Source organism: Pseudomonas sp. ANT_H12B, assembly GCF_008369325.1.
GTDB lineage: Bacteria > Pseudomonadota > Gammaproteobacteria > Pseudomonadales > Pseudomonadaceae > Aquipseudomonas.
The window spans coordinates 1-115343 of sequence record NZ_VOBI01000016.1 but is presented as its reverse complement, the minus strand read 5'-3'; the positions used below and the strand labels follow the sequence as shown (position 1 = coordinate 115343).

Here is a 115343-nt window from a genome sequence, read left to right as displayed (position 1 = left end):
CCGCTGCAACCTGACGCGCCTGCCCGAGGTGTTGGTGGAACAGCTACAAGGCCTGGCCCAGCGTTTCCACATGCCCTGCATTGCGGTGGCGCTACTCGATGAACAGGAAGAAGGCTGGCAGATTCATCAGCATTACACGGCTTGCGATGCGCCCCAGCTGTGGCAAAACGCTCAGCGCCTGGGCTCGGGGCTCGACAGCCTGAACGGCTCGGCACCGCAACGCCTGACACCCGCTGAACATCCCCGTTTGCAAGGCATCTTCGGTAATGCCGAAGGGTTCGCGGTGCCCTATCACGATGCTCAGGGTGTGGTCGCCTGGTTGCTGTGTGGCTTTTATCCGGTGCAGCATCAGGCACCCGACCTGAATGATCGCGACTGGTTGCAACTGACCTGCGCGCTGGCAGGCCCGTTGCTTGAGCGCTTGCGCGAGCACCGGCACCATCTGCAACTGGAACGGCTGGAGTCGCTGCAAGCCTTGCTCGGCACCGGATGGTGGGAGGTGTTCAGCGACAGTCGCGAGGTGCAATTGGCGCCGTCGCTGGCCAGCAACCTGAACCTTACGATCGATCGTTTGCCGCTGCACGATTGGCTTGATCGGGTGCACCCCGCCGACCGTGAAGAGTTGAGCAGTCGTCTGCAAGACTTGCAAGACGACGGCACCCCGCTGCTGCTGTGCGTGCGTTTGGCTCAAACGCCGAACTGGTATCGCCTGCAAGGCCAGGTCCTGGGCATCGGTAAAAACCGGCGGTTGGTGGGCTTCATGCTGGACATCAGCGACATCAAAAACCAGGAGCAAAACGCCGCGGCGGCCCATGCCCGGCTGGACAATCTGATCGCCAGCTCACCGGCGGTGATCTATGTGCAGCGCTATGACGAAGGTGCGCTGCAACCGACGTTTTTCAGTGACAGCCTACTGCCGCTGCTCGGCTGGACACTGGCTGATTGCGCGGCGGGAGCCTTGGTTGAAAGGGTGCACCCAGAGGACCGCGACCGGTATTTCGAACGTACCCGACATTTGCTGCGTGAAGGTTCGGTGCGCGCCCGCTATCGGCTGCGCGACAGTCGCGGCGAATACCACTGGCTACTCGATGAAGCCAAGCTCTTGCGCGACGACCTTGGCTTGCCAGTAGAAGCCGTCGGCCTGTGGCTGGACGTCACCGAAGCAACCCTGGCCGCCGAACAGGTGAAACAGAGTGAAGAACGCTACCGGATCCTGGTGGAAGATTCTCCGGCGATGATCTGCCGCTACCGCCCGGACCTGACCCTGAGCTTCGGCAACCGCCCACTGGCGACTTATCTGGAGTGCCAACCCGAGCAACTGCCCGGGGTGAACCTGGGCAGCTGGATGTCACAGGAACAGCGCGAAGCGTTTCTCCAGCGGCTCAGCCGACTCAGCCCGGAATTCCCGGTCAGCACCGCGCAAATCAACCTGCAACTGCCGGGGCGGGAACATGCCTGGTGGGTGTGGTCGGATCGCGGGGTGTTCGATGAGCACGGCCAATTGCTGGAGATTCAGGCCGTGGGTCGCGACAACACCGAGGTCCGTCGCGCCCAGCAGCAGCTCACCCAAAGTGCAAAAATGGCTACCCTCGGCGAAATGGCCACAGGGCTGGCCCACGAAATCAATCAGCCGTTGAATGTGATGCGCATGGCCATCGTCAACGTGCTCAAGCGTCTGAGCAATGGCGATGTGCAAATCGATTACCTGACCGACAAGCTCAACCGCATCGATGCTCAGGTCCAGCGCGCCGCGCGGGTGGTGGATCACATGCGGGTGTTTGGCCGCCGCTCGGAAATCGAGCAGCATCCGTTCAATCCGGCACAAGCCATCGAAGGCACGCTGTCGCTGCTGGCCGAAGGGATGCGCGGCAAAGGGGTCGATCTGCGGGTCAGCGAGACCGGGTTTGACGTGCAAGTGCGCGGTCACGTCGATCAGCTCGAACAGGTGTTGATCAATTTGATGGTCAACGCTCGGGATGCATTGCTCGGCAAACGCGAGGCCGATCACGAGTTCAAACCGTGGATCTCGGTGTACGCCGAGCGTGATGCGTATTCGGTGCGGCTGTGGGTCGAGGACAACGGCGGCGGCATCGATCCGCGGTTGCTGGAGCGGATCTTCGAGCCATTCTTCACCACCAAACCCGTCGGTGTCGGCACCGGGCTCGGGTTGTCTGTGAGTTACGGCATCGTCGAGAACATGGGCGGAAAACTGAGCGTCAGAAACTCGGTCGAGGGCGCACGGTTTTGTATCGAACTGCCGATTGTTGCCGACGATCAGATCACCAGCGTCGCTCGTCCTGAGTGACAGCTGAGGTTGGCGCCGACTTCGACCTTGTTCAGATCGATTCCCAGACTGAGCAGCAGGGTGTTGATCAAGGTGTCGAGTAACGGGCTGAGCACGCTGTTGATCACGTTCACCAGCAATGTGGTGACAGTGTTTAAGACGGCCCCCAGACCAGGGACCAGACTGCCCGTCGGGCCGTACATGTTGACCTTAATATTGGTCAGCGTGTCGGTAAGGCTGCTGACGATATTGCTGGTGGAATAGGAATAGTAGAACGGTGGCTGATTGATCTCCGGCAGGCTGGTGGCCGGCGGTGCGGAATAGACGTGCGGCATGTTGGCGCTTTGTGCCACGGTGGTGTCGGCCATGATATCGATGCCGCCGCCGACGCCTGGAATCCGTGGGTCGCAACTGACAGGAAGGATCAGGAACCGGCGACAGGTTTTCACCCCGATATCGATCACCTTCAACGGTTGCACCACCACGGCGGGCGGCGAGGTGTTGTTGCCGAACGCCGTGTTCGGATCGATCTTGCCGATTTTCAGGGTCACCAGTGAAGTGCTGGTATTGGTGGTCAGGGATTTGTTGGTGGCACTGCTGCAGCTGTAGGCGGTGACGTAACTGTTGGCACTCGCGACGTCCAGGGCGACATCGAGCCTTACGGTATCGGAAAGCGGCACGATCGAGGGTATTTCACAAGCCGCGCCAAGCGCGCAGGTCAGGAGATCGACCAGGTCAAGATCAAACAAGTCATTCAAGATACTCATCAATGGTCCAGCAAGATCAGCCGCCGCCTCGAGCAAAGGTTGAATCGCACTCAGAATGGGTAAATCGACCGACAGCAATGTACGCACCTGAGCGGTTTTCACATAGATCCGGTTGGGCCCCAACGGCGCAAGCGCGGCGTGTTTCGGATTGCCGATGGCCGAGAGCTGTGGCGGCTCCAGAATCTGTATCCGAGCGGTGATTTGCGCGAGCCCCGCGAGGTTGATCGGCACGGTCGCCACCAGGCCGTTTTTCTTGTTGGCCAGTTGCACGAGCGCCTCGATCAAGTCGAACACTTTCAGGTTGGTCCCCAGCGCCGTCACGGTGCTGCCAGCCTCGACGTGCAGCACGTTGCCGAGTACGACGGTGGTTGCGCCTGCCGCGACCTTCAGCGCTTGAAGACTCGCAATGGTTGCGGTCGCGCCGAGTGTGCCGCCGGGGTCCAATACATTGACGGCGGTCTGAATCAGCTGGCTGACGGCAATCGTATTGCCCAATACCTGGTTATACCCGGCAGCGCTGAGGTTAAGGTCGACCTTCAATCGATCGAGGTAACCGAGCAAGCTGATGTTGGTGTTCACCAGTCCGTTCCAGCCCGCCGCGTTGATGTTCAGGTTACCCCCGAGCAAACCACCGAACAGCGCGTTGAGCGTGGCCGATTTGCTGGTGTCGACGCTCAACATCGTGCTGCGCAGGGTCAGCGAAGCCTGCGGTGGCGGTAATGCGGCGACAGCGCTGGCCGTCAGATTGATGGTCGCTGCGCGTGGAGCGCCACCGAACAGGGCGCCGACACCGCCGGCGACACTCTGCTGGACCGAATGGCTGGCGATCACCCGAATGGCTTCGCTCTTGCTCGGGTCGGCGCCAAATACTCGAAGGTTATTGGCATCCAGGGTCAAGGCGCCGCAAGCGACCAGCAGATTGTGATTGGGGTCAGGAAGGGTGAAGCCGTTACGGTTTGCACTGGCGGTGGCATAGACGGTAGCGGTGTTGCCAGCGGTGCAATCACCCCCTCGGGTGGAAGCTTCAAGTGCGGCCATGTCCGCTACGCGCTGCAGGTCACGTTTTTTCAGGTACAAACGACCGCTATCGACCACGACCAGCAAGAACACCAGGGCCATGCCCAATGTCAGCGCCGCCATCAAACCGATCGCCCCCCGTTGCCGGGACGGGCTGCGAAACTGCATACGGGGAGACATCGCACACTCCTTTGCCGGTGCACAGCTGAGGGCTACCTCCGTGGGTGAACAGCAGTGTAGACAAGGGTTTTCGAGATTGCTGGCAACTCGCCACCCCAGACAACAAAAAAACAAGGTGGGAGCGGGCTTGTCTCCGGGCGGCGTTCCGACGAATGCGGTGTATCAGTCAGCTTCAATGTTGACTGACACACCGCATTCGCGAGCAAGCCCGCTCCCATAGGGATTCGATTGTCTATTTGGGTGGGTAGTTGGCGAGAATTCGCCCCACCGTTTCGTGTATCGCCGTGCTGCGATCCGACGGGTTCGTTGTACGGCTGAGTATCTGCTCATCACTGCCGCGCCACACCAGTTTGCCGTCCTTGCCATCAAGCAGGTCGACCTGGATGGTCGCGACCTTGTAGGACACCAGGCGGGTTTCGTTGTACATCGGCCCGCCCCAGTAGCCATTCCACGGATTCCCCCAACCGCCGCCGTAATTAGTGGTCACCTGTTGTTGACGCTCCTCGACGATCAGGTACGTCTGCACATTCAAATCACCCTTGCCACCGGCGGCAGGACGCAAGCCTCGCTGATCCAGCTGATCGGACACCGCCTGGCGAATGCGTTGTTCAGTCAGGTCGCTCTTGATCCGGGGGTCATCGGGGCGATATTGCAGGGCGGGTTCTTTCCAGCTCCAGCTGCGATAAGCGGCGAAGTCGCGGCTGGCGTCGAAGTCATGATTGACCTGGGTGGCGCAGGCGCTGATTAATAGTGCGGCCACTGCCAGTAAAGCGAGACGGCGGAACATGATATTTCTCCGGTTGAAGACATGAACCTGCGCAATGCTTCTCAACAAAAGAAGCTAACTAGGAGGATACGCCGACATCGCCTTTTCTACAGCTTCCCGTATCGCATCGGCACGCTCGCTCTGGTTGCCGCGATTGCTGGTTTCAGCGCTGGCGCTCCAGACCGGTTGACCGCTTTGCGCGTCGAACAGGTCCACCCGCACCACGACGACCTGCTCTTGATAAGTGCGCACGATCGGCACCGTGTTGTACATGCCGTAACCGCTGCCGTAGCGGTTGTAACCGCCATACCCGCCGCCGTAATAACCATAGTCGTCCCGAACCTGACGCAAACGGGTCTCCAGGTGCAGTTCGGCGCTGACAAACAGGTCGGCCGGGCGGTTGTCGTGCAGCGGGCGCAAACCGCGTTGATCGAGGGCATTGCTGACGGCTTCGGCGACCTGCGCCGAATCCGCCCACGCGGTGCCCGGTGGCAGGCGCCCGTTGAGCCAGGCCCAACTGCGATAGCGCCCATAGTCGCGCGGCGCTGCCGGGTAGGCGCTGCGATCAAAGGTGTTGGCCGCTTGTGGCGGTGCCGGCGGCAGGGGTTTGGAACTCGCCACGTAAGGGTTAGTGCCCTGGCAGGCCGCCAACCCCAGACAGATCATCAATAACCCAGAACGGCTGTTCATTTCGCGCTCCGATCAGATCGGCCGACAGATCCAGTGCAAGTAACGCCCAAGCCCGGCAAAGCTTGGGTGGCGACGGTGGGCCAGTTCCATTTCCAGCAAGTCCACCAATTCGGCGCGGGCCTGGAATTCCACCGGCATGTAATCGTGGAAAACACGCACCCCGCTCTGGGTTTCGACCTGCCACAAGCCTTCAAGTTGCGCCGCCAGTTCGCGTGGATCCAGCGGCTGCTGCGGAGTCAGGCTCTGTTTCTCGCCGGCCATGTCGTTCTTGCGCATTTTGCGGAAGTGGCCCTTGAGCAGGTTGCGGTAGATCAGCGCGTCGCGGTTGTAAAAGGCCAGTGATAACCAGCCTTCCTTTGTCGTGAGCTGATGCAAAACCGGCAGAATCGCGTGCGGTTCGGCCAGCCATTCCAGCACCGCGTGACACAGCACCAGATCGTAGGGTTCGGTGAGCTGACCGAGCAGGTCCTGCCACGGCGCCTGAATGAATGTCGCTGTCTGCCCGGCGTCGGCGAAGCGCTGGCGAGCGCCTTCAAGCATCGGCTCGGCGGGTTCGGCCAGCGTTACTTCATGACCGCGCTGTGCCAGCCACAACGACATGTGGCCAAGGCCGGCGCCGATGTCCAGGACTCGCAGCGGCCGGTCCGGCAAGGTTTCGGCCAGATCGGCCTGAAGCACCGCCAGACGGATCGCGCCTTTGGCACCGCCGTAGATTTTTTCGGCGAAGCGGGTCGCCAGTTGATCGAAATGACGGTCGCTCATCAGCTGAATCTCCGTTCACTGTCCGCGAGTTTGTTGCGCACCACTTCATTCATGTCCAACCCCAACTCGCTGCACAGCAGCAGTAGATAGAGCACGATGTCGCCGACTTCCTGCCCGGCGTGGGCGAGTTGGTCCGCCGGCAACTGGCGCGACTGGTCTTCACTCAGCCACTGGAAAATCTCCACCAGCTCGGACATTTCCACGCTCGCGGCCATGGCCAGGTTTTTCGGGCTGTGAAATTGCCGCCAGTCATTGCGGTCACGGATGGCGTGCAGGCGTTCGGTCAGTTCAACAAGGTTCATCGGGCTCTCCTGAAGGCGTATAGCTTCGGGGGGATGAAGAGTGAAGGCAAGTGACGCTTTATGTGGGAGCGAGCAAGCTCACTCCCACAGGGGTTCATCACCCGATCAGATCTCTTTGCGCCATACTCAAACGGTTCCGGCATCGGGGAACTCGCCACCACGATCCATGGCCCAAGGCTCAGACCCGGCAACCACGCCACCACTTTCATCAAGGACGCCCACATGCAGGTAGAAAGTTTTTTCGAATGGCTTGGCCAGGCAATCGGTTCGGTCATTCGTTTCATCGTTGACGGCCTCAGTGGCTTGTTCAATCTGTTGAGTCATGCCGGCAGCAATTTCGTCGAGGGTTTGTCCCGTGCGCTGGGCATGGACACGTCGATCATCAGCATCATCGCGTTGATCCTCGGGCTGATGCTGCTGTGGTCGGCGATTCGAGCCTTTATGAATGCGTCGATCATCATGGGGATTATCTGGTTGCTGCTGGGGTTATGGTTGTTGAGCTGGATAATTCACTAGTGATCCGATCAGGGACGCGGAGCGTCCCGGGCTGCATTCCCACGCAGAGCGTGGGGACGATCATGTCGCTACAATGCCCGCTCCCCAAGGAGCCTGCATGTCCAACCTGATCGCCGACTGGCGCGACCGCCCCACCCATCGCCGGGTCTGGGCGCTCGCCGCGCCCATGATTCTCTCGAACATTTCCGTACCGCTGGTGGCGCTGGTCGACAGTACCGTCATCGGCCACTTGCCCCACGCCCATCAATTGGGCGCCGTCGCGGTCGGGGCCAGCCTGTATACCTTTCTGGCCTGGGGCATGGGTTTCTTGCGCATGGGCACTACCGGTTTCGCCGCTCAGGCTGCCGGGCGCGGGGATGGCGCGGCGTTGCGGCAGATTTTGCTGCAGGGTCTGTTATTGGCGATGGGCCTGGCGATTGTATTGGGAGCGCTGGGTGTCCCGTTGAGCGGCGTTGCGCTGCACTTCATGCAGCCCTCGGCAGAGCTCGATCACCTGACCCGCGAATTTTTCCACACGCGACTATTTGGTCTACCAGCCGCGCTGGCCAGTTATGCGCTGGTCGGCTGGTTTCTCGGTACACAGAACGCCCGCGCGCCACTGGCGATTCTGCTGAGCACCAACCTGGTCAACATCGCCCTTAACTTGTGGTTCGTCCTGGGGCTGGAATGGGGCGTGGTCGGTGCCGCCCGGGCCTCGGTGATCGCCGAATGGACCGGCGCGCTGATCGGCCTGCTGATGACCCGCAACGCCCTGCGCGCTTATCCCGGTCACATCGCCTGGGCTGCGTTGGCGCTGTGGCAGAGCTGGCGACCGCTATTGGCGGTCAACCGCGACATCTTCATCCGCAGCCTGGCGCTGCAATCGGTTTTTTTCCTGATCACTGTGCAGGGTGCGCGACTGGGTGATGCCACCGTCGCCGCCAACGCGCTGTTGCTCAACGGCTTGCTGCTGACCGCTCACGCGCTCGATGGATTAGCCCACGCCGTGGAAGCCCTGTGCGGGCATGCCATCGGCGCGCGCGACCGGGATGCCCTGCGCCGCTCGTTGGTGGTGGCCTGCGGCTGGTCGTTGCTGGCAAGCCTGGGCTTTGCCGTGCTGTTCCTGTTCGCCGGGCATTTGTTTATCGAGATGCAGACCGATATTCAGAGCGTGCGCGACACGGCGTTCCTCTACCTGCCCTACCTCGCCGCGCTGCCACTGATCGCGGTCTGGAGCTACCTGCTCGACGGGCTGTTCATCGGCGCCACCCGTGCCCGTGAAATGCGCAATGGCATGCTGCTGACGATGGTTCTACTGCTGCCATTTGCCTGGGCGATGCAAGGCTGGGGCAACCATGGGTTGTGGATAACTTTCCTGTTGTTCATGTTGCTACGCAGCCTGACCCTCGCCGCGTTTGCCTGGTATCTGCGCAAGAATGACGGTTGGTTTGCAGGATGACAGGATCAGGCCATGGCGCACGTCAGGATTGGCCGTTCTGCCACCAGTTGCGCAAGCTATCGAGACGCTCCTGCTGGGTGATGCCCGACAACGGTTGAACAGGCAAGGCGCCGGGGTGCTGCAAGCGCAGCCATAACCAGCCATCAAGAACGCGGCGTTCACTGAAACCCAGCGCCAGCCCTTCCTGCACATGGCCCCACAGGCTGTGGTAATCGGTGCCGGTGGATTTGCTCCAGTGCCAGGTGTGATGTTCCAGCACGCAGGTTTGCAGTTTTTCCTGCTGACGAGGGCTGAGGTTTTCTTCAACCGCTAACGGGCTGACGGCAAGCCCTGGATTGAGCAACTGCTGCCAGCCCTGGCTGCCAATCGCACGGTCGGCCCAGGTCCCGCCGAACCAGCGCAACTGGCTGATCGGCCCCATCCAGCGACTCAGTTCCCGGGCATCGCAGGCATCGAAAAAATAGCTGGCGGTGTGTGGGTTGTAGTAATTCAACAGGGCCCGATGATGCAGGCCGAAAGTGACCGTGAGCATGCGCCGAAAATGCGCCAGCAACTGCGACGACGACGCCTGACTGACCACCAGCAAACCACGCCAGACATGCGCTTCGCTGTGGCATGACTCGGCCAGCGCAGGGCATGCCCGAAGGTCGATCAGGGCCGGCCCGTGTTCGCGTAATGCTTGCAACTCCGTGCCTTCGAACAACCAGAACCATCGGGCCTGCGCAAACTTCTGTTGCAGCGCAGCACCCGCCTGCGGCGCACCCGGCACATCCAGCAATAGCCATTGCGAGGTCGAGTCGGGTGTCTGGACGGCGATCATGCCGCACCGCTCCGGCCAAAACGCATCATCGTGCGGCAGGTGCAGAGTGCTTGTGTGCAATGGCTGAAACTGCCACCACCGGGCAGCAGGCACAGCAACAGCAATGGCTCGCCCGATCGCAGCCATTGCGGCAAGCCTTCAATGGACGGGCAATCATCGATCGTGCGGACTGTTTCAACTTCTTCCAGAGGCTCTGGCATGTGCACAAAACCGGTAATCAGCGGCTGATCCGGATCGCCCTCAATGAAACTCACCACCACCTCAGTGCCCTCACTCAACGGCGAATCGCTTGCACCTCGCAGTTCTGCGGCCAACGGCAGCCAGCAGTGGCTGGGTGTTGCGCCCTCCCCTTGGTAGAGCCAGTCAAATTGCACGGCAACCGGTCGCGTCGGATCGGGCCGTGGCTCATCGACTTCGACTACCCAGGCCCGTTGCAGGCTGTGCATCCTTGGCTTCGCTGCAGAGTGAGGCGAGACGAAAGGCGCTTCCCAATGAATCGCACGGATCTGGTTGGTGTAGGGCGTTGTTGGGTCCTGGTGCCCCTGGTGCTCGACATGGGTCAGCAGCCAGAGATGATTCCACTCGGCAATCGGATGGCCGGACAGCGGCATCAACTGAGCACTGCGCAACGTCGGCACGTCTGTACAACCTTCGACACTCTGCACAGCGGTGTCCGCGCCCCGCTGAAGCGCGAATTGACGCACCGCCGCTTGCTCGCTCTTAACTTGGAACACCGCACTTTCACCGAGGCAAAAATGCCCTTGGCCATCGCCGAAAACCACGCAGTGCCCGCGCGCATCGTGCTCGAAGTGATAGTGAAGCCGTTCATGGGCGCACAAGCGCTGGAAAAACTGCAGATCCGATTCGCGGTATTGCGTACAAAAATCACGGGGAGGGTAATCGCCGCTCAGTTCGAAGCGCCGATCCTTGCCGGCAATGCCGTGTTCCTTGAGCACCTGACTGAGAATTTGCGGCACCGAGCGAGCGCTGAAGATTCGCTGGCTGTAGCGCTGGGAAAGGCAAGCCAGCTTCGGCCCCAGACGCACGTGGCAGAGCCTGATACCCGTGCCATGGTCACGCTGGACGAGTTCCTGCAATTGTCCGTGGACACCGTTCCCAGCAGGCCCGAAGTGCAGAAAAGCCGGTCGGTACAGCAAGCTTGCAAGGTCGAGTGTCGGGTCATCAATCAGCAGATCCACGTCGAACACGAAAGGTTCGCTGATGGCTTCTCTACCGGTAAATGCCAAGACCTCAAAGGCGTCGGACAGACCTGCTACATCCAGACGAAATGAAGGCTCGTTGACTGGATCGAACATCGGCGATTCTCTACAAGAGGGGCGGCCGGGGATTCTCGCCGAGAGACATGGCCGAGTAGAGTGCCGAAGTACAACTTAGGAAATGGCCTACGCGAAAAGAAGACCATATGGCTTTAATAGCCGGGAGCGTGGGGTGTTTCGCTTGAAAAAAGGGAATCGCCGCACCAGGTCATCGGAAATTTCCGCAGCGCGCGGAGCATTTTCAGACAACCTGATGAGAGCGACGACTTATCTCAAGAGGACAGGTAAGACGAGCGAGTCAGACCCAGACGCAGAGCATCGAGGAACTGAGTGCGCTCGGCGGCGGTGATGCGGGCACTGGCACACTTGTCGCGGTAGTGGGTCATCAGCTCTTCCGGCGACAAGTGCACGTAACGCAGCATGTCTTCAATGGTGTCGTGGGTTTCGATACCCGCGTGATACACGCTGCCGTCGGCATTCTGATAGATGTTCACCGAGTCGGTGTCACCAAACAGGTTGTGCATGTCGCCGAGAATTTCCTGGTAGGCGCCGACCAGGAAGATCCCCAGCAGGTAGTCTTCACCGTCGTTCAAACCGTGAACCGGCAGGCTGGTTTCGATGCTCTGCTCGTCGACGTATTGCTTGATCTTGCCGTCGGAGTCGCAGGTCAGGTCTTGCAGCACGGCACGGCGCAGCGGCTCTTCGTCGAGACGGTGCAGCGGCAGGATCGGCAGCACCTGGCCGATGGCCCAGGTGTCCGGCAGGCTCTGGAATACCGAGAAGTTGCAGATGTACTTGTCGGCCAGCTTGTCGTTGAGTTCGTCGAGCACCTGACGGTGCGAACGCTGACGGGCCTTCAACGAGTTGTGCAGGCGACGGCACACCGCGAAATAACACTGCTCGGCCAGGGCTTTCTCAGCCAAGGTCAGCTTGCCATCGGCGTACTGTGTCGCGATGTCGCTCATGTAGTGAGTGGCGCGCCAGTAGGTCTCGGTGACCATCTCGATGTCGGTCGGGCCCAGCAGGTCAACCAGCCACTGCACGGTTTCCGGCAGCTCTTCCTTGTTCTCGATCTTCGGCACGTCGTCGTTATGCTTCTCGACGTCGGTCACTTGCACCACCAGCATGGCGTGGTGGGCGGTCAGGGAACGGCCGCTCTCGGAGAAGATGTTCGGGTGCGGCAGGCTCTGCGCATCGCAGAATTCCTTGAGCATCCCGACCACGACACCGGCGTAATCGTCCATGTCGTAGTTGATCGAACTGGCGTTGCGCGAGTGCGTACCGTCGTAGTCCACGCCCAGACCGCCGCCGACGTCGATGTGGTCCACCGGCAGGCCGAGGTTGCGCAGTTCGCCGTAGTAACGAATCGCTTCTTTGAAGCCGTGCTGGTAGTCCGCCAGGTTGGCGATCTGCGAGCCCATGTGGAAGTGCAGCAGGCGAATGCCCTGATCCAGGCCAGCGGCGCGAAAACGCTCGACCACCGACAGCAATTGCGCTGCCGACAGGCCGAACTTGGATTTCTCGCCGCCGGTGTCCGCCCACTTGGACGAGGCCAGGGACGACAGGCGCACGCGCAGGCCAACCTGAGGCTTGACCTTCAGCGAGGCCGCTTCTTCGATCACCAACTCAACTTCGGACTCTTTCTCGATCACGATGAACACGTTGTGGCCGAGTTTCTGGCCCATCAGCGCCAGGCGGATGAACTCGCGGTCCTTGTAACCGTTGCAAACGATGGTGCCGCCCTTCGGCGCCAGGGCCAGTACGGCCAGCAGCTCAGGCTTGGAGCCGGCTTCCAGGCCGATGGACACGTCCTGGGTGGCGATGATGTTCTCGATCACCGCTTCTTGCTGGTTCACCTTGATCGGGTACAGCGCGGTGTACTTGCTCTGGTATTCCAGACGCTCGATGTTGGCATCGAACGCACCGGTCAGCTGACGCACGCGGTCTTGCAAAATATCCGGGAAACGCACCAGCAATGGCAAGGACAGGCCGCTTTGACGCAGCTGGTCGACTTGCTCGAACAGGTCGATAGGCGAACTGGTCGGACCGTTCGGACGAACTTCGACGCGACCGGCGTCGTTGATCGCGAAATACCCGGCCCCCCAATGGCGAATCCCGTAAACACTGCGGCTGTCCGCAACTGTCCATTGGCTGCCATCGTCTTTGCGTGTGCGTCGTACGGACATTGAAGTCCCCTATAAAGAAGTCATAGAGCGTCGCCTGGGTTCAGGCCGGCGCAGTCTAAAGAATGTAAATGACGGTTCGTCAACGAGGGGATAGACCTCGCTGACCGCGGTGAGTTTAGAAACCGGTCAGAACAGGCTCTGTGAAAACCATGTTGACGACGCCAGACCTGAAGCGAATCGGGACTGGATCAAGCCGAGGGTGGTTTTCACAGAGACTGCTAGCCGCCGGACTTCTTCGCTTTGAAACCGTGTTTGATCAGCTCGGCCAAGAGTAGCTCGACATGATCGCCCTGGATTTCGATGATTCCGTCCTTCAACGCCCCGCCGGTTCCGCAACGTTTCTTCAACGTCGTCGCCAGGTCCTTGAGTGCGTCTTCGGCCAACGGCACGCCGATGATGGTGGTCACCGTCTTGCCGCCACGGCCCTTGCTTTCGCGACGCACGCGAGCGATGCCGTCGCCGGCCGGGATAACGGTCTGTTTGCAGATGCAGGCATCCACCGGTTTACTGCAATCCGGGCAATGACGACCTGCGTCGGTGGAAAATACCAGGCCACCAAGGGCGGCGAAGGATGCGGCTTTTTTGGCCACCGGCAATCCTCTTGGGAGGACAAAGACTGGTCGCGGCAACCTGGGGGGGAGCCATCGACCGCGAAGCCCCACTCAGGCAGGGGCAGCGCTACTGGACCGATGCCCTACAAATAGAGAGCGTCGGTCCAGCTTGAAAAGGTCGCGCAGTGTAACGGCAAAAAGCCGACTTGCTAAGAGCCAATCGGCGCCAATTTATGCCTCTTTTGCGACGTCTTCCCCACGCGCGCGAAGATAGCGCTTCAGCGCCGCCAGAGAGTCCGGGCAATAAGGCTTTTGCTGAATTTCCAGCAGCACCTGATCAACGGGGATAAAGCGCGCTTCAAGGACTTCTTCGGGTTGCAGGATCAACGGACCATCCCACACCGCCGAAAACGCCGAACACCAGAGCCGATTGCCAGTGTCTTCAAAGAAGAAATGATCATGGGCGGTCAGTTCCACGCCGCTCACGCCCAATTCTTCTTCCAGCTCACGGGCAGCCGACTCGGCGTAAGTTTCGCTGGCGAGCACCATGCCTCCTGCCGCCACGTCCCAGAAACCTGGATAAATGGCTTTGCTCAGGGTGCGCCGATGCACGCAAAGCTCGCCGGCCGAATTGAACAGCATGATGTAAGTGCCGCGCCCGATCAGTCCGCGTTCACGCAGGTCGCAGCGGACCAGGGCGCCGAGCAGGTTGTCCTGCTCGTCGACCCAGGCGATCTGTTCGGCATCCGAGGCCGCGCGGTGGGCGACCTCTCTGGCGTTATCAACCATGACTCAGCCCTGATTGAGCAATTGACGCAGATCGATCACTGCGGCGTTGGCCCGAGAGATGTAGTTGGCCATGACCAGCGAGTGGTTGGCCAGCACCCCGAAGCCGCTGCCGTTGAGGATCATCGGGCTCCACACCGGTTCTTGCGACGCCTCCAGTTCACGAATGATCTGACGCACGCTGACCGTAGCGTTCTTCTTGGCCAGCACATCGGCGAAGTCGACTTCGATGGCGCGCAGCAGATGGGACAAGGCCCAGGCCTGGCCGCGAGCCTCGTAGAACACGTTGTCGATCTGCATCCATGGGGTTTCGACGATTTCTTCGTCAACCTGCGGCACCTGACCCGGGGCCACGACTTCGGTTTTCAATGCAGTGTTGAGCTTGACCCGGCCAACACTGGCCGACAGTCGTTGCGACAACGAACCCAGACGAGTCCCGACGTCACCCAGCCAGTTGTTGAGGTTGTCGGCGCGGGCATAGAACAGCGCGCTCTTCTGGTTAGGATCGGACAGGCGTGTCTGATAGCGACTCAGGGAATTGATGCCTTCCTGATATTCGGACTCGCTGGACGGCAGCACCCAGCTTTTATTGTCGAAGTTGAAACGCGGCTCGGCCTTCGCCAGGTCGGCGTCTTCAGTGGACTGCGACTGGGAACGGGCGAAGTCTTTACGTAAGGCGCGGCTCAAATCGCGAACCTGAACCAGCACGCCATATTCCCAGCTCGGCGTGTTGTCCATCCACAGGCCCGGCGGGAACCGGTCGTTGGAAATATAACCACCCGGTTTGGCCAGCAAAGTACCGGCGACGGTCTTGAGGGTTTCCACCGTGGTGTAGCCGATGACCATTTGCTTGCCTTCTTTCTCGGCCGCCACCTGAGCGTTTTGCTGAACCGCAAACAAAGCAGGCTCCTGGCTCCAATACCAGCCCAGTGCAATCGCAACCAGCAGGTAAAGACCAATCAGAGTGGCCAGCGCCCGGCTGAACAACAGGCCGCCAAAGTAACTGCGGGTGGCCGATTTCGGTTCGGCGGCACGTTCAGGCGCGCTGCCCGCGCGGTTCTTCCAGTCCAGCATGGCGATATCCTTTCAATCACTTGAGTTCATCGGTTCGACCACAACCATACAACAACGTGCCTTAGGCAGGCACCCGCCGTTGGGCTTATGCCGAAAATTACCGCCCGAACATGCGGGCCGTGCTGTTGTGATTGAGGCGCTGCTTATCGCAGGGTTGCTCTTTGAAACACTGGGTCATTATTTGCGCAGGGCGACTAAGGGAATCCCTGACCCTATCAGCCGTAAATCCCGCTGGAATCGTGTCGTCGAAAAATCAGAAACCCCTGACAGTCGGCGCCCGTCGTAGGTAAGGAAATTTCGTAAACATCGACAGGAAAAGCCCTGTAACACCCGATCTACAGGCATCTTCAGATTACAGACGACCCAATTCAGACCGACCGGTCAGAAACTGAATGAAGTCGCTTTGTAGATTATTGACATGCGACACTCATCCAAATGGAAAGAGGTGCTAGCATAGAGCCACCAGTCGACCTCAGCATGCACCCTACCTAGTAGTCAGGATATGACCGAGCCAGAAGACCCCAGCCGTGAGCGCCTCAAGCACCACTTTGCCCAGCGGGTAATTCATCAGGCACGTCAAATTCTTGAGATATGGCAACGCCTTCAATGCAGCGAGTGGTCCACCAGCGACTTATCGGAATTGAGCGAGGCCAACCTGCGTTTGCTGCGTTTCGCCGAGCGTTTCGAACAACCGGAACATACCCAACTGGCGCGCCACATCGGCCAGTCGCTGGAGGCGGTCGACGCCAATCGCGGACGCCTGAGCAGCGGACTGATCACTGACCTCAATCGTTTGATGCAGCGCTTGTCGCGCACTGGCCTGCGTCATGGCGATCAGCTCGAACAAACCTTCCTGCCGCCGTTGCGCAAGCCAATTTACGTGATGCTGCAAGATTACGACCGTGCCGAGCGCCTGGCCAAGCAGCTGGAATTCTTCGGGCTCAGCGCGCAAGCCCTCGACAGCGTTGCGGCGTTTCGCTCTTCGATGGTCGAGCGCCTGCCCGCGGCGATCGTCATGGACGTGGACTTCAGTGGCGCCGGCATCGGCCTGAAACTGGCCGCCGAAGCCCAGGAAGGCCTTGATCACCAATTGCCACTGTTATTTTTCAGCCTGCACGAAACCGACACACCGACTCGTCTCGCCGCGGTGCGTGCTGGCGGCCAGGAATTCCTCACTGGCACCCTCGAAGCGTCGAGCCTGCTGGAGAAGATCGAAGTCCTGACCTGCGTCGCCCAGTACGAACCCTATAAAGTGCTGATCATCGACGACTCCCGAGCCCAGGCCTTGCACACCGAGCGCCTGCTTAACAGTGCGGGGATCGTCACGCGGACCTTGATCGAGCCGATCCAGGCGATGGCCGAGCTGGCGGATTTCCAACCGGACCTGATCATCCTCGACATGTACATGCCGGCTTGCACCGGTACTGAGCTGGCCAAAGTGATCCGCCATAACGATCGTTATGTGAGCGTGCCGATCATTTACCTGTCGGCCGAAGACGATCTGGACAAGCAGCTCGACGCCATGAGCGAGGGCGGCGACGACTTCCTGACCAAACCGATCAAGCCGCGACATTTGATCACCACCGTGCGCAACCGCGCGGCACGGGCACGCAATCTCAAAGCGCGGATGGTCCGCGACAGCCTCACCGGGCTGTACAACCACACGCACATACTGCAATTGCTCGAAGACTGCAGCTTCCGCGCTCGCCGGGAAAACAAGCCGCTGAGTTTCGCGATGCTCGACATTGACCACTTCAAACGGGTCAACGACAGCCACGGCCACCCCATGGGCGACCGAGTGATCAAGAGCCTGGCGCTGTTTCTCAAGCAACGGTTGCGCAAGACCGACTTTATCGGTCGGTATGGCGGCGAAGAGTTCGCCATCGTCATGCCGGACACCAATCTCGAATCCGCCCATAAAGTGCTTGATGAGATCCGTCAGCGCTTTGCCGAAATTCATTATCCGGCTCAGCCGCAGGATCTTTGGTGCACCTTCAGCGCCGGCGTGGTCGAGCTGTGTGAACACTCTGACAGCCTGATGATGGCCAGCCAGGCGGACGAGGCGCTGTACCGCGCCAAGCATGCCGGACGCAATCGCGTGCAGGCCGCGCAGACATCAAAGCAAAGTGCCACCTTTTCATCTGAATGGACCCATTCAGTCATAACCCTGTAACAGAAACGCAATAACTTCAGGCGCTTACCATTCTGCCGTTGGTAGGCCCCCGATGCGTCTGAAGCTGCTGACCAATCTCAACACCCTCCTTTTAGTCGCCGTGTGCGTGGCCCTTGGCGCCACACTTTGGTGGTCACAAAAGGCCCTGGAGCGCCCTTATCTGTTGATGGAGCGTTACCTGGGTCTGTCCCAGCAATTTCAAAATGAAGTCGCACGCAACATCGAGGACTACCTCGTCAGCGGCGATGCCCTGCGCCTGAGTAGCGCCCGCCAGGCCATCGACAGCCTGCAAAAGGAACTCGGCGAGCTGCCACCGGCGTTAGCGCAAACCTTGCAGCCGAGCCTGACAAACCTGGAAGAGTTCAGCAGATCCGACCTGTTGGCGGCCGGAAAACTCGCTGGCGACCCGCAGGCATTGCTGCTTCAAGCCGAACGGGAACTCGGTGCGAGTCTCGATCAGCTCAGCCAATACGCCAGTGGCAACGCGGCGTATCTGGCGCCATTGCTCGCGGCCTCTCAACACCTGGGCAAACTCTCTCTGGCCCGGGACAAATTGGTCAGCAGCGGTCGCAGTGAACTGGCTGCCGATGTCGAGCGTGAAGTCACCAACATCCGCACTCAAGCTGAACAACTGAACGCCTTGCCGCTGCTGGGCGTGACCACCAGCAATGAATCGAGCACGGATGATTTCGCGGCAATGATGGGGCTGGAGAACACCGAAAAAGCCGTCGCCGAAGATGCTGGCGTCGGCCTCAAGCGTGAACTCAACAGCCTCCTCACTCGCTACCCGGCGGAACTGGTGCGCACTCGGGAGCAGATTCAAAAACGCGCCGACCTCAGCGCCGCCACTCACCTGAAAATCACCGCCGTGCAGCAAGCCATTGCCACGCTGGAACCGGAGGTTCGCGCGCAGCACGGGCAGATCCAGAGTGAAGTGCGGCTGATTCAAGGGGTGATGATCGGCCTGATCCTGCTGATCGCATTGCTCATCGACACCCTGCAACGACGCCTGGCCCGTACGCTGACCAACCTGGCGCCGGCGCTCTCGACCTGGGCCGAAGGCGACTTCAGCCATGACATTGAATTGGGTGCGACTAATCGCGAGTTGCATGACATTCAAGCCTCGCTCAATCGCTTGCGTGCCTATCTGGTGGACCTGGTGGGGACCATTCGCCTCAACGCCGAGCAGGTCGCCGGCAGCAGCCGGACGCTGGCTGAATTGAGCAATGACTTGCACAGCGGCGCCGAACATCAGGCCGGCGACACGGCACTGATCCGCGATTCCCTCGGCGAACTCGAAGCGACCATCCAGCAAGTCGCTGGGGATGCCAGTCAGGCCGCCGATGCCAGCCGCCATGCCGGGCTGGCGGTGGAGCATGGGCAGAAAGTCATCGGCCTGAGCCTCACCGGTCTGCATGCGCTGGTGGGTGAAGTGCAAGGCAATGCGCAAATGATCGAACACCTGGCTGAAGAGTCAGCGACCATCGGCGGCGTGCTGACGGTGATCCGCTCGATTGCTGACCAGACCAACCTCCTGGCCCTGAACGCCGCCATCGAAGCGGCTCGTGCCGGGGAAATGGGTCGAGGGTTTGCGGTGGTGGCTGAAGAGGTTCGCTCTCTGGCGCAACGTACCGCCGGCGCTACAGCCGAGATCCAGACCCTGATCGCCGGCCTGCAAACCGCCGCGCGGCAATCGGTGGAAGGTATGCGCGCTCAGGTCGAACACGCCGAAGCGACCGCCAATCAGGCCCAGGCTGCCGACGGTGCGCTGGATAAAATCGTCGGGGCGATCCAGACGATTTCCGACACCGCCGTGCGCATCGCCGATGTCACTGCACAGCAGAGCGGCGCGGTCAGTGAGATCCGCGATCACAGCGAGCGGATTCACCAATTGGGTGGGGATAACTTGCTGCGTATTGGCCAGGGGCGTGAGCAAGGGGAGCATTTGTTGGTACTGGGTGGACGGTTGCATACCGCCGTCCAGGCCTTCCGCGTCTGACAGATCGCCATCGCGGGCAAGCCCGCTCCCACAAGGACCGCGCATAACCCTGTGGGAGCGGGCTTACCCGCGATGACGTCAGCCCGTCCACCACCTATTCCTGTTCTGCACACCCGCCCATCGTCCGCTATCATGCCCTCACTTTCGATACGCGAGATTGTCATGCGCCGTTTGCTTTGCCTGCTGCTGTTAGTGCTCGCCCTGCCGGCCACCGCCGGCGCGTTGCTGGACAGTCGACCCAGTTCGACGCTGGGCTCGATCAACAACAGCGCCGACTTCCTGCCGGTCCGCGAAGCCTTTCAGTTGAGCCTGGTAGAAAGCACACCGCAATCGATCAAGCTGCGCTTCGTCGCGACCGAGGGTTACTACCTCTATCGTCATCGCTTTCAGTTTCGGACCGATCCGGCCGACGTCAGCCTGGGCGCCGCACAACTGCCCAAGGGCGAACAGAAACACGATGAATACTTCGGCGATGTCGAGGTTTACCACGGGGTTCTGGACGTAGAACTGCCACGCACCGATCAACGCGCATTCACCCTCGCCGTGACTTATCAGGGTTGCGCCGACAAAGGCCTGTGCTATCCGCCCGAGACCGAGCGCCTGAACATCGATGGCAGCGGCGACGCATCCACTGCCATAACCTGGAGCTGGCGCGAACTGGCACTGTTTTTCCTCGCCGGCATCGGCCTGACTTTCACGCCTTGCGTGCTGCCCATGCTGCCGATCCTGTCCGGCGTGGTGTTGCGTGGCCAGGTCGGGGGTATGCGCGGTTTTAATCTGTCCCTGGCCTATGTGCTGCCAATGGCCATCTGTTTCGCTCTGCTCGGAGCGTTGATGGGGATGTTTGGCGCACAGCTCAATCTTCAGGCGCGGTTGCAATCGGCCTGGGTGCTGGTGCCGTTCGCAATGTTTTTTGCGCTGTTTGCCTTGGCAATGTTCGGGGTATTCGAGCTCAAGTTGCCACATGCCCTCAGCAGTCGGCTGGATCGGATCGCCGGCCGCACCGAAGGCGGGTCGTTGTGGGGTGCCGCCGTGTTGGGCGTGGTTTCCAGCCTCTTGGTTTCGCCGTGCGTATCGGCGCCGCTGGCCGGCGCGCTGCTGTACATCAGCGCCAGTGGCGATGCATTGGGCGGCGGTCTGAAACTGTTCATGCTCGGCCTCGGCATGGGCGCACCGTTAGTGCTGGTGGGCACCGGTGGCGCGGCCTGGCTGCCGAAAAGCGGGCCGTGGCTGGTCTATGTGAAAAACGCGATCGGGGTTTTGTTGCTGGGCTTGGCAATCGGCTTGCTCAGTCGAGTTCTGCCGGGCCAGGTCACCTTACTGTTGATCGGCTTGCTGGCTGGCGGTGTCGGGCTGTTCATGGGCGCGCTGGAGTTCGTCTACAAACCGCCGAGAAAACGCCTGGGTCAACTGCTGGGTATGTTCCTGCTGTTTTACGCACTGGCCTGTTGGTATGGAGCGTTCAGCGGCCAGACCGATCCGCTCAACCCGATTGGCCAGCCGCGCATCGTCGCGGGCAACGAGCAGCCGCGCGACGTCAGCAACTGGCAAACCATCAGCACGGCGACGGAACTGGACCGTGCACTCGCCGACGCCAAATCTTTCGGCACCCCGCTGCTGCTCGACTGGTACGCCGACTGGTGCATCAGCTGCAAAGTCATCGAACACAAAGTGCTCAACGATGCAAAGGTCGTCGAACGCCTGAAGGGCTATCGGCTGATCCGTTTCGACATGACGGCCAGTAACACCGAGCAACGCGCCCTGCTCGACCGCTACAAATTGTTCGGCCCTCCGGCGCTGATGTTATTCGGCAAGGACGGCATCGAACACGCCGATGTGCGGGTTATCGGCGAGATCAACGCCGCGGACTTCGCCGAACGTGTCGGCAAAGCGAATGACCGATTTTAATACCCCAGTCATATATTTCGCGCAAACATCGGCCATCGTGCTGGCTATTGCATAGAACTGGACAGTCACAAAGGCTTTGCGGCATAGTCGCCGGGTTCTGACAATTGCACACAGATAACAAGGAACAGCAGATGGCGACCCTATTGGTTCTGCACGGACCCAACCTGAACATGCTCGGCACCCGTGAACCGGGCACCTATGGCGCTACGACACTGGCGCAGATCAACCAGGACCTGGAACGCCGTGCCCGTGAAGCCGGCCACCATTTGCTGCACCTGCAAAGCAACGCCGAGTACGAATTGATCGACCGCATCCACGCTGCCCGCAGCGAAGGTGTGGACTTCATTCTGATCAACCCAGCAGCTTTTACGCACACAAGTGTCGCATTACGTGACGCGCTGCTGGCGGTGAGCATCCCATTCATCGAAGTGCATTTGTCTAACGTGCACAAACGCGAACCTTTCCGCCATCACTCTTACTTTTCCGACGTAGCGGTGGGAGTGATCTGCGGCCTTGGCGCCAGCGGTTATCGACTGGCCCTGGAGGCCGCCCTGGAACAGCTTGAAAGACCGGCAACGGCTTGAACAACAAGCGTAACGCCCCTGACCGACCCTTGGGAGTTGATGATTCATGGATATCCGTAAAGTTAAGAAACTGATCGAATTGCTGGAAGAGTCCGGCATCGACGAGCTCGAGATCAAGGAAGGCGAAGAGTCCGTACGCATCAGTCGTCATAGCAAGACCCCGGCTCAGCAGTACTACGCACCGGCTCCAATGCACGCTCCGGCCCCGGCACCTGTTGCTGCTGCCCCGGTTGCTGCTGCCGCTCCTGCTGCTCCGGCCGCGCCTGTTCTGAACGGCACCGTTGCCCGTTCGCCTATGGTCGGCACCTTCTATCGCAAATCTTCGCCAAGCTCGCCGTCCTTCGTTGAAGTCGGCCAGACCGTGAAGAAAGGCGACACCCTGTGCATCGTTGAAGCGATGAAGATGATGAACCACATCGAAGCTGAAACCAGCGGTGTGATCGAATCCATCCTCGTCGAAGACGGCCAGCCGGTTGAGTACGACCAACCGCTGTTCACCATCGTTTGAACCGCGGAGAAACTTTGATGACTGCGAAGTTGGAAAAAGTTCTGATCGCCAACCGCGGTGAGATCGCCCTGCGGATTCTGCGTGCATGCAAAGAGATGGGCATCAAGACTGTCGCTGTTTACTCCAAGGCTGACAAAGAACTGATGCACCTGGGCCTGGCAGACGAATCCGTCTGCATCGGCCCGGCCTCGGCCGCGCACTCTTACCTGCACATTCCGGCAATCATCGCCGCGGCTGAAGTGACCGGCGCTACCGCCATTCACCCAGGCTACGGTTTCCTTGCGGAAAACGCTGATTTCGCTGAACAGGTCGAAAACTCCGGTTTCGCGTTCATTGGCCCGAAAGCCGACACCATTCGCCTGATGGGCGACAAGGTATCGGCCAAGCACGCCATGATCGCTGCCGGCGTTCCAACCGTTCCGGGTTCCGACGGCCCGCTGCCTGAAGACGAAGAAACCGCTCTGCGCATCGGTCGCGAAGTCGGTTACCCGGTGATCATCAAAGCCGCTGGCGGCGGTGGTGGTCGCGGCATGCGCGTTGTGCATAAAGAAGAAGACCTGATCTCCTTCGCCAAACTGACCCGCACCGAAGCTGGCGCGGCGTTCGGCAACCCGATGGTCTATCTGGAAAAATTCCTGACCAACCCACGTCACGTGGAAGTCCAGGTGCTTTCCGATGGCCAGGGCCAAGCCATCCATCTGGGCGACCGCGATTGCTCGCTGCAACGTCGTCACCAGAAGGTTCTCGAAGAAGCGCCGGCACCGGGCATCGACGAGAAAGCACGCGCTGAAGTCCTCGCACGCTGCGTCAAGGCTTGCATCGACATCAACTACCGTGGCGCGGGCACTTTCGAGTTCCTGTACGAGAACGGCGCGTTCTATTTCATCGAAATGAACACCCGCGTTCAGGTTGAGCACCCGGTTTCGGAGATGGTCACCGGTATCGACATCGTCAAGGAGATGCTCAGCATCGCCGCTGGCAACAAGCTGTCGTACACCCAGGATGACGTAGTCATCCGCGGTCACTCGCTGGAATGCCGGATCAACGCCGAAGACCCGAAAACCTTCATGCCGAGCCCTGGCACGGTCAAGCATTTTCACGCTCCGGGCGGCAACGGCGTTCGCGTCGATTCGCACCTGTACAGTGGTTATGCCGTTCCGCCGAACTACGATTCGTTGATCGGCAAGCTGATCACCTACGGCGCAACCCGTGACGAAGCCCTGGCACGCATGCGCAATGCGCTGGACGAAATCGTTGTCGACGGGATCAAGACCAACATCCCGCTGCACCGCGATCTGGTCCGCGACGAAGGCTTCTGCAAAGGTGGAATCAACATCCACTACCTGGAACACAAGCTGGCTGGCGAGAAGCACTAAGTTTCAACCCAATCAACAAAGCCGCCTTAGTGCGGCTTTGTTGTTTCTGAAGATTGCTGATTTCTTTTGAAGCACACAAAACCTGTGGGAGCGGGCTTGCCCGCGAAGAGGCCATCACAGCCACCAAAAGCTTTGCCAGCAAGCCCACTCCCACAAAACCTTCGCGCTCGCGTAAACTTGCGCGCTTCTCGCAGCCCGCTAGGCTGCAATCAATATTTTTCAAAGGTGCCCGCCATGCCTTGGCTGCAAGTCCGTCTCGCCATCAGCCCAGAACAAGCCGAAACCTACGAAGACGCGTTCCTTGAAGTGGGCGCCGTGTCGGTGACCTTCATGGACGCCGAAGATCAGCCGATCTTCGAACCCGAACTCAATACCACTCCGCTGTGGTCCCACACGCACCTGCTGGCCCTGTTCGAAGGCGACACTGAAGCCGCCAGCGTGCTGGCCCACCTTGAGTTGCTGACCGGCAGCCCGCTGCCCGAGCATCACAGCGAAGTCATCGAAGACCAGGATTGGGAACGCAGCTGGATGGACGGTTTCCAGCCGATGCGTTTCGGCCAGCGCCTGTGGATCGTCCCGAGCTGGCACGCCGCTCCCGAGCCTGATGCGGTGAATCTGCTGCTGGATCCGGGCCTGGCGTTCGGCACCGGCACGCACCCGACTACCGCACTGTGCCTGGAATGGCTCGACGGCCAGGACCTCAAAGACTGCAACGTACTGGACTTTGGCTGCGGCTCGGGGATTCTGGCGATTGCCGCCCTGTTGCTGGGTGCCAAGGAAGCCGTGGGCACCGACATCGACGTGCAAGCGCTGGAAGCCTCCCGCGACAACGCCGGGCGCAACAACATTGCCGAGGAGCTGTTCCCGCTCTATCTGCCGGAAGATCTGCCGCAGGTTCAGGCCGACGTGCTGGTGGCCAACATTCTCGCCGGCCCGCTGGTTTCCCTGGCACCGCAATTGTCCAGCCTGGTCAAGCCGGGCGGCCGCCTGGCGCTGTCGGGCATCCTCGCCGAGCAAGGTGAAGACGTCGCCAAAGCCTACGCCCAGGACTTCGATCTGGACCCGATCGCCAATCGCGATGGCTGGGTGCGCATCACTGGCCGTCGGCGCTAGAATGAACGCCCGCATAAACCGGATCGCCGCATGACCGACAGCTTCGTCACTCAGTGCCCGCATTGCCAAACCAGCTTCCGTGTCAGCCATTCGCAATTGAGCGTGGCCCGCGGAGTGGTTCGTTGCGGCTCGTGCTTGCAGGTGTTCAACGCCGCCAAGCAACTGCTTGAGCAACGGGCCGGCAAGGACACGGTCACGCCGGTTGCCCCGGCCATCGTCGAACCGCCGGAACAGCGCGCCATCAGCCAAAAGCAATGGACTGCCGCCGAGCTGGATCTGGACAGCCTGGACCTGGACGAAGAACTCGCCCGGCTCGAGCAACGGGAAATCCAGCCGACCACCGAGTTCGGCCGACAGCGCGAAGACAGCCTGAGCGCCAGCCGCGATAGCGCCGAGCACGACGAAGATCCGTGGGCCGACAGCTTGTTCAGCGAGTCGGCGGCCGATCGGGCACAGACCGCTGAAGCCGACTTGCCGGAACTGGAGCTCGAACCGAGCATACACTCGCGCACCGAACCTTCGCTGTCTCTGGAACCGGTGGATCTGGACGGCGAGCCTCAGCCTCCCCAGCTTCGTCTGCACGACCCACTCGATGCGCCGCTGCATCATGAACGTCTGTCGGCGACCGATAATATCGACGACGACCTGCCTTCGATCGAGCCGCTGCGCAAGCGACGCGAACGCAGCGAGCCGGGAGTACGCGCAGAATCGCTGCAAGACCTGACTGACGACCCGCTGCAACTGGACTGGCAAAAACGCCGCTCACCCTGGGGTCGACGGTTCTTCTGGTTGCTGCTGATTTTGCTTGGCGCCGCTGCGCTCGCCGGTCAGTACGTTGCCTATCATTTCGACGAACTGGCGCGCCAGGATCAGTACCGTCCGTGGTTCCAGCAACTGTGCCCGCAAATCGGCTGCACCGTACCTTCCAAAGTCGACATCGCGAAAATCAAAAGCAGCAACCTGGTGGTGCGCAGCCACCCGGACTTCAACGGTGCGCTAGTGGTCGACGCGATCATCTACAATCGCGCGCCCTTCTCCCAGCCCTTTCCGCTGCTGGAGCTGCGCTTTGCCGACCTCAACGGCCACCTGATCGCCAGCCGTCGCTTCAAACCCGGGGAGTACCTCAACGGCGACCTCGAAGGCATGGCAGAAATGCCTCCGCAAACGCCGATCCACATCGCACTGGATATTCTCGATCCGGGCGCCAAAGCGGTGAATTACAGCCTGAGCTTTCATTCGCCCGAGTGAAACGGTTCAGTGTTACGGCTTTGACGGCATATTTCTGACTTTGACCGCTCGAACCAAACCGCTGGCGATAACAGAATAACTGTTCAGATTTTGTTCAATTCAGCCTTTATCCAGTCATCGAGAGCGGGTATCATGCCAACCCTTTTTCGAACTCTCATGATCCGGCCCCACAACAGGGAAGTCCTATGTCGGCGGTACGCATCGGTCCATACATATTGCACAACGGCTTGATTCTCGCCCCCATGGCGGGCGTCACCGACCAGCCCTTTCGTCAGCTGTGCAAGCGACTGGGCGCAGGGCTAGTAGTCTCGGAAATGGTCACCAGCGACATGAGTTTGTGGAACACCCGCAAATCGCGAATGCGCATGATCCACGAAGGTGATCCCGAGCCTCGCTCGGTACAGATCGCCGGTGGTGACGCACAAATGCTGGCGGATGCGGCCCGGGCCAACGTCGAACTGGGCGCACAGATTATTGATATCAACATGGGCTGTCCGGCGAAGAAGGTCTGCAACAAGGCCGCCGGTTCCGCACTGTTGAAGGACGAAGCACTGGTGACCGAGATCCTGCAAGCCGTGGTGGCTGCGGTTGATGTGCCGGTCACCCTGAAGATCCGTACCGGCTGGGACCGGGACAACAAGAACGGCCTGACGGTGGCAAAGATTGCCGAGCAGGCAGGCATTACGGCGTTGGCGGTCCATGGCCGCACCCGTGCCGATCTGTACACCGGTGAAGCCGAGTACGACACCATTGCCGCGATCAAGCAGGCCGTGTCGATTCCGGTCTTTGCCAATGGCGATATCGATTCGCCGCAGAAGGCCCGGTACGTGCTCGATGCGACCGGTGCCGATGGCCTGCTGGTAGGCCGGGCCGCCCAGGGGCGGCCATGGATTTTTCGTGAGATCGATCATTTTCTGCGCACCGGCGAGACACTGCCGGCACTGGAGCTGATCGAGGTGGAACGCATTCTGCTAGAGCATCTGGCCGCGCTGCACGCCTTCTATGGAGACGTAATGGGCGTACGCATTGCTCGAAAGCATGTGGGCTGGTATCTCGCAACCTTGCCGGGCGCCAGGGAGTTTCGCGCCCACTTCAATCGTTTGGAAGATACGGAAGCACAATGCGCCAACGTTCAGGGCTTCTTCGCCGAACGTTACAAGAGCCTGACAGGGGACGGAGACGAGGTGGCCGCATGACGATGATGACCGAGACTTTAGTGAGTGGAACAACACCCGTGAGCGACAACGTGAATTTGAAACAGCACCTCAATACGCCGAGCGAAGAAGGTCAGACCCTTCGCGGGAGTGTCGAGAAGGCGCTGCACAATTATTTCGCCCACCTTGAGGGCGCTGCCGTCACGGATGTGTACAACCTGGTGCTCTCCGAAGTCGAGGCTCCCCTGCTCGAGTGCGTGATGAACTACGTCAAGGGCAACCAGACCAAGGCCAGCGAGCTGCTCGGATTGAACCGAGGCACGCTGCGCAAGAAACTCAAGCAGTACGATTTGCTGTAAGCATTCAATCAAACCAGAAAGGCGCCCGCGTAAAAACGGTCGCCTTTTTTGCTGACTCCTTTGCTTTTGATGGAAATTGAAATGACCGACCAGACTACCCGCCTGCCGATCCGCCGCGCCTTGATCAGCGTTTCCGACAAGACCGGGATCCTCGAATTCGCCAAAGAGCTTGAAGCCCTGGGCGTCGAGATCCTCTCCACCGGCGGAACGTTCAAGCTGCTGCGCGACAACGGTGTTGCCGCAGTGGAAGTCGCGGATTACACCGGTTTCGCTGAAATGATGGACGGCCGGGTAAAAACCCTGCACCCGAAAATCCACGGCGGGATCCTCGGTCGTCGCGGTATCGACGACGCCATCATGAACGAACACGGCATCAAGCCGATCGACCTGGTAGCGGTCAACCTGTACCCGTTCGAAGCCACCATCAACAAACCAGGCTGCGACCTGCCGACCGCGATCGAGAACATCGATATCGGCGGCCCGACCATGGTCCGTTCGGCTGCAAAAAACCACAAAGATGTGGCCATCGTGGTGAATGCCAGCGACTACGCCTGCGTCCTCGAAAGCCTCAAGGCTGGCGGCCTGACCTACGCTCAGCGTTTCGACCTGATGCTCAAGGCCTTCGAACACACCGCAGCCTATGACGGCATGATCGCCAACTACTTAGGCACCGTGAACCAGACGGCTGACACCCTCAGCACTGAAGGCCGCAGCGAATTCCCGCGCACCTTCAACAGCCAGTTCGTCAAGGCGCAGGAAATGCGCTACGGCGAGAACCCGCACCAGAGCGCGGCGTTCTACGTTGAAACCAAACCGGCCGAAGTCGGTATCGCCACCGCGACCCAACTGCAAGGCAAAGAGCTGTCGTACAACAACGTGGCCGACACCGACGCCGCGCTGGAATGCGTGAAGAGCTTCGTCAAACCAGCCTGCGTGATCGTCAAGCACGCCAACCCGTGCGGCGTGGCCGTAAGCCCGGACGCCGAAGGCGGTATCCGTCAGGCCTACGAACTGGCCTACGCCACCGACACCGAATCGGCGTTCGGCGGCATCATCGCCTTCAACCGCGAACTGGATGCCGAGACCGCCAAGGCCATCGTCGAGCGTCAGTTCGTCGAAGTGATCATTGCCCCGTCCGTCAGTGAAGAAGCTCGCGCCATCGTGGCTGCCAAAGCCAACGTGCGCCTGCTGGCCTGCGGCGAGTGGTCGGCTGATCGCGCCGCTGCGTGGGACTACAAACGCGTCAACGGTGGTCTGCTGGTGCAGAGCCGCGACATCGGCATGATCGGCGCCGATGACCTGAAAGTCGTGACCAAACGCGCTCCGACCGAGCAAGAGATCCACGACCTGATCTTCGCCTGGAAAGTCGCCAAGTACGTTAAATCCAACGCCATCGTCTACGCCAAGAACCGTCAGACCATCGGTGTCGGCGCTGGCCAGATGAGCCGTGTGAACTCCGCCCGTATCGCTGCGATCAAGGCTGAACACGCGGGCTTGCAAGTGCAAGGTGCGGTCATGGCATCCGATGCATTCTTCCCGTTCCGCGACGGCATCGACAACGCGGCCAAGGTCGGTATCACTGCGGTGATCCAGCCAGGCGGCTCGATGCGTGATAACGAAGTGATTGCCGCAGCTGATGAAGCCGGCATCGCCATGGTCTTCACCGGCATGCGCCACTTCCGTCACTAAGTACGATGATCACTGTGGGAGCGGGCTTGCCCGCGATGCAGGCACCTCGGTTTGCCAGGTAGACCGAGGGGATCCTATCGCAGGCAAGCCAGCTCCCACAGAAAAGCATCTCAGCGGTGCTCCACAGAATTCGCGTCATCCGAGGTTTTTTGAAATGAATGTTTTGATCATTGGCAGCGGTGGCCGTGAACACGCCCTGGCCTGGAAAGTGGCTCAGGATCCGCGCGTGCAGAAAGTTTTCGTGGCTCCGGGCAACGCCGGCACCGCCATTGAAGCCAAGTGCGAGAACGTCGCTATCGACGTGCTGGCCCTTGAGCAGCTGGCCGATTTTGCCGAGAAGAACGTGTCCCTGACCATCGTCGGCCCGGAAGTGCCGCTGGTCGCCGGCGTTGTCGATCTGTTCCGCTCCCGCGGCCTGGATTGCTTCGGTCCGACCGCTGGCGCTGCTCAGCTGGAAGGTTCGAAAGCCTTCACCAAGGATTTCCTGGCGCGCCACAAGATCCCAACCGCCGACTACCAGAACTTCACCGAGATCGAGCCTGCCCTGGCTTATCTGCGTGAAAAAGGCGCACCGATCGTGATCAAGGCCGATGGCCTGGCCGCCGGTAAAGGCGTGATCGTCGCCATGACGTTGACCGAAGCTGAAGACGCCGTGCGCGACATGCTGGCTGGCAACGCTTTCGGCGACGCGGGTTCGCGCGTTGTGATTGAAGAGTTTCTGGACGGCGAAGAAGCCAGCTTCATCGTGATGGTCGACGGCAAGAACGTACTGCCGATGGCCACCAGCCAGGACCACAAACGCGTTGGCGACGGCGATACCGGTCCGAACACCGGCGGAATGGGTGCTTACTCCCCTGCCCCGGTCGTGACCGCTGAAGTACACAAGCGCGTCATGGACCTGGTGATCTGGCCGACCGTGCGCGGCATGGCCGAGGAAGGCAATGTCTACACCGGTTTTCTGTACGCCGGCCTGATGATCGACAAAGCTGGTAACCCAAAAGTCATCGAATTCAACTGCCGTTTCGGCGACCCTGAGACCCAACCGGTGATGCTGCGTTTGCAGTCGAGTCTGGTGCTGTTGGTCGAAGCAGCCCTGGCACAAGCCCTGGACAAGGTCGAAGCGCAATGGGATCCACGTCCGAGCGTCGGCATCGTGCTGGCGGCTGGCGGTTATCCTGGCGACTACGCTAAAGGCGTGGCCATCAACGGTCTGGATGCAGCCGCGGCACTGGAAGGCAAAGTCTTCCACGCCGGCACTGCACTCAAGGACGGTCAAGTGGTGACTGCCGGTGGTCGAGTACTCTGCGCCACGGCAATGGGTGCCAGCGTCGATGCGGCTCAACAGCAGGCTTACAAGCTGGCGGCCAAGATTGACTGGGAAGGCTGTTTCTATCGCAAGGACATTGGCTATCGTGCCATTGCCCGCGAGCGTGGCGAAAATCAGGAATAAGAGAACCATTCGGCCAGGCAAGGGCTTCGGGCCCTTGCCGGGCTATTCCGGCGCCGCGCATAGTTATATTCTGGCATCAACCTACGAAGGGATTTCGCCGTGCGCTGGCTCAGGATTGCCATAGGTTTCACCGTCACGTTGCTGACCTTGCTCTGCATGCTCCCGGCCCAGGCCGCGCAAGGCAGTGGATGGGCGGTATTGCTTGATGAACAGGGTGACCTGCAGCTGAGCGACATCCGTTCCACTCGCTACACCAATCAATTCAGCCCTATCGAACTCGACCGTATCACCGCGGCCGAGCCCGATGGCGCGTTATGGCTGCGCTTCAGGCTTGCACCCGGCAAACACGAACAGTTACTGCGAGTGTTCGCGCCGGATCTTTCACACCTCCATCTGTTTGTGCTGGACGGCGAGACGCTGATCGAGCAATTGGACACCGGTACCGGGCAGCGTCAGGCTGAGCGCCCCTTGCCCAGCAGTGACTTCATGCTGCCGCTGCCGCAAAGCGACAAACCACTCGACGTTTACCTGCGACTGGTCTCCGGCCACCAGTTGAGGCCCTATATCACCCTGCAATCGGCGGTCATGACCGCGGCCAATCAGACCCAGACACTGATCTACGGCCTGCTGTTCGGTTGCATCGCGATGCTGATCCTGCACAACCTCATTCGCTACGCCTACACCCGCTCGCGCAGCAGTCTCTGGCTGGCAGGCTGCGAAGTTTTGTTGATGCTCAGCCTGGCGCTGCTGCTGAACCTGGCCGGCCCATGGTTACCGAGCTGGCTTGCGGTACAAGCGCCAGGCGCTTACCTCGCCTTGCTGCTGACGGCACCATGCGGGCTGATGTTCGCCTATCACTTCTTTGCTCCACTCGGCTCACACCCGCTGAACAAGCTTCTGTTGGGCGACATCGTGTTCATCACTGTCTGCGGCCTGCTGCTGTTGTTCGTCAATACACTGCCGCTGAACATCATTACCTATACGCTGGTCGCCCTTGCGGGCCTGACCATGTTGTTCGTCAGCGCCTATCACTGGCAAAAAGGCTATCGCCCGGCGCGTCTTTTCGTGGCGGCCATGGTGGTGTTCAACGCCGGCGCACTGATTATCCTGCCTGCCCTGCTGGGGCTGACCCTGGTGGAACCTCAAGGCCTGATCACCACCTTGCTGGTGTTCATCTGCATCAGCGGCCTGCTGATGAGCATTGCCCTTAGCGAACGCCAGCGCAGCATTACCGAAGATCGTTTCAGCGTCAGCCGCGACCTGGCCGCCAGCAATGCCGAGATCAATGCCAAGGCCGAATTCCTGGCGAAGATCAGCCACGAAATCCGCACCCCGATGAATGGTGTTCTGGGCATGACCGAACTGCTGCTCGGCACACCGCTCTCGGTCAAACAGCGCGATTATGTACAAACAATTCACAGCGCCGGCAACGAACTGCTGACCCTGATCAACGAGATACTCGATATCTCCAAGCTCGAATCCGGGCAGATCGAACTGGACGATGTGCAGTTCGATCTCAACGCGCTGATCGAAGACTGCCTGAGCATCTTCCGCGCCAAGGCCGAACAGCAGAACGTCGAGCTGATCAGCTTTATCCAGCCGCAAGTGCCGCGGGTCATCAGCGGTGACCCGACGCGCCTGCGCCAGACTCTGCTGAGCCTGCTGGAAAACGCCCTGAAGAAAACCGATGAAGGCGAAATTCTCATCGTTGTCGCCCTCGACGAACGCAGCGCCAGACCGCGCCTGCGCATCGCCGTGCAGGACAGTGGCGAGCCCATGGACGCCGAAGAGCGCGATGCGCTGATGCACGCCGAACTGCACAGCAAACACTTCCTGTCGGCCACTCGCCTGGGGGGCAATCTGGGGTTGGTGATCGCCCGTCAGCTGATTCGCTTGATGCAAGGGGAATTCGGCATCAAGAGCGGCGCCAACCAGGGCAGTACGTTGTGGCTGACCCTGCCGCTGGACCCTGACCGCCTCGAACACCCGACGTCCGATCTCGATGGTCCATTGCAAGGTGCACGGGTGCTGGTGGTTGACGACAATGACACCTGCCGCAAAGTACTGGTGCAACAGTGCAGCGCCTGGGGCTTGAACGTCAGCGCTGTCCCTTCTGGCAAGGAAGCACTGGCGCTGCTGCGCACCAAGGCTCACCTGCGTGACTACTTCGACGTGGTCCTGCTGGACCAGAACATGCCCGGCATGACCGGCATGCAACTGGCGGCCAAGATCAAGGAAGACCCAAGCCTGAACCACGATATTTTGCTGATCATGCTCACCGGTATCAGCAATGCGCCAAGCAAGATCATTGCGCGCAACTCCGGGATCAAACGCATCCTCGCCAAACCGGTGGCTGGCTACACACTGAAGACCACCCTGGCCGATGAACTGAACCAGCGCAACAAGGGCCTCGTCTCGCAGCTCCCGCCCACCGGCTCTACCCTGCCGGTGAAGGTACCCAGCGACTTCCGCATTCTGGTGGCCGAAGACAACAGCATCTCCACCAAGGTCATTCGCGGGATGCTGGGCAAACTCAACCTGCAACCAGACACCGCCAGCAATGGCGAAGAAGCCCTGCAGGCGATGAAGGCCCAGCGTTACGACCTGGTGCTGATGGACTGCGAAATGCCAATCCTCGACGGCTTCTCGGCGACCCAGCAATTGCGCGCCTGGGAAGTCGGCAACCAGCGGGTTCGTACCCCCGTGGTGGCATTGACCGCGCATATCCTCGCCGAACATAAAGAGCGCGCGCGTCAGGCTGGCATGGACGGGCACATGGCCAAACCAGTCGAACTGTCGCAGTTGCGCGACCTGATCGAACACTGGGTTGCCCAACGCGATCAGCAGAACCGGGCGGCGACTCAAACCTCCTGAGCCGACAGACTCCGCCGCGCCTGATAGACTCCCCCCCACGACTTCCCTCGCCAGTGAGCTTGCACCATGCTCCACGTGTTATTCAGCGTTTACCTGAAGATGCTGGTGCTCTACAGCCCGTTCTTCGTGTTGTCCTGTTTCATCAGTCTGACCCGCGGTTATTCGCGCAAGGAGCAACGCCGCCTGGCCTGGAAAGTGGCGACCGCCACGCTGGTCTCCAGCGTCTTGCTGTACCTCTTCGGCCGAGTGATTTTCAGTGTCTTCGGCATCACCGTGGACGCCTTTCGTATCGGTGCCGGCAGCGTGTTGTTCATCTCGGCGCTGGGCATGGCTCAAGGCAAGTCGGCGGTTCAGACAGACAACGTGCAACAGGACGTGACCATTGTCCCGCTGACCATCCCACTGACGGTCGGCCCCGGCACCATCGGCGCCTTGCTGGTGATGGGCGTAAGCCAGCCGCACTGGGACGACAAACTTACGGCCATTCTCAGTATTGCCCTGGCCAGTTTCACGGTCGGCGTGGTGCTTTATCTGTCCAACCGCATCGAGCGCATTCTCGGCGACCAGGGTTTGCAAATTGTCAGCCGGCTGATGGGTCTGTTTGTGTGTGCATTGGCGGCGCAGATTATTTTTACGGGAGTAAAAGGTTATCTGGTGCCTTGACGCCCTGCCGGACGACCTTACTTACGCCGACTGAAGCGCTTGACCAGCACTTCTTTTCGATGCGCGCCAAGGTATTCCTCGATATCTGTCTTGATGGCCGCATAACGTGCGGGATTGAAGGTTGCGAACGCCTTTCCGTGAAAAATATCCAGGCTGGAAGTTTTCCAGTCTACAAAAAGAACGCCATCATCATGACTGCCGCCCTGATGATCGACAGCTGCCAACGCGACCAAAATGATACCGTTCGACATTTGCTCGCAAGGAATCGTGGACAAGCGCACGCCTTCAGTATTTTTCGATTCAAGGTTTAACAACTTGATTGCCTCAGGTTCTTTCTTCAATGCAGTCAACGTGGAACTTGAAACAGCACTGAGTACGGACGCACCCGGGATAGCGGCTTTAGCAGCTTCCACAGCCGTCTGGATAATATCGACCACAATATTATCCATTGTGACCTTTAGAGAACGTGCAGCGTATTTGGAAAAACCTTTATCGGGCACAAAACATCCAAGATCTTCCATGCACCGGGTAAATGCATGGTACCAAGCCTTGGGGTCTTTATTACCGGGCACTTCATAGTTCGCCTCCATCTTGGACATGGTGATTATATTTTCAATAATCGCCATATTCTCGAGACTGATGTTGTCGCCATAGCCCACCAGACTATTACCCAGCACCAACGCATCCAGGCCTCTGGTGGGGCTGGACACATCCGACGACACCAGCATTCTTGCGCGCGGTTTGATTGTCGGATGCCGACGCTTTTGAATACAGCGCCTAACGAAATCGACACTTTCTGCCGGGCTAACAGAACTCTCAAAAATACCCACAAACAACACTCCTTTGTTAGTTAATTAAACCCTCATCCTGGGGCCAAATAAAATCTAGCGCAGCTTAAGCACCCCCACAACTTCAATCAGATACAACATATGTAGACTAGCCAACCACTCATTAACTTATTAAAAGCAACAGCCCAACAACACCCAATCATTAACAAGTCAAAGACTCAAACGACCGGGTGTTATCCAACAAGCAAAATAAGTTGGTTACTGTTGAATGGGGATCAGCTTGTCGCCGTAACTACGCGGTGTGTATACCCAGGAGCGACCGTCCGGACGAAGAATTACACGGGTCGTGGAAGACCCGACAAGCACCATGGTCCGCATGTCTACCTGTTCGGGCGTCAATTGACCAAGTGTTGTGACCCGCAAGGTCTGGCCTGGACGACCGATATCGCGCCCCAGCACTACCGGCGTTTCAGGCGTGCGGTGACGGGCGACGATGTCCAATGCCTGGCCCAACTGCCATGGACGCGAACGCGAGATCGGGTTGTAGAAAGCCAGTGCCAGGTCCGCTTGTGCGGCCAGGTCCAGACGCTTCTCGATAATCTCCCAAGGCTTGAGGTTGTCCGACAGCGACAACACACAGAAATCATGCCCCAACGGCGCCCCCGCCTGAGCAGCCGTCGCCAGCGATGCAGAGACACCGGGCAAAATTTCGAGATCGACGTTGTGCCACGAGGCATCGGTGGACTCGTGAAGCGCTTCCAGCACCGCGGCAGCCATGGCAAAAACACCCGGATCGCCCGATGAAACCACCACCACTGAACGCCCTTGCGCCGCCAGTTCGAAAGCGTGACGCGCTCGCTGCATCTCTTCACGATTGTCGGTGCAGTGCATCACTTGATCAGCGCGAAAGGGGCCGGCCATGCGCACATAGGTTTCGTAACCGAGCACATCATTGGCGCGAGCCAACTCAGCCTTGACCGCCGGCACCATCAGTTCGGCAGCGCCAGGGCCCAAGCCGATCACTGCCAGACGGCCTCGAGGACGGCCGATCTGCGATGGGTCCAGCGGCTGCTCTGCGACCGCGATGGCAATGGCGTCATCGCCGAAGATCGAAACAGACTGCCCGATAGCATTGCGCGCCAGTTCACCGACCGAGCCGACATCCCTGGCAAAACGCAGCGGCACAGCCAATTCAAGGGCCGCTTCACGCAGTGCCGGGCTGGCCATTTCGGTGTCGCAGGCAAGCACGCAAGCTATCGATTGAACGGCGATTTTTGCCTCATGCAAAGCATCGCGAATGGCGCCCGGCAAGTTGGCTACGTGGGCACTCACCGCCACGAGCACGTTGCGCGGATAGATCAACAATTCATTCGCCGCGGGCTCACGCTCGGCATGACCGACATGAACAGCCAGTCGCGCCAGAGGATCTTCAGGCAACTGCGCTTGCACCAACCACGGCGCCGCGCCTTCGATGCGCAGCGTCTCACCGGCCAGCAAATCGGAGACAAAGCGTTTGCCCAGTTCCAGATCGCCGAGGGCATAACCCTCAGGCGGGTTGAGCAGGCAGGTACCGAAACGCAATTCACCACTGGTGGTGATGGCCGCTGCCACATCAAGACTGGCCGCGATCTCACGGGCCATGACATTCACTCCGCCAAGACCTCCCAGCAGCGGTACCACCGCGCTGCCGTCTTCGGCAACGGCCAGGACGGGCGGCTCGACGCCTTTTTCCAGGAGCATCGGCGCCAACGTACGGATGACGATCCCGGCGGCGCACAGGGCAATGATTGGCGTGTCCTGTTGATAGAGGTCACGCAGGGTCGCACCGAACTCGCGATAGACGCGGTCCGCGCCGATGACCCGGTCGGCCAGGCCGTGGATCAGGGCGCCGGGGTACACCTGTTGAATTGTGCGCGCGGTCGCGAGGCTGCCATTGCCGAGAATGACAATCGCCGGAACTGGACGGGCCATCAGCCTTGCCACCTTTCACCCGGGACGATAATCAGCGAAAAGTACGGCGAAGACATCGGTTCGACCTGACCCAGCGGGACGATCTTCTGGTTGGCCATGGTTGCGCGTTCAACGTACAGCGCACGCTCCGCGAGACCGAGTTCTTCGAGCACCTGACGGACTTTTGGGAAGTTACGACCCAGCTTCATGATCACGGCGGCATCGGCATCAGCCAGACGACGCTTGAGGTCATCGTGAGGCAGCACGCCGGACAGCACCGACAAGCTCTGATTGCGATAGACCAACGGCGCACCCAACACCGAAGCGCCGCCCAGCATTGAGCACACACCCGGTACGACTTCGGCTTCATAGCGTTCAGCGAGGCGATCGTGCAGGTACATGTAGGAACCGTAGAAGAACGGATCGCCTTCGCAGATCACTGCCACGTCACGACCGGCATCGAGATGCGCAGCGAGTTCTTTGCCGGCCGCATCATAGAAATCACTGATCACTTGTTCGTAGGACAACGGAGCGGGCAACGCCTCGGTCGTCACCGGGTACACCAGCGGCAGCAGGGTTTGTGCATCCTGCAGGTGCGCTTCGATAATGCCGAAGGCATTGCCCTTTTTGCCCTTGGCGACGAAGTACGCCACCACGGGCGATTCGCGTAGCAGGCGCAAGGCTTTGACGGTAATCAGCTCCGGATCACCGGGGCCGACGCCCAGGCCGATCAAACGTCCAGGTTGCTGCATCATTCGATCTCCGTGGCGAGGGCATTGACGGCGGCGGCGGCCATGGCGCTACCGCCCAGGCGGCCTTGCATGATGACGAAGGGCACACCGCGACTGTCTGCGGCAAGCATAGCCTTGGATTCGGCAGCGCCGACGAAGCCCACCGGGAAGCCGAGGATCAGCGCCGGTTTCGGTGCGCCGGCGTCGAGCATTTCCAGCAGATAAAACAGCGCCGTCGGCGCGTTGCCGATCACCACCACGCTGCCTTCCAGATGCGGGCGCCACAGTTCCAGCGCGGCGGCGGAACGGGTGTTGCCCAATTCACGAGCAAGCTCGGGAACGCTTTCATCACGCAGGGTGCAAATGACTTCGTTGTTCGCAGGTAAACGCGTGCGAGTCACACCTTCGGAAACCATCCGCGCATCACACAGAATCGGCGCACCGGCGGCCAGCGCCTCGCGCCCGGCCTTGCCGGCGCCTTCGGAGAATTGCAGACCGTCAATTGCATCGACCATCCCACAGGCGTGAATCACCCGTACCGCGAGTTTTTCAAGATCGGCCGGGATCCGGTCGAGGTTGGCCTCGGCGCGAATGATCGCGAAGGAGTTGCGATAGATCTCCTGACCGTCGCGGATGTAATCAAGCATCAAGGGGGCTCCGTGAGCGGGCGTCGAGCATGGCCGCGACCGCTTCAATAGTAAGATTGCGTGCGTGCAGGGCGCCGAAACCCGGCTGCCCCGCATCGCGAAAATAGAGGTCGTAGTGACCGGGGCCGACGGCCAGCAAAGTGACGGGGGTGACGTGCGCGGCGGCACAGGAGCGCGAGCAACCGCTCAGGTGCACGCTCAGAACATGGCCGTGGTGCTGCAGCAGCGCGGCGAGTTGCAGAGCGTCGTTCTTGGTGTCGGCCAGGCCTTTTGCACACCCCGTCGAACCGGTGCAGGCGATCAAATGGACCAGCGATTGATCGGCCGAACATAGAAAGCCGAGCTGACTCAATGCTTCAGTTACCACTGACGTATCTTCGAGCCGGACGCCAGGAAGCAACAGGCTTTGCCACGGTGTGAAGCGCACGTTCCCGTCACCGTAGACCTTGGCCAGTTGTGACGCACCTCTAAGCATGTGTGGGTCCAGTCGCCCCAATGGCACGCCCGCGCCGATATAGGCGAAGCCATGTTGACGCTGTGGATAAGTGCCAATGTGCAGCGGCATTGAAGCGGTTGCACGATCCCAACCTGCAACGTTGGTCGGGCGCTCACTCAAGCGCCCGGTCAGTTGCGCCATGAAATCCCTGACCGGCAATTCGGCCAACAGGTGACGCATCCGCGTCTGGTCGGGGCGGGCCAGTTCGAGAAACACCTCCAGCACGTTGATCACCAGCTCGTGCCCCAAAGCCTGTGGCACCGCGCCCAGCGGCTCATCGACAGGACATCCCGCAAGACCGAAAGCCAGCATCGGTTCACCGTCCAGTTCGATGGCCGACAACCATAAATCATGAGGATGCATAAGCATCGCCAGTGCTTCACCGCCATCGAGTTGCACTGCGAACTTGGCCGACAGGTCATGCAGATGTGGAAGCGTTTCCAGGCTATGGAGAATCTGCGCGCCCAGCGGCCGGATGTCGAAGCGCATCTGCCGATCAATTCCCGCGCTGGGGCTGAGCATCACGTTGCGCACATCGTCGCCTGCGTCGGTGCTCGGACCCAAACCTGCGTCAAGTAACAAACTGATCAGTGCAGCGTGTTCGTTGCCGATACCACGAATCTGCAGGTTGGCTCGATTAGTCGCCTCGATCACCCCGCCTGCATATTGTTGGGCAGCATCGGCCACTGCGCCTGCCTGTTCCGAGCTAATGGAACCGCCCGCCAGTTTGATCCGACAGATTCCACCGTCCAATGCCTGGACAATACGCAGCAACCCCGGGCATGCCGAAGGGCGTAAGGAAGGAGGCTTCTGACGTGGGCTCACAAGATGACCGGCTGCAGGACGAAGGGTCGCTATTATGCCTGCTTTGCTTGAAAGCATGAAAAGCCCGCGCGTCGCCCGGCTATAATTCCTGCCACCGGCACTTCAGAAGCACAAAGGTGTGGCTCAGCCCTGGGAAGAGGTCAACCTGAGCTTGAATCTGGCCATTCTGTTTTCTTTTAGTTTTTGTTGTATCCGCTGCCTTTTCTCATTCAACCTGGCCTCATTCAACACGAACTCAGCGTAGTGCTGTAAAAGGCTGGCTGAGTCGTCATCCATTTCGAAAAATAGAAACTGCCCGGACTTCACACTGGCCACCAACTTCAATCGACTGACTTGCATTCGTAATTTTCCCGCGCCGTCACGCCAGAAGGGTGTGACCTGAAAGAGTTCGCCTCTGGCCGTTTCCTGATCCAGAGAGTAAATCGCCGGGCCGTTCCCTTTAACCGCATCGAATGAATCGATCAGCAAGTTAATCACGCTGCTGCCAAGCTTGGTATTTTGCCTGGATGACAACGACGTTAAATAGGTCTGCACTACATTGCCGGAAATGGTATCGCGGCGTTGTGTATACGAATCACCCACAGGTTCCCATCCGATCCAGTCAAGACAGCTGCCATAGCTATTGAACCATTGTTGCGAATGGGTGAAACGACTGGCTTCCAGGTCTGCGTTCAATGATGCAATCAACGTGCAATCCGTTACATCATCAAAATCCTGAAGTGACCCGCCCTCCATCGACACTATCGTTGGACCCGTTACAACTGCACTGCGATTTTTATCTTCCATGATTTGATCCTTTAATTTAAATACCACGAAAACTAAGCCAACCCTCTCCCTCTTACAACACCGCATTACAATTCCAAACAAAACCAAACTCGCAAACTTACTTGTATTTTTAACTTGCTCAATCCTGGACTTGAAGGTTATTCAAAACCAAAACAGGCCAACCTTACTGCTAGTCTCCGCGCTATCATATGGACGCCTGTAACGACGCAGGACTTCGCGATTCGACAGAGGATGGACATGACTGCGTGGCTGACCGTAACGGGTATTGGTGAAGACGGTTTCAAGGGCTTGGGCAAAAATGCCCGCCGGGCCCTGATCGGCGCTTCAAAGATCGTGGGCGCCCAACGCCAACTGGATCTGCTGCCACCCTGCATCCGCGGCGAACGCCAGCTCTGGCCTGTTCCGTTCTCACTCGATGCATTGATAGCCATGCGCGGTGAGCCCGTTTGTGTGCTGGCCAGCGGCGACCCAATGTTCTTCGGTGTGGGTGCCAGCCTTGCCCGGCAACTCTCCAGTGATGAAATGCTGATCCTGCCGGCGCCCTCTTCCTGCTCTCTCGCCGCTGCGCGAATGGGCTGGCCGCTGCAGGATGTGGTGACACTGTCGGTGGTCGCCCGCCCGATCGCCGCGCTTAACGCGCAATTGTTCAGCGGAGTTCGCCTACTGGTGCTCAGCAACGACGGCCAGAGCCCCGCCGCGATCGCCGCGCTGTTGCGTGAGCGTGGATTCGGACCGAGTCGCCTCACAGTGTTGGAACATCTGGGCGGCGAAGCCGAACGGCGCGTCGAAGGCATCGCCAACGACTGGGCCGATCCGGCTATCGCCGACTTGAACCTGATCGCCATTGAGTGCATTGCCGAACCGGGTACACCGCGCCTGTCGCGACTGGCCGGCCTGCCAGACTCGGCGTTCAGGCACGACGGCCAACTGACCAAACGCGACGTGCGCGCCATCACCCTCGCCCGCCTCGCCCCGACCCCAGGCGAACTCTTGTGGGACGTCGGCGCCGGCAGCGGCTCGATCGGCATCGAATGGATGCGCGCGCATCCGGGTTGCCGGGCGCTGGCGGTCGAGGCTGATGAAGGGCGACAGTTGCTGATCGAGCACAACCGCGATGCGCTCGGCGTGCCCGGTCTGCATCTGATTCGCGGCAGTGCGCCGCAGGCCCTCGCCGGGCTGGAACGTCCGGATGCGATTTTCATTGGTGGCGGCGTCACCCGCGAAGGCGTGCTGGACACGTGCTGGGCCGAACTCAAACCCGGCGGCCGACTGGTCGCCAACGCGGTGACCCTGCAAAGTGAAATGACCCTGATGGCCTGGCGCGAGCAGCACGGCGGGGAGCTGACGCGCATTCATATCGCTCAGGCCCAGCCATTGGGCGACTTCGATACCTGGCGTCAGGCGCTGCCGATTACCTTGCTGGACGTGGTCAAACCCTTCGATGCGTGACGAAACCGCCGAGCAACCCGCACCGCTGCGCAGCGGCCTGACCACCGGCAGCTGCGCCACGGCCACCAGTCTTGCAGCCGCGCGCCTGTTACTCAGTGGCGCGATGGCGGACGCAGTGGAGATCGTCCTGCCCAAAGGCAAGCAGGTGCAGATGCGCCTGGAGTTCTGTCGGCTGATGGATGGCGGCGCCGAGGCCGGAACCATCAAGGACGCCGGGGACGATCCGGACGTGACCCACGGAGCCCTGCTCTATTCCCGAGTGCGATTGAGCGCCGAGCCGGGCATTCGCTTCAGTGCCGGCAGGGGCGTCGGCACCGTCACCCGGCCGGGGCTGGTGCTGGCGGTCGGCGAACCGGCGATCAACCCGGTGCCACGCAAAATGATCAGCGACCACCTGACGCGGCTGGCGGACGACCTCGGCTACAACGGCGGTTTCGAGGTGACGGTGAACGTCGAAGGCGGCGAGGCGCTGGCATTGAAAACCATGAACCCGCGGCTGGGGATTCTCGGTGGGTTGTCGATTCTCGGCACCAGCGGCATCGTCCGGCCGTTTTCCTGTGCGGCCTACATCGCTTCGATCCATCAGGGCATCGATGTGGCAAAAACCAACGGTTACCTGCACATCGCCGCGTGCACCGGCAACGCCAGCGAAGACACCATGCGCCGAGTCTACGACTTGCCGGAAATCGCCCTGATCGAAATGGGCGACTTCGTCGGCGCAGTGCTCAAACACCTGCGCAAAGTACCGGTGGATAAACTCAGCCTGTGCGGCGGCTTCGGCAAGATCAGCAAACTGGCGGCCGGGCATATGGATTTGCACAGTCGGCATTCGAGCATCGACCTGCCGCAACTGGCCAAATGGGCAGCTGCGGTCGGGGCCAATGAGGCGCTGCAATCAGGAATTCGCGAGGCCAACACCAGCCAGCAAGCGTTGGCGATGGCCAGCGCTGCGGGTATCGCCCTCGGTGATGCGGTGTGTCAGCACGCTCTGGATTTTGCTCGCAGCGTGGTGCCGGCACAGGTTCAGATTGAAGTATTTGCCATTGATCGCCAGGGCGGGATTGTTGGCCATGCGGGAGCTTTTGAATGAAGCGCATTTTGTTGCTCGGCGGTGTGACGGAAGCCTTGGCCATCGCCCGCACGCTTGGGCCGCAACATATCTATAGCCTGGCGGGCGTCGGTCGCGTGCCGACGGATTTGACCTGCCAGATCCGCGTCGGCGGCTACGGCGGTGCCGAAGGTCTGGCGCAGTTCATCCGGGATGAAGGGATCGATCTGCTGCTGGACGCAACCCATCCCTACGCTGCAAAAATCAGCGAGAACGCCGTCACCGCAGCGAAGTTGAGCGGCGTTGCATGCTGGGCCTTGCGGCGCCCGGCCTGGCAACCACAGGCCGGGGATGACTGGCGAGAAATCAGCGACTGGGCCGAACTGATCGCAGCGCTGAAACCTTTCCGACGACCGCTGTTCACCCTCGGTCGCGAACCGTTGCAGCACCTGCATGAAATCCCGCCAGATCAATTCTGGACGCTGCGTGCATTGGACGTTTATCCGGGCAACGAACGTTGCGAAGTCATCGGCGCACGTGGGCCGTTTCTGCTTGAGGATGAACGCAAGTTGTTCCAGCGCCGGCAGATCGACGTGCTGATCAGCAAAAACAGCGGCAGCACCGCCACCGAGCCGAAGCTGCAAGTGGCTCGGGAACGTGGGGTACCGGTACTGGTGCTGAAGCGGCCGGTGTTGCCGGGGGTTGATCAGGAATTCGGGTCGGTTGCCGAGGTGTTGCGAACAATGACAGAACAATTATTAACCTGAGAATACGAGCACCTTAAGACGCCTTCGCGGGCAAGCCCGCTCCCACAGGGTTCTTTGTCTGGCTCTGGGTTTGTGTCCGATGCGGTCAAATGTGGGAGCGGGCTTGCCCGCGAAAGCGTCCTGGCTGGCGATGCAAAGGTTGGAGTACTCATCAACCAGACTTTGCATTGAGCAGCAATGGCAATCCGCAATTCACGACTATCATGAAGGCTATGAAGCCTTGCACTGCGACACCACACCGCACGCGGTCTTTTTACTTATCGGCCCTGATCAGGCTAAATAGCCGCGCCTGATCGCCCACCCAACCGGATTCGTCCCATGTCCCGACAACGGCTCGCAATTGCCTGGATCGCCTGCTTCGCAGTGCTGTTCAACATGCTCGCCATGCCGATGTCCGGAGCGATGGCGCAAACGGCGAAATCACCTGCCGAGCAATTGTTGTGGGGCAGTTTCTGCTCGTCCAGCGGCACGAAGATGGTGGCGATTTCCCTGGGCGACATCGATCCAAAAGCCCCACAGAACGACGATCATTCCAACATGCAGCATTGCTGGTGCTGCTCCGGTTCTGCGCCGCTGGTGGCGTTGCCCGGGCATGTGCCGCAGCTGTATTTCGCGCGTTTCGATGCCAATCGGAGCCTGCCCGCCGTCCTTCTCGATACACCGACGCCGCGCCAGCAATGGCCGAGTCTCAACCCCCGCGCGTCCCCTCTGGTGTGATTTCTTCTCGCAATTGATCTGCGTTTTGAATCGCTCTGGAGAACTGCCATGTTGAATAAACTTATCGTTCTGGCCGCGTTGCTGTTGCCTGCCTGCTTTGCCAATGCGCACGAATACAAGGCCGGCGAGCTGGAGATTGCACACCCCTGGTCGCAAGAGTTGCCGCCCAACGCGCCGACCGTCGCCGCCTATTTCGTGATTCATAACAGCGGTAAAACTGCCGACCGGCTGCTCAGCGTCGACTCGCCGATTGCAGGCATCGCCCAGTTGCACGAGCATGTGAAGCAGAACGATTTGATGAAAATGCAGCAGGTGCCGCGTGTCGAAATCCCGGCCGGAGGTGAAGTCACTTTCGCACCGATGGCGTATCACGTGATGCTGCTGGAACTGAAAGATCGCAGCCTGCTGAGCGACGGCAAACACTTCCCGCTGACGATGCATTTCGAGAAGTCCGGTGATGTGACCGTTGAAGTGTCCGTGCAGAAGAAGCCGCCGGAAGGCTCGCAGATGCACGCACACGCCCAGTAATCGGCAGAGCTGAACACGCCCATGCGCCCGCTTAGCGCCAGGTCATCCGCACCGCGTCGTCAGCCATTGAGCCTGACGCGCGGCACCTGGATCAGCCTGTTCGCCATGTTGATGATCTTTATCGGCCCGCTGATTTCCCAGTCAATGCCGATGGATCAACGCGCCTCCTCGATGTCCATGAACATGTCGATGGACATGAGCATGGAAATGCCGGCAATGGAGCATGCCGACCACGGCGCGCAATCCGCCGCCGAGCACTGCCCGCCAAAAGCCTCACATCACGCGCTCTGGGAAAAATGCGGCTATTGCAGCCTGCTGTTCAACTGCCCCGCGCTTACCGGCGGCCAGTCCTTCGCCGCATTCGACACGCCAAAAGCCACCACCTTCACCACGCCCTCCCCTCGTCTGGGCTACGCCCGGCAAACCTTCTTCCCCGGAGCCCGCACCCGCGCCCCACCCATCGTCGCGTAAACATTCACCCCGATCTCACACGGTCCGCAAAACAGCCAAAGCAACCTGTGGGAGCGAGCTTGCTCGCGAAGAGGGAGTGTCAGTCAACCTTAATGTCGTCTGGCACACCGCTTTCGCGAGCAAGCTCGCTCCCACAGGGATTGCGTCGGATACCGGCCGTGTCGTTTACGACTGTTCGATGGAAATTGTCATGTCCAGGTTTGCTGCTGACACACGCTTGAGCGCTGCCCAAGCCGCTTTTGCCCTGAACGAATCCAGTATTCGTTTCAGGCACGCCACCGCGTTTCTTTGCGGGGCTTTGCTGACACCGATGGTGCTGGCCGATGAACACGCAAGTCACACCGAAGAACTGAGCCCGACGGTGATCACCGCCATTGCGCCGAGCTCGCCACTGACCGTCGTCACCAACCCCAAGGACCCGCGCCAACCGGTGCCGGCCAGCGACGGTGGGGACTATCTGAAAACCATCCCCGGTTTCGCCCTGGTCCGTAACGGTGGCACCAATGGCGATCCGGTGCTGCGTGGGATGTTCGGCTCGCGGCTGAACATCCTGACCAACGGCGGCCAGTTGCTGGGTGCCTGCCCTGGCCGGATGGACGCCCCGACTTCGTACATCTCGCCCGAAACCTACGACAAACTCACCGTCATCAAAGGTCCGCAAACCGTCCTCTGGGGACCGGGTGCGTCAGCCGGCACCATCCTGTTCGAACGTGAGCCAGAGAGTTTCGGCGAACTCGGCACCCGGGTGAACGCCAGCGTATTGGCCGGCTCCAATGGCCGTTTCGACAAAGTCGTTGATGCCGCTGCGGGCGGGTCGCTGGGTTACGTGCGAGTGATCGGCAACACTGCGCACGCCGATGACTATCGGGACGGCAACAACGACACCGTGCCGTCGCGTTATGACAAATGGAACGGCGACGTGGCACTCGGCTGGACGCCAGACGTCGACACCTTGCTGGAACTGACCGCCGGCAAAGGTGACGGCGAAGCCCGTTACGCCGGACGTGGCATGGACGGTTCGCAGTTCAAGCGCGAAAGCCTCGGCCTGCGCTTCGAGAAATCAAACATCGGCGACGTGCTGGATAAGGTCGAGGCGCAGGTTTACTACAACTACGCCGACCACGTGATGGATAACTACACCCTGCGCACGCCGTCCGGCACCGGGATGATGTCTGGTCCAATGGCCTCCAACGTCGACCGCCGAACCCTCGGCGCGCGGATCAAAGCTACCTGGCGCTGGGCCGATGTGCAGTTGATCAGCGGCATCGACGCGCAGACCAACGAACACCGCCAGCGCAGCGCCATGGGCATCGACGTCTACAAGGACTTGCCATACACCAAGGACGCCGACTTCCATAACTACGGCGTGTTCAGCGAACTGACCTGGTACGCCGCCGACCGTGATCGACTGATTACCGGCGCGCGCCTGGACCGCGCCTCGGCCAAGGACTTCCGGCAGACCACCGGTTCGGGAATGATGACCCGCGCCAACCCGACCGCAAACGACACCCGCGCCGACACCCTGCCGAGCGGCTTTGTCCGCTTTGAGCATGACTTGGCCGACAGCCCGACCACGCTCTACGCCGGGCTCGGTCACACCCAGCGCTTCCCGGATTACTGGGAACTGGTTTCGCCCAACTCCGGCCCCGCCGGCTCGGTGAATGCCTTCGATTCAATCAAGCCCGAGAAAACCACCCAGCTCGACTTCGGCCTGCAATACAAGACCGAAGACCTCGAAGCCTGGGCCTCAGGTTACGTCGGACAAGTGCGCGACTACATCCTGTTCAACTACACGCCCGGGATGATGGGCATGACCTCGCAAGCACAGAACATCGACGCACGAATCATGGGCGGCGAATTGGGTGCGGCCTACAAGCTGACCAGCAACTGGAAGGCCGACGCGACCCTGGCCTACGCCTGGGGCAAGAACAGCAGTGACGGCAATGCGCTGCCGCAGATGCCGCCGCTGGATGCGCGTTTCGGTCTGACCTACAGCGAAGACAACTGGAGCGCCGGCGCCTTGTGGAGGGTGGTCGCGGCGCAGAACCGCATCGATCAGAACAAGGGCAACGTGGTCGGCAAGGACTTCGACAAGACTTCGGGGTTCGGCGTGTTCTCGCTCAACGGTGCGTACCGGATCAACAAAAACTGGAAGGTCAGCAGCGGCGTCGACAACCTGTTCGGCAAGGCTTACGCCGAGCATTTGAACCTGGCCGGCAACGCCGGTTTTGGCTACCCGGCCAATGATCCGCAAGCCATCAACGAACCGGGGCGCACGCTCTGGACCAAGGTGGATATGAGTTTCTAAAAGCATCGCGAGCAGGCTCGCTCCCACATGGACGGTGTTGAACCTGTGGGAGCGAGCCTGCTCGCGATCGGTTGCGCAGCAACCGCACTAAACAACAAAACCTACGCCTGGCGGAGCACACAAATGAAACAGCCCAAACCGAATTTCTACAACCTGGCCTGGCGCTGGCATTTCTATGCCGGCCTGTTCGTCGCGCCCTTCATGGTGATGCTGGCCCTGACCGGCATCATCTACCTGTTCAAACCGCAACTCGATCCGTTGATGTACGGCAGCCTGCTGAACGTCCCCGCCGCTCATCACACAGTCGCCGCTGACGACCTGCTCAAGCGGGTGAAAGAGGCGTACCCACAAGGTCAGATCAAACAGTACCTGCCGCCGGTCAATGCCGAACGCAGTGCGCAATTTGTGGTGATCAACGAAGGTCATGAACTGAACGTGTTCATCGATCCATACCACGGCGACATCCTTGGCGAGCAAGACGCGAAGAAGAATTTGCAAGCGATTGCGCGCTCGATTCACGGTGAATTGATGATCGGCACCGTCGGTGATCGGCTGGTAGAACTGGCCGCCGGTTGGGGCGTGGTGTTGGTGGTCTCCGGCGTCTTTTTGTGGTGGCCGCGAGGCCAGGCGGCCGGCATCCTGTGGCCGCGGTTGAACAGCCGCGGTCGCGTACTTTGGCGCGACTTGCACGCGGTGACCGGGTTCTGGGGCGCGTCATTGCTGCTGGTGATGTTGCTCAGCGGCATGACCTGGACCGGGTTCTGGGGCAAGCAATACGCCGAAGTCTGGAATGTCTTTCCGGCAGCGATGTGGGGTGACGTGCCCAAGTCCGATGTCGAGGCGCGCAGCCTCAACACTGCCACCCGCCAGACCGTGCCGTGGGCGATGGAAAACACGCCGATGCCGATGTCCGGCGACCACGCCGAACACATGGCTCACGAAGGTGCGCCAGCCGGCCCCGCGGCGCCAACCATCAGCCTGCAAGACGTGCAAAATATCGCCGTGCAACGCAAGGTCGAACCGGGTTACAGCATCACATTCCCGACCACCGCGACCGGCGTGTTCACCCTCGCGGTGTTCGCCGACGACCCGCGCAACGACGCCACCCTGCATGTCGATCAGTACACCGGTGACGTCCTCGCCGACGTGCGCTGGGAGCATTACGGCAACGTCGCCCGCGCCACGGAAATGGGCGTGATGCTGCACGAAGGCAAGATGTTCGGCACGTTCAATCAGATCGTCGTGCTGCTGATCTGCCTGATGATTTTGCTCAGTGCCGTGAGCGGCGTGGTGATCTGGTGGAAGCGTCGCCCACAAGGCAAGTTCGGCGTTCCGGCGCTGCGCCACGACCTGCCGAAATGGAAAACCGCGATGGTCATCATGTTCGCACTGGCAGTGGCGTTTCCGTTGGTGGGCGCCTCGTTGGTCGTGGTGTGGCTGCTGGATCGCTTGGTCCTGTCACGTTTCAACCGGCAAACTGAATCGGCCTCATCTTCATCATGAAACAGGCGAGATGCTTGGTTTAGAGGGATCTGTAGACTTTCCGTGCTTATCTCCCGGCCACCTTTAGTGTTACTGTATAACGCTAAATGCGCCGCCTGACCCGCAGCCCTGGCGGCGGGTTTTCTTTTGAAGACGTGATTCACCGTCCCGATGACCAAGTACCTCTTGTCCGGTCTCTGCCTGCTCGCCATCAATCATAGCGCTCAGGCGCAGCCGTTGACGGGGGCTTCACTGGCCCGCAACCGCCTGTACACCGACATGGGTCATGGAAGGCGTTGCGTAATACGACGCCTGGATTGCAGATGAATAACCTGTTTGACCGGCAGTATGCGCAAAGCCAATACAATGAGCGCCAGCATGGATCCTCGGCGAACCGCGATCGCTTTTCGTCACCGCTGATTACACCTTTTGATTCAAGGTCCCTATCGCGGGCAAGCCCGCGATGAGGGCGTCAGCAGCACCGAATATTTGATCGTTCCCACGCTCTGCGTGGGAATGCAGCCCGGGACGGAGTTTGCATGACCTCGCTTAACCTCACAAACCTCGCCTGGACACCCCTGGGCCACGGCCACTGTCATCACCAGTTCCAGCTACGTGATGCTTCGCTGCACGTGGCCGCCGGCGAGTTCGTCGGGTTGATCGGACCCAACGGCAGCGGCAAAACCAGCCTGCTGCGTTGCGCCTGGCGCTTCAGCAAACCCGAAAGCGGTGAGGTCAGACTCGACCATCACAACGTCTGGAAGCAGTCCTCACGCTGGTGCGCACAACGCATCGCCGTGGTCTTGCAGGAATTCCCCGACGCCTTCGGCCTGACCGTGGATGAGGTGGTCGCCATGGGCCGCACGCCGCACAAAGGCCTGTTCGATGGCGACACGATCGAGGACCGAAACCTCGCGACCCAGGCCCTGGAATCGGTGGGCCTCACAGGCTTTGAAGACCACGCCTTCGCCACCCTCTCCGGCGGTGAAAAGCAGCGGGTGATCCTCGCCCGCGCCCTGGCTCAGCAACCGCAATTGCTGATCCTCGACGAGCCGACCAATCACCTCGACCCGCGCTATCAGCTTGAACTGCTGCAACGGGTCAAACGCCTGAAGATCGGCACCCTGGCAAGCATCCACGATCTCAACCTGGCGGCTGCTTTTTGCGATCGCCTGTACGTGATCAATCACGGTCGCATTGTGGCCAGCGGCACGCCCAAAGAAGTCCTGAGCGCCCCACTGCTGCACAACGTATTCGGCGTCGAAGCGCTGATCGATGAACACCCGTTGCACGGCTACCCACGAATCACCTGGATAACCCAACCATGACTTTGCGTTCCCTGCTGCGCTCCAGCCTCTCTATCGCCGTGTTGCTGGGCAGCACCCAGGCATTTGCCGAGGCCACTCATTACCCGCTGACGATTCAAAGTTGCAACCGTGAAGTCACCTTCAAGCAAGCACCGAAACACGCGGTCAGCCACGACATCAACATGACCCAGATGATGCTCGCCCTCGGCCTCAAACCACGCATGGCCGGTTACAGCGGCGTGACGGGCTGGAAGTCCGTCACACCCGAGATGCAGACCATCCTCGATGGCTTGCCGGAACTGGCGGCCAAGTACCCGTCGGTGGAAACCCTGCTCAACGCCAACGTCGATTTCTTCTTCGCCGGTTGGGATTACGGCATGCGCGTCGGTGGTGATCTCACACCACAAACCCTCCAGCCATTGGGCATCAATGTCTACGAGCTGACCGAGTCGTGCGCGTTCGTCATGAAGCGTCCGCCGGCCAGCCTGGAAGACACTTACAACGACCTGCGCAACCTCGGCAAAATCTTCGACGTGCAAGATCGCGCCAACGCCCTGATCGCCGAAATGCAGGCGCAAGTCGCCGAGGTGCGCAAGGACTTGCCGGCGGCAAAACCGCGTGTATTCCTCTATGACAGCGGTGAAGACCGGGCCATGACGTCCGGCCGTCTCGGCATGCCACAAGCGCTGATCGACGCCGCTGGCGGGCGCAACATTCTCGATGACGTCGAAGCAAGCTGGACCCGCGTTAACTGGGAGAACGTGGTCGAGCGCAATCCGCAGGTGATCGTGATCGTTGACTACGGCGAAGTCACCGCCGAACAGAAAGAGCAATTCTTGCTGAACAACAAGGCGCTGCAATCGGTGGATGCAATCAAGAAGCAGCGCTTCATCGTCATCCCTTACGTGCAGGCTACGCCGGGTATCGACAACGTGCTGGCGGTTGAAACCCTGGCCAAGGGTTTCCACGGCGAATGATCATTCGTCGCTACGCCTTGTTGCTGATCGCCCTCGGCGCACTGTTGCTGGTGTCGTGCGTGGTGTCGCTGGGCTTTGGCCCGGCGCGAGTGCCGGTGGATGTGGTCTGGCGGATTCTGTTGCACAAACTCTTTGGTTTCGGCGTGCCGGACTGGAGTGCCGGACAGGAACATATCGTCTGGCTGATCCGCGTGCCGCGCATGCTCCTTGGCGCGCTGGTCGGTGCCGGACTGGCGTTGATCGGCGCGGTGCTGCAAGCGGTGACGCGCAATCCGTTGGCTGATCCGCATTTGCTCGGGGTCACCTCCGGCGCCACCCTCGGCGCGGTGATTGTGATGCTGCATGTCGGTGAGATCGTCGGGCTGCTGACGTTGCCGATTGCGGCATTTATCGGCGCGTTGCTGAGCATGTTGATCGTACTGGTGATCGCCAACCGTAACGGTCGGCTCGACAGTGATCGTCTGCTGCTGTGCGGCGTGGCGGTGTCATTCGTGATGATGGCGATCGCCAACTTGCTGCTGTTTCTCGGTGATCACCGCGCGAGTTCCGCGGTGATGTTCTGGATGCTGGGCGGGCTCGGGTTGGCGCGCTGGGAATTGCTGGCGGTACCGGCGGCGAGCGTGTTGCTCGGGTTAGTGTTGCTGCTGGGAATGGCCCGGCCGTTGAATGCGTTGATGGCAGGTGAACAGACAGCCGTGACGCTCGGCTTGAATGCCCGCACTGTGCGGTTGCGGGTGTTTTTGATTGCTTCACTGATGACCGGAGTATTGGTGTCCATTAGCGGCTCAATCGGCTTTGTGGGACTGATGGTGCCGCACATTGCGCGTCGATTGGTCGGAGCTGAACATCGACGATTGCTGCCGGTGTGCGTGTTGCTCGGCAGCCTCTTCCTCGTCTGGGTCGACGTCGCCGCCCGCACTTTGATCGCCCCCGAAGATTTGCCCATCGGCGTCGCCACCGCCGCCATCGGCGGTCTCTTCTTCATCGGCCTCATGCGCCGCCGCTGACGCCCACAACCTGTGGGAGCGAGGTTTGCCCGCGAAGACGGCAGCACATTCAACATCACTGTGACTGACACACCGCTTTCGCGAGCAAGCTCGCTCCCACAAAGGCTCATCGTCGCTCACAGATCCGATTTACGACGCAAATCAGACCTTCATCCACACAGTTGTCGCGAATCAAAGCTCATCACGATCCGGTTTTTCCGATGGGCCGGGGCCTTCAGGTACAACTTTCTGTGCGGGCGGCAGCCATCCAGCACTGATCGGCCCACGACGGTTCCAGAAATCATCGACCTCAAGCACCTGCAGCCGGCTTGTAGCCAGCAGCCTGGTGAAAAACGCAGTAACACCCTCACTCATCCCCCCGTCGAGTACCGCTGATTCGCTCGTCGTGTGGCTGGGTGTGAATTTCAGCAAGGCGCCACCACGGCAAGTCAGGTAACAGCTGGAGCCCGGTGCAGCATTTCTTTTCAGCACCCGCGTACTGAACAGCAAATCGGCCAGCGCTATATTGTCGACGAGTCGCCGATCCAGATCCGTGACGTTGTTAACGATCACATTGACCACTTTATAAAACTGATGAACACCTGCAACCCGCAACCCTTCCGGAAATTCCGGCAGCGGCAGCGGCGGCACGCCCGGTATTTTAACTTCGGCAATCGGGCCACCTGCGCCGGAGTAAAACAGTCGAGTGGCAGCGCGGTATTCACCGCTCGTACCGTCTTCAAGCGGCTCGACAGCCACGAATGATCCAGACTCGGCCTGTACCAGGATCCCGCCCAAAAATTGCCGGCCGGCATATTTCCCGACATGACGCTGGGCCCAACGTGCGGCATCGTCGGCATGGGCGAACACCGGGCTCAATGCAAACCGGTTGTCCTGCGACCACCTCACCAGGCCAATGCCGGTTTTCACACCCTTTGCATCGACCCGGAACGGAGACCAGAACGCACTGCGCACCACCACGCTCAACTCGCCGCTGTGCGTCACCTTGCGCAGGTATTCCAGCAATGGTTCCTGACCGGCTTGCAGTATTTTCCAGTACGCATTGGTCGCGCTGAAACCATTCCACTGCGCGGCTTTGGTTGTCGGCTCGTATCTCAATAGCGCCCCATCCGCACAAGACACATACAGCTTGAGGTAGGTATCGCCGCGAGACGCGGACAGCTTCACAGCATCCAGTCCGCGAGCCAGGTCCATGGGCGTGATAAAGCTGTGATGCAGATCACCCGAGCGCTCAGCCGTCACTGTGGGCATGCATAGAAAAAGGCCATGAACGCTGTAACCCTGCGGCAACAGCTCTTGCGGGAATAGCCGCGCGACGGTGAAGTTACCTTGCGGGCCAGGCACGGGCAGCGTCGTCACATATCGCTCGGAGGTCAACGATTTCAGGATGAACCCAAACAGCAAATCATCGCGAGGTCTGGTGTTTGCGTGGATGTACCGCACAGCGTCGTCAGGCTGAGTACACACCGGACTCAACGCAGGCTCACCGACGGCGAAGCGGCGCAACGCCGGTGCGACAGGGCTGGAGGAGCCCGTCCAGTGCGACAAGCGCCGGGCCAGTCCCCATACTCGGCTTTCCTGGACCACGTACAACTCACCGGCCTTTGCGAGTCGGTTCACGAACTCGCTGGGTGCCAGCTGTCCGGCACGCATCTGCAGCTCAATGGGCGTTTGCCTGATCTGCCGCTGACTGGGGGATGCAAGCGCCTGCCCCAGCAACTTTTCCTCAGCGCTGCCGCTTTGGGTATACCTGATCAGGCTATCGTCCAGACCCATCAGGTATTCCGTGCCGGGTGACAGGGTCGAGACGCCGCTCGCCTCATGCAGGATGGCTGACAAAAAATCCGTGGAAAACATGTTGAGCCAGGTATCCCGTTCCCGGTCAGACAAGGCAAAGACCGGCTCTACCTTTCGACGGGAATGATAGCGAGCGACCACCGTACTGCCCGCCAGAAACTCGCCCTTGCTCACCAGTTCGTCGAGGCGAATCCAGTTCGCCGGAAAATTTTCCACCGCCACCGGCACGGGTAGTGTGGCGACAAACAAGCCATCGGTTCGTCGCAGCACCAGCCCACCGAAGATCCGGTCGCGTCGCGTGCCCAACTGCGCCGAGGCGTAACGCACAGCGTCGTCGCGCCAGAGAAACGCGGGAGTCAGGGAGCGGCGCTGCAACGATGCGTAAGGTTTCCAATTTGCAGAAACAGAACCAGGTTCATCCCAGCACTCGCTACTCGCCAGTACGTTGAGGCTGCCGGCTGCAATCACTTTATTCATGACACCCGGGTAAGGCGGTACCTCGCTGGCCATCAGGGACACCAAAACCCTGGGCCCGACGGTATCCGTCCCCGTAACAAACAATGTCGACGGCGGTGAATACTGATAGTGCAGCAAGGCGCCATCCAGCGTGGCGATGTAGATACTCAGGTTCTGATGGTGAGTCAGTCGCTGGGTGCTCTTGTCGTCGTAGACCGCGACGAACAAATCACTCATGGGAATAAAGTGACGGGCGAACCAGGCATCTGCTGTCGATAGCCCTCCGGGCAGCCAGTGCGCGGAGTAATAAACGCTGTGGATCCGGTACTCGTCGATCAACACTTGTGCGCCGTAATCACTGGCCACGTTCAAGGCATCCAGACGATTGGCGAGTACCGTTTCGGTCGCCACATACTCGTCTCGTTCGTTGTGTTTAAGGACAAAGCCAAGCCCTGCTGCGACGCCCCGATAGTCAGTACAGGCCCAGGCATGCGCGTGCCGGACTGCCCGATCTGGCGTCGGAAGAACCGGCCCGAGCCTTGGCTGAAAGGTTTGAATGGCCGGTTTATCGCCCGGTGGTTCATCACCGAAGACAGTGTCCCGCTGCCCCCACGTATCGCTACCGACCAGTACGCGCAGTTCACCGGTATTGGCCAACTCCGTGAGCACATCGCTGGGTTCCAGGGTATTGGCAGTCAGTTCCTGCGCAATAAGACTGATGCCGTTGCTCTGTACGGCCACCCTGTCTTGCAACTTTCGGCGCGCATCGGCCTTACCTGCATCAGGGCGGTAAGCCAGCAAGCTGTCGGCGGAACCTGAAAGATACGCCACCGATAAATGCGCGTGATTGGCCAGAATCAGCCGAATGTCTTCATCGGTGAACATTTGCGCTGATTTTCGCTGCTCGATTTCATCGTGACCCACGCTGCGGGTATCGCTGACCCCGCGCGATGCATATATCCCCTGCAGTGAATAGCCATCGGCCAGAATGATCGGCGTCCCGTCCGCGGTACGCGGACATAACCTGTCCAGGCTGAACCTGGAGGTGCTCACCGGAACATGCTCAGTGGCAACATAGCGCTTTTGCCGATCTTGCAGAATCAACCCGACGTAACCCTGATCGCGCTGGCTGCCAATGTGCGCATGGGCGAAACACGCCGCATCGTCCGCCGTCACAAACAGCGGACTCAGGCGCCGTGATCCGGCATAAGGCTGCCAGTTCGCTGCGACGCGCCCATTGACATCCCACAACTCACTGCCCTTGAGCACCGACAGTTCCCCCGCCTCCGCTACACGTCGGACGTAGTCACTGGGCTTGAGCGTTCCGGCTTTCAGTTGTTCGTCGAAAACGCTACTGGTCTCCAACGGCAATTCCCTGACATGCACCGAAGGTCGGTATTCCAGCACCGCACCGTCGCGCATCAAGCCATAGACTTTCAGGTAGTCGGCGTACTCCTGCCGATACACATCTTTTTTGCAGAAGCTGATCCCGCTGGCCAGGTCGGCCGGGGTGAAAAAGCGTTCATGCAACCAGGGTTCAAGAGCACTTTCGGCAGCGTCTTCGCCAGGGATGAAATAAAGCCCTTCGAGTTTGAAGTCGAGAACCTCGATCAGCTTGCCCTTCACGTCCATCGGGAAGGTTTCACTCAGCCCGATCTGCGGGGAATTTGGGCTGATGGGGTAGGTGGTGATCCAGTCATCACTGGAAGCAGACTTGAGCACAAATCCCAGCTGACTGGCGCCGAGCTGCGTCGTGACACCCCTGCGTGCCGCTACAATCGCCTCCTCCACCCGACCGGTCACCGGACCGTAAAACGGCTGATCCTCAAGCACCTGCGGTTTACGCAGCGGCACAGCGAGCGTCCAGTTCGCCGGCACTGTTCCCCTGACACCGCCCCACTGCGCGTTGGCCACCAGCACGCTGAGCGTACCCGTCTGTGCCAGTTTCTGAATCAGCACTTCAACGTCACTAAACGGCCCGGCTGGTTTCACTCCGAGTTCGAAGAGCTTCTTCTCCTCGGAGGTTTGAGTCGATTCGTATTTGATCAACGAACCGTCCGGCCCCGACAGATAGTGCCGCTGTCCGTACGAGCCGGGATCCTGCATGTAGCTCAATAGGTGCGCCTGGGAGAAGAAACCGAGGTACAGCTTGATTTGCTCAGTCGTCCAGTGCGGATATTGCTTCTGGATCAGTCCGTGATCGGCGGCACAGGAAAGGTAATAGGCAACCCCGGTGAAACCTTGGGGTTCGAACTGCTGCCGGGAGGTCGTCCCGGTCGAAAGAAACGCATGAAAATCGAAAAACACCCGTCGACCCGCCACCGGCAAAGTTGGCACAAACTTGCCGTCATAGCGCTCAAGAATGACCCCGCCATAGGGATCAGCACGATGCGCACCGATCTGCCGATGCACCCAGTAAGCGGCATCGTCCACGCTGATGAAACTCGGCCCCAGGGCGGGAAACGTTCTCCTCGGTACAGAGGCTGGAGAGTAATCGGTTGGAGTCTTGTTCATGAGCTTCTCGCTTGATCGGGAAACCCGGATGATCAGGATTTTTCAAGCAGCACATGCGGTACATAGTTATCGTCGGCGACCAGGCACCAATGCCGCGCATGGATATGCACCATCGCCCTCCCTCGGCCCTAACCTGGTGCATCCCCCGCAACCATAATCGCTCTGACACGGCATTTCCCTGCCTTTGCCCGACCGGGCACAGCCTTTGCTAAAGACCCTTCAGTAGTCCGCATCTGCCAACCATAAAAAACTTCAACGTTCATGGGGATCGCACAATGAAGCGTCGCAGCTTGATCAAGGCTTTCACACTCACGGCATCCATTGCCGCGATGGGCATGACCTGGACTGTCCAGGGCGCCGAGACCATCAAGGTCGGTATTCTGCATTCGCTGTCCGGCACCATGGCGATCTCTGAAACGTCACTCAAAGACATGGCGTTGATGACCATCGACGAGATCAACGCCAAGGGCGGCGTGAACGGCAAGATGCTCGAACCGGTGGTGGTGGACCCGGCGTCGAACTGGCCGCTGTTCGCGGAAAAGAGTCGCCAGTTGCTGACCCAGGACAAGGTCGCTGTGGTGTTCGGCTGCTGGACTTCGGTATCGCGCAAATCGGTATTGCCGGTGTTCGAAGAGCTCAACGGTCTGCTGTTCTACCCGGTGCAATACGAAGGCGAAGAGATGTCGCCGAACGTGTTCTACACCGGCGCCGCACCGAACCAACAGGCGATTCCGGCGGTGGAATACCTGATGAGCGAAGAAGGCGGCAGCGCCAAGCGCTACTTCCTGCTCGGCACCGACTACGTTTACCCGCGCACCACCAACAAGATCCTGCGCTCGTTCCTGCACTCCAAAGGTGTGGCGGACAAGGACATCGAAGAGGTCTACACCCCGTTCGGTCACAGCGACTATCAGACCATCGTGGCCAACATCAAAAAATTCTCGGCCGGAGGCAAGACTGCGGTCATCTCCACCGTCAACGGCGACTCCAACGTGCCGTTCTATAAAGAGCTGGCCAACCAGGGTCTGAAAGCCACCGACGTTCCGGTCGTAGCCTTCTCCGTGGGTGAAGAGGAACTGCGCGGCATCGACACCAAACCGTTGGTGGGCAACCTGGCGGCGTGGAACTACTTCGAATCGGTCGAGAACCCGGCGAACAAAAAGTTCGTTGCCGACTGGAAAGCCTACGCCAAGAAACACAACCTGCCGGGCGCCGACAAAGCGGTGACCAACGACCCGATGGAAGCCACTTACGTGGGCATTCACATGTGGGCGCAAGCGGCGGAAAAAGCCAAGTCCACCGACGTTGACAAAGTCCGCGAAGCCCTGGCTGGCCAGACCTTTGCCGCGCCGTCCGGCTACACGCTGACCATGGACAAAACCAACCACCACCTGCACAAACCGGTGATGATCGGCGAGATTCAGGCCGATGGTCAGTTCAACGTGGTATGGCAGACCGAGGGGCCGATCCGCGCCGAGCCGTGGAGCCCGTTCATTCAGGGCAACGACAAGAAGCCGGATTATGCGGTGAAGAGCAACTGAGGCGAATCTGGAGTTTGGGGCGGGTCTGAGATCCACCCCTCACCCCAGCCCTCTCCCCACGGGGGAGAGGGGGAAAGGGAGCCGATCTTCATGCTTTTCAAAGCCTGAGTTCGGCTCGAATTTGCAAGTCGCAGCAAGTCGACCAAACACCTCGGTCAGTCCCCTCTACCCTCTGGGGAGAGGGTTAGGGTGAGGGGTCGATCCAAAGCCGAACACAGCTCCATCGGCCGTAGCTAGACAGGGAACACCACCAATGCCCACTGCCCTTTACCGCTTCATCGTCGCCATCGCGCTGTTATTACCGATGGCCGCCCACGCCGGTGACGCCGAAGACTTCGTCGCCGCCAATCCCGTGCAGCAAGCCAAACTTCTGGAACGCTGGGCCGCGCAGCCCGACCCGGCTCGCATCGAACTGATCAACGCCCTGCAGCAAGGCGAGTTGACCGTCGACGGCCAACCGAAAACCCTGCGCCTGAATAACCGCCTGCGGGGTCTGATCGACACCGCGCTGGCCAGCCATCAATTGCTCGCCGCCGACGCCAACACCCGTCTGGCCGCCGCGCAGCAATTGCAGAAAAGCGCCAAACCGGCGCAGCTTGCATTCCTCGACCAGCAACTGGCGGGCGAAAAAGACGAAAGCGTCCATGCCGCGTTGAGCCTGGCATTGGCCAACCTGCAACTGGTGGACACCAACCCGGGCGTGCGCCTCGCCGCTGTTCGCCTGCTCGGTGAAACCGGCGACCCACTGGCTCGCACCCGCCTCGAAAGCTTGCTGCAACCCGGTGTCGAAGCCGACGCCGGCGTGCGCACCGCAGCCGAAACCAGCCTCGCTCAAGTCAAACGCAAACTGCTGATTGGCGAGATGCTCGGCCAGGCCTTCAGCGGTATGTCCCTGGGTTCGATCCTGCTGCTCGCGGCACTCGGCCTGGCGATCACCTTCGGCCTGCTCGGCGTGATCAACATGGCCCACGGCGAGATGCTGATGCTCGGCGCGTACTCGACGTATGTCGTGCAGCTGATGTTCCAACGCTTCGCTCCGCAAGCCATCGAGTTCTATCCGCTGATCGCCTTGCCGGTGGCGTTTTTCGTCACCGCCGCCATTGGTATGGCGCTGGAACGCACGGTGATTCGTCACCTCTATGGCCGTCCGCTGGAAACCCTGCTCGCCACGTGGGGCATCAGCCTGATGCTGATTCAGCTTGTTCGATTGGTGTTCGGCGCGCAGAACGTTGAGGTGGCCAATCCGGCGTGGTTGTCGGGCGGGATTCAGGTGCTGCCGAATCTGGTGCTGCCGTACAACCGCATCGTGATCATCGCCTTCGCGCTGTTTGTGGTGGTGCTGACCTGGCTGCTGCTGAACAAGACGCGCCTGGGCCTGAACGTGCGTGCCGTCACCCAGAATCGCAACATGGCCGCCTGCTGCGGCGTACCCACCGGGCGTGTCGACATGCTCGCTTTCGGCCTCGGCTCGGGCATTGCCGGGCTCGGTGGCGTAGCCCTCAGCCAGATCGGCAACGTCGGTCCTGACCTCGGCCAAAGCTACATCATCGACTCGTTTCTGGTGGTGGTACTCGGCGGTGTCGGGCAGCTGGCCGGTAGCGTCCTGGCGGCTTTCGGGCTCGGCATCGCCAACAAGATTCTTGAACCGCAGATGGGTGCCGTACTCGGCAAGATCCTGATCCTCGCGCTGATCATTCTGTTTATCCAGAAACGTCCGCAAGGCCTCTTCGCACTGAAAGGACGGGTGATCGACTGATGAACCAGCCTCTGATGCTCACGGCCACACAAAAGGCCGGCCCCAAAGTCACGATTGCCGTTGGCGCGGTGATTCTCGTTCTGTTGCTGGCGTTGCCACTGCTGTCGTTGTTGTCGCCGGACAGCACGTTTCACGTCTCGGCCTACACGCTGACGCTGGTGGGCAAGATTCTTTGCTACGCCATCGTCGCCCTCGCGCTGGATCTGGTCTGGGGATACGCCGGTCTGTTATCTCTCGGCCACGGATTGTTCTTTGCTCTTGGCGGTTATGCGATGGGCATGTACCTGATGCGCCAGGCTTCCGGCGATGGCTTGCCAGCGTTCATGACCTTTCTGTCGTGGACCGAATTGCCGTGGTACTGGACCGGCACCAGCAGTTTCCTCTGGTCGATGTGTCTGGTGGTGTTGGCGCCGGGGTTGTTGGCGCTGGTGTTCGGCTTCTTCGCCTTCCGTTCGCGGATCAAAGGCGTGTATTTCTCGATCATGACCCAGGCCCTGACCTTCGCCGGAATGCTGCTGTTCTTCCGCAACGAAACCGGGTTTGGCGGCAACAACGGCTTCACCAATTTCCGCACCATTCTCGGTTTCGGCATCACTGAGCCGGGCACTCGTGCGGTGCTGTTTTTTGCCACCGTGGTGTTGTTGGTGGCGAGCCTGTTCATCGGTTGGCGACTGGCGCAGAGCAAGTTCGGTCGGGTGCTGACCGCCCTGCGCGATGCGGAAAACCGCCTGATGTTCTGCGGCTACGACCCGCGCGGCTTCAAGCTATTTGTCTGGGTGTTGAGTGCGGTGTTGTGCGGTTTGGCTGGCGCGCTGTACGTGCCGCAGGTCGGGATTATCAACCCGAGCGAAATGTCGCCGACCAACTCCATCGAAGCCGCCGTGTGGGTGGCGTTGGGTGGTCGCGGCACGCTGATCGGCCCGTTGCTCGGCGCCGGTGTAGTGAACGGCATGAAGAGCTGGTTCACCGTGGCGTTTCCCGAATACTGGCTGTTCTTCCTCGGCGCGCTGTTCATCGTCGTGACCTTGTATCTGCCCAAAGGCGTGATCGGTCTGTTGAAGAAAAGGGGTGAGCAATGAGAATCACACCAACGGCGGAATTCATGCTCGAACCGGCCTTTTTTCCAGTGGAACCCAACAAAGACTCCGGTAGCAGCCGCGAGGCCATCGGCCTCGGTCAACGCGTCGGCCCCGGCCTCGATACCCGACACGGCACCATCCTGACCCTGGAAGACATCAGCGTCAGCTTCGATGGCTTCAAGGCGTTGAACGACTTGAACCTGTACATCGGCGTCGGCGAATTGCGCTGCATCATCGGTCCCAACGGCGCGGGCAAGACCACGCTGATGGACGTGATCACCGGCAAGACTCGCCCCAGTCACGGCAAGGCCTGGTTCGGCGAAACCCTCGACCTGACGTCGATGAGCGAAGTGCAAATCGCCCAGGCCGGCATCGGTCGCAAGTTCCAGAAACCGACGGTGTTCGAAGCGCTGAGCGTTTTTGAAAACCTGGAGCTGGCGCAGAAAACCGACAAGTCGGTGTGGGCCAGCCTGCGGGCTCGGCTGAGTGGCGAACAGAAAGATCGCATCACTGAAGTGCTGGAAACCATTCGCCTGACCTCATCGGTCAATCGCCCGGCGGGTTTGCTGTCCCATGGTCAGAAGCAGTTTCTGGAGATCGGCATGTTGCTGATGCAGGACCCGCCACTGCTGCTGCTCGACGAACCGGTGGCGGGCATGACCGACGCCGAAACCGAGTTCACCGCCGAACTGTTCAAGAGCCTGGCGGGCAAGCATTCGCTGATGGTGGTGGAACACGACATGGGTTTTGTCGGCTCCATCGCCGACCACGTCACCGTGTTGCACCAGGGCAGCGTTTTGGCGGAGGGGTCGCTGGAACAGGTGCAGGACAACGAGCGGGTGATCGAGGTGTACCTCGGTCGTTAGATTGCAAACACATTCCAATGTGGGAGCGAGCCTGCTCGCGATGACGGCTTCATATTCAACATCAATGTCGACAGACCCACCGCTATCGCGAGCAGGCTCGCTCCCACAGGGTTCTGTGTGGAACAGAAGGAATTTTAAGATGCTGCAAGTCGACAAGCTGCACCAGTATTACGGCGGTAGTCACATCCTGCGGGGCCTGACGTTTGACGTGAAGGTCGGCGAAGTCACCTGCCTGCTCGGGCGCAACGGTGTCGGCAAGACCACCCTGCTCAAGTGCCTGATGGGTTTGTTGCCGGCCAAAGAAGGCGCGGTGAACTGGGAAGGCAAACCGATCACCGCGTTCAAGCCACACCAGCGGGTGCATGCAGGTATTGCTTACGTGCCTCAGGGGCGGGAAATTTTCGGTCGGCTGACGGTGGAAGAAAACCTGCTGATGGGCCTGTCGCGATTTCCCGGTGCTGAAGCCAAGGAAGTCCCGGCGTTCATCTACGAACTGTTCCCGGTGCTGCTGCAAATGAAGCAACGCCGTGGTGGTGACCTGTCCGGTGGCCAACAGCAGCAATTGGCAATCGGCCGAGCGTTGGCCAGCCGTCCACGCCTGCTGATCCTCGACGAGCCCACCGAAGGCATCCAGCCATCGGTAATCAAGGAAATCGGCGCGGTGATCAAGAAGCTTGCGGCCCGTGGCGACATGGCGATTTTGCTGGTGGAGCAGTTCTACGATTTCGCCGCCGAACTGGCCGATCAATACCTGGTGATGTCCCGGGGCGAAATCGTGCAGCAGGGTCGCGGTGAAAATATGGAAGCCGAGGGTGTACGCGGCTTGGTTACTATCTAAGGCTACGATCTGATCCGTAGCGTCCCGACGATAATTAGAAACCATGAATTTACCTGCTCCCACCGCCGTGTTTACCCCGAGCTGGCATGCCGAGCTCGAGCTGGGCTACGCCCGATTCGGCGACAGCACGCGCCCGGTTCAGCGCCGCCATAAAGGCCCGTTGCGGGTGCAAAAGCATCTGTATGCCGAGGGCCCTGAGGTTTGCCAGCACATCATTGTTCACCCGCCCGGCGGGATTGCCGGCGGTGATCGGCTGGACATCTCGGCCAGTGTCGGCACGGACGCCTGGGCGCAAATCACCAGCCCTGGCGCAGCCAAGTGGTATCGCGCCGCAGGGCCCGCCTATCAGCAACTGGACTTGAAAGTGGCGGCCGGTGCGACACTGGAGTGGCTGCCACAAGAGACGATCATTTTCAGCGCCGCCCAGGCTGAACTCAGCACGAGCATCGACCTGGATGGCGATGCCCGGCTGTTTTACTGGGACGTGGTGGCACTGGGTCGCCCGGCGAGCGGCGAGCGTTTCGACCTCGGGCATTTTCAGGCGCAACTGGATATTCGCCGTGACGGCCAGTTGCTCTGGCACGAACGCCAGCGCATTGTCGGCGGCGATGGATTGCTCGACTCGCCGATTGGCCTGGATGGGCAACCGGTGTTTGCCACCCTGTTGGTGACCGGCGAGATCGACAGTGATTTGCTGGAGCGTTGCCGGTCGCTGGGCAATGACGTGCGCGGAGATTTGACTCAGTTGCCGGGCCTGTTGGTTGCTCGGTGCCTGGCCAGTGAAGCGTTGCTGGCACGTGGTTGGCTGATCGATGTGTGGCGATTGCTTCGGCCGGCGTTGCTTGGTCGCGAAGCCGTCCCACCCAGAATATGGAGCACCTGAAACACGATCAATGTGGGAGCGAGCCTGCTCGCGAAAGCGGTGTCTCAGGCAACTCATGTGTTGAATGTGCCGGCGCATTCGCGAGCAGGCTCGCTCCCACAGGTAACGTGTTCACAGTCCGAGTATCTTTTTTATCTGCCCAGATGGATTCCCAACGATGGACCTGACCCCACGCGAAAAAGACAAGCTGCTGATCTTCACCGCTGGCCTCGTCGCCGAGCGGCGTTTGGCGCGCGGCGTGAAACTCAATTACCCGGAAGCGATGGCCTACATCTCCGCTGCACTGCTCGAAGGTGCGCGTGACGGTCGGACCGTGGCCGAGTTGATGCACTTCGGCACCACCCTGCTCAGCCGCGAACAAGTGATGGAAGGCATCCCGGAAATGATCCCGGAGATCCAGGTCGAAGCGACCTTTCCCGACGGCACCAAACTGGTCACCGTTCACCAACCGATCGCCTGAGGCCACGCCATGACTTACCACATCCGCGATGCAGTGCATGCCGACTTGCCGGCGATACGCGACATCTACAACGACGCCGTGCTCAATACCACGGCGATCTGGAACGAGCAGGCCGTGGACCTGGGCAACCGCCAGGCCTGGTTCAGCGCCCGCCAAGCCCAGGCTTATCCGATACTGGTAATCGTCGACGGCGACAACACTGTGCTGGGCTACGCTTCATTCGGTGACTGGCGGCCATTCGATGGTTTCCGTCACACCGTCGAGCACTCGGTGTACGTGCGCGGCGATCAGCGCGGTAATGGCCTGGGCCCGCAATTGATGGCGGTGTTGATTGAACGTGCCAAAGATTGCGGCAAGCATGTGCTGGTCGCCGCCATCGAAAGCGGTAATGCCGCCTCAATTCGACTGCATGAACGGGCCGGTTTCGTGACCACCGGGCAGATGCCTCAGGTGGGCACCAAGTTTGGCCGCTGGCTGGACCTGACCTTCATGCAACTGACCCTCAGTCCTGGCGCGGAACCGCCGACCGCCAACAAGGAGTAATGACCCATGAACGCCGCCCAACTGCGCCGCGTCAATGTTGAAAGCTTTGCGCACTATCGTCAGGGTTTGATTGATCTGCTGCTCGACGCCGTCGGCTATGGCGCCAGTGTCGGGTTCATGGCCGATCTGGACGCCCCTGCGGCCCGCGCCTATTTCGATGAGGTGCAAGAGAACCTGAACAAGGGCAACGTGCTGCTGTGGGTGGTGGTCAAGGACGAGCAAGTACAGGCCAGTGTGCAACTGACCCTGTGCCAGAAAACCAATGGCCTGAACCGCGCCGAAGTGCAGAAACTGCTGGTGCGTGAACACGCACGCCGCCGAGGTTTGGGCCAACAGTTGATGAGCGCCCTGGAAGTCGCCGCTCTCCAGCACAAGCGCGGCATGCTTTACCTCGACACCGAAGCAGGTTCGCCCGCCGAAGACTTCTACAAGGCGTTGGGCTACACCCGCGCCGGTGAAATTCCCGACTACGCCTGCGACCCGAACGGTTGCTACAAACCAACTGCCCTCTACTACAAGATTCTCCAAGGAGCCCATTGATGATTCCCGGTGAATACCAGATCCAGCCCGGTGACATCGAACTCAACGTTGGCCGCCGCACCCTCAGCCTGAAGGTGGCCAACAGCGGCGACCGGCCAATCCAGGTCGGCTCGCATTACCACTTTTTCGAAACCAACGATGCGTTGACGTTCGACCGCGCCGCCAGCCGCGGCATGCGCCTGAACATCCCCGCCGGCACCGCCGTGCGCTTCGAGCCGGGGCAGAGCCGCGAGGTCGAGTTGGTCGACCTGGCCGGGCATCGCCGGGTGTTCGGGTTTGCCGGCAGGATCATGGGCGACCTCGACTGACTGATCGTTCCCACGGTCCCCGTGGGAATGCATCCCGTGACGCTCCGCGTCACATAACGGCGGACGCAGAGCGTCCATGGCGGCATGCCCACGCAGACGGTTCGACGCCTCGACGTGGGAACGATCAATGAAGGAACTGCAATGAAGATTTCCCGTCAGGCCTACGCCGACATGTTCGGCCCTACCGTCGGTGACAAGGTCCGCCTGGCCGACACCGAACTGTGGATCGAAGTGGAAAAAGACTTCACCACCTACGGCGAAGAAGTGAAATTCGGCGGCGGCAAAGTCATCCGCGACGGCCAGGGCCAAAGCCAGTTACTGGCCGCAGAGGTCGTCGACACCCTGATCACCAATGCCCTGATTATCGACCACTGGGGCATCGTCAAAGCTGACGTCGGCCTCAAGGACGGGCGCATCGCCGGCATTGGCAAGGCCGGCAACCCGGATATCCAGCCGAACGTCACCATCGCGGTCGGCGCCAGCACCGAAGTGATCGCCGGTGAAGGCATGATCCTCACTGCCGGCGGTATCGACACGCACATCCACTTCATCTGCCCGCAGCAGATCGAAGAAGCGCTGATGAGCGGCGTCACCACCATGATCGGCGGCGGCACCGGCCCGGCTACCGGGACCAACGCCACCACCTGTACCTCCGGGCCGTGGCACCTGGCGCGCATGCTCCAGGCTGCCGACGCGTTCCCGATGAACATCGGCTTCACCGGCAAGGGCAACGCCAGCCTGCCGGAGCCGTTGATCGAACAGGTCAAGGCGGGGGCTATTGGCCTCAAGTTGCACGAAGACTGGGGTACCACGCCGGCCAGCATCGACAATTGCCTGACCGTGGCCGACCAGTACGACGTGCAGGTGGCGATCCACACCGACACCCTCAACGAATCGGGTTTTGTCGAAACCACTCTCGCCGCCTTCAAGGGCCGCACCATCCACACCTATCACACCGAAGGCGCAGGCGGCGGTCACGCCCCGGACATTATCAAGGCCTGCGGTTTTGCCAACGTGCTGCCGAGCTCCACCAACCCGACCCGGCCGTTCACCCGCAACACTATCGACGAACACCTGGACATGCTGATGGTCTGCCACCACCTGGACCCGAGTATTGCCGAAGACGTGGCCTTCGCCGAAAGCCGAATTCGTCGCGAGACGATTGCCGCCGAAGACATCCTTCACGACCTCGGCGCGTTCTCGATGATCAGCTCCGACAGCCAGGCCATGGGACGTGTCGGCGAAGTCATCACGCGCACCTGGCAGACCGCCGACAAGATGAAAAAGCAGCGCGGCCCACTGCCTCAGGACGGTGAAGGCAACGACAACTTCCGCGCCAAGCGCTACATCGCCAAGTACACCATCAACCCGGCGATCACCCACGGCATCAGCCATGAAGTGGGTTCGATAGAAGTCGGCAAATGGGCGGATCTAGTGCTCTGGCGTCCGGCATTTTTCGGGGTAAAACCGACGCTGATTCTCAAGGGCGGCGCCATCGCGGCCAGCCTGATGGGCGACGCCAACGCCTCGATACCGACGCCGCAACCAGTGCACTACCGGCCGATGTTCGCCAGTTATGGCGGATCGTTACACGCCACCAGCCTGACCTTTATCAGTCAGGCGGCGCAGGCGGCCGGCTTGCCCGAGGCCTTGGGTCTGAAGAAGAAAATCGCGGTGGTGAAGGGCTGTCGTGAGGTGCAGAAAACCGACCTGATCCATAACGACTATCTGCCGAACATCGACGTCGATCCGCAGACCTATCAGGTCAAGGCTGACGGTGTGTTGTTGTGGTGTGAACCGGCGGAGGTGTTGCCGATGGCGCAGCGCTACTTTCTGTTCTGAGGCTGTTCACGGCGCCATGAAAAAGGCCTCGATGCCAGGGCGTCACCTGGCATCGAGGCTGCCGACTTAAACCGGATAGTCGGGGTCAATCGTGTAGGGGATATCAACCCTTTGCAGACCGGCTCGATCCATCGCTTGCTGGGTGAGACTGTTCTCCAACGCCTTCATCTGCTCATTGAGCTGAGTCAACGTCTGCGTGTATTCCGTCTCCGTCATGGTGCGTCCGTCGGCGAACTCGTCTTCACGCTTGCCCAACTCTACAGACAGCGTCTTGATTTCCGCTTCCAGCCTGGTCTTTTGCTCTGTGGGCAGAGCGGCTCCGTCAGCCCGTTTCTGCAAGGCGTCCTGCAACTCTGTGGTTGCATCGATTCGGCGTTTGAAGCCATTGAAGGCGTCTCGATTGGAACTCTCCAGCCAGGTTTTCCAGAGGGGTTGCTCAAGGATTCTCTCTCGCAAAAGATCGCCTTCCTCCAAGGCCAGAACCCGCTCAAACGCCGCATCGATCATCTCTTTCGTTACCCCGGCAATCTTGCGGAACTGCATGCCCCTGGCCTGCCATGGCAGATCCAGGCGCTCCGCCAGATCGGTCATATAAGCCAGATGCACCTCGACCTCGTCGATGGTGCCGGTGATATTGCCAAAACCAGCGAAGCGCATGAACTCCTCGCCTGACGCCAGCATTGCCGCGACTCGTTGACGCGCAATGGCGCCGAGCTCATCGAGCCGGGACTTGCCTCGAGCCAGTTCCAGCAGTTGCGGTTCGATAAGATCTGCACGCTCCAGTGCATAGACCTCATGTAGCAATACCTGCAGCCCCATGGCATTGAACAATTGAGTGCCACCATCGACGCACTCAGTGGGTGCAATCGCCTCATTGAACAACTTGATTCGCAGCTCCGTGTTTTCGGCCATGGCCGTCAGCATGCGCCAGACCTTGGCTGTCAGGTCTGTCTGGTAGCTGCCACCAGCGTTGAAGTCAGCAGATTGTGTGAGCTTTCTTATCTCATTGAAAAAAGCGACAGAGTGAAATTCGTCTTCGACTGCATCCCAGATTTCCTGTCGATCTTGCCATTGCCGCTCCGTCAGCCCCTCCGACCAGTCTGCGCTGTCCATCGTGCCCCGGGGTGGATAAGGACGGTCGGGGTCCATGCCCACCGATTCGATGTAGAGACGCAAGGTGTCCAGATTGTCCGGCGATATCCAGCGCGGCTCCCGACTGATCACTGTGCGCGCCAGCAGTTCGGCGCGAAACGAGCCGGGCGCAACCTCCGGGATGCGACTGATCGGGTTGTTGCGCAGGTCGAGATAAATGTTGCGTGACCGCGATTGCGCAAACAACCCGACAGGCCAACTGTCCAGCCCCGTACCGCTCAGCAGCAGTACCTGCAGATGCGGCATCTGGCTGATGTCCGGAGTGAGTTTCAACGGATTGCCGCGCAACCCCAAAGACCGCAGGCGAGTCAGCTTCTTAAGCCGGGCGACCGCCAGGACGTTCAGCTCGATGCGGTTGTCATTGAGGAACAAGTCAGTGAGATGAATCATGTCTTTGGTCGCTGGTGGAATAGCGGTCAGCAGGTTCTCTTGCAGATTGAGGTATCTCACCCGGCGGAACGAATCAAGGAAAGGCAGATGCTCATCAAGGAGCTCGCTGTTGCGCAGGCTCAGGCTGGTGACATGGTCGAAGTTAGCCTCGAGCCTGGGCAACGTATCCATCAGCCGACCAAGTTGCGAGAAATTGTCCAGCACCAAGGCCTGAGGCATCAACACACCCGCGGCATCGACCCCAAGTGGCCCGGTTCTCTGCCAGCATTGCCTGATCGCTTTATACAGCTGGTTTCTGGCGTGCCACTCCGCAACACCCTCAGGGCTGAACCTGAAGGAAGCTGTTGGCGAATTCATCCAGCGTTGCAGTGTCCGGTTCAATGTGTCGAATTCGGTCTCAAGGATGCTCAAGCGGGAATGGGCCGATCCACCGTCCTGACTGAACTCCGTCAGCAACGCGTCGATCTGTTCATCGCCGAAGCCCGGGTACAACGAACTGGCCCGACGACGTAACCCCCGCCACTCCGGTGTCTGCCGTGCATACCCTGGCATGCCGCCACGCAGGCGCATGACAGCGGGATCGAAAGAAGGTTTGCGGATGGGGTTTTCCAGCAGAATCGGTTCGAGCATGTGGCGAGCCAACGGGTGTGCTCGTACCGTCTGTTCCAGGCGTGTTGCCTCATGAATATCAAACCCCAGCGCTGCCCGTTGCGCATCGGGCAACGCATGCAGTACCGCGGCATACAGATTGTCCTCGCCATGCAGTTGCTCACCGAAGTGGTCGTGCGCCTCGTATTTCCTGCCCTCGCCCAGCACCAGCACTTTGCGGATCGGCGCATCGACCGGCCCGAGGCTATCGCGCAGCGGCCCGTTAAATTCGTAATCACGAATCTCCAGACGCACATCCTTTGGCCAACCGTCGAGGGTTTCAAGCGAGCGAAACATCAGCCGGGAAGTATCGCTGTCGTGCAGATCCTGAAGGTAAAGCCCTTCATACGCGCGTGACAGTCGCAGCTGCTGTTCAGCTTCTTCAGCTTGTCGGGCCAAGGTCAGGGGCACCCGTGGCTTCTCGCGCATATGTTGCAGGTCCGAAGGTTCTGCGTTGTGCAGCAGTTCTTCGGCGGTGCTGGTGGAGAGCCCCGGATAATCCAGTTTGAGCCGTCGTACCAGAGAATCATCCGAACGTTCACGACCAGCGTACAGACGGTCGAAAACGCGTCTGCGGGATTTACGTGCCTGCCCGCCAAGCAGCTCCCGTATGGTTTTTATGCGCGCCTGATGATCTCCGGACAGCCAGTCGCCGAGCAACTGGCGAAGCTTTTGCTCGTCAAGAAATTCCACCACTCGCTCGGGTAGCTTGCCTGCCACCAGGTCTTGCCGACTCAGCCTCAAGGTATGTGCCGGAGAAGCATCGGCATAACCTTCCTTGATCGATGGTCCTGAGAGATCCGGCCCGTCAAAGATTTCAATGGCGTGGCCGTCAGGCCAGCCCGGTAATTCAGTCATGAACCGGGGCACCAGATCGGCCCACTCCTCGTTTATCTTGTTGGTGAGAATTCGATCTGCACAGGCTTCGGCATCGGCGTAGGCATTGAAGCGTTTGACCGTGTCGACCAGCATTGCAGGCGGGTTTTCATGCTCGACATGAAGCCGGCGCAGCGCATTTTCGTGGACACCGCTGACGGTTGAAATCTGTTTCAGTGTCTCATCGGAGAACCCGTCCACCGCCGGTCCCAATCGCCTGAGCAAGCGGATCTTTTCCCATTCCAGCGGCTGATCGAGTTCAGTCTTCCAGCTGCCAGCGCCGTTGTGCTCCAGAAGTGGTTGATAGGCGTCGGGCCGGGTCGGGTGTTGAATGCGATGCTGTCCGGTGCTCGAGTCCTGTTTCACCTCGAAGTGTTTTTCCTCGACTCGCAGCAGCTCGCGCCCTTGATGCTGATAAAGGCCTTTTTCAGTGATCGGTGCATCCTCGGGCAAAACGATCGATTGTTCATAAGGGCGCAGATCCGGATTCCACAACCGCTCCTTGCCGCCGACTTCAACAGGCTTGAGTCCCTCGACGAAGGGAGAAACCTTGATCGGGGCGAGCCTGCCACTGGGCAACACATGCCCGGCCCCCATGAGGGCCAGTTGTGCAAAGTTGATCAGCACCCCATTGAGATAGGTCGAGGCCTCTTCTTTATCGCCTTTGCTCCAGTCCTCGACGCCTTCTGCCAGTTCCGCCAGCATTTGCGCGACCATAATGCCCAGCATCGCCTCACCCAGTCCGGGCACCAGCATCGCGCCGAAATTGAAGACGTTCCAACCGATTGCCAGGTAGCTGGTCAAACGCTTGAAACGGGTTGTGGCGTCCTCGTCGTCGGTCGGCACGGCGATGTGGCGTGCGTCGGCGATGGCTTTGTCGCGGCGCTCGACAAACAGCGTCACCCACAGATCGCCGGTGATGAGGTTGGTGACAGGTTCTGCGTCAGGATTCTCGACCGGGGTTTCACGCCACCACGGGCCCATGTCGAGAGGTTCGCGCTGATGCCAAGTGAGGGTTGTCAGCCGTTCATTGACCCGCGCGAAAAAAACGCCCTTGTCCTTCTGCGCGACAAACCGGCTGAAAAATGTCTGGTATTGCGCATCTCGCAGCTGACCGATCAACGTCTTCATGAACGCTGTCAGCGACGGATATTCTTTCAAAGGATGGTCCGGATCGTCCGGCACATAGGCGATCACCGGGCCCGACAATCGGCTCTGATGATAAAGATCTTCTTTACGGGAAAGTTCCTCCACCACGCCTTGCGGACCATTGGCGAAGAACGCCTGCAACAGCTTGTACTGTTCGAATTCTTTGCCAGGTAGCACGGGGATGCGATGGGACCAGTCGGCCCAGAACTTCCAGGTAGCCGGCGTCAGTGCATCAATCAGTTTTTTTATCTGTGATGGTTCGCTGACCGCGCTGAACAGCACAATGCCGGTCAATCTGAAGCCCATTAGTGATAGTCGATGGCAGTGCAACGGATGATCGTACAGCGCGATGTTGGCGCGGTTTTCACGTACGTCTTCAAGTTTGTCGTACGCGTGATGGCTGATGTCGCTCTTCAACCTCGCAACCAGTGCTGCAACATGAAAAGCCGCTTTTTCACTGGCGCCCGAGTCTTGCTGCAGAGTTGTCCGGGCTTGCGCGGTGACGGGCAGCAGGATGGACTTCAGGTGCTGCTGATACTGACCGCCGATGTCCAGATTCCGGCATAACGATGCAAACCCCGGCAGGGTGAGAACCGGGTCGCGCGTGAGGCTGCCCTGTTCATCGTTGCGGTAGATGCCGGAGCTGTTTCGCCAGGCGTCCTCAGTGGTTTCGGCTTCCTCGAAATTGTGCAGCGCCGCGTCCAGCAAGGTGGATTGCCGGACGCGACTGGCGCCGGTGTCGATACCAAAGATTATTGTGCTCGGGACTTCGAGTTGTACGGTGAGCCCACTGATGTTTTCGACGGTTTTGAAAGTCGTCTGAAGTGCCTGACTGATCAATGGTTCGGCAAACGCATTAATGTCTTGTTGCAAGTTGCCCAGGGTCTTGTCCAATACGCCTTGCAGGCGCCAGCGTTCTTCCATCAGTTGTTTGATGTGCTGAAGATCCCTTTGGTTCGCGCCGCCATACCACTCGGGCATTTCGGGTCTTTGATGCTCAAGGGATTTCAGTATCGGTATCGACGCTTTTTTTATCGCGTTCGGTGTAACGCCAAATACGCGCTCGTAATGAACGCCTTTATTTTCGGCGGGCGAAGTTTCTGGAACGTCCGGTGAGATGCTTCCATGCAAATCAGACACTGTTCAATCCTTGATGACGAGATAGGAATCAACAGCTTATTCACTCCGGTTTTAAAAAAAACGACGAAATAACTGTTAAGCCAATGCCCTGAAAGGCCCATACAGTTCAAAAATCAAGGAGCCTTAAATATATAAATACCACCATGGAATCCCCCGCCTATGCTGCTGCATGAGCGGTCGCGTTTTTCCCGCCAAACGGGTCTACTATTCGATCGCTGTCCCTCGAACCATGCCCAGGTAACCGCCATGCGCCTTTCCGAATTCATCGTGCAACACGTTGACCGCATCGTCGATGAATGGGAGCAGTTCGCCAAAACTATCACCCCGGCTGCCGAATCCATGGATCGGGCCTCGCTGCGCGACCACTCAAAGTCGATCCTGTTGGCGGCTGCGCGGGACATGAGCAAACCCCAGACCGCCAGTGAACAGTTGGCCAAAGCCCGTGGCGAAGGCCCGGAAAAAACCCCGAGCCTGGACGAGGCCGGTGCCAGCCACGGCGAGCTGCGCCATACCGTGGGGTTTGACCTGGTGCAGATGACCAGCGAATTCCGTCACCTGCGTGCCTGTGTGATTCGCCTGTGGGTCAATAGCCTGGACGGCCCCGACCTGGCCTATTTCCAGGACATGATCCGCTTCAATGAAGCCATCGACGAAGCCCTGGCCGAATCCACCGCAGCCTATGCGGAACAGGTCAATCGATCGCGGGATATCTTTTTGGCCATCCTCGGCCACGATCTGCGCGCGCCCCTGCAAGCGGTGAGCATGTCCACCGAAATGCTGCTGCGTAAAACCACTCTGGAAGGCGATGCGCTGATGTGCGCCGTCAGCATCAAGCGTGGCACTCGGCACATGGCGATAATGGTCAGTGATTTGCTGGAGCTGGTGCGCAGTCGTCTGGGCAAAAGCCTGCCCATCGAACCGGCGCCCATGGACCTCGCCGAGACCGCACATGAGGCGATTGCCCGGGCCTGTGCCGGTCAACCCGAATGCGATCCGACAGTGGATATCCAGGGCGATACCCGGGGTGTGTGGGATGCTCGAAGGCTTGATCAGATGCTGCAGAACCTGATCGGCAACGCGTTGCAGCATGGTTCGAAAAAGCGCGAGGTCACCTTGACCCTCAGGGGCGAAGCGGACAGCGTTCGGCTCACCGTGCACAACGACGGAGCTCCGATTCCCGCCGATGCTATCGCGACTATTTTCGATCCACTGGTGCGCAGTGCCGACGAAGAACTCGGCCAGCCATCAACCAGCCTTGGCCTGGGGTTGTTTATCGTCAAGGAAGTGGTCACCGCCCATCAGGGAACGATCGAGGTCAGCTCCAGCGAGGCCGATGGCACGCTGTTTACCGTGGTGTTGCCCAGAAAGGTGTGATGCAGGAGGAACGCGTTATCGTTCTTCGCGAGCAGGCTCGCGAAAGCGTCATGTCTGGCGACACAAAAACATCAGAAAGTTTATTCGACTACCAGACGTCCGAGTCGCTGCTTTAGCATGCGATTTTCGGCCCGCAGTTGCTGGACCTCTTCCAGCAGGTCCAGCGCCAGGGCCACGCCTTCCCACTCCAGCTCCAGATCGTTGCGCAGCTTGGCGGCACGCTTGGCCAGCGCCAGCTCATAATCGTTGAAGCGCCAATCCTTGGGCTGCTCGCCCTGAGGTTCGAGGATGCCGTGCTCGACGATTTCGATCACGTAGACGTCCGACAGATCGGTCGCCTCACAGAATTCTGCCAGGTCCAGTTGAACGATCAGGGGGTTGCTCATGATGGGCTACTCCGTCTCTTGGATCAGAAGTTTTCTCTAGGGTTGAAAGCCGCTTTTTTCGCCAGCTCCTGCCACAGCGCCTTGACCTCGTCGTCCGAGGTTTTAGGCATGACGGCCTTGAGCTGTACAAACAAATAACCGCGATGACCGGCCTTGTTCAGCAACCCATGTCCCTTGGCACGCATGCGCTGGCCATTCTGACTGCCGGCCGGGATCTTGAGATTGATCTTGCCCGTCAGGGTCGGCACGGCAACTTCGGCACCCAACGCCAACTCCCACGGAGCCAGCGGCAACGTAATGATCAGGTTCTCGCCTTCGACGTCGAACTTGGGGTGCGGCGCGAAGCGGATGATCAGGAACAGATCGCCATTGGCCCCGCCACCCGTGCCCGGTGCACCCTGGCCCTTGAGGCGGATGCGCTCACCGTCGGCCACGCCGGCGGGGATCTTCACGTTCAGGCTTTTGCTGGTATTGCTGACGTGCTGGCCGGCAGCGTTGTACTGCGGCACCTGGAAGGTGACCTTCTTCGATTCGTTCGAAAGGGTTTCTTCCAGAAAAATCCCGAGTTCCATTTCCACGTCTTGCCCTCGACGTCCGGCGCTGCGGCCCGACTGTCCACCACCAAAACCAGGGCCACGGTTGCCGAAGATCGAACTGAAGAAGTCCGAAAAATCGCCCGTGTCCTGACCACCACCGAAACCGCCGGCACCACGACCCTGCCAACCTGGCGGACCCTGGAACGGCTGGCCGTGCTGGCCGTATTTGCGCAAGTCGTCGTATTCGGCGCGCTTGTCGGCGCTTTTCAGCGCTTCATAGGCTTCCGAGGCGTCCTTGAACTTGGACTCGGCGTCCTTTTCCTTGCTGACGTCGGGGTGGTATTTGCGCGCCAGTTTGCGATAAGCAGCTTTGATCGTCTTATCGTCTGCGGTCGGTTCCACACCGAGAATCTTGTAATAGTCTTTGAAGTCCATCGAGGGAATCACCATCCGTTATCGATATCGCGCCACTACCGCCAGCATGCGCTCATTGCCAGCCGTCGGGTTGACCGATCTCAAGGTTGTGACCGGGCAGCGCATCAGAAGTTTATATCGGCAGCAGTGGGCGGTTCTTAGGACCGCCGAGGGGCTGCCAGGGCCAATGCAGACAAGTTTGGGGCGAAGGATAGTCTTTCAAGGCGCTAATAGCTGAGATTTAGCGGATAGTCGGCCTTCGAATCTGCGTCGCACTGACATACACTGCGCGGCCGTTTTTTAACCGGAACTCGATAGACATGAAAAACGCATCTCCAGCCCGTGCCTGTGGTATCGACTTCGGCACGTCCAACTCCACCGTCGGCTGGCTGCGCCCCGGCATGGAAACGCTGATCGCGCTGGAGGACGACAAGATCACCCTGCCCTCGGTGGTCTTCTTCAATATGGAAGAACGCCGCCCGGTGTACGGCCGGTTGGCGCTGCACGAGTACCTGGAAGGCTACGAAGGGCGTCTGATGCGCTCGCTCAAGAGCCTGCTGGGTTCCAAGCTGATCAAGCACGACACCAGCGTTCTGGGCACGGCGATGCCGTTCAAGGACCTGCTCGGGCTGTTTATCGGTCAGTTGAAAAAGCGTGCCGAGACCGCCGCCGGTCGGGAATTCGAGGAAGTGGTGCTGGGCCGTCCGGTGTTCTTCGTCGATGACGATGAACTGGCCGATCAGGAAGCCGAGAACACCTTGGTGGATGTGGCTCGTGCCATTGGTTTCAAGGATGTGTCGTTCCAGTACGAACCGATTGCGGCGGCGTTCGACTACGAGTCGACCATCGAAAAGGAAGAGCTGGTACTGATCGTCGACATCGGCGGTGGTACGTCTGACTTCTCGCTGGTGCGCCTGTCCCCTGAGCGCCGCATGCACGACAACCGTCACGACGACATCCTCGCCACCGGCGGCGTGCACATCGGCGGAACCGATTTCGACAAGCAGCTGAACCTGCAAGGCCTGATGCCGCTGTTCGGCTACGGTAGCCGGATGAAGAGCGGCGCCTACATGCCGACCAGCCACCACATGAACCTGGCGACCTGGCACACCATCAACTCGGTGTACTCGCAGAAGTCGACCCTGGCGCTGGGCAGCATGCGTTACGACATCGAAGACACTGGCGGCATTGATCGCCTGTTCAAGCTGATCGACCAGCGCGCCGGCCACTGGCTGGCCATGGAAGTGGAAGAAACCAAGATCCAGCTGACCCACGCCGACAGCCGTCATGTGCCACTGGACCGCATCGAGCCGGGTTTGAGTGTGGAACTGACTCGGGCGCTGTTCGAATCGGCCATCGACAACCTGCTGGAGCGCGTGCGCAACAGCGTCACCCAGCTGTTGAACGACGCCAACGTGCGAGTCGATCAGGTGGATACGGTGTTCTTCACCGGCGGTTCGAGCGGGATTCCAGCATTGCGCAACAGCGTTTCGGCGATGTTGCCGAACGCGCGGCATGTGGAAGGGAACATCTTCGGCAGCATCGGCAGTGGCTTGGCGATTGAAGCGATGAAGCGCTACGGCAACATGGACTGATCCAAAACCGAGGCGCCCCCATCGCGGGCAAGCCACGCGCCCACAGGGTCATGCGCTGCCCTTGTGGGAGCGGGCTTGCCCGCGATAGGGTCAGATCAGGCACCGCTGCTGTCGGATCAAACCATCCCCACCTGCTTCAACTCGCTCTTCAGATACGCGTAATAAATCGGCCCTGCCACCACACCCGGCAGGCCGAACGCGGCCTCGAACACCAGCATTGCCAGCAGCAACTCCCAAGACTTGGCACTGATCTGTCCGCCGACGATGCGTGCGTTGAGGAAGTATTCGAGCTTGTGGATAACAATCAGGTAACCCAGCGCAGCCACCGCCACCCAGATCGACAGCGACAGGCCGACGATGGTGATCAGTGTGTTCGACATCAGGTTGCCGATCACCGGCAGCAAACCGAGCAGGAAGGTCAACACGATCAGCGTTTTGGTCAGCGGCAGCTTGATCCCGAACATGGGTAGTACGACCGCCAGGAAAATCCCGGTGAAGAATGTGTTCAGCAGGGAAATCTTGATCTGGGCGAACACGATGTTGCGAAACGCTTGAACCAACAGGTGCAGACGATCAAACAACGCAGCAGCCAGAGGCTTGCGCTTGGTCAAATCCGGCACCCGCTGCAAGGCAATGATCGCCCCCAGCACCATACCGATCAACAGCGTCACAAACATGTGCGCCGCGTCTTTGCCCACCAACTGCAAGTCGCTGAGGTGCTTGCTCATCCATTCGCCAATCGCCACGCGGAACTCGGCGGCACTGGCCGGCAGATAGGCGTCGATGAACGGCGGCAGTTGCCCGCGCGCGCGGTCGACCACATGCATGAATTTGTCGAGGGACGCGCCAGGATTTTCCGCTTCGTGCAGCAGAAAGCTGATGGCACCGGCAAAGATCAGCGTCAACACACTGACCACTAAAGTCCCCAGCAACGCCACCGCCAGCCAGCGCGCACGGCGGCCTTCGATCAGCCGCTGCAATTGCGGGGTGAGCATGTTGACCAGTTCGAACACCAAGAGACCGGCCAGCAGGCTGGGCAACAGGCGCAGCGGTATTACCAGCAGCAGCCCGCCGAAAATAATGACCCAACTGATTAGCAGCAAGACTTGGCGTTGAGAAAACGTTGGCATACAGCCTCAAAACGAACGGCGTAAAAGGATTGGCAGTCTGCCAGCGTTCCGAGGCCAGCACTAGAGATTGTGTGGGTCGACCTTAGCGGGACTTTCAGCGTTCTTTCAGACCTCATCGCGGGCAAGCCCGCTCCCACAGGGATCCCGGATGTCTGCACATTTTTGTTCAGCACAAATACCGTGTGGGAGCGGGCTTGCCCGCGATGAGGCCGCGATGGTCACCCCAAATATCCGTAGTTATTTTTTCTTCAGGCAATCGCTCATGAAGGCTTTGCGCGCATCGCCCTTGAGTGCCTGGGTGGCGGCATCGGCGTTACAGGTTTTCATCTTCTCTTGCTGCGGGGTCAGGGTTTTGGCGTCATTGGCGGCCGGCGCAGCTTTCAGGCACGTGCTCATGAAGGCTTTGCGCTCATCGCCCTTGAGGCTTTTCGCGGTAGCGTCGGCATTGCAGGTGGTCATCTTGTTCTGTTGGGCAGTGGCGGCGAAGCCCTGGGAGCAGAGCAGCAAACCGATCATCAACAACGGGGCACGCAACATCTTCATGGAGTTTTCTCCTTGTTGCCGCACCGAGGGGCGCGACCTCGTTCTGGAGTGTAGACAAAACCTGTAACACCTTCATCTCCTGCGCGTCCTCGAAGACCCGTCCGCCACGAACAGAATTTAGTGATTCGATTTGGGAGGATTTTTCCAGGCAGGATCAGAATGGGAAAACTCCATGGCAATAACATCATTGTTCCAGTCATCCCCGCCGGCCTGGCGTATGTACATCCTGACATTCGCCCCCAAGTATCTGGCGGACTCAGCGAAATCACACAATGAAAAGGACACGGAAGAGAAATAATAGTGGCTCCGCGGGTCTGTTGTACGATCAGCAGCCACATAGCAAACACTACTCGTCCCCTCTTCAGGTTTTGCCATGAGCAAAACGTTCGAGATTCCACCTTCGACCATGTAGTCATAGGTAAATGGTGGCTCTACAGAATACACACGCATTGAAAATAGCAACCCGACCACCATACTGAACAACAACTTCAATTTCATATTTATCAACTTCCATATTAATATTATTAAAAGACCAACGACATTAAAGTTCACTTTGCATCCGGACTGCACGATGCCGCTGCTCTTTGGCTGTCTTTTCGGAAACAAGAACTTTTTCTATTTCTGCCTTACTGCAAAACATGTCTATTGCTTTTCCGGCATTCAATACACGCCCCTGCGCTACCTTATCTTCCAGTACCGGGTAACGATCAGCTGTTTCCAGCAATGTCGACTTCAGCGCCTGAGCAGATGACGAGGGAGAGCACGACGCCATGACGGCCAATACACCAGAAACGATGGCTGCGGCTTCAGATGTACCAGCACCCGAGGCGAATGCACCGTCCGGCGTCATATAGGGAATGTTCTGTCCGGGAGCAGCAATGTCGACCCATCCACGGCCAAATCGGCTTCCCGACACTGAACCTGAATATAGCTTGGGGTTCTCGCCCTTCTTGTACTGAGCCAAAGCAGCAACTCTGACCACAGGATCCTCCTTTTTCCTGAGGGGCAGCTTGGGTCTGTAGGCCGCAGGCCATATACGCTGCTCGTGGCTGATGCTATCGATACTGGCACTGTCATTTCCAACCGCGGCCACAATCAGCTTGCTGTTCTCACGCCCGATTCGGCTAATTAAATCGATCCAGGCCGTGGCCCGGGAAGCATCGACCTTGCTCTGCCCTCCTGAAACATTGATTATTTTTTCATGTCCGGGAAATCCTGCCTTAAGAGCGCCTGCTGCACTGATGGCGCTGATCCAGCTGTCAGTCGAGGGCGATGGAAAGGTTTTGCGACTGACAATGGACACAGAGGGGAAGATACCCTTGAGGGAAACACCCTCCTTTAACCCTTTATCCGCTGTCGCCCATTTCGAATCGTAAGCAATGATTGAAGCCATCGCCGTTCCATGGATGTAACCGACTCTGCCGGCACTTTCATTGTTCACCGGTCGCGGGTTGCCATCGCTTGTATAACTGAAACTCTCGAAACCCTGACTTTTCTTAAGCCCACCCACAAAGGAAACCCCGGAATCGATGACGGCTACGGAAATGTTTTTAGTATCAACACGCGACTCTTTCAACAAATCAAGATCGAGAACATCAAAATACCATGGCACAGATGCTGACACGCCGGCAGCACTGACCCCAACTAACAAACCAACTAAATATTTCAACACACTCACAACACCTCCTTTATGAAAACATTAAATAACACTGTATTTAAACTTCATAAATAATAAACAGAGAGGCAAAAAAACACTAACGCAGGAGTCTTTCAACTCATGTCAACTTCAAAACTTCTCATTGAAAACCTGACACAAAACTTGATTGAGATTGCACACCGGCAATCAATGTTTTTGAAAAACAAACAGTGTCACCCGGAAATGGCCAACCTGACTCTCAGAGCCCTTTGACTCGCCGGTAATGCTCTGGCGTCGTGCCGGCCTGACGCTGAAACATCGCGATAAACGCCGAACCAGTGCTGTAACCCATGTCGAAGGCGATCTCCTGGATGCTGCGATGGCTGTCCAGCGCTTCGATCGCTGCCAGAAATCGCAAACGCTGGCGCCACTCACCAAAACTCATGCCCAACTCGCGGACAAACTGCCGCGCCAGCGTGCGTTCGCTGACATGGATCTGCGCGGCCCACTCCGACAGAGGCCGGTTATCCCCGGGTTCGCCCTGCAAAGTTTCCAGTATCGCCAGCAGCCCCGGGCTGCTGGCGTAGGGTAAGTAACACTCATGCACCGGCGCCTGTTGCAGTTGATCCACCAGCACCTGAGCCAGACGTTTGTCAGCGGCCTGCTTGGGAATCTTCACATCCCGGGTGGCGAAGTCTTTGAGGATCGCTTTGAGAATGTCGCTGATGGCCAGGGTGCAGGCCTGTTGCGGTAAGTCGTGGCACAGCAGCGGATCAAGACAGACCGCGCGGTAGTTGATCGGCTGATTGCTGTAGAAACTATGTTCAGTCTGTGGTGGCACCCACACCGCGTATTGCGGCGGTGACATGAAGCGGCTGCCGCCGATTTCCATGTGCAACACGCCGTGAGCCGAATACTCCAGCGTGCCCCACGGATGACGGTGCGCAGAGGCAAAGCGGTGCGCGTCAAAGTCGGCATAGCGGAAGTACACCGGGGCCGGCAGTTCGCTGAATTCCAGCAAGTCGATGTGTTTACTGGTCATGCTGTCCGTCATCAGGGGCAGGTTGTCTGGATCGAAGTATAGGCTTGCATCCAGACAGGCGGATAATTGCCCTTCATTAACGTTCTGGTTTTTCTGTTGCAATACGCTTATCCCCTGCTGGCCATTTTCATCTGGGCCGGCAATACCGTGATCACCAAAATGTCGGCCGGAGCGATTTTTCCCGCCGAGATAGGTTTCTACCGCTGGCTGCTGGCCGGGATCCTGTTCACACCCTTCATGCTCAAACCGGTGATCGCCCATTGGCCGGCGATCCGCCCGAATCTGGGCAAGATCTTCGTCCTCGGCGTGCTCGGCATGGCGGTCTATCAAAGCCTGGCCTATTTCGCCGCAGCCCTGACCTCGGCCACCAACATGGGCATCATTCTTTCGCTGATGCCGTTGATGTCGCTGGCCATGGCGATTGCCAGCCTGGGCCAGCGCCTGACGGCCGGCGCGTTGACGGGGGCGGTGCTGTCGTTCGCGGGTGTGCTGGTCGTGGTGTCGTCCGGCAGCCTGGGCGCGCTGCTGGAACATGGGGTGAACCTGGGTGACGCGATGATGCTGATTGCGACCCTGGCCTACGCGATCTACAGCACCTTGCTGAAAAAGTGGCAGCTACGCCTGCCGCCGCTGGTGTTGCTGTATTTGCAGGTGCTGGTGGCGGTGGTGGTGCTGTTTCCGCTGTTCCTCGCCTCACCGAAAACCGGCCTGACCCTGCAGAATATTCCGCTGGTGCTTTACGCCTGCTTGCTGGCTTCGATGATTGCGCCGCTGGCGTGGATGCAAGCGGTGGTGCGCCTGGGACCGAGCCGGACCACGCTGTTTTTCAATTTGCTGCCGGTGCTTACGGCGCTGATTGCGGCCGTGGTGCTGCATGAGCAACTGGCGATGTATCACCTGGTGGGTGGGGTGTTGACGCTGGGTGGGGTGATTCTTTCCGAGCGCTGGACCACCGTGTTGGGCCGCAAGACCGCCGTCGCCTGATCTGACGCCATCGCGGGCAAGCCCGCTCCCACAGGTTTTGTGTCGGCTCTGATTTCTGTGAACAACCGAAAACTGTGGGAGCGTGGCTTGCCCGCGATGAACGATAACGCGGTCTAAACCCCTGCCGCTTTCAACCGCGCCGCATGCTCGACAAACAACCGAACCGGCTCAGCCCCCTTCCCCACCAGCCCCAACGACTGATTGACGATGTCGAAGTGATCCATCGGATACTCATCGCCAATCACCGTCCCAAGATGCGAGCTGTAACGCCCGACCATCCCGTCGCAATGCCCGACTTCACGAACGAAGGTTTTGGCAAATAACCGACAGCTACGGTTAGTCCCATCGAGCAGGTTGCGCCCGCGATCGGTCTTGCCCGGCTGCAAGGTCCCGGACCAGGAGTAGTAACGCACGCCGTTGACCTCTTCCGGACCATGCCCGCCCCAGGTTTCAGGCAAGCCCTGTGGATAACGCTGATTGAACAGCGCCACGCCTTCAGTCGTCAGTGAATGATGGGAAGCATGGACATCAATCGGCAATTTCGGTCCGCGATAACCGGTCTCCAATAACCCCATCAGCGCGCCGATCCAGCGCAACAAAACACTGAGCAAGCGCCCCTTGGCGCTGTCGCCCGGATAATGTTTGTGCAGGTAATCCGCCAGCTCGGAGCCATGATTGGGCCCGGCCACCGAGGTAACCGAGGCGACCTGGTCCGGGCGTTTGGCGGCGGCATAGCGGGCGGTCAGCGCCCCTTGGCTATGGCCGATCAGGTTGACTTTCTCGGCCCCGGTTTCCCGCAGAATTTCCTCGATCCGCGCCAGCAACTGCTCGCCGCGCACTTCGCAGGAGTTAATCGGTGAAACCTGCACCGCAATCACCGTCGCCCCATCCCGGCGCAACGCTGAAATGATCCCGAACCAATAGGGATAGAGCAGCAGACGGATAAACCCGAGCATTCCCGGGACCAGCACCAACGGGTAACGCGTAGCGGAACCTTGCGACATGGGCGAACGTCCTTGTGATCGGTGTGGTGACGCAAGGCTGGATGCAAGACATCAGCCAAGCATCGTCATCGAAGATGACAACTCGACGACCAGTCTATGACATCCGCCTACTTCAACCCCACCACGCCCGCCACGATCAACCCGACCGACACCAGTTTGACCGCCGTCAGGCTTTCGCCCAGTAGCGCGAACCCGAGAAACACCGTGCCCAGTGAGCCGATCGCGGTCCAGATCGGATAGGCAATACTCACCGGCAACTCGCGCATGGCCAGGGTCAGGAAGTAAATCCCGCCCACGGCGGCCACCACGGTGATCAGCGACGGCCAGAGCCGGGTGAAGCCTTCGGCGTACTTCATGCCCATGGCGAAGGTGACTTCGAACCCGGCGGCGACCAGCAAAAACAACCAGGCCATCTAGAACTCCCTGGCCAGCGCCAATAAACGCTGCTCGGCTTCGGCGGCGGATATCTGGAAGGTACGCGCCTCGGATTCCTCACCTTCGGCGGCCACCACCGTGATATCGGTAATGCCGATGAACCCCAACGCCGTTCTCAACAATGGATCGGCATGATTCATCGCCTCAAGTTCGCCACCGGGGCCAAAACCAAAGCCGCCGCGACTGGTGACGATCAATGCCTTTTTGCCCCGCACCAGCGGTTCGTACTGGGCCACGCCGTTGTCCAGGGTGTGATTGAAGGTCAGCCCGAGCCGCACGATCTGATCGATCCAGGCCTTGAGCCCGCTGGGCACGCTGAAGTTGTGCATCGGCGTGGAAATCACCAATAGATCGTGCCCGAGCAACTCGCCCACCAGTTCATCGCTGAACGCCAGGTCAGCCTGCATCGACAGCGGCCGAGCCTCCGGCTCGGGGTAAAACGCCGCGGCGACAAAGGCCTCGTTGACCGGCGGAATCAGCGCCCGTCCCACCTCGCGTCGGGTCAGCTGCGAGTGTGGATGGCTGGCCTGCCAGGCCGAAAGAAACACTTCGGCCAAACGCCGGGAGTGAGAGCGTTCGCCACGGGGGCTGGCGTGAACAGCAAGAATTTTACTCATCTGAATCTCCTTTGGGACTAAACTCAAACGGCTTGTGGCTTGCAGCTTGAAGCGATAGCTGCCCTTCTCCAAATGAGTAAAAATCAGTCTGGATGAATCTATTTCATCCGTGGAGTTTTCAATGTTTGCCTCGTTGCCGCTGACCGCCCTGCGCGCGTTTGAATCCGCCTCACGCCTGTTGAGCTTCAAGGCTGCCGCCGAAGAACTTTCGGTGACGCCAACGGCGGTTTCCCATCAGATCCGCTCGCTGGAAAGCTGGCTCGGCGTGCCGCTCTTCGAGCGACTACCCCGGCAAGTGCGCTTGACCGAGTGCGGCGAACGCCTGTTCCGCAGCCTGCACGGTGCTTTTCTGGAAGTGGCGCAAAGCGTCGACACCTTGCGCCCGCAACGCAGCGGCGCAAGCCTGACGATTTCCACCACCGCCGCCTTCGCCGCCCTCTGGCTGGTGCCACGGCTGGGACGCTTCTACGCCCGGCACCCAAACATCAGCCTGCGCCTTGATACTCATTGCGAGGTGATCGATTTGCATCAGGACGCCAGCGTCGATCTGGTGCTGCGCTACAGCCTCGATGACTACCCGAACCTATATGGCCAGTGTTTGTTCGATGAATCTTTCGGGGTTTATGGCTCGCCCGAGCAAGTCACCCTGGCGTCAAGCCGGGCTCCCACCCTGATCAGCGTGCGCTGGAACAATTCCAAGCTGTACGCCCACGGCTGGGAGGCCTGGTGCGCGAAGTCTGGCGAAACGTGGTTAGCCGGGCAGCCGCCCGTCCGCGAGTACGACGAAGAGCATTACGCGCTGCAAGCGGCGATCGCCGGGCAAGGCCTGGTGCTGGCGAGCAATATCCTGGTGTCCGAAAGCGTGGCCAGCGGTTTGCTGGTGGCTTACAAAGGGGAGGTTCAGGTCGATGGCGCCGGCTACGCCGCTCTGTGCGTGCCGGGACGCGAGCGACATCCGCCGGTCCGGGCGTTTTTTGCCTGGTTGCAGGAAGAAGCGGCGTTGTCAGGGTTGTTGCCAAGATCACAGGCTTCGCCAGCGCCTACAGGAGAACTCATTCCCTTGTAGGCGCCAGCGATCTTTTACGTCCGGCAAATTGCATCAAACTTTTCGCTACGCCCATCACTCACATCTTAAGTAGCGATCACGTCCCAGATGCGTGACGCAAACCGGATTAGCCTCCAGGAGATTGAGATGAGTGACATGCATTTGTCTGATGTAACCACCCTTCGCGAACGTGCCCGCAAGAACGTCGAGAACGGTGCGGTGACCGAAAGCTACAGTGCCGACCGCGAAGAAGTCCTGCGCCTGCTCAACGAATCGCTGGCCACCGAACTGGTCTGCGTGTTGCGCTACAAACGCCACTACTTCATGGCCAGCGGCCTGAAAGCGCAGGTCGCCGCCGACGAATTCCTCGAACACGCGACCCAGGAAGCCCAACACGCCGACCGACTGGCCGAACGCATCGTACAGCTCGGCGGTGAGCCGGAGTTCAACCCCGACCTGTTGTCGAAAAACTCCCATGCCCAGTACGTGGCTGGTCATTCGCTCAAGGAAATGGTCTATGAAGACCTGGTTGCCGAGCGAATCGCCATCGACAGTTACCGCGAGATTATTCAGTACATCGGCGAAAAAGATCCGACCACCCGGCGCATCTTCGAAGACATCCTGGCGCAGGAAGAAGAGCATGCCGATGACATGGCCGACATCCTGAAAGACCTTTAGTCCCTATGACTGATCGTTCCCACGTTCCGCGTGGGAATGCAGCCCGGGACGCTCCGCGTCCCTGCCAAAGCGGACGCAGAGCGTCCATTGAGGCATTCCCACGCGAAGCATGGGAACGATCTTTGTCTACCGGGTGGGTTTGACCGTCACGGGGGCTTTACCGGCCTTCATCTGCTCCAGCAACGGCGCACACTGATTCGGCTCGCCGCCGCTGGGCGCCACCAGCGCCAGCAATCCCGCTGCCGGCGCGGCAATCACGCCCAACGCCACCATCCCCGCACCACGCAAGATCAGCGGCACTGCTTTCACGCCGGCGTCAGGCTTGATGAACTTGCCCCGCACATACAACGGCGAACGCAGTGAAATCAGGCGCCAGCCTTTGGATTCAGGGGTGATCGTCAGGTCCAGTTGCTCAGTCGCCATGTTTGCCGTGCCATCGATATAGATGATCGCGTTCTCGGTATCGAAGACGAACAGACGTGTGGTCGCCAGACCGGTCTTGATGTCGAAGTCGGCGGCCGCGCAGTTGATCTTCACTTCCTTGTCGCCAAAAATTTTGCCGACCACATAGTTGCCGACGTTCAGCCCGGCCAGCTCCATCAACTCGCGGCTGATGGCGCCGTCATTGATCAGCATCTTCAAATTGCCGTTGGCGCTGCCCAGCAGTTTCGCCACCGAATTACCACGACCGGTAATGTCGGCATCACCATTGAGTTCGCCGAAGCTGGTTTTCATCGGTTCGAAGGTCGGGAACAGTTGCTTGAGTTTGAACTTGCGTGCGGTCAGTTTGGCCCGGCCTTCCAATGGTTCGGTTCGACCATTCAGGCGAATCTGCGCATCCAGGTTGCCGCCCGCCACACCAAATCGCAAAGGCTCCAGGCTGAGGACGCCGTCAGTCAGTATCAAGTGGGTGTAGAGATCCTTGAGCGGGAGTTTTTCGCTGTGGACGATGCGTTTGCCGGTGAACTCGACATCGGCGTCCATATCGCGCCAGCGCTCGGTTTTGAACTCTTCGACCGGCAACACCTTGTCCGTCGGCTGCTTGCTTTCACCACCACGGGCCTTTTGCTTGGCGTTGGAGTCGGCGCCGATCAACGGTGCAAGGTCGGCGAACAGCAGTTGATTGGAAACCAGCGAGCCACTGAGTTTCGGCCGTGGCTGACTGGCGACGTAGGCCAGGCTGCCATGGATGTCGCTTTCACCGATCTTGCCGTTGAATTCTTCGTAGCGGAACACCGCGCCGCCCGCTTCATGCAGCTTGGCGATCAAATGCCCGTCGGTCGCGTAGGGCGGTGTGTCCGGCAGGGTCACACCGGTCAGCGGGTAGAGGTTGCCCAGGCTGGTGCCGGCCAGTTTCAGGCGCAAATCCAAAGCGCCCAGGTTCAGTGGATCGGTCAGGGTGCCGGCCAGTTCGACGCTGGTGTCGGCGATTTTCACCTGAGCCTGGAGCGGAAACGGTTGGGTCGCTTCCTGCAGGGCCAGCAGGCCGCCGATCTTGCCTTCGCCCGCGAGTTTCTGTCCGTGGTATTGGCCTTTGACCTTCAGGGCGAACGCGTAGTCCTGCGGTGCGGCGCCTTTTTCCTGCGCGGTTTTCGCCGCCTTGTCGCCGACGATATCGCTGAACGGAATCGGTTTGCCCAGCGGGTCGATGATCAAATCAAGCTGAGTCTTCAGGTTCTGGTCGTCGAGGATCACGTGGCCCTTGTCGAAGCCGATTGCACCGATATCCACTACCCAGTTCGAAGGCTCCGCGTTCGGATCCTTGGGATCGAACGTGAAGGTCCAGTTGGCGCGACCGTCGGCCAGGCGCTGCAGGTCGGCATTGGGCTCGGTGAGGTCGATGCGCGGGATCACCACTCGCTGTGCCAGCAAGGCCAAGGGCGAGATTCGCAACTCGACGCGTTTGAGAGTGACCATCTGCGGTTTTTTCGACCAGTCGGGGTTGCCCAGGCTCAAGTCCTCGGCGACCACGTGCGGCCACGGCACCCAGGCGCGCCAGCCGCCCTCGTCGAGTTCACGCCGCCAGACCACCGCCAGGTTGCCATTAATGGCGAACGGACGGTGCAGCTCTTCGGATACTTTGGCATTGAGTGGCGGTTTGATCCGGTTCCAATCGAAGAACACGATGATCAGAACCAATACGGCCAGCAGGACAACGAGGCTGGCGATGGTCCAGGTAAAAACTTTACGAGTGCGCGTCATTGCACAGGACTCCTGATACGACTGAGCGTCCTGACTGCGACGCACGTTTGAAACGTTAGGCCAGAACCGGCCGGCCATGACATCTAGGACTGGGAAACGGCGCGCAGGTTTAACCAAATAGCCGTTTAACCCTCAAATAATCGTTCGGGGACACACTGCCCCCTCATCCGGCGTTACCGACCCCGCACTTTTACGAGGCGAAAGTGAGTCGAAAATACCCACCTCAGGGCAAAAACCTCCGTCGGAAACGCCCGTTCTAGAGCCTTTTTACGGAACAATCAATTCCGTTGATTATTACCATTGCATTTATGAACTTTTATATCGACTTATCGAGAGTAGCATTGCCCTCGTAGCCACTTTATCGCCCTCCTACGGAGCACCCAATCATGAAACGCCAATTACTGCTTAGCCTTACCCTCTCGATGCTGGCCAGCACTGCTTTTGCTCTGCCGGCCGCTGATCAGGCAACCCCACAAGTCAAATCCACCCACTCGGTGTTCAGCCAGACTGTCGCTGCCGATGGCTCCGACCGCACTCCAGGCCAGACCCTTGCTGAAGGTGGTAACGATCGCCTGAAAGAAAAAGGCCTGATCACTGAAGATGGCTACGACAAAACCCCACAAGGCCAAGCCGTCGCTGCCGATGGTTCGGATCGCACTCCAGGTCAAACCCTTGCCGCTGACGGTTCCGACCGCACTCCAGGTCAAACCCTTGCTGAAGGTGGTGGTGACCGTGTAATCGAACGCAACAGCGGCTTGAGCTAAGCGCATGGCGGTCCTGAAAAAAAGCCCAATCACCGGATTGGGCTTTTGACTTTATAGCCACTGACCTTTTAGAAACTGCAACTTCCCCGCAAGATCCCCCGACAGTCGTTCGACGCCGGCAAAGCCGATTTGCTAAAGTGCGCCGCTGTCCCTGTCCAGAAAACACCTTGCGATGCTGCCCCGCGCCGAACAGAAACAACAGACCCGCAACGCCCTGATGGACGCTGCCCGCCATTTGATGGAGTGCGGCCGAGGTTTCGGCAGCCTGAGCCTGCGCGAAGTCGCGCGAACCGCCGGCATCGTGCCCACCGGTTTCTACCGGCATTTCGCCGACATGGATGAACTGGGCCTGGTGCTGGTCAGCGAAGTCGGTCAGACCTTCCGCGAAACCATCCGCCTGGTACGCCACAATGAATTCGTCATGGGCGGCATCATCGATGCCTCGGTGCGAATATTTCTCGACGTGGTGTCGGCCAAGCGCTCACAGTTCCTGTTTCTGGCCCGTGAGCAGTACGGCGGCTCGCTGCCGGTGCGGCTGGCCATCGGCCGTTTGCGCGAAGACATCAGCTCCGACCTGGCTGCCGACTTATCCTTGATGCCGAAACTGCAACACCTGGACATCGCTGGTTTGAGCGTCATGGCTGATCTGATTGTTAAAAGCGTATTCGCGACCTTGCCGGACATCATTGATCCGCCGGCGCAGGCGTTGCCTGAACATCTGACGCCGCAGGCGAAGATTACCCAGCAGTTGCGATTTATCTTTATCGGCCTCAAGCATTGGCAAGGCTTGGGCAGCACCGAGTAACCCCTGTGCTGATCGTTCCCACGCAGAGCGTGGGAACGATCTGGAGCACGGCGGATGACGATCCGCGCACCAAATTTGCGCACAATCCTCTCCGCACGCACCAACCCCAGCCAAAGCCCGCAACTTCCTGAATCATCCCCCTCCAATCCGACAGGCATTTCCTACGTATCACCCGATTGGCAAGCCCCTTGCTCTAGCCTGACTATTGTCTATTGCTGGAAGCCTTCCGATGCTGGTGATTCATCGCAGAATCGACTCTCAACCCGTCTGGGCCGCCGAGTTGCACCTGACCTTCGAAGCCCGGAGCAAAAGCCGTTTGCGCTGTTTCAGTGCCGAGGGTGAAGACGTCGGGTTGTTTTTGGAGCGTGGTCAGCCTCCGCTATATGACGGCGAATGCCTGCAAGCCGAAGACGGCCGCATCGTCCGCGTCTGTGCCCGCCCCGAACAGCTGCTGCACGTCACGTGTGCCAACGCGTTCGAATTGACACGCGCGGCCTATCACCTCGGTAACCGTCACGTTGCGCTGCAAATCGGTGACGGCTGGCTGCGGCTGCTCGACGACTACGTGCTCAAGGCCATGCTCGAACAGCTTGATGCCAAGGTCGAAAACATTGAAGCCCCGTTTCAGCCGGAACACGGCGCCTATGGTGGCGGTCATCACCACTCGCGCCACGGCGACGAGGATTTCAACTACCCACCGAAACTGCATCAGTTTGGCGTGCGTCTATGAACCCCGCCTGGGCGCTGCTGCGTCTGGCCAGCCCACAACTGCCGATTGGCGGCTACAGCTATTCCCAAGGTCTGGAAATGGCGGTGGATAACGGCCGCGTAAACGATTCCGATAGCGCGCGACGCTGGATCAGCGATCAGTTGCTGCTGAACCTGGCACGCTTCGAAGCGCCTCTGCTGCTCGCCCATTGCGTGGCGGCGTTCGATGAAAACTGGGCCGAGCTGCTGCAACGCTGCGAAGAACACCGCGCCAGCCGGGAAACCCGCGAACTGCATCAGGAGAGCCGGCAGATGGGTTATTCCTTGCAGCAACTGCTCAGCGGTTTACCGGAACTGGACGCACACGCCCGCGCCTTCCTCGAACAGCGCCCCGAACCGCACCTGGCCCTCGGCTGGGCGCTGGCCGCTCGCGCCTGGACCATCAGCCCACAAGATGCGCTGGCCGCGTGGCTCTGGAGCTGGCTGGAAAACCAATTGGCGGTCTTGATGAAAACCCTGCCGCTGGGCCAGCAAGCCGCGCAGCGCCTGACCAGTCAATTGCTGCCGCTGCTGCAAGAGGCTCAGCAGAACGCCAGCCGAATCAATCCCGAACATTTTGGCAGCGCCGCTTTCGGCCTGTCCCTGGCGTGCATGGCCCATGAGCGCCAGTACAGCCGTCTGTTCCGTTCCTAGGGCCTTTTATTTTGGAGAACCACATGAACACACAACCTCTGCGCGTCGGCATCGGCGGCCCGGTCGGTTCCGGCAAAACCGCCCTGACCCTCGCCCTATGCCTGGCCCTGCGCGACCGCTACAACCTGGCCGTCGTCACCAACGACATCTACACCCGCGAAGACGCCGACTTTCTGGTGCGCAACGAAGCCCTGGCGCCGGAGCGAATCATCGGCGTGGAAACCGGGGGCTGTCCGCACACGGCGATCCGCGAGGACGCTTCGATCAACCTTGAAGCCGTGGATCAATTGAACCGCCGCTTCCCGGGGCTGGACCTGATTCTGGTGGAGTCCGGTGGCGACAACTTGTCCGCGACCTTCAGCCCGGAACTGTCCGACCTGACTATCTACGTGATTGACGTTTCGGCCGGCGACAAGCTGCCGCGCAAGGGTGGGCCGGGGATCTGCAAATCGGATCTGCTGGTGATCAACAAAATCGACCTCGCGCCATTGGTGGGGGCATCGCTGGAACTGATGGACAGCGACACCAAGCGCATGCGCAACGGCAAGCCATTCGTCTTCAGCAATCAGAAAACCGGCCTGGGCCTGGAAGACATCATCGCCTTCATCGAACGCCAGGGCTTGCTGACTGCTGCCTGATCACGATCAATATTTATCAACAAGGAAGCTTATCCATGACACTTAAACGCATTTTGGGCGCTATGGCCCTGCTGCTGACCCCAGCCATCGCCTTCGCCCATCCGGGTCACGGCGACAACGGGTTGATCGCCGGTATCAGCCATCCGATTGGTGGCATTGACCATCTGCTGGCGATGGTCGCAGTGGGCTTGTGGGCGGCGCAGCAGAAAGGTGCTGCACGCTGGGCGCTGCCATGCACGTTTGTCGGCATCATGCTGCTCGGCGGGCTGCTGGGTTTTGAAGGGCTGAACCTGCCGGCGCTGGAAAGCGGTATTGCGGCGTCGGTACTGGCGCTGGGTCTGGCGGTGGCATTGGCGGTGCGTCTGCCGTTGAGCGTGGCGGTGGGTGCGACGGCTTTGTTTGCATTGTTTCATGGCGTGGCGCACGGTCTGGAACTGCCGGATATGTCGAGCCCTTGGGCCTATGCCGCAGGTTTTGTGGCGGCAACGGCGGCTTTGCATGCGGCCGGTTATGCAGTGGTTCGAGTGCTGCCGCAAGCGGCGGTGCCGTTGGTTCGACTGGCAGGCGCGGCTTCGGCGGCGACTGGGGCGTGGTTGCTCGCAGGCTGATTTCTCTACCGCCAATGATGGCCTCATCGCGGGCAAGCCCGCTCCCAGGGATCTCTGTCATACACAAAAGGTGTGTTTACAGGCGATCTCCTGTGGGAGCGGGCTTGCCCGCGATGAGGCCTATCAGGCATCACATCTCCCATCTGCTACCATGTCGCGCAATCGCCCCTGCCGTGACGACGCCAGCCAATGCCTCATGTTCCCCGCTCCGCCTCCCAGTCTGAATTGACCGCGCTGTTCGCCTCGGTGCAACAGCACTTTCTGGACGTGATCGTGCCGCTCTGGCAAGGCCCCGGCTGGAATGCCGACATGGCGCTGCCCTATGAGGCACTGGACGCCGAACATCAGCCATTGCCACCGCAACGCTATCGCGCCATGGCCTGCGCGCGGCAGCTGTATCTGTTTTCCAGCCTGATCGGTCAGGTGCCGACCGCCGAAGAGCGCGCCTCAGCGTTGTTTCGTTCCTTGCAGCAGCATTTCCACGATGCCGAACACGGTGGCTGGTTCTACAGCATCGACCCGCAAGGTGCGGCACTGGATCAACGCAAAGACCTCTACACCCACGCCTTCATCCTGTTCGCCTGTGCCCATTACTGGGACAAAGTCCGCGAGCCGCAGGTGGAGTCGGCGCTCAATGCCGCGCTGGAAGTGATCGCGAAGCGCTTCGCTACGGGCGACGGCCTGTACGAAGCCAGCCTCGACCGTGACTGGTCATCGCTGAACAGCGGGCCGCTGCAGAATCCTCTGATGCACCTGGCTGAAGCCTTCCTCGCTACGCTGTCGGTACGCGAAGATGTCGCTGTGCAAGCTGCGCTCGTCGCGTTATGCACAGCCATGCAGAAGCGTTTTATCGATCCGCAACACAGTGTGTTGATGGAAAAGCCGCTGGGGGCTGTGGATAACTGGTTTGAACCGGGGCATCAGTTCGAGTGGTATTTCCTGCTGCAATCTTCACCGTTGCTGCGCGGCTCGACACTGCACAATTCTCTGGAGCGAGCGTTTGAGCTCACCGAGCAACTGGGTGTCGACCAACAGAGCGGCGCCGTGCGGGCGATGCTCGATCTGGAGCCGGGCAACCAACCTCGGGACGCGACTCAGCGAATCTGGGCTCAGGCTGAATACCTGCGTGCCCTGACCCTGCGGCCGGGCAGCGAAGCCGCTGTGCTGCACCAATTGCAGGCGTTGCAGCAGCGCTCTTTGCACGCAGGTGGCTGGTATGAATGTCGTGACGAAAACGGTGAAGTGACCCGTCGGGACATGCCATCGACTACGCCTTATCACTTGGCGACTTGCTATCGCGGGCTCGCCGACTACCTCGCTAACTGAAAGATCGCCATCGCGGGCAAGCCCGCTCCCACAGGTTTTATGTCGTGCGCTAAATGGCGATTCAACACACAACCTGGGAGCGTGGCTTGCCCGCGATAGCCGTTACACGGTCTTAAGCCTTCGCATTACGCTCAATCGCAAACCCGCTCCAGGTCTGGCTCACCGGCATCAGTTCCAGGCTGTTGATGTTGATGTGCGCCGGAGCATTGAGCACCCAGAAAATGGTGTCGGCGATGTCTTGCGGCTGGATCGGCTCGGCACCGGCGTAGGTCGCGTTGTAACGCTCCTGGTCACCGGCGAAACGCACCAGCGAAAACTCGCTTTCGCAAAGGCCCGGCTCGATGTTGCTGACCCGAACACCCGTACCTTGCAGGTCACAGCGCAGGTTCAGGGAGAACTGTTTGACGAACGCCTTGCTCGCGCCATACACGTGGCTGCCCGGGTACGGGTAGTTGCCGGCGACGGAACCGAGGTTGACGATACCGGCGCCTCGACCGTGGGCGATCAGGCGTGGCAGCAGCAAACGGGTGCTGTACATCAGGCCTTTGATGTTGGTGTCGACCATCGTGTCCCAATCGTCCAGATCACACTTGGGCGCCGGGTCCACACCCAGCGCCAGGCCGGCGTTGTTGATCAAACCACGCAGTTTGGCGAACGACGGCGGCAAGCTGACAATCGCCTCCTCCATGGCCTTGCGATCACGCACGTCGAGCACCAGGCCATGGACCTCGGTCTGTTTCGACAACTCGGCGCACAGGGCATTGAGGCGCTCTTCACGACGACCTGTCAGCACCAGTTTCCAGCCAGCTTCGGCAAAACGACGAGCACAAGCTTCACCAAAACCTGAGGTCGCGCCGGTAATAAACAGAGTGTTGGACATCGTGTTCTCCTTGCTTCGGCTGATCGTCAGCCATTGGAATAGAAAATCAGCAGGCAGCATGCCCGGCCCGGCTTCTACCGACAACCGCCGCGGCTCAATTGGACGCCGCCGACCTCTATGCAACTGCCGAAGGCTGCTACAAAGACTTCGCACCTGTACAAAAATCAATCAACCATCGTGATGCCTTAGTCACTGCGGCTTTCAGCCATGTGCGCGCACGTTATCCACAGCCCCATCCACAAATTCCGGGGGCAAGTGGAAAAGGTGGAGCCCGCTGTGTACAAGGCTTTGCGGGCAATTTGGAAATTTTTTTGCTTGACCCTCGAAGTCCTGCCGTGTAGCCCCATGGCAATTTGCACGATTGATGGCAAAACCGACGATGGCGCCAAGCCAGTAACTACGGCACTCAGCCGAGTCTTTCCAGAGTTTAACCACAGACTTATCCACAGGCAGACCGCACTCGTTTCAGTCCACTTTGACCCTCAACAAAAAGGTTGACAAAGCCAGCTCCCGGTCTCGCAAAAACGGCTGATCAAAAAACAACCACCGCTCTACAAGCCGCGTATTCAAAGGCTTTCAGCCAGCTACTCCCACGTTATTCACAGCCAGCTCCACAGCAAACGGGGACAAGTCAAAACCGTGACAAAACAACTATTTGCAGCGGCTTTATGTCGCGCTTTGAGAGCTTGCGAATATTGTTTTCCACAATTTCAAAAAAGCGTACAGCCGACAGGGATTTGTAGTGTTTTGGAGGTGTAAAAAAGCCCCGGCGATTGCGCGCCGGGGCTTGTTGATTACACGGTGAACTCAGTGCCCGCCGAGATAAGCGTTACGCACCTCCTCGTTGACCAGCAGCTCCTTGCCGGTGCCAGTGATACGGATCTCGCCGTTGACCATCACGTACGCCCGGTCCGATAACTTGAGCGCGTGGTTGGCGTTCTGCTCCACCAGAAAGATGGTCATGCCCGTTTTGGCCAGTTCCCGCAGCGTCGCAAAAATCTGTTTCACCACAATCGGTGCCAGCCCCAGGCTCGGCTCGTCAAGCAACAGCAGTTTCGGTCGGCTCATCAGCGCACGGGCGATGGCGAGCATTTGCTGCTCGCCGCCGGACATGGTCATGGCCCGCTGGGTGCGCCGCTCTTCGAGTCGCGGGAACAACTCGAACATGCGTTGCATGTCTTCCTTGGCGTACTTGTCACCGATCGGAATGGTGCCCATCAGCAGGTTTTCCTCGACGGTCATGTCGGGGAACACGCGCCGGCCTTCCGGCGATTGAGCGATACCGTGGGAGGCGATGTAGTGGGACGATTTGTGGGTGATGTCCACACCCTGATAAATGATCTGCCCGTCCGCCGCCCGTGGCTGACCGAAGATCGACATCAGCAAGGTCGACTTGCCGGCGCCGTTGGAGCCGATCAGGCTGACGGTTTCACCTTCGTTGATGTACAGCGAGACTTTCTTCAGGGCCTGGATCGGCCCGTAAAACACATCCAGATCCTTCAGTTCGAGGATGGGTTGGCTCATAGCACCACTTCCTCTTCATCGGCGCCCAGGTAGGCCGCAATCACTTTCGGATCGTTGCGAATTGCGTCAGGGCCGCCCTCGGCAATGACAACGCCGTGGTCCAGCACCACGATGTGGTCGGAAATACTCATTACCATGCCCATGTCGTGTTCGATCAGCACCACGGTCAGATCGTGCTCGTCGCGCAGCAGCCGGATCATCGCGCTCAGCGCTTCGGTTTCCTGAGGGTTGAGGCCGGCAGCCGGTTCGTCGAGACAGATGATTTGCGGCCGGGTGCACATGGCCCGGGCGATTTCCAGACGGCGTTGCTGCCCGTAGGACAGCTCACCGGCCAGACGGTTGGCGCAGTCCACCAGATCGACCACTTCCAGCCAGTAGAAGGCGTGGTCCAGCGCATCGCTTTCGGCCTTGCGGTAGCCCTTGGTGTTGAGGATGCCGGCCAGCATGTTGCGGTTGACCCACATGTGCTGGGCCACCAGCAGGTTTTCCAGCACCGACATTTCCTTGAACAGGCGAATGTTCTGGAACGTGCGCGCCAGGCCGGCACGGTTCACCAGGTGGGTGCCGCCGAACATTTTGTAGTACAACCGGCTGGCGAAGGATTTCGGCGAGACGAAATCGACTGGCTTGAACGACTCACCCAGCAGCTTGATGACATTGGTCTGCTCGCCGCGAATGTTGAGTTCGATTTTGCCGCCGGAGGCCTTGTAGAACCCGGTCAGGCAGTTGAACACCGTGGTCTTGCCGGCGCCGTTGGGGCCGATCAGGGCGAAGATCGAGTTGCGCTTGACCTTCAGGCTGACGTCGTTCAACGCCTTGATGCCGCCGAAGTGCATCATCAGCTTCTCGACCGAGAGTACGACTTCGCTCATGGCGCTACTCCTTTACGCGGGGTCACACCGGTACGGCTGATCCGAATCAGGCCGCGCGGTCGCCAGATCATCATCAACACCATCAGGATGCCGAACAGCAGCACCCGATACTCCGCGAACCCCCGCAACAGTTCCGGGGCGACGGTCAGCACGAAGGCCGCAATCACCACGCCGATGGTCGAGCCCATACCGCCGAGGACCACGATGGCGAGGATCAATGCCGATTCGAAGAAGGTGAATGAGGTCGGGTTGACGAAGCCTTGATAGGTGGCGAAGAACACACCCGCCAGACCGGCCGTCGATGCACCAATGGTGAACGCCGAGAGCTTGACCAGAACGTGGTTCAGGCCCATGGAGCGGCAAGCGATTTCGTCCTCACGCAAGGCTTCCCAGGCGCGGCCGACCGGCATGCGGGTCAAACGGTGCTTGATGTACAGCACGGCCAGCACCACCAGGAACAACACCGCGTAGATGACGAAGTACTTCACGTCCGGGTTATAGGCGATGCCGAAAAACTCATGAAACGGCACCCCGCCCTCTTTAGCCCTTTTGCCGAACTCCAGGCCGAAGAAGGTTGGCAATGGAGCCGCCATACCATTCGGGCCGCCGGTCAGGGACAACCAGTTGTTGAGGATCAAGCGGATGATTTCACCGAAGCCCAGGGTCACGATTGCCAGGTAGTCGCCGTGCAGACGCAACACCGGGAAACCAAGGATGCAGCCGGCCAACCCCGCGGTGATTGCCGCCAGCGGCAGCACCGTCCAGAAGCCCAGGCCAAGGTATTGGTAACCGAGCGCCAACCCATAAGCACCGATGGCGTAGAACGCCACGTAACCCAGGTCGAGCAGGCCGGCCAGACCAACCACGATGTTCAGCCCCAGGCCCAGCAGCACGTAGATCAGCCCGAGGATGACCACGCCCAGCAGGTAGGAGTTGGAGAAAAACGGGAACACCACAGCGACGACGATTATCACCGGAATGATCCAGCGCAACCGGGTTTTGTAATCAGGTGGCAGTACATGCACCCCGGAGCCGGTGCTTTCAAAGCCTTCGAGAATTCTCAGGCCCTTTGGAGTCTGCAGGAACAGGCTCAGGGCAAAGCGGCCCGCCATGACAATGGCGACAATCCACGCCACACGGGTCGTTTCCAGGTTGAAGCCGTAGCCGTCGAGGACCACGCCGACAATCGGGCCGAACACAATCAGGGCGACAAGGCCGGCAAGAATCGCGTCAACCAGGCTTCTTTTGAGATCAATGGTTTTTTTAGTGGTTGAAGACATCGCTTACACCTTCGACACAAGAGGACGGCCGAGCAGGCCTTGGGGCCGAAAGACCAGAACGAGAACGAGCAGCGAGAAGCTGAAAACGTCTTTGTAGTCCGAGTTCACCAGACCAGAGAACAGCGATTCGGAGATCCCGAGAATGATCCCGCCGAGCATGGCGCCAGGTAGAGAGCCGATCCCGCCGAGTACCGCTGCGGTGAACGCCTTGATCCCGATGATGAAGCCTGCGTAGAAGTCGAACGTGCCGTAGTTCATGGTGATCAGCACGCCGGCCAGGGCCGCCATCGCTGCACCAATGATGAATACGTAGGAAATCACCCGATCGGTGTTGATCCCCAGAATCGAGGCCATCTTGCGATCTTGCTGTGTAGCGCGGCACATGCGGCCGAGCTTGGTGTACTTGATGACGTAGGTCAGCAGGGCCATCCCGGCAAACGCTGCGACCAGAATGAAGATTTTGGTGTAGGTCAACTGCACAAAACCCGTGCCGATGTCGACACGCAAGGCCCCCGTGAGCAAGGTAGGAACCCCTTGTTGTTTGGCGCCCTGGGCGATCTGTGCATAGTTTTGCAGAATCAGCGAAATACCGATGGCGCTGATCAGCGGTGCCAGTCGGGTGGAGTTACGCAGGGGTTTATAGGCAACCCGTTCGATGACCCAGCCATACACCGCCGTGACGATGATGGTGAAGATCAGTGTGCCAAGCATCAGCAGAGGGAAGGATTCAATACCGAAGTATGCCAGCAGAGCCAGACTGATCGCCGCGAGGTAAGCAGAAATCATGTAAACCTCGCCGTGGGCGAAGTTGATCATGCCGATGATGCCATAGACCATTGTGTAGCCGATGGCGATCAGGCCATAGACCGACCCGAGGGTCAGGCCGTTGACCAGTTGCTGCAGGAAAATACCATCCATAACGCAATCTCACGCATTTGAGAGACTGCACAGAAGCCGGGTGCGTCGGACCGGGGTTCAGCCGCCGGCGCAAGCGGGTTGTGTGCAGCTCTACGAGAAAAGACAGGTACTGCACGGACATGTTCTTTGATTGCCCGGCGCACACTGCACCGGGCAATTAGCGGTCATATCACTTCTGTTTTTCCAGTTGGTGGTATTTGCCGTCCTTGTCCCACTGGTAAACCACATAGTCGGAGACTTTCAGGTCGCCCTTGGCGTCCCAGGTCTTCTCGCCCATGACGGTTTTGACCGGGTTCTTCTTCAGCCATGCGGCAGCTTCTTCGCCCTTGTTGGACTTGGCGCCATTGAAAGCAGCCGCCAGGGTCTGAACCGATGCGTAGGCGTACAGGGTGTAGCCTTCAGGCTCGGTGCCTTTTTTGCGGAACTCGTCCACTACGGTCTTGCTGTCTGGCAGCAGGCGCGGGTCGGCGCCGAAGGTCATCAGCACACCGTCGACGAATTGCGGACCGCCAGCGGTGGTCACCAGTTCGTCGGTCACGATGCCGTCGTCGGACATGAACTTGACGTCTTTGAGACCTTGCTCACGCAGTTGACGAACCAGAGGGCCGGCTTCCGGGTGCAGACCACCGAAGTAGACGATGTCGGCGCCAGCGCCGCGGATTTTGGTCACGATGGTGCTGAAGTCCTTCTCGCCACGGGTCAGGCCTTCGTACAGCACCGGCTTCACGCCGCGTTTTTCCAGTTGGGCCTTGGTAGCGTCCGCCAGGCCTTGGCCGTAGGTGTCCTTGTCATGCAGGACGACGACTTTCTTGCCCTTGAGCACGTCGACGATGTAGTCACCGGCCACGATGCCTTGCTGGTCGTCACGACCGCACATTCGGAACATGGCGCTCAGGCCGCGCTCGGTAACTGCCGGGTTGGTGGAGCCCGGAGTGATCGCGATGATGCCCGCTTCGTCGTAGATCTCGGAAGCCGGGATGGTCGACGAGGAGCAGAAGTGACCGACCACGCCAGCGACTTTCTGGTTGGTCAGGTCCTTGGCGACCGTCACAGCCTGTTTCGGTTCGCAGGCGTCATCGCCCTTCACCAGTACGATTTTTTCCCCGTTAACGCCGCCCGCTGCGTTGATCGCATCGGCCGCTGCCTGTGCACCCTTCATGTATTGCTCGCCAAATGCCGCGTTGGCGCCTGTCATCGGGCCCGCCACACCGATTTTTACATCAGCCTGTGCAAACGCAGAAACACCCAACGCAGTTGCCACTGCGAGGGCCAAAAAGCCTTTTTTGTAAAACGTCTGGGACATGAGGTGGTGCTCCAAGGTTTTTTTTTAGTTGGCACTGCGACTTCCTGAATGCTCAGAGCAAGGGCCGTGCCATCGGTTTTTTATTCTGAGAAAAGTCGCTGCTTTATTGTTATATCGACTGTTTCGATCCCATTTTCATTGGGCGTGCAACCGTCTAAACCGCGGAAGGTGAAACCATTTATTTTTAAAGGCGCAACCCGCATGCGCCATCATTGCAACCGCGACGCCAAACGACGTGCAACCAGCCTGTAACAGGCTGCGTCACCGAAGTGCACACTGCTGGGGCGGGACTGCTACAACCCGCACCTTTTACAGGCTAGTCGCTGCGCGAAAAAGCGTCGCTTCCAGCAACAAATTTCAACAATCAAATAACGATCCGCAAGCACTGGCCTGCGTGATACAGCGAGAACCCGGCCTCGTACAGACAACTGCGCAATCCCACACCGGCCAATGGCTGCATGGGCGCGAATGGAATCGGTAGTGCCTGAGGATTTCCGTTACACAGATAATCGGCAAAAGCTTTGCCGACCACCGTCCCCGTGGTCACGCCCCGACCGTTGTAACCGGTGACTGCCACTAAACCGGGCGCCGGCTCGAACAGACGCATCAAATGGTCAGGGGTGAACGCGATGCAACCGGTCCAGGTGCACTCCCATTCAACAGGTTTCAAGTAAGGGAAATAGTGTTGCTGAACCCGATCGGCCCAAGCCTTGAGAAACCAGGTCGGCTTTTGATTGCCATTACCCAGGCTGCCGAGCAACAAACGCCCCTCTTTATCGCGACGAACGCTGCTGAGCACCTGACGGGTGTCCCAGGAGCCCTGGCCACCGGGGAGAATCTGCTGCGCAGCCTCTTCGGTCAGCGGCGCCGAGGCCACTTGATAGTAATAGCCGGGGAAGAAATTGCGCCGCAGTTCCGTCCAGTCACCTTCGGTGTAAGCGTTGGAGGCGATGACCACTTGCTCGGCGAGTACCGAACCCTGAGCGGTTTGCACCGACCAGCGTTGCCCCTGACGTTCCAGTCGAGTCACCGGGGAATGATCGAACAACCGGCCGCCGAGGCCAATGGCCGCTTTGGCCAGCCCCGTTGTGTAGGCCATAGGGTTGAGTGTGCCAGCACGTCGATCGAGTAACGCGGCAGCAATCTTTTTGGTGCCCGTTGCTTGCTCACAGGCTTTACCGGTCAGCAGTTCAACCGGCGCGCCGCGACGTTTCCATTGTTCTTCACGACTGCGCAAGTCCGCTTCGCCACGGGCGTTGTGCGCCATGTGCAGCGTACCTTCGCGGCGCAACTGGCAGTCGATGTTGTATTTGTCGATCAGGCTGAACACCAGGGACGGCGCGGCACCGAGCATGCGGTTGAGCTGACTGCCGACCGCTTCGCCGAAACCTTCTTCGATCTCGTCCGGTGGAATCCACATCCCGGCGTTAACCAGCCCGACGTTGCGCCCCGATCCACCATGACCGGCGCGATGCGCTTCCAGCACACAGACACTTTTGCCCTGTTCCAGCAGATGCACCGCCGCCGACAGACCGGTGAAACCGGCGCCGATGACGCAGACATCAACCGTTACCTCGCCCTTGAGCGCCGCATTATCGGGCCTTTGCGGCGTCAGTTTTTCCCACAGACACTCTTCGCGTAACGGCATTGCCAGACTCCAACAGAAACCTAACCAACACACCATTCAATGTGGGAGCGAGCCTGCTCGCGATAGCGTCGGCACATCCAGTATCTATGTGACTGATAAACCGCTATCGCGAGCAGGCTCGCTCCCACAGGGGGATCACTGCTTGGCTCAACCTCAGTCGAACGTAATCCCTTGAGCCAACGGCAACTCCAGCGAGTAGTTCACGGTGTTGGTCTGACGGCGCATGTAGCCGCGCCATGCATCGGAGCCGGATTCACGACCGCCGCCAGTCTCTTTCTCACCACCAAACGCACCGCCGATTTCCGCACCGCTCGGGCCGATGTTGACGTTGGCGATGCCGCAGTCGCTGCCCACCGCCGACATGAACTGCTCGGCTTCACGCACATCGGTGGTGAAGATGCACGAAGACAGACCTTGTGGCACCGAATTGTTCAGGCGCAGCGCTTCGTCGAAGTCCTTGTAACCGACCACGTACAAGATTGGCGCGAAGGTTTCATCGCGGACCACATCGCTCTGTTCCGGCATTTCAACGATGGCCGGCGAAACGTAGTAGGCATTCGGGAATTTGTCTTCCAGCTGACGCTTGCCGCCAAACACTCGGCCGCCTTCGCTCAAGGCCTGCTCCAGAGCGTCCTGCATGTTTTCGAAGCTGTGTTTGTCGATCAGCGGACCGATCAGGTTGCCCTCTAGCGGGTTACCGATGCGGACCTTGGAGTACGCAGCCTTGAGGCGGGTGACGATTTCTTCTTTCACCGATTCATGGGCAATCAGACGACGCAGCGTGGTGCAACGCTGACCGGCTGTGCCAACAGCGCTGAACAGGATGGCGCGAACGGCCATGTCCAGATCGGCACTTGGGGCGAGAATCATCGCGTTGTTGCCGCCCAGCTCCAGAATGCTGCGAGCGAAACGTGCGGCGATTTTCGGTGCCACTTCACGGCCCATGCGGGTGCTGCCGGTAGCGCTGATCAGCGCGACACGCGGGTCGTCGACCAGGGCTTCACCAGCATCGCGACCACCGATGATCACTTGGCTCAGGTGCGGCGGCGCGTCGCTGAAGTTCTTCAGCACGCGGTCGAACAGCGCCTGACAGGCCAGCGCGGTCAGCGGGGTCTTCTCGGACGGCTTCCAGATCACCGGGTTACCGCAAACCAGCGCCAGCGTGGTGTTCCAGGCCCAGACCGCGACCGGGAAGTTGAACGCGCTGATTACACCGACGACGCCCAGCGGATGCCAGGTTTCGCGCATGTGGTGGCCAGGACGCTCGGAAGCGATGGTCAAACCGTACAGCTGACGCGACAGGCCGACAGCGAAGTCGCAGATGTCGATCATTTCCTGAACTTCGCCCAGGCCTTCCTGGGTGATCTTGCCGGCTTCCCATGAAACCAGCTCGCCGAGGTCGGCCTTGTATTCACGCAGGATGTCGCCCAGCTGGCGCACCAGTTCGCCACGGCGTGGTGCCGGGACCTTGCGCCACAATTCGAAGGCATGATCTGCACGACTGATGTGCTGCTCGACTTCAGCCGCGCCTTCCCAGTTCACGGCAGCAATCTGGCTGCCATCGATTGGCGAATGCACCGGCACTTTGCCGTTCTGATACAGGGCCGGGTTCACACCAAGACGATCAAGCAATGCGGCAACCATGGGTCACTCCTCAAGCAGAAAACAGAAAACGTGCAGCCGGAAAATCACGGCTGATCAGGCCCGTAGTTGTAGCGCCCCTGAGACGAGCCAACAAACGACCATTAAGCGAGATATCATTCCGTTTATTCATGCTTCGCATCAACCGGTAAAAGAAAAGCATAGAGCAACAAGAAAAAGGACCACCCATGCTGAATAAACGCTACTTGCCGTCGATCACCGCCCTGCAGTGCTTCGAGGCCGTCACCCGGCATCTGAGCTTCACCCGGGCCGCCGAAGAGCTGAACCTGACCCAAAGTGCGGTAAGCAAACAGGTCGCGCAACTCGAAGAATTGTTGCAGCACTTACTGTTCCGCCGGGTGCGCCGACGCCTGCAAATGACTCCCGCCGGTGATTTGTATCTGGTCGAGGTACGAAAAATCCTCACGCAGGTTGAGATGTCGACCCATTACCTGCGCTCCTACGGCGGTGACACTGAAGTCTTGCGCGTCTCAACGCCCCCGACCTTCGGCGCACGCTGGCTGGTGCCACGCTTGAAAGGCTGGCGCCTGCGCCACCCATCGATCCATCTGGATTTATGCAGCGAGCAAGAAGCCGACGACCTGCTGCAAGGTCGCAGCGACCTGGCATTCTATTTCGGCCAGGGCTCACGGCCCGGCACCGAATGCCTGAAACTGTTCAGTGAAGAGCTGGTGCCGGTCTGCGCGCCCGGCAGCCTGCCAGACACACCGTTCACCGATCCGACCCAGCTCACCGACCTGGTCCTGCTGCAAAACGCCTCCCGCCCCCAAGCCTGGCACGACTGGTTTGATAGTCAGGGCTACCACACCGAGCACAGCTACCACGGCCCGCGTTTCGAAACCTTTTATATGTGCATCCGCGCAGCCCAGGTTGGTTGCGGTGTTGCGCTGTTGCCACGATTCCTCGTGGAAGAGGAATTGGCCGACGGCAAACTGGTCATTCCCTGGCAGCATGCAATGCCCAGCAGCGACGCCTATTACCTGGCGTATCCGGAGCATTCGGCGGAAGTGCCCAAGGTGCGCGACTTTGTGAAGTGGATGCTGGAGCAGATTGATAGCTCGCAAATGTCACAGTTCTAGAGCTGCACACAATACCTGTGGGAGCGGGCTTGCCCGCGAAAGCGTAATACCAGTCAACATGGATGTTGAATGTGCCGACCTCTTCGCGGGCAAGCCCGCTCCCACAAGGGTCTGCTGCGTTCTAAAAAATCGCTGGCATTACCTGCCGCTGATATGCGCCACTAGCCCCATTCATTGAAACCGCTGCAACGTCGCTGCCATGGGCTGCGGCCAGCCTGGAGAATCCCGTTATGAGCGAGAGCGTGTTTGGCGATCGCATCGTGCAGAACCTGCTCGACACCGACTTCTACAAACTGACGATGATGCAGGCGGTGCTGCACAACTACCCTAACGTGGAAGTCGAATGGGAGTTTCGCTGCCGTAACAGCGAAGACCTGCGCCCGTACCTGGCAGAGATAAGGTTCCAGATTGAACGTCTGGCCGAGTTGAGCCTGAGCGCCGACCAGTTGAGTTTCATGGAACGCATCAGTTTCATGAAACCGGACTTTCTGCGTTTTCTCGGGTTGTTCCGCTTCAACCTGCGCTACGTCCACACCGGCATTGAAAACGGCGAGTTGTTCATCCGCCTTCGCGGGCCGTGGCTGCATGTCATTCTGTTCGAAGTGCCTATGCTTGCGATCGTTAGCGAAGTGCGCAACCGTTTTCGCTACCGGGAAGTCGTGCTGGAACAGGCGCGCGAGCAGCTCTACCGCAAGTTCGACTGGCTGACCGCCAATGCCGGTGCGGACGAACTGTCCGAATTGCAGGTAGCCGATTTCGGCACACGCCGCCGTTTCTCTTACCGCGTGCAGGAAGAGGTGGTGAACGTGCTCAAACACGATTTCCCCGGGCGTTTCGTCGGTACCAGCAACGTGCACCTGGCCCGAGAGCTGGACATGAAGCCCTTGGGTACCATGGCTCACGAATGGATCATGGCCCACCAGCAACTCGGCCCGCGATTGATCGATAGCCAGATCGCCGCCCTCGATTGCTGGGTCCGCGAGTACCGTGGTCTGCTGGGGATCGCCCTCACCGACTGTATTACCACCGATGCCTTCCTCAGCGATTTCGACCTGTATTTCGCCAAGCTTTTCGATGGCCTGCGCCACGATTCAGGTGATCCGGTGCTCTGGGCGGAAAAAGCGATTGCCCACTATCACAAACTCGGCATCGACCCGATGAGCAAGACGCTGGTGTTCTCCGACAGCCTGACGCTGCCCAAGTCCCTGGAGATTTTTCGGGCGCTGCGCGGGCGGATCAATGTCAGCTTCGGCATCGGCACCAACCTGACCTGCGATATTCCAGGTGTCGAACCGATGAGCATCGTGCTTAAAATGACCGCCTGCAACGGCCAGCCCGTGGCAAAGATTTCCGATGAGCCTGGCAAGACTCACTGCAAAGACCCGAATTTCGTCGCCTATTTGCGACATGTTTTCCAAGTACCTGCCGCCCTTTCCAACACATCTGGCATTTCAAGCAAGGAGTGAATTCATGCAAGTCGTACAGCGTGAGATTGCTGAGCAGCTCAAGGTTCAACCGCCGTTTGCCAACCAGGAAGCCCTCGAGGCTGAAGTCGTCCGGCGGATTACCTTTATTCAGGATTGCCTGGTCAACTCCGGGCTCAAGACGCTGGTGTTGGGTATCAGCGGCGGCGTCGATTCCCTGGCCGCCGGACTGCTGGCCCAGCGCGCCATGCGCGAACTGCGCACACGCGCCGGTGACGATAGCTACAAGTTCATCGCCGTCCGCCTTCCATACGAAACCCAGTTCGATGAACACGACGCCCAGGCTTCAGTGGATTTCATCGCCCCGGACGAGCGCCACACGGTGAACATCGGCCCGGCGGTCAAGTCCCTGGCCAGTGAAGTCGCGGCCTTCGAAGGCAAGCACGCGGTCTCGGTGGATTTCGTGCTCGGCAACACCAAGGCGCGCATGCGCATGGTCGCTCAGTACACCATCGCCGGCGCGGCTCATGGCCTGGTGATCGGCACCGACCACGCGGCGGAAGCAGTGATTTCTACCCCCCTACACTGAAGTGCACAATCACTAGCGCACTCGCCTCAAGTCCATCCAGAATCTGATCCGTGAGTCATACTCCACACCAAACATCCTGAGTTGATGAGTGGGGCGTCAGATCATGAAAGTGGTTGCTGTACGAGAAAGAGAGCTCGACCTTAGCAATTCAATCCTCGCCAGCGGCCCATACCGTGAGCAGTTCTTAGCTCAGCCAGAGGGCAGTGAACCAAGCGTGAAAGTGACAGGGTGCGCGTTGATCGGTAACGATGAACAGCTTCTGCCCTTGGTGTCCTCCTACCTTTGCCGGAACTACAGAAACACCTTACTTGCGGACAAAACCGTTGTGTCCTATGCAAGGCGTATCTCTTACCTGCTAGATGACCAGAGGAGAAAGCCTGAGTACGAGACCACCGTCAGAGACGACCTCCTACTGAGTATCGGATTAGGTAATCTCGAAGTGTACTTGGGTCGTCTGGATGCTGCGGGCCTAGCCCCCAAGACAGTGCAGGGTCGAGATGCTGCATACAATCATTTGTTCAGCAACCACCTGAGCATCAGCCTTAACGATCAGCCACCTCTCCGGACTGATAATCCTTATGAGCACGGGCCGATTCGCCCTGGCAAGGCACACACAAAAGAAATCGTCCAACCGTGCAGCATGCTTGAGCTTGAACAGTTGATTTTGCATGCACACTCAGAACGAGAAAGGTGCATGCTGCAGTTGATATACGACTCTGGCATTCGAGAGTCTGAGCTGCCTCACATCACGCTTCAGGACATCCGCAATGCACTTGAGTACCAGAAGCTCCAGTATGTTTCCGCTGACAGTAATATCCCGGTGAATGCGGATTACAGTCCGTTGCATATCTTGGGAAGCAAGGGTAGAAAAAATGCAAAAAAGCCTAGGATAACACTCGTCAGTAGGACAACCCTGGAGCGCATCGAGAACTATCACAGAACACCGCTCTACCACCGACATAGCCAGCGGATAAGAGACCCAAGTAAGACGCCTGCGTTTTTCAATTCACATGGGAAGCCCTATACCACCAAGAGCGTTGAAAAGCTTATTGAGCGTGTAAGCAAGCGGGCCCAGAAGGCTGGGAAGACCAAGCGAAAGATCTCGGCGCACAAATTTCGTCATGGCTCGGCGTATCTCCTCCTCACAAGCCCAGATCTGGGAAAGGATTATTTCGAGCGCCTCGGAATGCTTTCGATAGGGCATGGTCACAGCCATTCCACGACATCTGAGGGCTACACCCAGATCCCTCATGACATCTACCAAAAGCTCTGCAAGCCTGACTCACTCATCAAGACCAAATGCGGAGAGATGCAGGTACTGCGCGAGCGGACGACCAAACGAATCAAAACCGGTGATAGAAAGTGATATCTCAGACCACACCCGCCAGTACAGTTTTCACGCTGAACGGATCACTTGAACAAACCAGCGACCTCGCCGTAGTCCCTTACTTTCGTCCGTAAAAACTCCCCAGCAATTTCTGACGCAGCTGGGCACGACATAGCGACGAAAAAGCCTGGCAGGACAACGGCTTAGCTTAAGGGTATGCTAACAGCATACCCTTAAATCATTGATTTACATGGCTTTTTTACTTCAACCTGCTTGACCTTCGCTTCGCTATGGTGTTCATTTCCGGCTACAAACCGGGAGGAACCCTCATGCTGCTCTGTGCCCACCTGTACGCCCAAAGAAGCCAAAAATGAGCACTACTCATCATTCGCCCGATGAGCTAGCAGCAGCTCATGCTCACACCGAAGCCGAGCTCCTCAACCAAGCCAGACGCCCTAAACGTTTGAAATCCGAAGTCACTGTGGCGATTCAGACTTGGGCCACAAGGATCAAAAGCAGCCGCCAATCTCTCTTGAACGTGCAGCTTTCTCAAAGGGGAAAGCTGAGGCCGGCTTACACGTATCTCTTAAAAGAGTTGGAAACGAGCGGCAACACCTTCAACACTAGGGAAGACATCCTCGACTCAATCATCCAGCGAATGATCGAGGAAAAGATCGTGATCCCCGACCACCCCTCAATCGCGAATGAGTGGCGGCGCAAACTTCTCTGCTGGTACGAAAACCTAAGTGAGACAGAGAAGCGAAACATCCCAAGGTTCGGCAATACCATCTCGTCGAAAGCCAGCCTTTACCAGGTTGACGGCATGAAAAACCTGAAACAGGCTCGCGCCAATTTCTCCATCGTTGAACAAACCTTCCAAGAGATCCTCCTCGACCTGACGAACCTTGGCGTAATCAATGCTGATTACAAAAACGGCAAAGAGCAAGCGACTGAAGCCGGGCAAAAAAAACAAGAAGCAAAGCCAAAAGATTCTGTTACCAAGGCGCTCTCTGAGCTCCGGTTGGTCGGACTCTCGAAGTTCGGAGATCTGGCGGAAAACTCCGGTCGCCCCTTCAACAAGCTTCTGCATATGTTCGCCGCCGCGTCGATGAAGTCGAAATCCTCATCCGGCCAGCAAAACTACAGTGACGGCTTCCGGCAGATGGCTATGCATTTGACCGAGGTAGGATTCAAGGGAGGTGAGGATCCTCGTGAATATGTCACGGCCCACTACTTAACGCGGTTCAGGAAGTACCTAGTCGACCAAATGGAATCAGGCACCCTGACGTCGAATTATGCAAATGGGGTTTTGTCCGCAGTCCGCTCAATGTTGAAGCGCACTGTCAAGATTCGAGGCTTTGGCCTTACATCTTTTATCGATGTACAGGGATTCGACACCGGTCGGCAGACCGATATGTATCGCCCTTATCCTAAGTTTACAAGAACAGCGATCCAGCAAGCCTGTGACATGGAACGGCAACAGACCAACGAGTTGGCGAAGAAGTATGTCTCCTTCCATGGCGGCTATGATCCGTTGGACGTGAATGGACACATCGTCAAAGGTATGGCCACCTTAGAAAACGCTCGGTGGATCTTCGAGAACAAACTCGACTGTCGGCCCATCAGCAGGTGGTCGGCGGATGCTGAGAGCAAGTACGAGCACGGCTTCGCACGTTTACTGAGAATCGGGGGGCTTGGGGTCGCGAAAACCTATGCCAGCTGGGGGGTAATCTACCAAATAACATCTAGGACGATTGCCCCTTACATTACTCGCTTGGCACAGGTACGTGTGCCTCCAGTCTACAAGTACGGGGCGATTCGCTGTCGCTACGGCCAGTCTGTTCACAGAGGCCATAGAGAGTCTCCCGACTTCGGTCGACGGCAATACCAACAGGCAAATCGCGAATGCCCTACAGCTCGATGATCTCCAGTGGTACGCGGCTGTGAGCGAGGCTATGGATGCATGGAATGCGGAGCTCTGATGACCCTGAGTTTTCGGTCACGGCGTGCCCCTGCGGGTAAGAGTGCAGAGGCGCAAGGACGTTCTGAAGTGGAATGCCCTGAAGCGGAGAATAGCGTTGCAGAACGCCACTCCGTCTTGGGCTGACCATGAGGCAATTGACGCGTACTACACTGAGGCCAAGCGGCTTTCAGTAATGACAGGTAGTAAGCATGACGTTGATCACATCATTCCTCTTCAAGGTAAGCATGTTTGCGGGTTGCATGTACCCTGGAATCTGAGAGTGATCACGAAAACCGATAACGCCAGGAAGCACGCTAACTGCGATGATGAAGACGTTATAGGCTTTCTGGCGGAGCGTGGATTCAAGATACTCTTTGGTGTTAACAAGCTTAAGCGAGCAATCAAGTTGGGTAAGCGTGAAACGGTTCTGTTCGTCAGTCCCAAAGAACAGATAGTGTTGAGTATTGCATACGCTCAGGGGGAGTTTGTTATCGATACTGCTCCTGAGGGGGCAGTCACCCCGTCAGTGGTTATGACTGCGGTCTCATGACACGGCCAGCCCTGATTTCTAAGAATGCACTATCGGCTTGTCAGATCGAACGCAGTCACTGGTCAAGCCCACTCAATCCCCGTCTCATCCCTAGCGAACAAGGAAAACGACACTATTGCAACACTCGTGGCGTGAAATGGTTCTGACCCTGTGAAATACGTAGAAAATCTCGCAGGCTCGCACGCCCATTACCGTGCTGAAACGTCGCGATCACGTAGCGTGAATTTTCTGTGGTCAGTACCCAAAAACGGCCCTCGCGCTCCGCCTTAATCACGTCAGAAGTCCGGATCAGGTGACCGTCGCCGAACCGTCCATATTGGTCTTTACGGTTGTGACCAAACACGACGCCTAATCCAGCACGAGCCTTTATGGATACTCCGCAGAGATAGGCTGTTATCGGTTTTTCGAAGCCTTGCGCTTTTGCTTTTAGGATTCGTGCGAGATCGAAATCCGTATGTCGTTTTCCATGAAAATCCACATCCAGAGTGTTCAGCATAATTGCGCTCCTTTCGCAGCCCGTATAGCGTTACCAGGAAATCCGCACGGAAACATCTGCGCTGATATCGTGCGGGATTCTTGGTAAATCTCAGGCTGTACGAATCATGTTCGCGTGATAGATCGGACGAAGATTGCTCAGCACATCAGTGTTGAAGCCAGGTTGGTGAGAGCTGTGATATTTGGAGCCTGTCTCGACCTCCAGCAGGCAGACAACACACTCGTGTTGGTCTTCGCCAAGCGTCACCTTGGTCAGTGTCTCCATGCGCCAAGCTCCCGTGCCATTCATGTGGGCGGGAGTGACTACTTGTACCTCTGTGATAATCGTCTCAGCGTCTTGGGAAATCAGGAGTTGCTGAAGCCGAGGTTCGCTGTCGACCATCAGAACTGCCTCTGAAATTCGGCCCTTGGTCTTGGCCTGAACTGTTACGTGATACCAGTGATTACGAAGCACTTTGGATACCTGATGCCATTGGTACTGACCCTCACCGAACATGCCCGGTAGGCCCCGCATGTCGGCGTCGTGTGTTCTAAACATCGTGTGTCCTTGGCCTGAAGGGGCTCCGATATAGAGCGCAGGTTAGAAGAGGGAGAAAACGTCTTTCAGGCTCGCGAGCTGTTCATGACCAGGGCCAATCAACACGTAAACCGTGTTTCTGGTTTCGAATGCAACACCGTCGTGGAAACCGGTGCACATGCTTGAACGAGCCCAATCGCCCCGTTCGAAACGGCCTTGGCTGTCCTCGGCCACGTTGTGAGCAAACAGGATCATCGGGAGCTGGCCCGCTGCATGGCATTTGAAGAGTTCGTCGCGAGTGACTTCAATGCGAAATATTGTCCAGTCGCGAACTAGGCAGTAAGGCTTTTTAGGAAATCGTTCGACTGCTAAAGCTCGAGCTTCGGAAGTACCCGTCAGGCCCTCGAGGGGCGTTCTAGGCCCTTTCATAAAATCGGGCTCTTGGACGCTAGCCATAGGGTTCACCTCAATTAATAACCCGGAAATTGACAATTCAATCCCGTTTGTCTGCGCTCGCCCCTCGTAGGAACCTCTCCGCACGCCAGCTGTGTGGGGTTGGAGACGTCAATCAGATCAAGGGAAGCTAGGCTGAAAGCGCCAGGCGCACCATAATGAGGATGATAGTCCGTGTTATGGTGCTTCGCAATATGGCCTCATCCTCGATTTGCTTGGGGAAATTTCATGGAGGCCGCAGAAGCCCTAGCTGTAGTGGTACGAGCACTGCGCAGAAGAAAGGGTTTTACGCAGGAAAACCTGATCACGATTGACCGTTCCTACTGGGGCCGGATAGAGCGTGGCGAGGTGAACATCACGATTGATGTGCTCATTCGTCTTGCAGCGATAATGGAAGTTGAGCCGGCCTCGCTGATTCTCATGGCAACATCCCTGCAATCTAATGAGCCGTTCGGGGAGGGCCTTAAACGCATTTCCAAACAGCTGAACAGAATTAAAAAAGAAAGCGTTGATCAGGAAATGGAGTCTATGGCACGAGACGGAAAGCCGGCGCCTGGTCGACCCGTCCGATCCGATGCGGCGCAAAAGGCGGCTGAAGCGGATCGCCTCCGCAGTGCCGGAGTAGCGGTGTCCGAAATTGCAGAGAGACTGGATCTGTCGAGATCGACTGTCCGCAGATATCTGAAAACAATCACGTCCAATCAAACTGATTCCGTATGATTTTCCAATGACCAGCTCCCGGCTAAAAATGTCACAGGAAGGACTGCTGTGGAGAACTGCGGTAGCTACGTTGCACTGGGCTCGCCACTAGCCTAACGACCCAGATAGTTAACTGTCGTCTTGAAGCCGAATGCAACGGACGCTCCGAATGATGTGCAAGGCTAATGTCCCCAATACGACACATTAACCATGATTTCTGGGCTCAATGGGCCTATCCGGGCACATTAAGCTGAGCGAGTAACGTGACGAATAATGACGATGGCCTCTGCTGCATGCACGGATATGAAAGCGGAAATAACCTTACGTGTTGTCCCCACAAATAACTCGGCGACTTGCTCGGTCGTGTGGGCTTTCCATTTCATATTTCGTTCCACTCGATTGCCCCATACAGACAACTGATTGACTGCCCTTTCTCAGGGTAACCCTCTCCTTGGATTGCTTTTGGTGAACATGCTAGCGATGATACGGGCATCAAGGAGAGCGTGATGCGGAAGCGGAACCCCGTCACTTGAGGCATCTAGTGTGGTTGCGTCGGTGGGGTAATTCCGAACGTTCCTTGGCCACTTACCATTGTCATATGCAAGTTCGGTGAAAAGCTCCCAATCGTACTGTGGAGCGTCTGTGACAATCACCAGAACTTCGTCAAACGACGCTAGGAACTCGAGCAGCGCTGACCTTGCCTCAATGGTGGGTCGTACATAGCTACTGCCCCACAGCTGCGGAAGCACGATTTCCTTTACGAAATCACTGCAGTCTTCTTCTTTCCAAGCATCGAGCATTTCCACGTAGAATTCGCGCCCATCCTCAGCCACCAATGCGAGTGATATCAGCTTCGCAGCCGCTGAGAGCTTGGTAAACTCGCAATCAAGAAAGACCCTCACCTTGTTAGAACTCCGTAATGACTAGGGCTCGCCTGGATATGGCGCAAGAAGGCCAGCTATGGGAAATGGCCCTCGAGCATCTTGGTTCAGACGGACTGCTCCAGGTGATTGTAGATATGTGGAGTCACGCTGCGCCTCCGCCCAGACCATTGGTTGAACACCTGTCGACCAATGAGGTGAGTCAGGACGTCCTAGATATACTGAAAATAGCCCAAGAGCGAGTCGGTGCATTCGTTGCTGATCGGATACCGCTTCCCAACACAGTGACGCTTTACGCTCGTCACGCCAGTGACCTAGCGGACGGGCTCATTACGCTACTACCGAAGGCGCAGCTTTCGCGAGCCTGGAGGGGCTCCTGTCTCGAAATAGACTTAGGTATTTGACGTCTGATCTGTTGGCGCTGATTGAAAACTGACCCACCCTGCCGATTGAAAAATGACCCAGGACGGATTGCTGATTTTTGTCCCAGCAATTGTGGATAAGCTTAGCAGTAGTGTCCTGGTTGAAAACGCATGGGGC

99 protein-coding genes and 1 pseudogene (1 of these 100 running past the window's edge) are annotated in these 115343 nt (G+C 59.1%); 58 read left to right on the top strand and 42 right to left on the bottom strand.

Annotated features, from left to right (window positions below):
* Positions 1 to 2305, top strand: the 3' portion of a protein-coding gene (locus tag FQ185_RS22510; RefSeq protein WP_149419351.1) for a PAS domain-containing sensor histidine kinase. Its footprint begins 449 nt before the window's first position; the window shows 2305 of its 2754 coding nt (coding positions 450-2754); its start codon lies beyond the left edge, outside the window; it ends in the stop codon at positions 2303 to 2305.
* Here FQ185_RS22510 and FQ185_RS22505 read toward each other — a convergent pair.
* The 5 genes from FQ185_RS22505 to FQ185_RS22485 all read right to left on the bottom strand — a co-directional run bounded on the left by FQ185_RS22505 (position 2275) and on the right by FQ185_RS22485 (position 6768).
* The gene (locus tag FQ185_RS22505; RefSeq protein ID WP_149419350.1) at positions 2275 to 4248 is read right to left on the bottom strand and encodes a pilus assembly protein TadG-related protein; all 1974 of its coding nucleotides are present in this window, start codon (positions 4246 to 4248) and stop codon (positions 2275 to 2277) included. The two genes, FQ185_RS22510 and FQ185_RS22505, sit on opposite strands and share 31 nt — an antisense overlap.
* A gap of 232 nt (positions 4249 to 4480) precedes the next feature.
* Positions 4481 to 5035, bottom strand: a complete 555-nt coding sequence (locus tag FQ185_RS22500) for a DUF4136 domain-containing protein (RefSeq protein WP_149419349.1) — start codon at positions 5033 to 5035, stop codon at positions 4481 to 4483.
* Positions 5036 to 5089: 54 nt separating this feature from the next.
* Positions 5090 to 5704: a DUF4136 domain-containing protein gene (locus FQ185_RS22495; protein ID WP_149419348.1), complete on the bottom strand. Its 615-nt coding sequence runs from the start codon at positions 5702 to 5704 to the stop codon at positions 5090 to 5092.
* Positions 5705 to 5716: 12 nt separating this feature from the next.
* Positions 5717 to 6466, bottom strand: a complete 750-nt coding sequence (locus FQ185_RS22490; RefSeq protein WP_149419347.1) for a methyltransferase — start codon at positions 6464 to 6466, stop codon at positions 5717 to 5719.
* Positions 6466 to 6768, bottom strand: coding sequence for a MazG-like family protein (locus FQ185_RS22485; protein WP_149419346.1), 303 nt, complete (start codon positions 6766 to 6768; stop codon positions 6466 to 6468). The genes FQ185_RS22490 and FQ185_RS22485 overlap by 1 nt, the downstream gene beginning before the upstream one ends.
* A gap of 222 nt (positions 6769 to 6990) precedes the next feature.
* Between FQ185_RS22485 and FQ185_RS22480 the strand changes: the two genes are divergently transcribed.
* Both FQ185_RS22480 and FQ185_RS22475 read left to right on the top strand, forming a co-directional pair.
* Positions 6991 to 7284 carry a hypothetical protein gene (locus tag FQ185_RS22480; protein WP_149419345.1) on the top strand — a complete coding sequence of 98 codons (294 nt, stop codon included), beginning with the start codon at positions 6991 to 6993 and terminating at the stop codon, positions 7282 to 7284.
* Between the two features lie 97 nt (positions 7285 to 7381).
* Positions 7382 to 8722: an MATE family efflux transporter gene (locus tag FQ185_RS22475; protein ID WP_149419344.1), complete on the top strand. Its 1341-nt coding sequence runs from the start codon at positions 7382 to 7384 to the stop codon at positions 8720 to 8722.
* A gap of 22 nt (positions 8723 to 8744) precedes the next feature.
* Here the strand turns inward: FQ185_RS22475 and FQ185_RS22470 are convergent, their stop codons facing one another.
* The 6 genes from FQ185_RS22470 to FQ185_RS22445 form a co-directional block, all read right to left on the bottom strand.
* A complete protein-coding gene (locus FQ185_RS22470) occupies positions 8745 to 9542 on the bottom strand; it encodes a DUF4123 domain-containing protein (RefSeq protein ID WP_149419343.1) in 798 nt (265 codons plus the stop codon).
* Entirely contained in the window at positions 9539 to 10858 is a 1320-nt protein-coding gene (locus tag FQ185_RS22465) for a contractile injection system protein, VgrG/Pvc8 family (RefSeq protein ID WP_149419342.1), read from the bottom strand. The genes FQ185_RS22470 and FQ185_RS22465 overlap by 4 nt, the downstream gene beginning before the upstream one ends.
* Positions 10859 to 11091: 233 nt before the next feature.
* Entirely contained in the window at positions 11092 to 13005 is a 1914-nt protein-coding gene (gene speA, locus FQ185_RS22460) for an arginine decarboxylase (protein ID WP_149419341.1), read from the bottom strand.
* 218 nt (positions 13006 to 13223) lie between these two features.
* Positions 13224 to 13595, bottom strand: coding sequence for a translation initiation factor Sui1 (locus FQ185_RS22455; protein WP_149419340.1), 372 nt, complete (start codon positions 13593 to 13595; stop codon positions 13224 to 13226).
* A gap of 192 nt (positions 13596 to 13787) precedes the next feature.
* Positions 13788 to 14345, bottom strand: coding sequence for an NUDIX hydrolase (locus FQ185_RS22450; RefSeq protein ID WP_149419339.1), 558 nt, complete (start codon positions 14343 to 14345; stop codon positions 13788 to 13790).
* Between the two features lie 3 nt (positions 14346 to 14348).
* On the bottom strand, positions 14349 to 15416 hold the full coding sequence (locus FQ185_RS22445) for a DUF2333 family protein (protein WP_149419338.1): 1068 nt from the start codon (positions 15414 to 15416) through the stop codon (positions 14349 to 14351).
* Between the two features lie 502 nt (positions 15417 to 15918).
* Here FQ185_RS22445 and gcbA point away from each other — a divergent pair.
* The 14 genes from gcbA to FQ185_RS22375 all read left to right on the top strand — a co-directional run bounded on the left by gcbA (position 15919) and on the right by FQ185_RS22375 (position 34514).
* Positions 15919 to 17589, top strand: coding sequence for a diguanylate cyclase GcbA (gene gcbA, locus FQ185_RS22440; RefSeq protein ID WP_149419337.1), 1671 nt, complete (start codon positions 15919 to 15921; stop codon positions 17587 to 17589).
* A 52-nt stretch (positions 17590 to 17641) separates the two neighbouring features.
* The gene (locus FQ185_RS22435; RefSeq protein WP_149419336.1) at positions 17642 to 19588 is read left to right on the top strand and encodes a methyl-accepting chemotaxis protein; all 1947 of its coding nucleotides are present in this window, start codon (positions 17642 to 17644) and stop codon (positions 19586 to 19588) included.
* A 162-nt stretch (positions 19589 to 19750) separates the two neighbouring features.
* Positions 19751 to 21496, top strand: coding sequence for a protein-disulfide reductase DsbD (locus FQ185_RS22430; protein ID WP_149419335.1), 1746 nt, complete (start codon positions 19751 to 19753; stop codon positions 21494 to 21496).
* A 131-nt stretch (positions 21497 to 21627) separates the two neighbouring features.
* Positions 21628 to 22080, top strand: coding sequence for a type II 3-dehydroquinate dehydratase (gene aroQ, locus FQ185_RS22425; protein WP_033059577.1), 453 nt, complete (start codon positions 21628 to 21630; stop codon positions 22078 to 22080).
* Positions 22081 to 22126: 46 nt separating this feature from the next.
* A complete protein-coding gene (accB, locus tag FQ185_RS22420) occupies positions 22127 to 22588 on the top strand; it encodes an acetyl-CoA carboxylase biotin carboxyl carrier protein (protein WP_054044024.1) in 462 nt (153 codons plus the stop codon).
* A gap of 17 nt (positions 22589 to 22605) precedes the next feature.
* On the top strand, positions 22606 to 23964 hold the full coding sequence (gene accC / locus FQ185_RS22415) for an acetyl-CoA carboxylase biotin carboxylase subunit (protein WP_149419334.1): 1359 nt from the start codon (positions 22606 to 22608) through the stop codon (positions 23962 to 23964).
* 234 nt (positions 23965 to 24198) lie between these two features.
* On the top strand, positions 24199 to 25077 hold the full coding sequence (gene prmA / locus FQ185_RS22410) for a 50S ribosomal protein L11 methyltransferase (protein WP_149419333.1): 879 nt from the start codon (positions 24199 to 24201) through the stop codon (positions 25075 to 25077).
* A 30-nt stretch (positions 25078 to 25107) separates the two neighbouring features.
* On the top strand, positions 25108 to 26325 hold the full coding sequence (locus FQ185_RS22405; RefSeq protein WP_149419332.1) for a DUF3426 domain-containing protein: 1218 nt from the start codon (positions 25108 to 25110) through the stop codon (positions 26323 to 26325).
* A gap of 185 nt (positions 26326 to 26510) precedes the next feature.
* Positions 26511 to 27521, top strand: a complete 1011-nt coding sequence (gene dusB, locus FQ185_RS22400) for a tRNA dihydrouridine synthase DusB (protein WP_149419331.1) — start codon at positions 26511 to 26513, stop codon at positions 27519 to 27521.
* Positions 27518 to 27838, top strand: coding sequence for a DNA-binding transcriptional regulator Fis (gene fis, locus FQ185_RS22395; protein ID WP_007907419.1), 321 nt, complete (start codon positions 27518 to 27520; stop codon positions 27836 to 27838). Before dusB ends, fis begins: the two co-directional genes overlap by 4 nt.
* An 81-nt stretch (positions 27839 to 27919) precedes the next feature.
* The gene (gene purH, locus FQ185_RS22390; protein ID WP_149419330.1) at positions 27920 to 29527 is read left to right on the top strand and encodes a bifunctional phosphoribosylaminoimidazolecarboxamide formyltransferase/IMP cyclohydrolase; all 1608 of its coding nucleotides are present in this window, start codon (positions 27920 to 27922) and stop codon (positions 29525 to 29527) included.
* A 154-nt stretch (positions 29528 to 29681) separates the two neighbouring features.
* Positions 29682 to 30977, top strand: a complete 1296-nt coding sequence (purD, locus tag FQ185_RS22385; RefSeq protein WP_046044758.1) for a phosphoribosylamine--glycine ligase — start codon at positions 29682 to 29684, stop codon at positions 30975 to 30977.
* A gap of 99 nt (positions 30978 to 31076) precedes the next feature.
* Positions 31077 to 33851 (top strand): hybrid sensor histidine kinase/response regulator, encoded by a 2775-nt coding sequence (locus tag FQ185_RS22380; protein WP_149419329.1) that lies wholly within the window; start codon positions 31077 to 31079, stop codon positions 33849 to 33851.
* A gap of 66 nt (positions 33852 to 33917) precedes the next feature.
* Positions 33918 to 34514, top strand: a complete 597-nt coding sequence (locus tag FQ185_RS22375; RefSeq protein WP_007937197.1) for a MarC family protein — start codon at positions 33918 to 33920, stop codon at positions 34512 to 34514.
* A 17-nt stretch (positions 34515 to 34531) separates the two neighbouring features.
* Here the strand turns inward: FQ185_RS22375 and FQ185_RS22370 are convergent, their stop codons facing one another.
* The 6 genes from FQ185_RS22370 to FQ185_RS22345 all read right to left on the bottom strand — a co-directional run bounded on the left by FQ185_RS22370 (position 34532) and on the right by FQ185_RS22345 (position 40737).
* Positions 34532 to 35344, bottom strand: a complete 813-nt coding sequence (locus FQ185_RS22370; protein WP_256730469.1) for a hypothetical protein — start codon at positions 35342 to 35344, stop codon at positions 34532 to 34534.
* 216 nt (positions 35345 to 35560) lie between these two features.
* A complete protein-coding gene (cobJ, locus tag FQ185_RS22365; RefSeq protein WP_149419328.1) occupies positions 35561 to 37273 on the bottom strand; it encodes a precorrin-3B C(17)-methyltransferase in 1713 nt (570 codons plus the stop codon).
* Positions 37273 to 38004: a precorrin-2 C(20)-methyltransferase gene (locus FQ185_RS22360; RefSeq protein WP_149419393.1), complete on the bottom strand. Its 732-nt coding sequence runs from the start codon at positions 38002 to 38004 to the stop codon at positions 37273 to 37275. Before FQ185_RS22360 ends, cobJ begins: the two co-directional genes overlap by 1 nt.
* Positions 38004 to 38630: a precorrin-8X methylmutase gene (locus FQ185_RS22355; RefSeq protein ID WP_149419327.1), complete on the bottom strand. Its 627-nt coding sequence runs from the start codon at positions 38628 to 38630 to the stop codon at positions 38004 to 38006. The genes FQ185_RS22360 and FQ185_RS22355 overlap by 1 nt, the downstream gene beginning before the upstream one ends.
* Positions 38623 to 40008 carry a precorrin-3B synthase gene (cobG, locus tag FQ185_RS22350; RefSeq protein WP_149419326.1) on the bottom strand — a complete coding sequence of 462 codons (1386 nt, stop codon included), beginning with the start codon at positions 40006 to 40008 and terminating at the stop codon, positions 38623 to 38625. Before cobG ends, FQ185_RS22355 begins: the two co-directional genes overlap by 8 nt.
* Before the next feature lie 66 nt (positions 40009 to 40074).
* A complete protein-coding gene (locus tag FQ185_RS22345) occupies positions 40075 to 40737 on the bottom strand; it encodes a hypothetical protein (RefSeq protein WP_149419325.1) in 663 nt (220 codons plus the stop codon).
* Between the two features lie 237 nt (positions 40738 to 40974).
* On the opposite strand from FQ185_RS22345, the gene cbiE reads away from it, so the two are divergent.
* The 11 genes from cbiE (at position 40975) to FQ185_RS22280 (ending at position 52798) form a co-directional block, all read left to right on the top strand.
* Entirely contained in the window at positions 40975 to 42186 is a 1212-nt protein-coding gene (gene cbiE / locus FQ185_RS22340) for a precorrin-6y C5,15-methyltransferase (decarboxylating) subunit CbiE (protein WP_149419324.1), read from the top strand.
* Positions 42179 to 43276, top strand: coding sequence for a cobalt-precorrin-5B (C(1))-methyltransferase (locus tag FQ185_RS22335; protein ID WP_149419323.1), 1098 nt, complete (start codon positions 42179 to 42181; stop codon positions 43274 to 43276). Before cbiE ends, FQ185_RS22335 begins: the two co-directional genes overlap by 8 nt.
* Positions 43273 to 44001 carry a cobalt-precorrin-6A reductase gene (locus tag FQ185_RS22330; protein ID WP_149419322.1) on the top strand — a complete coding sequence of 243 codons (729 nt, stop codon included), beginning with the start codon at positions 43273 to 43275 and terminating at the stop codon, positions 43999 to 44001. The genes FQ185_RS22335 and FQ185_RS22330 overlap by 4 nt, the downstream gene beginning before the upstream one ends.
* Before the next feature lie 318 nt (positions 44002 to 44319).
* The gene (locus FQ185_RS22320) at positions 44320 to 44718 is read left to right on the top strand and encodes a DUF2946 domain-containing protein (protein ID WP_149419320.1); all 399 of its coding nucleotides are present in this window, start codon (positions 44320 to 44322) and stop codon (positions 44716 to 44718) included.
* Between the two features lie 48 nt (positions 44719 to 44766).
* On the top strand, positions 44767 to 45246 hold the full coding sequence (locus FQ185_RS22315; RefSeq protein WP_149419319.1) for a copper chaperone PCu(A)C: 480 nt from the start codon (positions 44767 to 44769) through the stop codon (positions 45244 to 45246).
* A gap of 21 nt (positions 45247 to 45267) precedes the next feature.
* Positions 45268 to 45717, top strand: a complete 450-nt coding sequence (locus tag FQ185_RS22310) for a DUF2946 domain-containing protein (RefSeq protein WP_149419318.1) — start codon at positions 45268 to 45270, stop codon at positions 45715 to 45717.
* A 190-nt stretch (positions 45718 to 45907) separates the two neighbouring features.
* Positions 45908 to 48025 (top strand): TonB-dependent copper receptor, encoded by a 2118-nt coding sequence (locus FQ185_RS22300; RefSeq protein WP_149419317.1) that lies wholly within the window; start codon positions 45908 to 45910, stop codon positions 48023 to 48025.
* Positions 48026 to 48148: 123 nt separating this feature from the next.
* The gene (locus tag FQ185_RS22295) at positions 48149 to 49528 is read left to right on the top strand and encodes a PepSY domain-containing protein (protein WP_149419316.1); all 1380 of its coding nucleotides are present in this window, start codon (positions 48149 to 48151) and stop codon (positions 49526 to 49528) included.
* Positions 49529 to 50046: 518 nt separating this feature from the next.
* Positions 50047 to 50835, top strand: coding sequence for an ABC transporter ATP-binding protein (locus tag FQ185_RS22290; RefSeq protein WP_149419315.1), 789 nt, complete (start codon positions 50047 to 50049; stop codon positions 50833 to 50835).
* Entirely contained in the window at positions 50832 to 51791 is a 960-nt protein-coding gene (locus FQ185_RS22285) for an ABC transporter substrate-binding protein (RefSeq protein ID WP_149419314.1), read from the top strand. Before FQ185_RS22290 ends, FQ185_RS22285 begins: the two co-directional genes overlap by 4 nt.
* Positions 51788 to 52798: an iron ABC transporter permease gene (locus FQ185_RS22280; protein ID WP_149419313.1), complete on the top strand. Its 1011-nt coding sequence runs from the start codon at positions 51788 to 51790 to the stop codon at positions 52796 to 52798. Before FQ185_RS22285 ends, FQ185_RS22280 begins: the two co-directional genes overlap by 4 nt.
* A 171-nt stretch (positions 52799 to 52969) precedes the next feature.
* On the opposite strand, the gene FQ185_RS22275 is transcribed toward FQ185_RS22280, so the two are convergent.
* Positions 52970 to 57565: a hypothetical protein gene (locus FQ185_RS22275; RefSeq protein ID WP_256730468.1), complete on the bottom strand. Its 4596-nt coding sequence runs from the start codon at positions 57563 to 57565 to the stop codon at positions 52970 to 52972.
* Between the two features lie 275 nt (positions 57566 to 57840).
* Between FQ185_RS22275 and urtA the strand changes: the two genes are divergently transcribed.
* The 11 genes from urtA to ureC all read left to right on the top strand — a co-directional run bounded on the left by urtA (position 57841) and on the right by ureC (position 68221).
* Entirely contained in the window at positions 57841 to 59106 is a 1266-nt protein-coding gene (gene urtA, locus FQ185_RS22270) for an urea ABC transporter substrate-binding protein (RefSeq protein ID WP_149419311.1), read from the top strand.
* Between the two features lie 253 nt (positions 59107 to 59359).
* Positions 59360 to 60862 carry an urea ABC transporter permease subunit UrtB gene (gene urtB / locus FQ185_RS22265; protein WP_149419310.1) on the top strand — a complete coding sequence of 501 codons (1503 nt, stop codon included), beginning with the start codon at positions 59360 to 59362 and terminating at the stop codon, positions 60860 to 60862.
* Positions 60862 to 61941 (top strand): urea ABC transporter permease subunit UrtC, encoded by a 1080-nt coding sequence (gene urtC, locus FQ185_RS22260; RefSeq protein ID WP_046044782.1) that lies wholly within the window; start codon positions 60862 to 60864, stop codon positions 61939 to 61941. The genes urtB and urtC overlap by 1 nt, the downstream gene beginning before the upstream one ends.
* Positions 61938 to 62807: an urea ABC transporter ATP-binding protein UrtD gene (gene urtD / locus FQ185_RS22255; RefSeq protein ID WP_149419309.1), complete on the top strand. Its 870-nt coding sequence runs from the start codon at positions 61938 to 61940 to the stop codon at positions 62805 to 62807. The genes urtC and urtD overlap by 4 nt, the downstream gene beginning before the upstream one ends.
* A 139-nt stretch (positions 62808 to 62946) precedes the next feature.
* The gene (gene urtE / locus FQ185_RS22250) at positions 62947 to 63645 is read left to right on the top strand and encodes an urea ABC transporter ATP-binding subunit UrtE (protein WP_033055608.1); all 699 of its coding nucleotides are present in this window, start codon (positions 62947 to 62949) and stop codon (positions 63643 to 63645) included.
* A gap of 43 nt (positions 63646 to 63688) precedes the next feature.
* Positions 63689 to 64528, top strand: a complete 840-nt coding sequence (locus FQ185_RS22245; protein WP_149419308.1) for an urease accessory protein UreD — start codon at positions 63689 to 63691, stop codon at positions 64526 to 64528.
* Between the two features lie 157 nt (positions 64529 to 64685).
* Entirely contained in the window at positions 64686 to 64988 is a 303-nt protein-coding gene (ureA, locus tag FQ185_RS22240; protein ID WP_033055605.1) for an urease subunit gamma, read from the top strand.
* A gap of 9 nt (positions 64989 to 64997) precedes the next feature.
* A complete protein-coding gene (locus tag FQ185_RS22235; protein ID WP_149419307.1) occupies positions 64998 to 65531 on the top strand; it encodes a GNAT family N-acetyltransferase in 534 nt (177 codons plus the stop codon).
* A 6-nt stretch (positions 65532 to 65537) separates the two neighbouring features.
* A complete protein-coding gene (locus tag FQ185_RS22230; protein ID WP_149419306.1) occupies positions 65538 to 66071 on the top strand; it encodes a GNAT family N-acetyltransferase in 534 nt (177 codons plus the stop codon).
* Entirely contained in the window at positions 66071 to 66379 is a 309-nt protein-coding gene (locus FQ185_RS22225; protein ID WP_008011171.1) for an urease subunit beta, read from the top strand. The genes FQ185_RS22230 and FQ185_RS22225 overlap by 1 nt, the downstream gene beginning before the upstream one ends.
* Before the next feature lie 141 nt (positions 66380 to 66520).
* A complete protein-coding gene (ureC, locus tag FQ185_RS22220) occupies positions 66521 to 68221 on the top strand; it encodes an urease subunit alpha (RefSeq protein WP_149419305.1) in 1701 nt (566 codons plus the stop codon).
* A 66-nt stretch (positions 68222 to 68287) separates the two neighbouring features.
* On the opposite strand, the gene FQ185_RS22215 is transcribed toward ureC, so the two are convergent.
* On the bottom strand, positions 68288 to 73576 hold the full coding sequence (locus FQ185_RS22215; RefSeq protein ID WP_149419304.1) for an NEL-type E3 ubiquitin ligase domain-containing protein: 5289 nt from the start codon (positions 73574 to 73576) through the stop codon (positions 68288 to 68290).
* A gap of 246 nt (positions 73577 to 73822) precedes the next feature.
* On the opposite strand from FQ185_RS22215, the gene FQ185_RS22210 reads away from it, so the two are divergent.
* On the top strand, positions 73823 to 74950 hold the full coding sequence (locus FQ185_RS22210; RefSeq protein ID WP_149419303.1) for a sensor histidine kinase KdpD: 1128 nt from the start codon (positions 73823 to 73825) through the stop codon (positions 74948 to 74950).
* Positions 74951 to 75030: 80 nt separating this feature from the next.
* Here FQ185_RS22210 and FQ185_RS22205 read toward each other — a convergent pair whose 3' ends face one another.
* Both FQ185_RS22205 and FQ185_RS22200 read right to left on the bottom strand, forming a co-directional pair.
* The gene (locus FQ185_RS22205) at positions 75031 to 75336 is read right to left on the bottom strand and encodes a chaperone modulator CbpM (protein WP_149419302.1); all 306 of its coding nucleotides are present in this window, start codon (positions 75334 to 75336) and stop codon (positions 75031 to 75033) included.
* A 23-nt stretch (positions 75337 to 75359) separates the two neighbouring features.
* Positions 75360 to 76307: a DnaJ C-terminal domain-containing protein gene (locus FQ185_RS22200; protein WP_149419301.1), complete on the bottom strand. Its 948-nt coding sequence runs from the start codon at positions 76305 to 76307 to the stop codon at positions 75360 to 75362.
* A 299-nt stretch (positions 76308 to 76606) separates the two neighbouring features.
* Here FQ185_RS22200 and FQ185_RS22195 point away from each other — a divergent pair, with 299 nt between their 5' ends.
* Positions 76607 to 77881, top strand: coding sequence for an Hsp70 family protein (locus FQ185_RS22195; RefSeq protein ID WP_149419300.1), 1275 nt, complete (start codon positions 76607 to 76609; stop codon positions 77879 to 77881).
* A gap of 116 nt (positions 77882 to 77997) precedes the next feature.
* Here FQ185_RS22195 and FQ185_RS22190 read toward each other — a convergent pair whose 3' ends face one another.
* From FQ185_RS22190 to FQ185_RS22170, 5 genes are all read right to left on the bottom strand, one after another.
* The gene (locus tag FQ185_RS22190) at positions 77998 to 79011 is read right to left on the bottom strand and encodes an AI-2E family transporter (protein WP_149419299.1); all 1014 of its coding nucleotides are present in this window, start codon (positions 79009 to 79011) and stop codon (positions 77998 to 78000) included.
* Between the two features lie 237 nt (positions 79012 to 79248).
* Positions 79249 to 79554 (bottom strand): PsiF family protein, encoded by a 306-nt coding sequence (locus FQ185_RS22185; RefSeq protein WP_149419298.1) that lies wholly within the window; start codon positions 79552 to 79554, stop codon positions 79249 to 79251.
* A 117-nt stretch (positions 79555 to 79671) separates the two neighbouring features.
* On the bottom strand, positions 79672 to 80052 hold the full coding sequence (locus FQ185_RS22180) for a hypothetical protein (RefSeq protein ID WP_149419297.1): 381 nt from the start codon (positions 80050 to 80052) through the stop codon (positions 79672 to 79674).
* 43 nt (positions 80053 to 80095) lie between these two features.
* Positions 80096 to 81232, bottom strand: coding sequence for a S8 family serine peptidase (locus FQ185_RS22175; protein WP_149419296.1), 1137 nt, complete (start codon positions 81230 to 81232; stop codon positions 80096 to 80098).
* A gap of 217 nt (positions 81233 to 81449) precedes the next feature.
* The gene (locus FQ185_RS22170) at positions 81450 to 82232 is read right to left on the bottom strand and encodes a helix-turn-helix transcriptional regulator (RefSeq protein ID WP_178113581.1); all 783 of its coding nucleotides are present in this window, start codon (positions 82230 to 82232) and stop codon (positions 81450 to 81452) included.
* Positions 82233 to 82328: 96 nt separating this feature from the next.
* Between FQ185_RS22170 and FQ185_RS22165 the strand changes: the two genes are divergently transcribed.
* Positions 82329 to 83216, top strand: coding sequence for a DMT family transporter (locus FQ185_RS22165; RefSeq protein ID WP_149419391.1), 888 nt, complete (start codon positions 82329 to 82331; stop codon positions 83214 to 83216).
* Positions 83217 to 83329: 113 nt separating this feature from the next.
* Here the strand turns inward: FQ185_RS22165 and FQ185_RS22160 are convergent, their stop codons facing one another.
* From FQ185_RS22160 to FQ185_RS22150, 3 genes are all read right to left on the bottom strand, one after another.
* Positions 83330 to 84220, bottom strand: a complete 891-nt coding sequence (locus FQ185_RS22160) for a triacylglycerol lipase (RefSeq protein ID WP_149419295.1) — start codon at positions 84218 to 84220, stop codon at positions 83330 to 83332.
* Positions 84221 to 84327: 107 nt separating this feature from the next.
* Positions 84328 to 84633 (bottom strand): multidrug efflux SMR transporter, encoded by a 306-nt coding sequence (locus tag FQ185_RS22155; protein WP_149419294.1) that lies wholly within the window; start codon positions 84631 to 84633, stop codon positions 84328 to 84330.
* Positions 84634 to 85272: an FMN-dependent NADH-azoreductase gene (locus FQ185_RS22150; RefSeq protein WP_149419293.1), complete on the bottom strand. Its 639-nt coding sequence runs from the start codon at positions 85270 to 85272 to the stop codon at positions 84634 to 84636.
* A 109-nt stretch (positions 85273 to 85381) separates the two neighbouring features.
* On the opposite strand from FQ185_RS22150, the gene FQ185_RS22145 reads away from it, so the two are divergent.
* Together FQ185_RS22145 and FQ185_RS22140 are read left to right on the top strand one after the other, a co-directional pair.
* Positions 85382 to 86338, top strand: a complete 957-nt coding sequence (locus FQ185_RS22145) for a LysR substrate-binding domain-containing protein (protein ID WP_178113580.1) — start codon at positions 85382 to 85384, stop codon at positions 86336 to 86338.
* Positions 86339 to 86464: 126 nt separating this feature from the next.
* The gene (locus FQ185_RS22140; RefSeq protein ID WP_149419291.1) at positions 86465 to 86995 is read left to right on the top strand and encodes a bacterioferritin; all 531 of its coding nucleotides are present in this window, start codon (positions 86465 to 86467) and stop codon (positions 86993 to 86995) included.
* A gap of 126 nt (positions 86996 to 87121) precedes the next feature.
* Here FQ185_RS22140 and FQ185_RS22135 read toward each other — a convergent pair whose 3' ends face one another.
* Positions 87122 to 89197 carry an AsmA family protein gene (locus tag FQ185_RS22135; RefSeq protein WP_149419290.1) on the bottom strand — a complete coding sequence of 692 codons (2076 nt, stop codon included), beginning with the start codon at positions 89195 to 89197 and terminating at the stop codon, positions 87122 to 87124.
* A gap of 386 nt (positions 89198 to 89583) precedes the next feature.
* Here FQ185_RS22135 and FQ185_RS22130 point away from each other — a divergent pair, with 386 nt between their 5' ends.
* The 7 genes from FQ185_RS22130 to FQ185_RS22100 all read left to right on the top strand — a co-directional run bounded on the left by FQ185_RS22130 (position 89584) and on the right by FQ185_RS22100 (position 94739).
* The gene (locus tag FQ185_RS22130) at positions 89584 to 89961 is read left to right on the top strand and encodes a hypothetical protein (protein ID WP_149419289.1); all 378 of its coding nucleotides are present in this window, start codon (positions 89584 to 89586) and stop codon (positions 89959 to 89961) included.
* Positions 89962 to 90133: 172 nt separating this feature from the next.
* Positions 90134 to 90766 (top strand): TetR family transcriptional regulator, encoded by a 633-nt coding sequence (locus FQ185_RS22125; protein ID WP_149419288.1) that lies wholly within the window; start codon positions 90134 to 90136, stop codon positions 90764 to 90766.
* 229 nt (positions 90767 to 90995) lie between these two features.
* Entirely contained in the window at positions 90996 to 91496 is a 501-nt protein-coding gene (gene ureE / locus FQ185_RS22120; protein ID WP_149419287.1) for an urease accessory protein UreE, read from the top strand.
* Entirely contained in the window at positions 91493 to 92167 is a 675-nt protein-coding gene (locus tag FQ185_RS22115; RefSeq protein WP_149419286.1) for an urease accessory protein UreF, read from the top strand. Before ureE ends, FQ185_RS22115 begins: the two co-directional genes overlap by 4 nt.
* 23 nt (positions 92168 to 92190) lie before the next feature.
* Positions 92191 to 92805 (top strand): urease accessory protein UreG, encoded by a 615-nt coding sequence (gene ureG / locus FQ185_RS22110; protein WP_149419285.1) that lies wholly within the window; start codon positions 92191 to 92193, stop codon positions 92803 to 92805.
* 35 nt (positions 92806 to 92840) lie between these two features.
* Positions 92841 to 93413, top strand: a complete 573-nt coding sequence (locus FQ185_RS22105) for a HupE/UreJ family protein (RefSeq protein ID WP_149419284.1) — start codon at positions 92841 to 92843, stop codon at positions 93411 to 93413.
* 189 nt (positions 93414 to 93602) lie between these two features.
* Positions 93603 to 94739 (top strand): AGE family epimerase/isomerase, encoded by a 1137-nt coding sequence (locus tag FQ185_RS22100; RefSeq protein WP_149419283.1) that lies wholly within the window; start codon positions 93603 to 93605, stop codon positions 94737 to 94739.
* Positions 94740 to 94851: 112 nt separating this feature from the next.
* Here the strand turns inward: FQ185_RS22100 and FQ185_RS22095 are convergent, their stop codons facing one another.
* The 8 genes from FQ185_RS22095 to FQ185_RS22055 form a co-directional block, all read right to left on the bottom strand.
* Positions 94852 to 95619, bottom strand: a complete 768-nt coding sequence (locus FQ185_RS22095) for an SDR family oxidoreductase (protein ID WP_149419282.1) — start codon at positions 95617 to 95619, stop codon at positions 94852 to 94854.
* Between the two features lie 807 nt (positions 95620 to 96426).
* On the bottom strand, positions 96427 to 97143 hold the full coding sequence (locus FQ185_RS22085) for an ABC transporter ATP-binding protein (protein ID WP_149419281.1): 717 nt from the start codon (positions 97141 to 97143) through the stop codon (positions 96427 to 96429).
* On the bottom strand, positions 97140 to 98015 hold the full coding sequence (locus FQ185_RS22080; RefSeq protein ID WP_149419280.1) for an ABC transporter ATP-binding protein: 876 nt from the start codon (positions 98013 to 98015) through the stop codon (positions 97140 to 97142). Before FQ185_RS22080 ends, FQ185_RS22085 begins: the two co-directional genes overlap by 4 nt.
* Entirely contained in the window at positions 98012 to 99295 is a 1284-nt protein-coding gene (gene livM, locus FQ185_RS22075) for a high-affinity branched-chain amino acid ABC transporter permease LivM (RefSeq protein WP_149419279.1), read from the bottom strand. The genes FQ185_RS22080 and livM overlap by 4 nt, the downstream gene beginning before the upstream one ends.
* Positions 99296 to 99298: 3 nt before the next feature.
* Positions 99299 to 100213 (bottom strand): branched-chain amino acid ABC transporter permease LivH, encoded by a 915-nt coding sequence (locus FQ185_RS22070; RefSeq protein ID WP_149419278.1) that lies wholly within the window; start codon positions 100211 to 100213, stop codon positions 99299 to 99301.
* 169 nt (positions 100214 to 100382) lie between these two features.
* Positions 100383 to 101516, bottom strand: a complete 1134-nt coding sequence (locus FQ185_RS22065; protein ID WP_149419277.1) for an ABC transporter substrate-binding protein — start codon at positions 101514 to 101516, stop codon at positions 100383 to 100385.
* 364 nt (positions 101517 to 101880) lie between these two features.
* Positions 101881 to 103164 (bottom strand): FAD-binding oxidoreductase, encoded by a 1284-nt coding sequence (locus FQ185_RS22060; protein WP_149419276.1) that lies wholly within the window; start codon positions 103162 to 103164, stop codon positions 101881 to 101883.
* 153 nt (positions 103165 to 103317) lie between these two features.
* Positions 103318 to 104808 (bottom strand): aldehyde dehydrogenase family protein, encoded by a 1491-nt coding sequence (locus FQ185_RS22055; RefSeq protein ID WP_149419275.1) that lies wholly within the window; start codon positions 104806 to 104808, stop codon positions 103318 to 103320.
* A 185-nt stretch (positions 104809 to 104993) separates the two neighbouring features.
* Here FQ185_RS22055 and FQ185_RS22050 point away from each other — a divergent pair, with 185 nt between their 5' ends.
* The 6 genes and pseudogenes from FQ185_RS22050 (at position 104994) to FQ185_RS22015 (ending at position 111758) form a co-directional block, all read left to right on the top strand.
* Positions 104994 to 105905, top strand: coding sequence for a LysR family transcriptional regulator (locus FQ185_RS22050; RefSeq protein ID WP_149419274.1), 912 nt, complete (start codon positions 104994 to 104996; stop codon positions 105903 to 105905).
* Between the two features lie 230 nt (positions 105906 to 106135).
* Positions 106136 to 107371, top strand: a complete 1236-nt coding sequence (gene pncB / locus FQ185_RS22040) for a nicotinate phosphoribosyltransferase (protein WP_149419273.1) — start codon at positions 106136 to 106138, stop codon at positions 107369 to 107371.
* A gap of 4 nt (positions 107372 to 107375) precedes the next feature.
* Positions 107376 to 107900: pseudogene (nadE, locus tag FQ185_RS22035) on the top strand (NAD(+) synthase); the annotation flags it as partial.
* A gap of 121 nt (positions 107901 to 108021) precedes the next feature.
* Entirely contained in the window at positions 108022 to 109284 is a 1263-nt protein-coding gene (locus FQ185_RS22030) for a tyrosine-type recombinase/integrase (RefSeq protein WP_131672202.1), read from the top strand.
* Between the two features lie 331 nt (positions 109285 to 109615).
* Positions 109616 to 111169, top strand: coding sequence for a hypothetical protein (locus FQ185_RS22025; RefSeq protein WP_178113579.1), 1554 nt, complete (start codon positions 109616 to 109618; stop codon positions 111167 to 111169).
* A gap of 154 nt (positions 111170 to 111323) precedes the next feature.
* The gene (locus FQ185_RS22015) at positions 111324 to 111758 is read left to right on the top strand and encodes an HNH endonuclease signature motif containing protein (protein WP_149419272.1); all 435 of its coding nucleotides are present in this window, start codon (positions 111324 to 111326) and stop codon (positions 111756 to 111758) included.
* Positions 111759 to 111870: 112 nt separating this feature from the next.
* Here FQ185_RS22015 and FQ185_RS22010 read toward each other — a convergent pair whose 3' ends face one another.
* From FQ185_RS22010 to FQ185_RS22000, 3 genes are all read right to left on the bottom strand, one after another.
* Complete coding sequence (locus tag FQ185_RS22010) at positions 111871 to 112254, bottom strand: hypothetical protein (RefSeq protein ID WP_149419271.1); 384 nt, start codon at positions 112252 to 112254, stop codon at positions 111871 to 111873.
* A gap of 90 nt (positions 112255 to 112344) precedes the next feature.
* The gene (locus FQ185_RS22005; RefSeq protein WP_149419270.1) at positions 112345 to 112791 is read right to left on the bottom strand and encodes a hypothetical protein; all 447 of its coding nucleotides are present in this window, start codon (positions 112789 to 112791) and stop codon (positions 112345 to 112347) included.
* Positions 112792 to 112833: 42 nt separating this feature from the next.
* Complete coding sequence (locus tag FQ185_RS22000; RefSeq protein WP_149419269.1) at positions 112834 to 113226, bottom strand: hypothetical protein; 393 nt, start codon at positions 113224 to 113226, stop codon at positions 112834 to 112836.
* Positions 113227 to 113451: 225 nt separating this feature from the next.
* On the opposite strand from FQ185_RS22000, the gene FQ185_RS21995 reads away from it, so the two are divergent.
* On the top strand, positions 113452 to 113943 hold the full coding sequence (locus FQ185_RS21995; RefSeq protein WP_149419268.1) for a transcriptional regulator: 492 nt from the start codon (positions 113452 to 113454) through the stop codon (positions 113941 to 113943).
* Positions 113944 to 114356: 413 nt separating this feature from the next.
* On the opposite strand, the gene FQ185_RS21990 is transcribed toward FQ185_RS21995, so the two are convergent.
* On the bottom strand, positions 114357 to 114824 hold the full coding sequence (locus FQ185_RS21990; protein ID WP_149419267.1) for a 3'-5' exoribonuclease: 468 nt from the start codon (positions 114822 to 114824) through the stop codon (positions 114357 to 114359).
* Between the last annotated feature and the right edge of the window lie 519 nt (positions 114825 to 115343).

Coding starts and splice junctions, on each gene's coding strand:
- FQ185_RS22315 (WP_149419319.1), top strand. CDS start 44,767: ATGTTGAATAAACTTATCGTTCTGGCCGCGTTGCTGTTGCCTGCCTGC.
- urtE (WP_033055608.1), top strand. CDS start 62,947: ATGCTGCAAGTCGACAAGCTGCACCAGTATTACGGCGGTAGTCACATC.
- FQ185_RS22010 (WP_149419271.1), bottom strand. CDS start 112,254: ATGCTGAACACTCTGGATGTGGATTTTCATGGAAAACGACATACGGAT.
- FQ185_RS22495 (WP_149419348.1), bottom strand. CDS start 5,704: ATGAACAGCCGTTCTGGGTTATTGATGATCTGTCTGGGGTTGGCGGCC.
- FQ185_RS22505 (WP_149419350.1), bottom strand. CDS start 4,248: ATGTCTCCCCGTATGCAGTTTCGCAGCCCGTCCCGGCAACGGGGGGCG.
- FQ185_RS22490 (WP_149419347.1), bottom strand. CDS start 6,466: ATGAGCGACCGTCATTTCGATCAACTGGCGACCCGCTTCGCCGAAAAA.
- FQ185_RS22295 (WP_149419316.1), top strand. CDS start 48,149: ATGAAACAGCCCAAACCGAATTTCTACAACCTGGCCTGGCGCTGGCAT.
- urtD (WP_149419309.1), top strand. CDS start 61,938: ATGAGAATCACACCAACGGCGGAATTCATGCTCGAACCGGCCTTTTTT.
- FQ185_RS22080 (WP_149419280.1), bottom strand. CDS start 98,015: ATGAGCGAAGTCGTACTCTCGGTCGAGAAGCTGATGATGCACTTCGGC.
- FQ185_RS22445 (WP_149419338.1), bottom strand. CDS start 15,416: ATGCTGGACTGGAAGAACCGCGCGGGCAGCGCGCCTGAACGTGCCGCC.
- FQ185_RS22030 (WP_131672202.1), top strand. CDS start 108,022: ATGAAAGTGGTTGCTGTACGAGAAAGAGAGCTCGACCTTAGCAATTCA.
- FQ185_RS22210 (WP_149419303.1), top strand. CDS start 73,823: ATGCGCCTTTCCGAATTCATCGTGCAACACGTTGACCGCATCGTCGAT.
- FQ185_RS22470 (WP_149419343.1), bottom strand. CDS start 9,542: ATGATCGCCGTCCAGACACCCGACTCGACCTCGCAATGGCTATTGCTG.
- FQ185_RS22230 (WP_149419306.1), top strand. CDS start 65,538: ATGAACGCCGCCCAACTGCGCCGCGTCAATGTTGAAAGCTTTGCGCAC.
- FQ185_RS22330 (WP_149419322.1), top strand. CDS start 43,273: ATGAAGCGCATTTTGTTGCTCGGCGGTGTGACGGAAGCCTTGGCCATC.
- FQ185_RS22170 (WP_178113581.1), bottom strand. CDS start 82,232: ATGACCAGTAAACACATCGACTTGCTGGAATTCAGCGAACTGCCGGCC.
- FQ185_RS22465 (WP_149419342.1), bottom strand. CDS start 10,858: ATGTTCGATCCAGTCAACGAGCCTTCATTTCGTCTGGATGTAGCAGGT.
- FQ185_RS22285 (WP_149419314.1), top strand. CDS start 50,832: ATGACTTTGCGTTCCCTGCTGCGCTCCAGCCTCTCTATCGCCGTGTTG.
- FQ185_RS22405 (WP_149419332.1), top strand. CDS start 25,108: ATGACCGACAGCTTCGTCACTCAGTGCCCGCATTGCCAAACCAGCTTC.
- cobG (WP_149419326.1), bottom strand. CDS start 40,008: ATGCTTTCAAGCAAAGCAGGCATAATAGCGACCCTTCGTCCTGCAGCC.
- FQ185_RS22160 (WP_149419295.1), bottom strand. CDS start 84,220: ATGTCGCAAGGTTCCGCTACGCGTTACCCGTTGGTGCTGGTCCCGGGA.
- FQ185_RS22065 (WP_149419277.1), bottom strand. CDS start 101,516: ATGTCCCAGACGTTTTACAAAAAAGGCTTTTTGGCCCTCGCAGTGGCA.
- FQ185_RS22245 (WP_149419308.1), top strand. CDS start 63,689: ATGAATTTACCTGCTCCCACCGCCGTGTTTACCCCGAGCTGGCATGCC.
- FQ185_RS22480 (WP_149419345.1), top strand. CDS start 6,991: ATGCAGGTAGAAAGTTTTTTCGAATGGCTTGGCCAGGCAATCGGTTCG.
- purD (WP_046044758.1), top strand. CDS start 29,682: ATGAATGTTTTGATCATTGGCAGCGGTGGCCGTGAACACGCCCTGGCC.
- pncB (WP_149419273.1), top strand. CDS start 106,136: ATGAGCGAGAGCGTGTTTGGCGATCGCATCGTGCAGAACCTGCTCGAC.
- FQ185_RS22450 (WP_149419339.1), bottom strand. CDS start 14,345: ATGGTTGATAACGCCAGAGAGGTCGCCCACCGCGCGGCCTCGGATGCC.
- FQ185_RS22200 (WP_149419301.1), bottom strand. CDS start 76,307: ATGGACTTCAAAGACTATTACAAGATTCTCGGTGTGGAACCGACCGCA.
- accC (WP_149419334.1), top strand. CDS start 22,606: ATGACTGCGAAGTTGGAAAAAGTTCTGATCGCCAACCGCGGTGAGATC.
- ureE (WP_149419287.1), top strand. CDS start 90,996: ATGCTGGTGATTCATCGCAGAATCGACTCTCAACCCGTCTGGGCCGCC.
- FQ185_RS22140 (WP_149419291.1), top strand. CDS start 86,465: ATGAGTGACATGCATTTGTCTGATGTAACCACCCTTCGCGAACGTGCC.
- dusB (WP_149419331.1), top strand. CDS start 26,511: ATGTCGGCGGTACGCATCGGTCCATACATATTGCACAACGGCTTGATT.
- cobJ (WP_149419328.1), bottom strand. CDS start 37,273: ATGGCCCGTCCAGTTCCGGCGATTGTCATTCTCGGCAATGGCAGCCTC.
- purH (WP_149419330.1), top strand. CDS start 27,920: ATGACCGACCAGACTACCCGCCTGCCGATCCGCCGCGCCTTGATCAGC.
- cbiE (WP_149419324.1), top strand. CDS start 40,975: ATGACTGCGTGGCTGACCGTAACGGGTATTGGTGAAGACGGTTTCAAG.
- FQ185_RS22235 (WP_149419307.1), top strand. CDS start 64,998: ATGACTTACCACATCCGCGATGCAGTGCATGCCGACTTGCCGGCGATA.
- FQ185_RS22290 (WP_149419315.1), top strand. CDS start 50,047: ATGACCTCGCTTAACCTCACAAACCTCGCCTGGACACCCCTGGGCCAC.
- speA (WP_149419341.1), bottom strand. CDS start 13,005: ATGTCCGTACGACGCACACGCAAAGACGATGGCAGCCAATGGACAGTT.
- FQ185_RS22025 (WP_178113579.1), top strand. CDS start 109,616: ATGAGCACTACTCATCATTCGCCCGATGAGCTAGCAGCAGCTCATGCT.
- prmA (WP_149419333.1), top strand. CDS start 24,199: ATGCCTTGGCTGCAAGTCCGTCTCGCCATCAGCCCAGAACAAGCCGAA.
- FQ185_RS22135 (WP_149419290.1), bottom strand. CDS start 89,197: ATGACGCGCACTCGTAAAGTTTTTACCTGGACCATCGCCAGCCTCGTT.
- FQ185_RS22430 (WP_149419335.1), top strand. CDS start 19,751: ATGCGCCGTTTGCTTTGCCTGCTGCTGTTAGTGCTCGCCCTGCCGGCC.
- urtC (WP_046044782.1), top strand. CDS start 60,862: ATGAACCAGCCTCTGATGCTCACGGCCACACAAAAGGCCGGCCCCAAA.
- FQ185_RS22100 (WP_149419283.1), top strand. CDS start 93,603: ATGCCTCATGTTCCCCGCTCCGCCTCCCAGTCTGAATTGACCGCGCTG.
- FQ185_RS22205 (WP_149419302.1), bottom strand. CDS start 75,336: ATGAGCAACCCCCTGATCGTTCAACTGGACCTGGCAGAATTCTGTGAG.
- urtB (WP_149419310.1), top strand. CDS start 59,360: ATGCCCACTGCCCTTTACCGCTTCATCGTCGCCATCGCGCTGTTATTA.
- FQ185_RS22060 (WP_149419276.1), bottom strand. CDS start 103,164: ATGCCGTTACGCGAAGAGTGTCTGTGGGAAAAACTGACGCCGCAAAGG.
- FQ185_RS22300 (WP_149419317.1), top strand. CDS start 45,908: ATGTCCAGGTTTGCTGCTGACACACGCTTGAGCGCTGCCCAAGCCGCT.
- FQ185_RS22360 (WP_149419393.1), bottom strand. CDS start 38,004: ATGCAGCAACCTGGACGTTTGATCGGCCTGGGCGTCGGCCCCGGTGAT.
- FQ185_RS21995 (WP_149419268.1), top strand. CDS start 113,452: ATGGAGGCCGCAGAAGCCCTAGCTGTAGTGGTACGAGCACTGCGCAGA.
- FQ185_RS22190 (WP_149419299.1), bottom strand. CDS start 79,011: ATGCCAACGTTTTCTCAACGCCAAGTCTTGCTGCTAATCAGTTGGGTC.
- FQ185_RS22475 (WP_149419344.1), top strand. CDS start 7,382: ATGTCCAACCTGATCGCCGACTGGCGCGACCGCCCCACCCATCGCCGG.
- gcbA (WP_149419337.1), top strand. CDS start 15,919: ATGACCGAGCCAGAAGACCCCAGCCGTGAGCGCCTCAAGCACCACTTT.
- FQ185_RS22195 (WP_149419300.1), top strand. CDS start 76,607: ATGAAAAACGCATCTCCAGCCCGTGCCTGTGGTATCGACTTCGGCACG.
- FQ185_RS22500 (WP_149419349.1), bottom strand. CDS start 5,035: ATGTTCCGCCGTCTCGCTTTACTGGCAGTGGCCGCACTATTAATCAGC.
- urtA (WP_149419311.1), top strand. CDS start 57,841: ATGAAGCGTCGCAGCTTGATCAAGGCTTTCACACTCACGGCATCCATT.
- FQ185_RS22050 (WP_149419274.1), top strand. CDS start 104,994: ATGCTGAATAAACGCTACTTGCCGTCGATCACCGCCCTGCAGTGCTTC.
- FQ185_RS22180 (WP_149419297.1), bottom strand. CDS start 80,052: ATGAAATTGAAGTTGTTGTTCAGTATGGTGGTCGGGTTGCTATTTTCA.
- FQ185_RS22085 (WP_149419281.1), bottom strand. CDS start 97,143: ATGAGCCAACCCATCCTCGAACTGAAGGATCTGGATGTGTTTTACGGG.
- FQ185_RS22310 (WP_149419318.1), top strand. CDS start 45,268: ATGCGCCCGCTTAGCGCCAGGTCATCCGCACCGCGTCGTCAGCCATTG.
- ureC (WP_149419305.1), top strand. CDS start 66,521: ATGAAGATTTCCCGTCAGGCCTACGCCGACATGTTCGGCCCTACCGTC.
- FQ185_RS22105 (WP_149419284.1), top strand. CDS start 92,841: ATGACACTTAAACGCATTTTGGGCGCTATGGCCCTGCTGCTGACCCCA.
- FQ185_RS22320 (WP_149419320.1), top strand. CDS start 44,320: ATGTCCCGACAACGGCTCGCAATTGCCTGGATCGCCTGCTTCGCAGTG.
- FQ185_RS22095 (WP_149419282.1), bottom strand. CDS start 95,619: ATGTCCAACACTCTGTTTATTACCGGCGCGACCTCAGGTTTTGGTGAA.
- FQ185_RS22345 (WP_149419325.1), bottom strand. CDS start 40,737: ATGGAAGATAAAAATCGCAGTGCAGTTGTAACGGGTCCAACGATAGTG.
- FQ185_RS22280 (WP_149419313.1), top strand. CDS start 51,788: ATGATCATTCGTCGCTACGCCTTGTTGCTGATCGCCCTCGGCGCACTG.
- accB (WP_054044024.1), top strand. CDS start 22,127: ATGGATATCCGTAAAGTTAAGAAACTGATCGAATTGCTGGAAGAGTCC.
- FQ185_RS22130 (WP_149419289.1), top strand. CDS start 89,584: ATGAAACGCCAATTACTGCTTAGCCTTACCCTCTCGATGCTGGCCAGC.
- FQ185_RS22115 (WP_149419286.1), top strand. CDS start 91,493: ATGAACCCCGCCTGGGCGCTGCTGCGTCTGGCCAGCCCACAACTGCCG.
- ureA (WP_033055605.1), top strand. CDS start 64,686: ATGGACCTGACCCCACGCGAAAAAGACAAGCTGCTGATCTTCACCGCT.
- FQ185_RS22055 (WP_149419275.1), bottom strand. CDS start 104,808: ATGGTTGCCGCATTGCTTGATCGTCTTGGTGTGAACCCGGCCCTGTAT.
- FQ185_RS22005 (WP_149419270.1), bottom strand. CDS start 112,791: ATGTTTAGAACACACGACGCCGACATGCGGGGCCTACCGGGCATGTTC.
- FQ185_RS22125 (WP_149419288.1), top strand. CDS start 90,134: ATGCTGCCCCGCGCCGAACAGAAACAACAGACCCGCAACGCCCTGATG.
- FQ185_RS22355 (WP_149419327.1), bottom strand. CDS start 38,630: ATGCTTGATTACATCCGCGACGGTCAGGAGATCTATCGCAACTCCTTC.
- FQ185_RS22000 (WP_149419269.1), bottom strand. CDS start 113,226: ATGGCTAGCGTCCAAGAGCCCGATTTTATGAAAGGGCCTAGAACGCCC.
- FQ185_RS22150 (WP_149419293.1), bottom strand. CDS start 85,272: ATGAGTAAAATTCTTGCTGTTCACGCCAGCCCCCGTGGCGAACGCTCT.
- ureG (WP_149419285.1), top strand. CDS start 92,191: ATGAACACACAACCTCTGCGCGTCGGCATCGGCGGCCCGGTCGGTTCC.
- aroQ (WP_033059577.1), top strand. CDS start 21,628: ATGGCGACCCTATTGGTTCTGCACGGACCCAACCTGAACATGCTCGGC.
- livM (WP_149419279.1), bottom strand. CDS start 99,295: ATGTCTTCAACCACTAAAAAAACCATTGATCTCAAAAGAAGCCTGGTT.
- FQ185_RS22435 (WP_149419336.1), top strand. CDS start 17,642: ATGCGTCTGAAGCTGCTGACCAATCTCAACACCCTCCTTTTAGTCGCC.
- FQ185_RS22155 (WP_149419294.1), bottom strand. CDS start 84,633: ATGGCCTGGTTGTTTTTGCTGGTCGCCGCCGGGTTCGAAGTCACCTTC.
- FQ185_RS22375 (WP_007937197.1), top strand. CDS start 33,918: ATGCTCCACGTGTTATTCAGCGTTTACCTGAAGATGCTGGTGCTCTAC.
- fis (WP_007907419.1), top strand. CDS start 27,518: ATGACGATGATGACCGAGACTTTAGTGAGTGGAACAACACCCGTGAGC.
- FQ185_RS22070 (WP_149419278.1), bottom strand. CDS start 100,213: ATGGATGGTATTTTCCTGCAGCAACTGGTCAACGGCCTGACCCTCGGG.
- FQ185_RS22275 (WP_256730468.1), bottom strand. CDS start 57,565: ATGAACAAGACTCCAACCGATTACTCTCCAGCCTCTGTACCGAGGAGA.
- FQ185_RS22225 (WP_008011171.1), top strand. CDS start 66,071: ATGATTCCCGGTGAATACCAGATCCAGCCCGGTGACATCGAACTCAAC.
- FQ185_RS22185 (WP_149419298.1), bottom strand. CDS start 79,554: ATGAAGATGTTGCGTGCCCCGTTGTTGATGATCGGTTTGCTGCTCTGC.
- FQ185_RS22485 (WP_149419346.1), bottom strand. CDS start 6,768: ATGAACCTTGTTGAACTGACCGAACGCCTGCACGCCATCCGTGACCGC.
- FQ185_RS22335 (WP_149419323.1), top strand. CDS start 42,179: ATGCGTGACGAAACCGCCGAGCAACCCGCACCGCTGCGCAGCGGCCTG.